A 110,764-nucleotide genomic window follows, 5' to 3' on the forward strand; every position below is an offset into this window, starting at 1 on the left:
CCGCGCTTTGCGCGCAACAAGGATCGCATCGGCAATCGCGAGGCGCTGCGGGCCGAGCTTGCCGCCGTGTTCAGCCAGCACGAGGCCGAGCCGCTGTGCAATCGCCTGCTCGCCGCGGGCCTGCCCGCCGGCCCCGTGCAGAAGATCGACCAGGCATTGACCAACCCGCACACGATCGCGCGCGGCGATATTATCGAGAAGGATTGGTACAAAGGCGTGGCGTCGCCGATCCGGCTCGACCGCAGCAAGCCGAGCCTGCGGCGCCTGCCGCCGAAATTCAGCGAGCACGCCGCCGAGGTCCTGGGCGAATTCGGCTACTCCAGGTCCGAGATCGACGCGATGGTCGAGCAGGGCACTGTCTGCGGCCCCGAGCGCAAGCGCTAGCGCCCTCGCCTTCCACATCCCACGGCAATGCCGCAGTGCGGTGCGGGCGCTCTGTGCACCGCGAACGGAGGACGCTGCGCGCGCGGCATTCGCCTATTTGACGGCTTCCCTTTTCCAGCGCTTGCCGCTTTCGTTTCGGCCGCTTACACAGTCATGTGAACGTCATATGGCGCTGCTAGCGCAAGCGATCATTTTTGACGGCCCAAGGGAGGTTTACTTGATGGCTCTTCGACATTTTGGAGCGGCTGCCGCTATTGCACTCACGGTTGGACTATCGGCCTCGCCGGCCTTGGCCGTGACCGAAATCCAGTGGTGGCACGCGATGACCGGCGCCAACAACGACGTCATCGTCAAGCTCGCCACCGACTTCAACGCGTCGCAGAGCGACTACAAGGTGATCCCGACCTACAAGGGCAACTATCCCGATACGATGAACGCCGGCATCGCGGCGTTCCGCGCCGGCAACGCCCCGCACATCATGCAGGTGTTCGAAGTCGGCACCGCGACCATGATGGCCGCGACCGGCGCCGTGAAGCCCGTCTACAAGCTGATGGCCGACGCCGGCGAGAAGTTCGACCCCAAGATCTACCTGCCCGCCATCACCGGTTATTATTCGACGTCGAAGGGCGAGATGCTGTCCTTCCCTTTCAACTCGTCCTCGACCGTGATGTGGGTGAACCTCGACGAGCTGAAGAAGGCGAACGTAGAGATCCCGAAGACCTGGCCCGAAACGTTCGAGGCCGCCAAGAAGCTGAAGGCTGCCGGTCATGACACCTGCGGCTTCTCGGGCTCCTGGATCACCTGGGTCAATCTCGAGCAGCTCTCGGCGTGGCACAACGTGCCGCTCGCCAGCAAGGCCAACGGCCTCGACGGCTTCGACACCGTGCTCGAGTTCAACGGACCGCTTCAGGTCAAGCATCTCGAAACCCTGGTCGAGCTGCAGAAGACCAAGACCTATGACTACGCCGGCCGCACCAACACCGGCGAAGGCCGCTTCACTTCGGGCGAGTGCCCGATCTACCTGACCTCGTCGGCCTTCTTCGGCAACGTCAAGGCGCAGGCCAAGTTCAACTTCACCGCCGTGCCGATGCCGTATTATCCCGACGTCAAAGGCGCACCGCAGAACTCGATCATCGGCGGCGCTTCGCTGTGGGTGATGGGCGGCAAGTCGGCCGAGGAATACAAGGGCGTCGCGAAATTCCTGACCTTCCTCTCCGACACCGATCGCCAGGTCTACATCCACAAGGCCTCCGGCTACCTGCCGATCACCAAGGCGGCCTACGCCAAGGCGAAGGAAGAAGGCTTCTACAAGGATCAGCCCTATCTCGAGACCCCGCTGCTCGAGCTGACCAACAAGGAGCCGACCGAGAATTCGCGCGGTCTGCGCCTCGGCAACATGGTGCAGCTGCGTGACGTCTGGTCGGAAGAGATTGAGCAGGCGCTGGCCGGCAAGAAGACCGCCAAGCAGGCGCTCGATGCCGCCGTCGAGCGCGGCAACACGATGCTGCGGCAGTTCGAAAAGACCGCCGTCAAGTGAGGCAATGAGCGGCAGGCCGCGACCCGGCCTGCCGCTCTGCTGGCATCATGCAAAAGCAAGCCATCTTCCAGTCAAGACTGTTACCGTACGCGCTGGTTGCGCCGCAGCTCGCGATCGTCCTGATTTTCTTCTATTGGCCGGCCCTGCAGGCGGTGATCCAGTCCTTCCTGCTCCAGGATGCGTTCGGTCTGTCGACCACCTTTGTCTGGTTCGAGAATTACGTCGAGCTGTTCAAGGACGCAGCCTATTTCGAGGCGATCGTCCGGACCTTCTTGTTCTCGTTCGCCATCGCCGTCTCGTCGCTGTCCTTTGCGCTGCTGCTCGCCGTGATGGCGGACAAGCCGCTGCGTGGCTCGATGCTCTACCGCACGCTCCTGATCTGGCCCTATGCGGTGGCACCGCCCGTGGTCGGCGTGCTCTGGATCTTCATGCTGCATCCCTCGCTCGGCGTGCTCTCGCGCTATCTGCGCAATATGGGCGTCGACTGGAATCCGCTGCTCGACGGCGACCAGGCCGCGGCGCTGATCATCCTCGCCGCCGCGTGGAAGCAGATCTCCTATAATTTCCTGTTCTTCCTCGCCGGCCTGCAAGCGATCCCAAAGAGCGTGTTCGAGGCCGCCGCGATCGACGGCGCCCGTCCGATGCGGCGGTTCTGGACCGTGACCTTCCCGTTGCTGTCGCCGACCATCTTCTTCCTGCTGGTGGTCAACATCGTCTACGCCTTCTTCGACACGTTCGGCATCATCGACACGATGACCCGCGGCGGTCCCGGAACGTCGACGGTCACGCTGGTCTACAAGGTCTATTCCGACGGCTTGCTCGGCGGCAATCTCGGCAGCTCGGCGGCGCAGTCGGTGATCCTGATGGTCATGGTCATCGTGCTCACCGGAATCCAGTTCCGCTTCGTCGAACGCAAGGTGACCTACTGATGGTCGAGGAAGAGGGCTTCCGGCGCTACATCGCCCACATCATCCTCTGGATCGGGATCGCGGTCGTCGCCTTCCCGGTCTACATCGCGTTCGTCGCCTCGACCCAGGACAACGCGCTGATCGCCAACGGGCAGATGTCGCTGCTGCCGGGCGGTCATTTCTTCGAGGTCTACTACCAGACCATTTTCGTCGGCACGAGCGGATCGACCCGCGAGCCCGTCGGCAACATGATGCTGAACTCGCTGGTGATGGCACTGCTGATCGCGGTCGGCAAGATCGCGATCTCGATCATCTCCGCCTATGCGATCGTCTATTTCCGCTTTCCCTTCCGGATGCCGATCTTCTGGATCATCTTCATCACGCTGATGCTGCCGGTCGAGGTGCGCATCTATCCGACCTACAAGATCGTCGCAGATCTGCACATGCTCGACAGCTATGCGGGCCTGTCACTGCCGCTGATCGCCTCGGCCACCGCGACGCTGCTGTTCCGCCAGTTCTTCATGACCGTCCCGGACGAGCTGCTGGAAGCCTCGCGCATCGACGGCGCCGGTCCCTTGCGCTTCTTCTGGGATACGCTGCTGCCGCTGTCGCGCACCAACATGGCGGCGCTGTTCGTGATCCTCTTCATCCTCGGCTGGAATCAATATCTCTGGCCGCTGCTGATCACCACCCGCGACGACATGCAGACCATCCAGGTCGGCATCCGCAAGATGATCACCACCACCGACGCGCTGACCGAATGGCCGATCGTGATGGCGACCGCCGTGCTCGCGATGCTGCCCCCGGTGTTCGTCGTCGTCGTGATGCAGAAATTGTTCGTGCGCGGACTCGTGGAGACGGAAAAGTAAATCCCATGGCTAACGTCACCCTGCGCAACGTCCGCAAAACCTATCCCGGCGGCTTCGAGGCCATCAAGGGCGTCAACGTCGATGTCGGCGACGGCCAGTTCTGCGTGCTGGTCGGGCCCTCCGGCTGCGGCAAGTCGACATTGCTGCGCATGGTCGCAGGCCTCGAAACCGTCACCGGCGGCGAGATCGACATCGGCGGCCGCATCGTCAACCAGATCGAGCCCGCCGACCGCGACATCGCGATGGTGTTCCAGAACTACGCGCTCTATCCGCATATGAGCGTCTTCAACAACATGGCTTACGGCCTGCGCAACCGCGGCATGAAGGAGGCCGAGGTCAAGACCCGCGTCGACGAAGCCGCCCGCGTGCTCGAGCTCACCTCGATGCTGGAGCGCAAGCCGCGCCAGCTCTCCGGCGGCCAGCGCCAGCGCGTCGCCATGGGCCGCGCCATCGTGCGCCAGCCGAAGGTGTTTCTGTTCGACGAGCCGCTGTCCAACCTCGACGCAAAGCTCCGCATCGCGATGCGGGTCGAGATCCGCAAATTGCAGCGCCGGCTCAACACCACCTCGGTCTACGTCACCCACGACCAGCTGGAGGCGATGACGCTCGCCGACATTCTCGTGGTGATGAATGGCGGTCAGGTCGAGCAGGTGGGCAATCCGCTCGCGATCTACGAGAAGCCGGCGACGACCTTCGTCGCCTCCTTCATCGGCGCGCCACCGATGAATCTGATGTCGATTCGCGCCGACGAGATCAAGTCGCAGCTCGGCAGCACCGACGCCGGCATCCTCGGCATTCGCCCGGAGGATTTCGTCATCACCGACCAGACCCCGGCCGGCGGCGTCGCCCTTCCGCTCACCGTGGAAGCGATCGAGCGCGTCGGCGCTGAAACCTTCGTTTACGGCACGCGGGCTCAGGACGAGCAGCGCATCGCCGCCAACCCCGGCGAACTGCCGCCCGGCGAGGTCATCGTCCGCATTCCCGGCTCAGAGGCGCCTCCGATCGGCGAGAAGATCCGCGTCGCAGCAATGCGCCAAAAGCTGCATCTGTTCAGCGGCGATGGGCGGACGCGGATCGAGGCCTGATCGGGTTCCGCTGGGCCGTCGATTAAAAAACGCGAAAACAACCCCATGCACAGTAGAAGGGGGTTTGTTTTTGTTGAGAAAAATCACACCGCAATTTCGTCGGGCCGGCTTGTGGCAGGCGTTTCGCGCCATGGCGACAAGTCAGCTTTTGTGCATGGCAGAGCGGGTGAGCTGCCAGTCCACAGCCCCGGCTACGTCCTTGAACCCACACGCGGATATGCCCATATTGCTGATCAAGGGGTGCCTGTACGGGCCCTGATGCACCAAAGTCGCTTCGAGAGGACTTTGTAAACTATGTCTCGTGTTCCCACGCTTTCCAGTCCCTTCCTTCTGGGCTTCGACGAGATCGAGCGCGTGCTCGATCGGGTCGTCAAAGGCGCCGACGGTTACCCTCCCTACAATATCGAGAGGTGCGACCGGTCGGAGGGCCAGCCCGAGCGTCTGCGGATCACGCTGGCGGTCGCCGGATTCACCCGCGACCAACTCGATGTAACCATTGAGGAAAACCAGCTCGTCATTCGCGGGCGGCAGCAGGACGACAAGACCCGGCAATACATCCATCGCGGCATCGCCGCGCGCCACTTCCAGCGCACTTTCGTGCTGGCGGAGGGGATGCTGGTGCTGGGTGCGGATCTGAAGAACGGATTGCTGGCGATCGATCTTGCCCGGCCGGAACCGGAGAGGATCGTTAAGACAATCGCTATCAATGAGCACGAATAATGGAACGAGTAGCGGACTCGACCGCTTAGTTTCGAGAGAGGAGTCGAGACCATGAGTGAAGGTCACGTTGCGTTCGAATACGAAGCCAAGAACGTCTCGCCGGAGACGCTGGCAACCCTCGGCGAAGGCCATATCGCCTATGTGAAGCAGATCCGCTCTGAGGATGTGCCGGGCCTGTTTCCCGAAGCGCCGAAGATCGCGCCGGGCCTCAAGCTCTTCGCGCTCCACGCCGCCGACGGCACGCCGATCATGCTGACCGACAGCCGCGAAGCCGCGATCGCCAACGCCTGGAGCAACGAGCTGCAAGCGGTGAGCGTGCACTGAGCACGCGCGCGTCGCACGAATAGGGTTTCAAGCGGGCATGCCTTCGCAGGAAGGCGTGCCCGTTTGCTTTGGGGGATCCAGAATCTTTCCGTGGCAAGATTTTGGATTGCTTCGCTCGCTCGCAATGAGGCAGTGTGCGGCGATGGCTCGCGTCCCGGATGCACCTCAACGCCCGGCCGGAAGCAGTGCCCGCAGGATGTCCGGCTTCCAGGCTTGACGCGCGCTGTCGAAGGCCGCGAAATCATGATCGAACTGCCAATAGGCCCAAGCCCAGCCAAGCCGCTCTGCGCTCCGCGCCACGAATGACAGATATCTGGTCCGTGCTTCGGCTGGAGCGGCCTCGTACACGCCGAACTCGCCGAGATAGATCGGGCGCTTTTCTCTTTGGGACCAGGACCGAATCTTCTCGAAATCGGCGCGGGCCTTCTGTTTATCCTCCGGGGTACCCCAGTCGAGCGGGCCGATTCGCGAAAATGTGGGCGACCACGGTGCGCCCTGATGGGTGAAACGGATCGGCGCGTAATAGTGAAACGTGACGATCAGATTCCGGTCATCCGACGGCAGGACCAGGTCCTCGACCGGCATCTCGTCGACGTTGAGAACCGAAGCGATGACCGTCCGCCGGGGATTGGTGGCGCGGATGATGCTGAGGCACTCGTTCAGAAGGCCGTTCCAGCCGGTGGACGACATCTGCCCGCCCGGCTCGTTGAGGACCTCGAAGACAAGTGCTGGATATTTCCCGGCATAGCGCGCGGCGATTTGGGTCCAGAACGATTTCAGCTTGTCTGTGCACTCGGAGATGTCGCGCTGACAAACATGGGTATCGTGCTCGTCCAGGATGGGGATGAGATTTCGGGCGAGCACTTCCTCGATGACGCCATCGAGCCGCCTCAAGACGACTTCATCCATTACCTTCTCCGGATTCATGAATTTAAAGCCGAAGAAATTGATCCGAACGTGCGAGAACCCGGCGCGTCTGATCGCAGTGAGGTTGTCCAGACGAAATGGCGCGTTTCGGCCTCCCTCCCAGACGCCGTCGTAGCCGAGGATGTTGATGCCGCGCCCCAATTTTGGAGCAGGAGGCGTGTTGGCCTGTCCGGCTGCCTCGGTCCGGAAGCAGATCGGAAGCACGGATAGTGCCAAGACAAGACGAAAGGCTATCGTCCAGCGGACGCGGATGGCATTCATCCTGTTTGCCCCGTCATTGCTGCAGGCCCCTGCTGGGGCACCGGCCTGCACACTGCGAAGAAGAATGCGACGAGCAGCACCGACGTGAACATTGTCGAGCGAAGAAACATCGTCTCCGTGAAGTTCGATTGAAAGCTCAGGACGACGAAGCCGATGATCAGCGCGCAGTGATACCGATCGATCGACCGGGTGGCGATCAAATAGAGGACCTTTTCCGAGAACAGATAAACGCTCGTGACGAACAGCAAATATCCCAGAAATCCAGTTTCAATCGCGACCGCGATGTAACCGCTATGATAATTGTCGAGCACCCAGCCATGATTCTGGTTGAAATAGTCGTAGATCGCGGGGCGCGTCCAGAATCCGTTGATGCCGAAGCCCAGCAGCGGCGCATCGTTGAAATGGCCGATGGCGTACTGCCAAATGAAGGTCCGCTCGGTCAAATCGACGGTCGCCTCGCCGAGATGGATGGAATCGTACCCCGTCACGTAAAAATACAGCATCAGCAGAGCGGCCAGGATGCACATGATGAATGGCAACACCGCATAGATTTTCATGCAGCGGATCGACCACATGGAAGTCACGAGCAGCCCGCCCGCCGCGAATGCGACAGCGCCGGCACCACGCGACTCCGAGGCGATGACGCAGGTCGATGCCAGAACAAGCGACACGAGGAATGCAATCCATCCCTGCCCCGTGATCTTCTGATAACAGGCAAAGAACATCAGATATGCGCTGATAAAGCCGAGCGTCTGCTTCGATTCGTAGATTCCTTGCCACTGGCCGTTGTGCATCCAGCTCTGGTCGACGCCGATCTCGGGCACGAAGACGGCGCACAACGCCGAGGCGGCGACCAGAACGAACAGCCCGAGCGCCGTGGATCCGACGATCTCGTCGATGTCGATACGCGTGATGAGGCAATACGCACCGAAAGTCGTCACCACAAGTGCAACGCTCTTCATGATCGCTGCGATGGAAAGCGTGGTCCAGAGAACGGAAATGGCCGCGAGGGCATAAAATGTGACCAACGCGATGAGATCTGGATTGGGCTGGATCCGGACCCGCGGCCGTACGAAGACACTGGCATAGATCGAGACGATCCACATCAGCAGCGCGACCGCCTGCTGCACATAGCTCCACTCTGAAGGTAGTAATGCCGGGTGAAGAACACCCATTGATGCGATCACGTTGAGGGTGATCGAGCTGCGGATCACGTTTCTGGCCAGCCGTTCCACGCCGGCGCTTGGCGCTTTCCAGATCGCGCTTTCATATGCATCGGAGTCCGCTGCGGTATGCAGTCCGGCGCCAAGCTGACCGCCCTGAAGCACGGCCGCGGGCCGCTCTTCCGCCCCGGCACCGATGTGCAGCGGCGCCCTTCCATTCCCAGTCACGTGCACTCAGTCCATAACGGCGAACGGCCCTTAACGATGTGAGGGCCGCCCCATATGCCCTACGTCTCAAACGGGAAGATATTCGCGTCTTCTACCTTCGAGATCAAGATGAGCATGACGAGATTGCTGCGCGCCGCGTAATCCAGGTGCCAGAATCGATCGGGCCTTATCCTGCAAGAAGGAGGGGAGTTACGCCGCGGTCGCCGGCGGCAGCGCGAGCACCGAATAGATCGCCTGGGCATCGCGCGAGGCGCGGAGCTTCTTGGCGATGTCCTGGTCGCGGAGCAGGCGGGCGATGCGGGCCAGCGCCTTGAGGTGATCGGCACCGGCGCCTTCGGGGGCGAGCAGCAGGAAGACGAGATCGACCGGCTGGCCGTCCATCGATTCGAAATCGATCGGGCGATCGAGGCGGGCGAACATGCCGAAGATCTTTTCCAGCTTGGGCAGCTTGCCGTGGGGAATGGCGACGCCGTAGCCGACCGCAGTGGTGCCGAGCTTCTCGCGTTGCAGGAGTACCTCGAACACGGAACGCTCGTTCTGCCCGGTCAACTCGGCGGCCTTGGCCGCGAGTTCCTGAAGCGCCTGCTTCTTGCTGTTGACCTTCAATGCCGGGAGAATCGCCTCGGGCGCGACCAGATCGGTAATCGGCATGGAAGTTTTCCGAGGTGAATGAAAACGTCAGGTTCCGAATTGGCCAGCCTGGACAAAGAACCTGGGCGGGCCGACGTCAAGAAGATGAAGCAGGAGGCGGACTTAGCTCGCCCCTGATGTGGGGGGCTTCTACTCCAACGCAATCCCGGTGCCAACTCCCGCGTGCAGCTTTGCCCCGGTCATTGTTAAGGCGGAAAGGGGCCCCGGCGCGGTGCCCCCAGAGCGTCGCCCGACGGCCTCACGCCTTGCCACCCACCTTGCCGTCCGTCTTGACCCCCGGGGGGTCTATCCAGCCGACATTGCCGTCGGCCCGGCGGTAAATGATGTTCACCCGGCCGGAGGAGCCGTGCTGAAACACCAGGCAGGGCGCCCCGCTGAGGTCGAGTTCCATGACCGCTTCGCTCACGGACAGCGGCTTCAGCGAGGTGGTGGCCTCGGCGATGATGACGGGGCTGTAGCCGGTGATCTCGTCCTCATCCTCACCCTCGCCCGGTGCCTCCAGCACGTAGCTGGTGGCATCCATCGCGGCCAGCGCCGCGGAGGCGACATGGGCCTTGCGGGCGGAGCGATCCTTGAGCCGGCTCTTGTAGCGCTTGAGCCGCTTCTCGATCATCACCAGCGCCTGGTCGGCACTGGCATAGGCGTCCGGTGCGTTGGAATCGGCCTCGAGCGTGATTCCCGAATCAAGATGCAGCGCACAGTCGGTGCGGAAGCCGAAGCCGTCCTTGCTCAACGTGATGTGACCAGAGTAATTGCCGTCGAAATATTTGCGCAGGACCTCTTCAGTCCGGTCGTTGACGCGGCCGCGCAGGGCCTCGCCGACGTTGACGCTCTTTCCCGAGATGCGGAGAGTCATGTGAACCTCACTTGGTTCGTGCCTGGCCTGGATTTGGGCCCGATAGCAGATCGAGAGTAGCGCGATTTCGCGCCGGCGCAATCAGGCCGGTTCGGGATTGCGGGAGCGATCGGCCATGGCGGTGGAGACGACGTTACCAAGAGCGCTCTGCTTGTCGCGACGGCGTTGCACCGAGGAAGGAATGCGCATGGCTTCGCGGTACTTCGCGACCGTGCGGCGGGCGATATCAATGCCCGAGCCGCGCAAGCGTTCCACGATGGTGTCGTCGGACAGGATCGCGGAGGGCGCCTCCGCATCGATCAGCTGCTTGATGTGGTGGCGCACGGCTTCGGCCGAATGAGCCTCGCCGCCATCGGCCGAGGCAATCGAGGCCGTGAAGAAATATTTCAGCTCAAACGTGCCGCGATTGGTCGCCATGTATTTGTTGGCGGTGACGCGCGACACCGTGGATTCATGCATCTGAATGGCGTCGGCGACGGCCTTCAGATTCAGCGGTCGCAGATGCGCCACACCATGGGTGAAGAAGCCGTCCTGCTGGCGCACGATTTCGGTTGCGACTTTCAGGATGGTGCGGGCGCGCTGGTCGAGCGCACGCACCAGCCAGGTCGCGTTCTGAAGCGCATCGGTGAAATACGATTTGTCGCCGTCCTTGCCGATCTTCTTCGAGAGCTGCGAATAGTAGGTCTGGTTGACCAGCACGCGCGGCAAGGTGTCGCTGTTGAGCTCGACATGCCAGCCGCCATCGGGTCCCGGGCGGACATAGACATCGGGCACCATGGTTTGGAGCCGGGCCGTGCCGAACTTCATGCCGGGCTTGGGATTGAGCCGGCGGATCTCGCCGATCATGTCGGCGATGTCCTCATCGTCGACGCCGCAGACCTTGCGCAAGGCTCCGATGTCGCGCTTGGCGAGGAGGTCGAGATGCTCGACCAGGGCCTGCATCGCGGGATCGTAGCGGTCGAGCTCGCGGAGCTGGATCGCCAGGCATTCGCTCAAATTGCGCGCGCAGACGCCGGGCGGATCGAATTTCTGCAGTACGGCAAGAACGTTCTCGACGTCCTGTTGCGATGCGCCCAGCCGTTCGGCGGCCTGGCCGAGATCCGGCGGCAGATAGCCGGCTTCGTCGACGAGGTCGATCAGATACTGGCCGATCATGCGCTGCGCGGCCCCGGTGAAGGCAACCGAGAGCTGCTCGGCGAGATGGTCGCCGAGCGTGGTCTCCGCGGCGACAAAGGCTTCGAGATTGTAGTCCTCGTCACCGGAGGCGCCGCCGCCCCATTCGGTATAGGTGGTCGGCGCCGCATCCTGGGCGTTGCGCGCGGCCGCCTCGGCGGGTTCCTCGGAGAAGACGTTGTCCAGCCCGGTGTCCATGGTCTGCTCGATCTCGGCGCGGGTGCCGAGATCCTTGCTCATCCACTCTTCCTGGCCGGGCTCGAAGGCTTCGCCCGGGCCGCCGCCCGGCTCGTCGTTGTGGCCGCCGTCGCTGTCATTGAACTGGCCGGTCTCGGCCGGGCCCTCGCCCGCGGGCGGCTCGTCATTGGCCCGTTCCAGCAGGGGATTACGCTCGAGTTCCTCTTCGACGAACGTCGTGAGATCGAGATTGGACAATTGCAGCAGCTTGATCGCCTGCATCAACTGCGGCGTCATGACCAGCGACTGCGATTGCCGGAACTCTAATCTCTGCGAAAGCGCCATGAAGCAAGAACCGATCCCAAAAGTTGGTCCGATTTTTGCTTATCCTAGTCCAAGCCCGATGTACACGTCTTGACGAATTGGAAAAACGGGCTAGAGGCGGAATTCCTCGCCAAGGTAAAGGCGGCGCACGTCCGGATCGGCGACGATCTCATCCGGGCTCCCCTCGGTCAGGATTTCACCTGCATAGACGATGTAGGCGCGATCGGTAAGTCCGAGCGTCTCGCGCACATTGTGGTCGGTGATCAGCACGCCGATGCCGCGGTTGGTCAGATGGCGGACGAGGTCCTGGATGTCGCCGACCGCGATCGGATCGATGCCGGCAAAGGGCTCGTCGAGCAGCATGTAGTTCGGACGCGTCGCTAGTGCGCGCGCGATCTCGACGCGGCGCCGCTCACCGCCGGACAACGCAATCGACGGCGATTTCCTTAGGCGCGTGATGTTGAATTCGTCGAGCAGCGAGTCGAGCTGCTGCTCGCGCTTCTTGCGCGACGGCTCGACCACTTCGAGCACGGCGCGGATGTTCTGCTCGACGGTGAGACCGCGGAAGATCGAGGCCTCCTGCGGCAGATAGCCGATCCCGAGCCGCGCGCGCTGATACATCGGCAGCTTGGTGACGTCGTGGCCGTCGAGCTCGATCGCGCCGCGATCGGCCTTGATCAGGCCGGTGATCATGTAGAACACGGTGGTTTTGCCGGCGCCGTTGGGGCCGAGCAGGCCGACCGCTTCGCCACGGCGCACATAGATGCTGACGCCGCGCACGACCTGGCGGCTGCCAAAACTCTTTTCCACGCTATGCACAGCCAGGAAGCCCGGCCGCTTCAAGAGCTGAGGCCCGCCGGACCCGTTGGGCCTGCCGGCAGCCCTCACGGGATGAACCGCCTGGGCCCGGGGCTGCTCGGCTTGATAGTCCCCTTGGAACTGGTCGGGTGCGTGCATCGGCTGGTTACGGGCGATCGGCGGCGCGTCCCTGACAGGGCTGGCCACGAGGCCGCCGACGCTGTCACCGAGCGCGGTGATGTCCTGGCGCGCAAATCCTGGCCGGCCGCGTTTGGCGGGGCGCCGACGGAACATGCTGAAGAGATCGACCATCCCCGCCTTCTAGCCTTTCGCGACGATCCTGCGCGGTCTTCGCGCGATCTGCCGCGCCGGCTTCAGAATTCGCCGACGCAGCATGAATGAAGGGATGTCTCATGCCCAGTGAAACACGCCCGAAAAGCGGCGAACCCCGCTTCGAAAGCCCTTCGCGCTAGATACAGTCTCGGCACGCAAGCTTCAACCTCGGATCGGCGATGATCGACCCAAGCGTCTGAAATCATTCTTCAAATTTACTTTGACGGGCTTGGGTCTACGCTGACTTATTTGGGTTTAGTTGCGCCAGGCAATTGCAGAGGTCCCGCGCCGGGCTTGCCCGCGCCTCCGGATCCGCAATCATTGCCGCCGCCCTGCGGCAGCAGCGCCTGCACCCGGCCGCTATCGGATTCCACACGCGACACGCCCGTGGTCATGTCGACCGCCAGCCGGTCGCCGCGCAGCACGTTCTTGCACTGCGTCAAGACGACGCCCCCGAGCATGGTGATGAGGTTGGTGCGGGTGTCGAACACGGCGGTCTCGCCCGTGACCACCTGGTCCTTCTGGGTGACGACGACATTGCCGCGCGCCTCCAGTCGCTTGATCGAGGAGTTGCCGCCCGGTCCCGGCGTCGCCGACTGCATCGGCGCCCCCTTTGCCGCCTTTGCCGCAGGCTGCGGCGCGGCCGGCTTGTCGCCGCCCGAATCGTAAAACACCACCAGCGTCTTCGAGGTCATGGTGGTGTCGCCCTGAATGACCTTCACATTGCCGGAAAACGTCGCTTCCTTCTTCTTGTCGCGCATCTCGAGCGAGGCGGCCTCGATCTGGATCGGCTGATCGCGGTTCTGCGAGAAGCCCTGCATCGCGTTGGGCACGCCTTGCATCGTGCTCTGCGCGATCGCCGCACCCGTTGCGACCAGTGCGATGCCGACGGCGAGCGCGGCCGCACCCGGGATGACGCGCCGCTTGCCGTCGTTGCGCGGAAAAAACCTGATCATGAAAATCACTTTGAATTGGCGGACTTGTTCTGGGGCGTACGTGTCTTCGCAGCCGGCGCGGGTTCAGTCGGCGCGGGCTGAGCGGCGGCAGGATCGTCCAGCTTGTCGAGGTGCATCACCACATTCCCTTCGAAGCGGATGACGTCGCCGCCTTCCGTGATCCGCAGCCGATCGGCCGTCAGCGTTCCGTTGGTCAGCTTGACGTCGACATGCTCGTCCGAGGAGACCGTGCCCTTGCCCATGTCGACGAAGGCCGAGTTCAGCCGCGCCTCGTAGCCGGTCGAGGTGCGCAGGAAGATGTCCTTGTGCAGGTCGAGCTGCTGCTGCTTGTTGTCGAACCGTCCAGTGCGGGCATCGAGGAACAGGGTCGATTGGTCTTCCATCAGCACCTTCGCGCGCAAATCATGGAGATCGACATGATCGGGATCGGTGATGTCCTGGGTCGCGGTCTTGGCCCAGAGCTCGTAGGGCCGCTGGTCCGGCGTGAAGCCGGACATGTGCGGCGATTCCATCGTGATCTTCGTGCCAGTGACCACGAGATTTCCGGAGTCGAGCTTCACGGGGATCTGGAACGGGTTGAAAATGGTCGAGATGAGGACGAGCAGACCCATGGCCGCGGCCACTGTCGTCGGCACCGCGATGCGCAGAATCCGCACCAGGCGGCTGTGGCGCGCCGCGCTGGCGAACTTCGCCGCGAGCGCGGCGTCGTAGGTGGGATTATGGGCCGAATTCACCTGGGCTCCTGAGGTGTCGCTCGCCTGGTCCGGCTGGCGGGCGCCCCATTGTAGCCGGCAACGCCAAAATATGCAGCCCGCGACAGGCCGTTACGAAAGTGTCTGAAACGGGGCGACCGCCCAGCTTGCCGCCGCGCTAAACTCTAGGAATGCGCGAAAATGTCCTCTTCGGCCCAGCCCTGGAGATCGAGCAAAGCGCGGGTCGGCAGGAAGTCGAAACAGGCTTTGGCCAGCGCCGTGCGGCCTTCCCGCGCCAGCATGGCATCGAGCCGCTCGCGCAAGCCGTGCAGATGCAGCACATCGGAGGCGGCGTAGGCGAGCTGCGGCTCGGTCAGGCTGTCGGAACCCCAATCGCTCGATTGCTGCTGCTTGGAGAGGTCGACATTGAGCACCTCGCGCACGAGGTCCTTGAGGCCATGGCGGTCGGTATAGGTGCGGATCAGGCGGGAGGCGATCTTGGTGCAGTAGATCGGCCCGGTCATGACACCAAACGTCTGGTACAGCACCGCGACGTCGAACCGCGCAAAATGGAAGATTTTCGTGTTCGCGGGATTGGCCAAAAGCGCCTTCAAGTTCGGCGCGTCGGTATGACCTTTGGGGATCTGCACCACGTCCGCGCTGCCGTCGCCGGGCGAGAGCTGCACCACGCAGAGCCGGTCGCGATGCGGGTTCAGGCCCATGGTCTCGGTGTCGATCGCCACCGCTCCGGTATAGCGGGACAGATCGGGCAGGTCGCCGCGGTGCAGGCGTACGGTCATGGCGTTTCAAACCTCAATCGAATCGGTGCGCTTTGCAGGCCAATCCCCGGGACAGATGCTGGCGAGGGCCGGCCGCGATGTATCCGCTGGCAGCCGCCGGCGCAAGCATCAGGCGCGGCTGGTCATACAGAGCCGCGGCGCCTGTCGTCATTGTCTTTTGGCTTCGCCGGCCAAACCGGATTGCGGCCTGACGTAAACGGTCTCGTAAGCGCCGGTGTATTGCTCGCGCCAGCCTCGCCGCTCCACCAGAAATCGCCGCAGCTGTTCGTGCGCCTTGACCCACAGCACGGCGTCGATCCGGTATTTGTCGAGCACCATGTCCCACGCGGCTTCGTCGATCTCCCAGCTCACCAGCTCGAAATAGTCGCGCAGCAAATCGTCCGGATAGGCGGTCGCGGCGCGACCATCGACGAATGGGGGGACGGTGCCGTGCGTCGCGAAGATCAGGTAGCCACCGACGTTCCAATTGTTCAGGACCCGCCGACCTGCGAGATGCTTTTGCAGATAGCCGGCATCTTCGCTCGACAGCATCGGCGGAAGTGCGAACGCCGGCGCAACGTTCAAATAGGCCATCGGCAGGGTGCCGAGACCGACGATGCCGGCGGCCAGCAACGCTCCCCTCACGTCCCGACCGGTGAGACGCTCAGGCAGCAAGCGGCTGAGGTGAAGCGCCATCGGCGCGGTCGAGAAGATGAAGAAAAAAGCGATGTACCTGAACTGATACAGCCCCAGAATCAGGAACAGCCAGGACATCAATCTCGGCTCGAGCGGGATCGGTCTGGAGTTTCTGTAGCGAAGCTCGAGCGCGACGAAGGCCAACATGTACAGGATGCCGGGAATGCTGCCCGGCATTTCCATGTTGTGATAGTAGGACAGCCATTCGCCGATATTGCCCTGGACGAAGTGCCCCATAGTCGCGGCGGCACCGGCATAGATATTCCAGCCAAGCGGTTTGACGAAGGTCGCGGCAAGGCACCCGATCCCCGCGAGAGCAAGAATCCTGAGGTCGGCCCAGGCCGTTCTGAGCACGGCGCCGCCGCAGAAGACGCCGATCACGAAAAAGCCGAGCAGAAAACCGCCGTGCAGATTGGCCCAGAGCACCATCAACACGGGAAGCACGAACCATCGCGTTCGTCGCAGGCATTCGCGATAGAAGACGACGCAGAACAACATCGTGCAAGCATTCGGCGAGACCGCGAGATACATGTTCGGCGAAGCTTCGTAAGCGGGATAGAGCAGGCAGGCCAAGAAGACCGAGACGCAGACCGCGATCGCCGACGCGCCGTAGCCGAGAGAGATCGCGGTCAGGATGCCGACGATCGCTGCGCCGCAGGCCACCGTCAGCAGGACGAGGCCGCCAAAGCCTGCGTATTGAAACGTCGCACTGGCAAGCGCGTCCCAGAGCCAGGACAGGTTGAGCCATGGCTTGTCGCCGTGGGTGAACGACCAGGGGTCGCGGAGCGGGATGGCGTTGCGTTCCCGGATGATATCTCCGGCCGCCAGATGCCAGCCCAGATCGTAATGGCCGAGCAGAAGCGGCGCGTTCAAGACGTAGAACAGGCAGATGAACGAGATCAGGAACAGATAAATTCCCGATCTCAGGAGAAACGGGCTGATCGCGTTCGCAGCCTTGTCGAATGCCGGCTCGTGCCAGACCTGATGCTGATCCACCGCTTCCCCCACGACAAAGCGAGCCCGATGGCTCCGCGCTCGCCGACGGCCGGATGCGAGCCTGCCCGCTGACTTAGAGCTAGTTTGTCTAAAGCGGGGTAAATTCGGACGATGCAACCGAGGGGGGATTGGCGGAATGAAATTCCGCTCAACGGCGGGCTTCCGAGGCCTCCCAAGCAGCTGTTTACACTTGGAAATCTTCGAAGCGAACCTGCATCGTCTCATCCCCGAGCTGTTATTAATCGCATTGCCGGAAAATGCCCGAAATCGCTTCAGCTACCGGTTTCGGCGGCGGCGGCGGCCGCAGTCACCGGCTTCGGGGGCGGAGGTGGTGTCACCGGCGGGAGCGATTCAACGACTTGGGTTGGGTGTGGTGCCCAGGAAAAGACTCGATCGTCACCTTCAGTTGTCCAAATGGAGGCCCCCGCGAGACCGCGACCGCGCAGCGTGGAGATCGCCAGTGCGTGCCTTAAGCGGTCCCGCCGTCATTATTCGTCAGCGTAGCTCCTGTTCCACATTCAGGTGAACCAACGCTGGGCCTTCGATGACCAAAGTTGCATGTATCACCTATTGGTCGAAAATCCCGTAAGTCAGGTCAAGGCACATCAAAGGCATTGATTGGAGAGGGCGTAGCCGAAGCCGCATACCCCCTCGTTTTCCCTTCGCACTCGCCGTCCGGCCCTTCCGCCACATCCGCCGGTCTACCGTCTCGCTGAGCTTCATGCGCTCGCAGTGGTGTTCTGTTCCATATTTTCGATGCGTCGAACGGAGATCTCCAATGAAGCTCAAACTTGCCGTCGCGATGCTCGCCGCAAGCCTCCCGATCGCATCGATGGCTTTCGCCCAAGGCATCGCGCCAGCCGAACTTGCGGTGATCGATGGCTGCCTGAAGACCGCGGAGAAAACCGGCGGTTTCGGCGGCGCGTGCGTTGGGCTCGTCGCCGACCCCTGCATCAAAGCGGCAGAGGGCGCGAATGACGATGTCGCCAAATGGAAAGCCTGCGCGGCGCGCGAACTCGCCATTTGGACGCTGAAAACCAATGAGGCGCTAAAGAAGGTTCAGGCCGGCGGGTTCGCCGACGTGATCAAGGCGGTCAATGACTCGCAGAAAACTTTCGCCGCGTCGCGTGATGGCTTCTGCGCGGTCTTCGACAAGGTCGATCCCGGCATGTACCGGGGCAGCGCGAGCTACTGCCGCCTGCGCGAGACCGCGAACCGCTCGCTGAGCCTGATCAAGCTCGGCGCCGCGGTCAACGAGCACTGAGAGCTCTTAGGCGCTTGGGGTCATCAGCTTTGCCGACCTTTTCCCACATAGCGATGACGGCTTCGGCCGCGAGCGCGGTGGACGTCGGCGCGTAGCGCTTGCCTGAACGACTGAAGCCAGCCTCCAGATCGCCTGCGATCGCCGTGCCTCGGTTTTGAGTACCGGTCAGCAACTCAAATTCCCTGCAAAAGCGATTTCAATCGCTTGAGTAGGAGATGGTGCCCAGGAAAGGACTCGAACCTTCACGGCCGTTAAGCCACTGGCACCTGAAGCCAGCGCGTCTACCAATTCCACCACCTGGGCATGCCGGTTAGGCACGGAGGCGGTTACTACGGTTCGGTGAGGCGGTTGTCAATTCATGCTTGAACCCCGCTTCGGGATGCGGATTGCGCATCGCAAACCGGCCCGATACAAGCCTGACGAGACGCACTCTTCCCGCAGGATATGGACCCCAGGAATGGATCCCATGGCATCGAATCTGGACACGCTCGTCACGGTTTTCGGCGGATCGGGGTTTTTGGGCCGGAATGTCGTCCGCGCGCTGTGCCGGCGCGACTACCGGGTCCGGGTCGCGGTGCGGCGGCCGGAGCTGGCCGGGTACCTCCAGCCCTCCGGCAAGGTCGGGCAGGTCCACACCGTGCAGGCGAATGTCCGTTATCCGGCCTCGATTGAGGCGGCACTGCGTGATTCGCAGATCGTGATCAATCTGGTCGGCATCCTCGCCGAGGGTGGCGCGCAGAGTTTTGACGCCGTCCAGGCCAAGGGCGCCGAGACCATCGCCAAGGCGGCCGCGGCCGCGGGGGCACAGCTGATCCATGTCTCGGCGATCGGCGCCGACGCGGAATCGCCCTCGCGCTATGCCAGGGCCAAGGCGGCCGGAGAAGCCGCGGTCCTGGCCGCGGTGCCGTCGGCGACGATCTTCCGCCCCTCCGTGATGTTCGGCCCCGAGGACCAATTCACCAACCGCTTCGCGGCGCTGGCGCGGATGTCGCCGGTGCTGCCGCTGATCGGCGGCGACACGAAGATGCAGCCGGTCTATGTCGGCGACGTCGCCACCGCGGTCGCGGATGCCGTCGACGGCAAGGCCAAGGCGGGCGCGACCTACGAGCTCGGCGGCCCGGAAGTCCTGACCATGCGCGAGATCATCGAGGCCATTCTCGCGATTGCCGATCGCAAGCCGATGCTGATGCCGCTGCCGTTTGGCCTCGCCCGCTTCAAGGCCAACTTCCTGCAATTCGCGCCGGGCGCGCTGAAGCTGACGCCGGACCAGGTCACGCTGCTCGCGCGCGACAATGTCGTGTCGGACGCGGCGAAGGCCGCTGGGCTAACGCTGGAAGGCCTCGGCATCGCGCCCGACTCGCTTGAAGCGATCGCCCCGCAATATCTCTGGCGTTTCCGCGCCGCCGGGCAATTCCAGCGCAAGAGCGCGTAACCATCCCCGCAGTCAATTGTTTGAAGTTCGGGGTTACCGCCCCAGTGCCAGCGCGATCAGGCCGAGGGTGCCGACGATCACGCGCCACCAGGCGAACACCACGAAGCCGTGGCGGGTGACGTATTCCAGGAACGTCTTCACCACGATGATGGCGGTGACGAACGACACCACGAAGCCGATCGCGACGATGCCCATGTGGTCCATCGTCATCTCGGAGCGGTTCTTGTAGAAATCGTAGGCGAACGCGCCGATCATGGTGGGAATGGCGAGGAAGAACGAGAACTCCGCCGCCGCGCGCTTATCGGCCCCGAGCAGCATGGCGGAGACAATGGTTGCACCGGAGCGCGACACGCCCGGGATCATCGCCAGACACTGCGCGATACCGATGTAAAGATACATCAGCAGCGGAAACCGGGTGGCGTCATGCTCGCGCGCCTTGAGATCGAGCTTGTCGACCCAGAGCAGGATGGCGCCGCCGACGATCAGCGAGAAGCACACCACCCAGGGATTGAACAGCAGACTCTTGATGTATTTGCCGCCGACGAGACCGACGATGACGGCGGGAAGGAACGCCACCAGCACGCCGATCACGAAGCGGCGTGCATAGACGTCACCCGTGAACATCCCGATCGCGACGTCCCACAATTTCTTGAAGTACAACACGACGATCGCGAGGATCGCGCCGAGCTGGATCAGGACCGTAAACGAATCCCAGAACGCGCCTTCGCCGAGATGGAAAAAGCGCTCAGCAAGCAGCAAATGGCCGGTCGAGGACACGGGAAGGAACTCGGTCACACCCTCGATGATGCCGAGGATCACTGCCCGTATTGCATCTGACATATTTACGGTCCATTTCGGCTGGAAAAGCGGGGCTCTTCTCGCCCATCCGCTCCCTTGCTGCAATCGCAAAATGCGGCGTCGCGCCCTTGCTTCGCGGTTTTGAATGACTAGTGTGGCGCCGCACAAAACATTGATGGATTCTTAAGCACCATCACATAGTCAAAGGCTTCATGTTTACGCTGTTTCATCATCCGTTCTGTCCGCATTCGCGGTTCATCCGCCTGATCGCGGGAGAATACGGGCTTGAGCTGAAGCTGATCGAAGAGCGCAGCTGGGAGCGGCGCGAAGCATTTCTGCTGCTCAATGCGGCGGGCACGACGCCCGTCCTGGTGGACGACGAGCAGCCGCCGATCCCGGGCGCGGCGATCGTCGCCGAATATGTCGACGAGGCCTATGGCTCTGAGATGGGACTTAAGCGCCTGATGCCGGACACGATCGGCGAGCGCGTCGAGGTCCGCCGGCTGATGGCCTGGTTCAACGAAAAGTTTTTCGAGGAAGTCTCCCACCCGCTCGTCACCGAGCGCATCTACAAGCGCTTCATGAGCGAGGACAACGGCGGGGGCCCGCCCTCGGCCGACGTGATGCGCGCCGCCAAGGCAAACGTGCGCTATCATCTGGCCTATATCGGCTGGCTGGCGCAGACGCGTAATTTCCTCGCCGGCGACCGGCTCACCTACGCGGATCTCGCCGCCGCGGCGCACCTCTCGGCGATCGACTATCTGGGCGACGTGCCATGGAGCGAGGACGACGCGGCAAAGGCCTGGTACGCACGGGTGAAATCCCGCCCGTCGTTCCGTCCGCTGTTGAGCGAATGGCTGGCGGGCGTGCCGGCGTCGCGGACCTACGTGGACCTGGACTTCTGAACTCCGATCCGACCGAACTGAAGACGGCGCTGGCAAACGAAGCACGTGCGCTCGGCTTCGACTGCATCGGCATTACGGAGCCCGGCACGATCGAAAGCGCCGGAAAACACTTTCTCGAATTCATCGCATCCGGCGGCCATGGCGACATGGACTGGCTCGCCGCGCAGCCGGAGCGCCGGGTCGATCCCCGCGGGCTGTGGCAGGACGTGCGCAGCGTCATCATGCTCGGCGTCAATTACGGCCCCGACCAGGATCCGCTCGCGATCCTGCAACAGCGCACGCGCGCGGCGATCTCGGTCTATGCGCAGGGCGACGACTATCACGACCTCATCAAGAAGCGCCTGAAGGCACTGGCGCGATGGCTGGTCGCGACCGCAACTTGTGAGGTGAAGCCTTGCGAAGTGAAAGTATTCGTCGACACTGCGGCCGTGATGGAGAAACCGCTGGCGCAAGCCGCGCATCTGGGCTGGCAGGGCAAGCATACCAATCTGGTCTCGCGCGAATTCGGCTCATGGCTGTTTCTCGGCGCGATCTACACCACGCTGGAACTGCCGCGCGACGACGCCGAGATCGATCATTGCGGCTCGTGCCGGGCGTGCCTCGACATCTGCCCGACCGCGGCCTTTCCCGCGCCCTACAGGCTCGATGCGCGGCGCTGCATCTCGTATCTCACCATCGAGAACAAGGGCCCGATCCCGCGCGAATTTCGTAAAAGCATCGGCAACCGCATCTATGGTTGCGACGATTGCCTCGCCGCCTGTCCCTGGAACAAGTTCGCGCAGGAGGGCCGTGAGGCCAAGCTCGCCGCACGTGACGCTTTGCGCGCGCCAGGTCTTGCCGAGCTCGCACGGCTCGACGACGCTGCGTTTCGCGCGCTGTTCACCAAATCGCCGGTGAAACGCATCGGCCGCGACCGCTTTTTGCGCAACGTGCTGATCGCGATCGGCAACTCCGGTGATGCGGCACTGGCGGACGAGGCGCGGCGATTGCTGGAGGATGAGAGCGCGCTGGTACGCGGGGCTGCGGTATGGGCGCTGGGGCAGTTGGTGCCGCGGGATGAGTTCGAAACGATGAGAGCAACCGCCATAGCGCGCGAGCGTGATGACGGCGTGCGCGAGGAGTGGGAGCTCGCTTCCTAATCCTCGGTGTCATGCCCCGGCTTGACCGGGGCATCCAGTACGCCGCGGCCTATCGATTCAATCACGAGCGCCGCGGAGTACTGGATCGCCCGGTCAAGCCGGACGATGACACCGTTGTTGTGGTAAGAGCGCTTCGCGCCTCCTCACCACGAGGATTGAGCATCTTGATTTCCCCGCACGTTCCTCCAAGCTCGCGCGTCATGACAAACATGCCTTTCTTCACCCGCGACGGCGACACATTCCACCCGACGGAAGTCGCCAATGGGCCGTGGGATCCGACATCGCTGCACGGACGCGTCATCGTCGGCCTGCTCGGCTTCGCCATCGAGGAGCGCCATTCCGGTCCTGAATTCGTGCCGGCGCGGCTGACCGTCGATATGTTTCGGCTGCCCACCATCAACAAGCCGATCGAGGTGACGACACGGCTGGTGCGCGACGGGATGCGCATCCGCGTCGTGGAAGCAGAGTTCTTTTCCGGCGGCATCGGCATGGCGCGCGCCTCGTCCCAGCTGTTACGGCGAACGCAGAATCCCGACGGCAATGTCTGGTCGCCGCCGAACTGGGACGTGCCGAAGCCGGCCGACATTCCCAAGCCGACCGATCCCAGGCTCGGCATGAACGGCAAATGGACCACGCGACCCATCGTCGGTCACATGGGCTCGCTCGGGCCACGAAAGCTCTGGATGAGCGAGGTGCGCGAGCTGGTCGCGGGCGTGCCGATGACGCCGTTCGTCCATGTCGCCACCGGCGCGGACTTCGCCAGTCCGTTCGCGAACGCCGGCGACAAGGGGCTCGGCTACATCAACAGCGACGTCACGATCTATCTGCACCGCCTGCCGGTGACGAACTGGATCGGCTTCGAGGTGGTGAACCACCAGGCCACCGACGGTGTGGCGATCGGCGAATGCTGGCTCTATGACGAGCAGGGCCCGATCGGCACCGCCACTGTCGCGGCGCTGGCGCAGCGCAAGCCGATGGTAAATCCGTCGAAGCGGTAGGTGCGCAAGAACGACGGCTAACCCAAATGTCGCTTCATCTCCGGCCGCGCCTTGAGCTCCGCGCCCTGTCTGGCGACGATCTTCGCAATCCGTTCCGGCGCAAACTTCAAATCGACAAACGCCGGCGCGGTGTTGGCGACCTCGTGATAGCTGACGATCCTTCCGTCCCGGAGCGTCATGATCGCCACGCCCTCGAACATCGCCCGCGCGCCATCAGCCTCCGGCAAGATCGAGCGATAGCTGAACGTGTAGCGCGCATAGAGCGTGGTGCCGTTCGACACCGGGTCGTGCATGTCCCAGCGAAAGTCGGTCGCCGTGCGATAGAACCAGTCGTCGATCATCGCGGCGATCTTCTCGCGGCCGGCGAAGGCGCCATAGAACACGTCGTGATAGACGCCGTCCTCGGTGAAGAGATCCGCAAAGGCTTTTCCGTTGCGTTGTTCGACGGCGTCGCAGAAGGCGCGCAGCATGGCGGTGGTGGTCATCGGCGATTCTCCCCTCCCATTCTCAGTCATGCCCCGACCGGGGCATCCAGTACGCCGCGGCTTCTCGGCTTGAGCACGAGCGCCTCTGGAATACTGCATCGCCCGATCAAGTGTTTAGACCGGAGACATAGCTGACGCCTGTTCGGACACATCACTGACAGTTTGGCTGCGCGTCAAGTCGATTGATCCGACCTGCCAACTGGCAAAGAAGATTCCGTAGCGGCCGTCGCGGTCGAGCGGCCTCACGGCCAGCTGCTCGCCGCAGAAGGCTTGAGGGACTTTCCACATTTGCCCTTTGAAGGCGATGTAGCTCCGCGTCGAGGAGACGGTGCGAACGATCTCCCCGGCGTCGTATTGGATCTTCGGCACACGATCCGGCATGGCGCGTAAACTGGGCCGGTAGCGATCGGCGGGAATGCCCATGCCCAAGCTCTCGTGGGGCCGCTCCAGATTGTAGACCGTTCGCCAGCTATCGAGGGCACGCTGGACTTCCGCCAAAGTGCGGAACGTGCGCAGAGCGAACACTTCTGCTTTCAAGCTGCGATGGAAGCGTTCGTTCTTGCCTCGGCCCTGAGGATGACGTGGCCTGGCATGGACCACCCTGACGCCGAGCTTGAGCAGCCATACCTTCAGCGCAGTCCAGCGAACGCCCGAGGTGTCGCCCCAGGGAGAACCGTTGTCGAGGTAGAAGGCCTCCGGCAGCCCATAGCGTCGGAAGGTGTCGGTCAGATGCCTCTGCACATCAGGTCGCTGCTCGTTGGCGCACGCCTTCAAACACAGCGCATAGCGGGAGTGGTCATCGACCATGGTTAGCGGATGGCAACGCCTTCCGTCGGCAAGCGGCATGTGGCCCTTGAAGTCCATCTGCCAGAGTTGATTGGGCGCGTCCCTCTCGAACCGGTGGCCTGAAGGGCTCGGCGCGGCTTTCTCGCTCGGCTTGATCCGTTCGTTCCGGCACAGGATCCGATGCACTGTGGAGGGCACCGGTACGGTCTGGCCGCCGCGCTTCAGGCAATGGGCAATCTTGCGCGCTCCCCAAGCCGGATGCTTGTCACGCACAGCCAGAACCCGCGCCTCGACCTCAGGCACGCTCCGCTTGGGCATGCTCTTGGGCCGGCGCAACTGATCCGCCAGTTCATGATCTCCAGCCTGCCAACGCCGCAGCCATTTGTAGCCCACATCAGGACTGATCCCGAACCGCCGGCACAACTCCCGCCGGTTCGCCCCTTCCTGCAACGCAAGCCGCACAAACTCCCGTCGCTGATCCATCACCGACACCTCGTTCCAGGGCATGGAAGGCCTCCCGAATCGACCATTCCAGCCCAGTTTGAAGTGTCAGCTATGTCTCCGAACACCTGTCAGTGATCTGTCCGGTCTAAACATCAAGTCGGGCGATGACACCGAGTGCTAGGTGACGATTTCACCCGATCTCGGCCACGGCGGCAAGAATGCGGGCGATGTCCTGCGGGCGCGAGAGGCGGTGATCGCCGTCCTGGATCATGGTCAGCACGACGTCGTCGGCCGGCAGGCGATGGGTCAGGGCGAACGCGTGCTGCCAGGGCACGTCAGGATCCTGCGCACCTTGCAGGATGCGGACGGGACAGCCGAGATCGATGGCGCTGCCGAGCAGGAGGTGGTTGCGTCCCTCCTCGATTAGATTCCGCGTGATCGGATAGGGCAAGCCGTCGCCATAGTTCGACGGTCTCAGCCAGACGCCTTTGGTCTCGATTTCTTTCTTCACCGCGGCCGGAAAATTCTTCCACATCAGCTCCTCGGTGAAATCGGGCGCCGGCGCGATCAGCACCAGGCCCGCCAGCGAGGCTTTGGCTTGCAGTTTCTTTTGCCGCTTTTTGATCTCGCGCGCGAGCAGCAGCGCCATCCAGCCGCCCATGGACGAGCCGATCAGGATTTGCGGGCCGTCGCAGAACCGCTCGAATACCGCGACGCTTTCCTCGAGCCAGCGCCCGATGGTTCCGTCGACGAAATCGCCACCGGATTCGCCGTGGCCGGAATAATCGAACCGGACCACGGCGCGGCCGTGATCCCGGGCCCATTCGTCCAGCGCCACGGCCTTGCTGCCCTGCATGTCCGACTTGAAACCGCCGAGCCAGACCAGCCCAGGTCCTTGACTTGATTCTTGGGCCGCGCGGCGGCGCGCCGCGATCCGGCGTGCGGACGGGCCTTCGCCCACATCGATGAAGTCGAGCACGGCATCGGGAATTGGGTGATTCATGGAACGTTTACTCTGGCTGTGCGGTTTGAGCTGTCCGGACGTGCTCCGCAGCGCAGCCGGACGTCGTCATTGGCCCTTTGGGACGCTTGCGGAACAGAAGCAAGGTGTCTATGTCCCTCTGCGTGCCCCGCCGTGGCCAAAATGCCTCGCATTTGAGGCTTTTTCGACCGCCGCACGAGCGATTGCTTGCCGGCAACCGTATCTTCCTGCAAAATAGCCGCCTCTTTTCATAACTTTGGAGAACCACCCATTCGCCGTCCAAATAAAGCCCCGCCCACTGCCGCCAAAGACGGGCCGCGCATCAATGACGATATTCGCAATGCGCAGATCCAGCTGATCGATCAGACCGGTGACAACAAGGGCACCATCGAGACCGTCGCGGCTATCCGCTTGGCCCAGGAAGCCGGCATGGATTTGGTCGAGATCTCGCCGAACGTCAGCCCTCCCGTCTGCAAGATCATGGACTACGGGAAGTATAAGTATTCCGCGCAGAAAAAAGCCGCCGAAGCCCGCAAGCGGCAGAAGATCGTCGAGATCAAGGAGATCAAGCTCCGCCCGATGATCGACGACCACGATTACGAAGTGAAGATGCGCGCCATGCAGCGGTTCTTCGAAGAAGGCGACAAGGTCAAGATCACCCTGCGCTATCGTGGCCGCGAAATGGCGCACCAGGAGATCGGCACCAAGCTGCTCGACAAGATCAAGACCGACGTCGCCGAGCTCGCCAAGGTGGAGCAGGACGCGCGGTTCGAGGGCCGTCAGGTCGTCATGGTGCTGGCGCCGCGCTGACGCTGGTTCTTTAGGCTGAAGAATTCAACGGCCCGTCCGGATCTCCGGCGGGCCGTTTTGTTTTTTTGCCTCTCCCGCTTGCGCAAGAGAGAGCGCACCGTCCTCTGGAGGCGATAATTACGTCCTCGTCGCATGCCAGGTGCCGCTGCACTGATCGCCGGAGATGATACCCCTCCACGAACCGGCGCCGTTCACGCCAGCGAGGCGGCCGCCGCCGCTGGCATGGGAGGCCCCGACCGAGACCTGGACCGCGACGGTACCGCTGCGATTGACCTTGCCGGAGACCCGACCGCCGCCGGCGGACGACACCCGGCTGCCGGTGACGGTGAAGGGGACGCTGTAGCCCGAGCTGCAATTGCCGCGGGTGGTGGCGAAGGTGACGTTCCAGACGCCGTCATAGCCGCGGATGCGCGCATTGGCACTCGACGGACACGCGGCCATGGCGAGCACGGCCAACAGCGCCAGGCAGCGCGGGCGAGCGACATCAGTCAAGGACGACAGCGTTTGGGAAAAAGGGGGCATTCTGGTCCTGCTCCGGGTCACACGGCTCGGACATGAGGTTAGCAATTCCGGATAGTCGCCGGCTAGGTTCCACCGGTTCATCGTTGCCAATTCGCCCGTCCTCTGTCATAAGCCCAGCCTTCATTGCCCGGCTGATTAAGGGCTGCCGTGGCGGTGTCCGTGCGGGTTTCGCGCTTGTTCGTAAAACCTGAGCACAATCAACGCTCTAACGAGCATTTTGACGGCCAGCCGCCTTTGCGGGCGGATTGCTATGGCCATTAGGAGAGCCAAATGCCCAAGCTGAAGACCAAATCGGGCGCTAAAAAGCGCTTCAAGGTGACTGCCACCGGCAAAGTGATGTTCGCGCATCGTAGCAAGCGTCACGGCATGATCAAGCGGACGAAGAAGCAGATCCGGCAGCTGCGCGGCACCGCCGTGCTGTTCAAGACCGACGGCGACAACGTCAAGAAGTACTTCTTGCCGAACGCCTGATCGCGTCCACGATCATTGCCACCCGCGCCGCGGCTTTCGCGGCGATCCGAACATCAAGTCATCTTTCGAAGGATTTTTGTCATGGCTCGCGTCAAACGCGGTGTGACCGCCCACGCCAAGCACAAGAAAGTCTACAAGGCCGCCAAGGGTTTCCGCGGCCGCCGCAAGAACACGATCCGCACCGCCAAGCCGGCGGTCGAGAAGGCTCTCGTCTATGCCTTCCGTGATCGCAAGCGCAAGAAGCGGACGTTCCGCGCGCTCTGGATCCAGCGCATCAACGCCGCCGTGCGTCCGTTCGGCCTGACCTACAGCCGCTTTATCGATGGCATGGCCAAGTCCGGGATCACCGTGGACCGCAAGGTGCTGTCGGATCTCGCGATCAACGAGCCCGCGTCGTTCCAGGCGATCGCCGAAAAGGCCAAGGCCGCTCTGGCGGCCTGAGCTAGCGGCCGGCTCCGCCGGCCTTCAGCGCGCGTTGCGAGTAGCGCTGGGCGACCTCCGCCCGGCAGAATGCCGTGAACGACAGATACATGGTGCCGGATTTATTCCGGTACTTCCGGTCGCACACGCGCATCTCGCGTTGGTAAGCCTGTTTCCGCACCATGTTGAGGCCGGGCATGAAGTCCGCCTCGCATTTCTTCTCGACGGCGGCGCCGAGCTGGACATCGCCGCTCGCGGTCAATTGGCAATCCTGAAACACCTTCATCGCGCGTTCGCAGCCCTTCTGGGCACCGATGGTGTCGACGACCTCGTCCAGCGTCATGGATTTCTCCATGCAGACCATGGCGCGCGCCGGGTTGCTCGCGACAGAGAGAACGACGGCGAGAGCAGCCAGACCGGATCTTGAGAGCATCGCGAAAGTCTCCTCGTATCCTCCTTGGTGCCAGCCTCCCGCGCGAGGTTCAACCCAGCCGCTCGTCAGCCCGAATGACCGGCTTTTCGCTTGACGTTACGGCCTTCGGGCGGCGACAACCCAGCCGAATTTGGCAGCAGGGATTTGACCGTGTCCGACCTCGCAATGCTCGAAACATCCATCCTCGACCACATCGCCGCAGCCGGCGATGAGGCCGCCCTCGAAGCGGTGCGCGTCGCAGCCCTCGGCAAGAAGGGTTCGATCTCGGCGCTGCTTGCCACGCTCGGAAAAATGTCCCCGGACGAGCGCAAGACGCAAGGCGCCGCGATCAACCAGGCCAAGGACAAGGTCACTGAGGCGCTCGCGGCGCGGCGCGACGTCCTGAAATCGGCGGCCCTCGACGCGCGGCTTGCGTCGGAAACCATCGACGTCACCCTGCCGCTGCGCGATGCGCCGGCCGAGGCCGGTCGTATCCATCCGCTGAGCCAGGTCTGGGACGAGCTGACCACGATCTTCGCCGACATGGGATTCTCGGTCGCCGAAGGCCCCGATATCGAGACCGACGACTACAACTTCACCAAGCTGAATTTTCCGGAAGGCCATCCCGCGCGCGAGATGCACGACACCTTCTTCTTCCACCCGAAGGAGGACGGCTCCCGCATGCTGTTGCGCACCCACACCTCGCCGGTGCAGGTGCGCACCATGCTGAGCCAGAAGCCGCCAATCCGCGTGATCTGCCCGGGCCGCACCTATCGCATCGATTCGGACGCGACCCACACGCCGCAATTCCACCAGGTCGAAGGCCTCGTCATCGACAAGCACTCCCATCTCGGCCATCTCAAATGGATCCTGCACGAGTTCTGCAAGGCGTTCTTCGAGGTGGACCACATCAACATGCGCTTTCGGCCCTCGTTCTTCCCGTTCACGGAGCCGTCGCTGGAAGTCGACATCCAGTGCCGCCGCGACAAGGGCGAGATCCGCTTCGGCGAGGGCGAGGACTGGCTCGAGATTCTCGGCTGCGGCATGGTGCATCCGAACGTGCTGCGCGCCTGCGGCATCGATCCCGACGAGTACCAGGGCTTTGCCTGGGGCATGGGCATCGACCGCATCGCCATGCTGAAATACGGCATCGCCGATTTGCGCCAGCTGTTCGACAGCGACGTCCGCTGGCTGTCCCATTACGGCTTCAAGCCGCTCGAAGTACCGACCCTCGCGGGAGGGCTGAGCTCGTGAAATTCACTCTCTCCTGGCTGAAGGAACATCTCGAGACCGACGAGCCCTTGGACAAGCTTGCCGAGAAGCTCACCATGATCGGGCTCGAGGTCGAGAACATCGAGGACAAGGCGAAGGCGCTGAAGCCTTTCACCATCGCGAAGGTGATATCCGCCGAGCAGCATCCGAATGCGGATCGGCTGCGCGTCTGCATGGTCGACACCGGTGATGGCGGCGCACCCGTGCAGGTGGTGTGCGGGGCGCCGAATGCGCGGACGGGTCTCGTCAGCGTGTTCTCCCCGCCCGGCACCTACATTCCCGGCAAGGACATCACGCTCGGTGTCGGCACCATCCGCGGCGTCGAGAGCCGCGGCATGCTGTGCTCGGCGGCCGAACTGCAGATTTCCAACGACCATGACGGCATCATGGAATTGCCCGCGGATGCGCCGATCGGCGCTGCCTACGCCGCATGGGCCGGCCTCGGCGATCCCGTAGTCGAGATCAACCTGACGCCGAACCGGCAGGACTGCACCGGCGTGCACGGTATCGCGCGCGACCTTGCCGCCGCCGACATGGGCAAGTTCAAGGACCCCACAATCAAGCCGATCAAGGGCGAATTCCCCTGCCCGGTGAAGGTCACGGTCGAGGACGCGGTGCTGTGCCCGGGCTTCGCGCTGCGGCTCGTGCGTGGCGTGAAGAACGGGCCGTCGCCGGAATGGCTGCAGAAGCGACTGACCGCCATCGGGCTGCGCCCGATCAACGCACTGGTCGACATCACCAACTTCATGACCTACGACCGCGCACGGCCATTGCACGTGTTCGACGCGAAGAAAGTGAAGGGCAATCTCGTGGTGCGCCGCGCCCGCGACGGCGAGACGCTGCTCGCGCTTGACGGCCGCAGCTACAATCTCGATCCCGCGATTTGCGTCATCGCGGACGAGCACGGCGTCGAATCGCTTGCCGGCATCATGGGCGGCGAGGCCTCGGGCTGCGACGAGACTACCACCGACGTGCTGATCGAATCGGCGCTGTGGAACGAGATCAACATCGCCCAGACCGGCCGCAAGCTCGGCATCAATTCGGACGCGCGCTACCGCTTCGAGCGCGGTGTCGATCCGGCTTTCATGGTGCCGGGGCTGGAGCTCGCGACAAAACTCGTGCTGGAGATGTGCGGCGGCACGCCGTCCGAGAACGTCGTGGTCGGCAAGAGCTTCGGCGACGACCGCGTGATCGATTTTCCGGTGACCGAGGTCAAGCGCCTCTCGGGCATCGAGGTGCCGATGCCGGAGATGAAGCGCATCCTGACTCATCTCGGCTTCATGATGGCGGGCCCGGGGCCCGTCGTGAAGGTCGCGGTGCCGTCATGGCGGACCGACGTGCACGGCAAGGCCGACATCGTCGAGGAAGTCGTCCGCATCTACGGCGTCGACAAGGTGCCGATGACGCCGTTCGAGCGCGGCGAGGACGCACGCAAATCCGTGCTGACCCCGCTCCAGCTCCGCACCCGCCGCGCCAGGCGCGCGCTGGCGAGCCGCGGCATCATCGAAGCGGTGACCTGGTCCTTCATCACCAAGTCAGCCGCAGAGCTGTTCGGCGGCGGCCAGCGCGAACTCGAGGTCGCCAACCCGATCGCGTCGGATTTGTCCGACATGCGCCCGACCCTGTTGGCCGGCCTGATCGCGGCGGCGCAGGCCAATGCCGATCGCGGCTTGAGCGATGTCGCGCTATTCGAGGTAGGGCAGGTGTTCAAGGGCGATCGCCCGCAGGATCAGTTCATGGCGGCAAGCGGCCTCCGCCGCGGCTTTGCGTCGTCGCAAGGTCTGGGACGACACTGGTCGGGTTCGGCGCAGGCTGACGTGTTCGATGCCAAGGCCGATGCGCTCGCGGTACTCGCCGCCGCCGGCGCACCAATGCAGGCCCTTCAGATCGTCGCGGGCGGCCCGTCCTGGCTGCATCCCGGGCGCTCCGGTACGATCCAGATCGGGCCGCAAAACGTGCTCGGCTATTTCGGCGAGATGAATCCGCGCGCGCTCGAGGCGCTCGGTGCCGGCGGCCCGCTGATGGTGTTCGAGGTGATCCTCGAGCGCATCCCCGAGGCGAAGAAAAAGCCGACCCGTGCCAAGCCCGTGATCGAGCTGTCGGCATTCCAGCCTGTGTCGCGTGACTTCGCCTTCATCGTCGACCGCACCGTGAAGGGCGGCGACATCGTGCGCGCGGCTCAGAGCGTCGACAAGAAGCTGATCACCGCTGTGAACGTGTTCGACGTCTACGAAGGTAAGGGCATCGACGACGGCAAGAAGTCGATCGCGATCGCGGTGACGATTCAGCCGCGCGAAAAGACCCTGACCGACCAGGAGATCGAGGCCGTCGCCGCGAAAATCGTGGCGGAGGTGACGAAGAAGACCGGCGGCACTTTGAGAGCATGATCATGCTCGAGAATCATAGAGCATGAATCTCACTGACTTTCTTCCAAAGGACGTCAGCCTCACCATTGCGATGGCGCTCTGCGCCGTCGCTTTCGTTTCGGGCACCGCGCGCGGCTTCTCCGGCTTCGGCTCGGCGCTGATCTTCATGCCGTTGGCGAGCAGCATCGCGGCGCCGCGTCTGGTTGCCGCGCTGCTCCTCGTGATCGATTTCGTCGCGGCCGCGCCGCTGCTGCCTGACGCCTGGCGCAAGGCCGACCGCAAGGCCACCGCCGTGATCGTGCTGGGCGCGCTGGTCGGCGTGCCCGTCGGCACCTATTTCCTCAGCGTGCTCGAACCCGTTACGACGCGGTGGATCATCTCCTGCTTCGTCGCCGCGCTGTTGCTCTTGCTGCTGTCGGGCTGGCGCTATCGCGGCAAGGACCACGCGTGGCTCTCGGTCGGCATCGGCAGCCTCTCCGGCTTCTGTAGCGGGCTCGCCCAGACCGGCGGCCCGCCGATCGTCGGCTACTGGCTCGGCCGCCCGGTCGCATCGATCGTCGCGCGCGCCAACATCTTGCTGTTCTTCGGCGCGTCGGATTTCTTCTCGATGATCAGTTACGCGACCACAGGCCTGATCTCACGCGAGTCGCTTGTGCTATCGCTCATCGTCGGGCCGGTCTATGCGATCGGCGTCGCCTTCGGTGCGTCGCTGTTCGGCCGTGCCAGCGAGAAAGTGTTTCGCGCCATCTGCTACGCGCTGATCGCGCTCGCGGTGATCGCGGGACTGCCGCTGCTGGACGGGGTGTTACGGTAAGTCTCTCCGCGAGTCGTCCTGGCGAAAGCCAGGACCCATTACCCCAGCGTTTGTACCGCGAGCTGGCCACCAAAAGTCTTCGCCAAACGACTTCTGGGGTCATGGGTCCTGGATCTGCGCTGCGCTTGTCCAGGTCAATTGCCTATTGCCGCGGCGCTCGCCGCTTCTTCGTGGACTGCGTCGGGACATCGGCCGGCTCGTCCTTGAGCGCGCCGATCTTGCGCAAGGCCGCGTCCGCGGCGCGCTCGCCGCTTTCCCAGGCGCCGTCGACGGTGCCCCAGAGCGTCTCGTGCGTGGCTTCGCCGGCGAGGAACATGTTGCCGATCGGCTCGGTCAGGATTTTTCGCGAGAACTGACCGCCGGGCGAGGCCGCCGACATCGCACCCATCACGAACGGCGAGGCATTCCAGCGCGTCACGCTGGCTTTCTGCACGGCTGCGGCGACTTCGCTGCCGAACAGCTTCGTGATCCATTCTCTGGCGAAGGCCGTCATCGCCTTCTCGCCTTGCTGGGTGAGATCACGGCCGAACGAGCCGCCGACATCGATCGAGCACAGCGAGGAGCCGCCGATATTGGCGAACATCAGCGCCGTGCGCGTCGAGTTGCTCTGCTCGATCAGGATGTCGTCGCGCGACAGGCCGAGCGGATTGCCCGGTAGCTGCAGCACGATGTGATCGTAGCTCCCGAGCGTGAGCTTTGATGCGGCATCGAGCGTGCGCTTCGGAATGTCAGGCCCGAACTTGATCGCGCCCGAGGTCAGGACATTAGTCGAGACCGTAATGATGGCCGCGCGGGCGGCGATCCTGCCGGCCTGTGTCTCCACGCTGACGTCGCGATTGCTCCAGACGATCCGGCTCGCCGGTGTCGACAGCGCGACCGGCGCCTGCTCACCCAGTTTGGTGATCAGGGTCCCCAGGCCCTGGCGGCAGGCGATCGCGGCGTTGCGATCCTGTGCACGCGCCTTGTCGATCGCAGACAGCTCCTTCAGGTCCTTGCCGGCGAAGCTCGCACCCAGCATGAACTCGGCCGCCCCGGCCCAGTCGCCGAGATCCTTCGGCAGCACCGAGGCGCAGGCGGTATCGAGCTTGCCGCGCGCGGCCTCGTCGATGGCGCGGTTGGCCCGGACCAACGCCGCCAGGAACTCCTCGGTCTCGCCGGCCCGTGCGTTGCGGCGGCCGATGCGCATCTTCTGGCCTGAGGGCGCCGGCAGAACGTCGAGCCCGGCACTGCGCGCCAGCCGGATCATCGGATTGGTGTCGGGATTGTGCATCCAGCGCGCGCCGCGATCGAACGGCGCGTCGAAGGTGGTCGTATCCGTGATGCAGCGGCCGCCGATCTGCGACGCAGCCTCCACCACCACGACCTTGCGATTGGCCGCCATGATACGCCGCGCCGCGGCAATTCCCGCCGCGCCCGCGCCGATCACGACAATGTCAGCCTCGCGCGGCAGGGTCGCGGCGGTCGCGCGCAGGACCGGCATCGCGGCAAGGCCCGCCGACGCCGATAGGAAGCTGCGGCGCGTGATTGTCATGTCATGGTTTCCGGAGACTTGCGGCAAACGGGAACAGCTAGCGAACCTTGCCGTATCTGATGTTGCGCGGCAACCATCATGGTGAATCAATCGTGCTTGATGTCACAAATCGATGAACCGAATTGCAACACGTTCCGACCATGGTAGAGAAGAGAAAAAGACGGCCGGAAAAGGCCGTGGGGGAGTTTGAAATGGGGACGGTCCTGGATTCAGTCGGCAAGCTGATTGCCGCGTACCTCTCGAAGGAGGTGCCGGGCTATGAGCCGTTCACGCCGAGCGACCCCGAGCATCTGCGCGGCGTCATCGAGCCCGGCGACGTGCTGCTGGTCGAGGGCAACAACCGCATCTCGGGCATCATCAAATATCTGACGCAGTCGACCTGGTCCCACGGCGCACTCTATGTCGGCCCGATCGAGGGTGCGGAAGAGCCCGACGGCGAGCCGCACGTGCTGATCGAGGCCAATATCGGCGAAGGCGTCACCTCCGCGCCGCTGTCGAAATATTTCCCCTATCACACCCGCGTCTGCCGCCCGGTCGGGCTGTCCTATGAGGACCGCACCACGGTCTGCCGCTATGCGATCAACCGCATCGGCTTCGGCTACGACACCAAGAACATCGTCGACCTGATGCGCTTTCTGTTTCCGCTGCCGATCCCGCAGCGCTGGCGGCGCCGCATGATCTCGATCGGCTCGGGCGATCCCACCAAGATCATCTGCTCGGCCCTGATCGCGCAAGCCTTCGACGCCGTGCGTTACCCGATCCTGCCGAAAATCACAAAGGCCGGCAGCCGCGCCGCCCGCCGCGAGATCCTGCACATCCGCGATTCCTCGCTCTACATGCCCCGCGACTTCGACATCTCGCCCTATTTCGAAGTCGTCAAACCCACCATCGTGCACGGCTTCGACTACACCGCCTTGCACTGGGCCGACAAGCAGAAGCCGCTCGAGGAGGTAGCCGGCACCTTCGGTGTGTTTCCAGAAACGTTCAGTGCGCCGCCGCTCGTTCCTGAAGCGATTGACGAAGAGGCGCCGGTTCCGGCTGAAGAAGTGATGCGTGAGGCGGCTGCGGAGATGAGCATCGCCTTCTCCGAGCATTTTGTGCTGCTGAACGATCTCGCAAAGTACCGCGCACGGGCACAGACGCGGGCGATGGCGGCGTAACTCCGCCGTCGTCCTGGCGAAAGCCAGGACCCATTATCCCAGGAAGAAGTTTGGCAAGAACCGGCCGTTCGGTACAGCTACCGCGTTCGATCGATAAACTCCGCGGTATGGGTCCCCTGAGTTCACAAACGAAGTGCAACACTTCCATCTGGAGGTGTTGCCATGGGGCGGACTTACAAACAGCTCTCCCTTGACGATCGATGCGAGATTGCCCGCCTTTCGGCCAATGGCGGCTCGGTCGGGCAAATCGCGGCAGCTTTGGATCGGCCGCCATCAACGATCTCTCGGGAGCTGAGGCGGAACCGTGGCAGGCAAGTCGGCTACAAGCCAAGCTATGCTCAGCAGCAGACCCGGGCGCGGCGCTGGAAGGGCTCTCGCCTCGAGCGGGACGCCAGCTTGCGCCGCGAGGTCTTGGCAGGCTTGAGCCGCGGTTGGTCACCCGAACAGGTCGCAGGCAGGCTGGCCCGGGAACGTGGCCGTAGGGTGATCTCCTGCGAGAGCATCTACCGCTTCATCTACGCCCAGATCACACGCACGACGGACTTCACCTGGCGGCGCTATCTGCCTCGAGGCAAGAGCAAGCGAGGCCACCGCGGCAAACGAGGCGGGAGCCCCGCAAGCTTCATCGAAGGCCGTGTTTCGCTGGCAGAACGGCCTGCCGAGGTCGCCGATCGCAAAGTCCCGGGCCACTGGGAAGCCGATCTGATGATGTTCTCCAAATACCGGCAGGCCATCCTGGCCGTCCACGAGCGAACCTCGCGCCTGCTGCTCGCCGTTCCCATCGAACGCAAGTTCGCCGCCGGTATCGCTAGCCATCTCGTACGCCTGTTCAAAGCCGTACCGGAGGCACTGCGCCGTACCGTCACCTTCGACAACGGCACCGAGTTCGCCGCCCACCTTTCCTTGCAGAGCCTCTTGATGAAGACCTTCTTCTGCGACCCGCACGCGCCGTGGCAAAAGGGCGGCATCGAGAACGCCATCGGCCGCTTGCGCCGCTTCATCCCCCGAAAGACCGACCTCGAAAAGCTCCCAACCAGGCGCTTCCGTCAGTCCATTGCCGCCTACAACAACACCCCGCGCAAATGCCTTGACTTCAGAACCCCGGCAGAGGCCTTCTCCTCTCAACTGTTGCACTTCGAGTGTGAATCCACCTCCTGGCTTTCGCCAGGACGACGTTGGCGGATAGCCCCTCACAATGGCGGGCGAGTAAGAGACTACCGCTCCGCCCGCCCAATCACCGCCATCAGCTCCGCGATCTTCTCGCGCTGGTCCGCCCTGTCGCCGCTCGCGATCGCATGCTCGACGCAATGGGCGACGTGATCTTTCAGAACCTCTTCCTCGACCCGGCGCAAGGCGGCGCGCACCGCCGAGATCTGCGTGACGATGTCGATGCAATAGCGATCCTCCTCGACCATTTTCGAAAGGCCGCGAACCTGCCCCTCGATCCGGCCGAGACGTTTGCCGACAGATGCCTTGATGTCCTTGCGCATGCCGACTATATACCCCCCCAGGGTATGACTTGCAAGGCCGGAGCGTGGCAATGAACGACGCCGAACACGAGCACCGTCACAACGCGGAAACACGTTCCGGATGCGGCTGTGGCAGCAAAGCTCCGCCGGTCGCCAAGCCCGCGGCCTCCTCCTGCTGCGGCGGGCACGGCGATCACGCGCATGACCACGGCGCCGCGGCAACAGTCCGCGATCCCGTCTGCGGCATGACCGTCGATCCTGCGACCTCAAAACACCGGTTCGACCATCACGGCGAGACCTTCCATTTCTGCTCGGCCGGCTGCCGCACCAAATTCGCTGCCGACCCCGCAAAATATCTCGCCAAGGAGAAGACACCCCAACCCGAGATGCCCGCAGGCACGATCTACACCTGCCCGATGCATCCGCAGATCCGCCAGGCCGGACCTGGCACCTGCCCGATCTGCGGCATGGCGCTGGAGCCGGAAGTGGCGAGCCTGGAGACCGGTCCCAATCCCGAGCTTGCCGACATGACGCGGCGGTTCTGGATCGGCGGCGCGCTGGCGCTGCCGGCCGTCGTGCTGGAGATGGGCGGCCATCTCGCGGGCCCGCACAATTGGATCGATGCGACGCTGTCGAATCGGATCCAGCTCGTCTTTGCAACGCCAGTGGTGCTGTGGGCCGGCTGGCCGTTCTTCGTCCGCGGCTGGCAGTCGCTGCTGACGCGCAACCTCAACATGTTCACGCTGATCGCGATGGGCACGGGCGTCGCCTATGTCTACAGCCTGATCGGCACCATCACGCCGCAGATTTTCCCTGCCACCTTCCGCGGCCACGAAGGCGCGGTCGCGGTTTATTTCGAGGCAGCGGCCGTCATCACCGTGCTGGTGCTGCTCGGTCAGGTGCTGGAGCTGCGCGCCCGCGATGCGACGTCGGGTGCGATCAAGGCGCTGCTGCAGCTCGCCCCGAAGACCGCGCGCCGCATCGATACCGACGGCGGCGAGCACGAGGTCGAGATCGACGCCCTTCATGCCGGTGACCGCTTGCGCGTGCGTCCGGGCGAAAAAGTGCCGGTCGACGGCGTCATTCTGGAGGGCCGTTCCTCGCTCGACGAGTCGCTGGTAACAGGCGAGTCCATGCCGGTCACCAAGGAGACGGGCGCGAAGGTCATCGCGGGCACGCTCAACCAGTCCGGCAGCTTCATCATGCGCGCCGACAAGGTCGGGCGTGAGACGCTGCTGTCGCAGATCGTGCAGATGGTCGCGGACGCGCAGCGCTCGCGCGCGCCGATCCAGCGTCTCGCCGACCAGGTCGCGGGCTGGTTCGTGCCGGCGGTGATCGCCGTTGCCGTCATCGCGTTCGCAGCCTGGGCCTGGTTCGGACCGGAGCCGCGGCTGGCCTTCGGCCTCGTCGCCGCCGTCAGCGTGCTGATCATCGCCTGCCCCTGTGCGCTTGGCCTGGCGACTCCGATGTCGATCATGGTCGGCGTCGGCCGCGGCGCGCAGGCAGGCGTGCTGATCAAGAACGCCGAGGCGTTGGAACGGATGGAGAAGATCGACACACTGGTGGTCGACAAGACCGGCACGCTGACCGAGGGCAAGCCGAAGGTGGTCGCGATCGTGCCGGCGGCCGGCTTCGCGGAAGATGACATCCTCCGCTTAGCCGCCAGCGTGGAGCGCGCCAGCGAGCATCCTCTGGCCGACGCGATCATGCGCGCGGCGAAGGAGAAGCAGCTCGCGCTGGGCCAGGTCGAGCAATTCGATTCGCCGACAGGCAAGGGCGCCACCGGCAAGGTCGACGCCAAAACCATCGTGCTCGGCAATGCCAAATATCTGATGTCGATCGGCATCGACACCAAAACGCTCGATGGCGAGGCCGAACGGCTGCGCGGCGATGGCGCGACCGTGATCAACATGGCCGTCGACGGCCGGCTCGCCGGCCTGTTCGCGATCGCCGATCCGGTCAAGGCTTCCACGCCGGAGGCGCTGAAGGCACTCGCGGCCGAAGGCATCAAGGTCATCATGCTGACCGGCGACAACCGCACCACGGCGGAGGCTGTCGCGCGCAGGCTCGGCATCGCCGATGTCGAGGCCGAGGTGCTGCCGGATCAGAAGAGCGCGGTGGTGACAAAGCTGCAGAAGGCCGGCCGCAGCGTCGCGATGGCTGGCGACGGCGTCAACGACGCGCCAGCGCTGGCCGCAGCCGAAGTCGGCATCGCCATGGGCACCGGCACGGACGTGGCGATGGAGAGCGCCGGCGTCACCTTGCTGAAGGGCGATCTGACCGGCATCGTGCGTGCGCGAAAACTGTCGCAGGCGACGATGAGCAACATCCGGCAAAACCTGTTCTTTGCCTTCATCTACAACGCCGCAGGCATTCCGATCGCGGCCGGAATCCTTTATCCAACGTTCGGCGTGCTGCTGTCGCCGATCATCGCCGCGGCCGCGATGGCGCTGTCCTCGGTCAGCGTCGTTGGAAACGCGCTGCGGCTACGGGCAACGCGGCTGTGAGCGAGCGCCTTCTCTCTCGCACCGTTCACGAAACGCGGTAAGATGCGCGTAGCCTGGACGAAGCGGAGCCGACGAAGGCACGCCAGCACGCGCACCGGCATGAGTAGATTTGCCGCGCAGGCGGTGCGTTCCCCTCTCCCCTTGTGAGAAAGGGTGGCTCGCCGCGAAGCGGCGAGACGGGTGAGGGGTATGTCTCCGCGACTACTTTCCTTCGAGCTTGCGGAGAGAGACCCCTCATCCGGCGCTTCGCGCCACCTTCTCCCGCAAGGGGGAGAAGGGAAGGGCGTTCCGCTTGCGGATTTAAGCCGCCTTCGCCGCGCTCCCACCCGGCAATCCCGCCTGAGCGAGGCCGCCGTAGAGCTGCTCGTTCGGCATCTCCTCGCGCAGGATCCTGCGCACCGTGATCAGCTTCTCCAAATCGATGCCGGTCGCAAAGCCCTTGCTCTCGCACAGGAACACGAGATCCTCGAACACGACATTGCCGGTCGCACCGGGGGCAAAGGGGCAGCCACCGAGGCCGCCGAGCGAGCCGTCGAGGATCCGCGCGCCTTCGTCGAGCGCCGCGGCCGCGTTCGCGATGCCCATGCCGCGGGTATCGTGTAGATGGATGCAGATCGGCTTCGACCCTGCGAGCTTCACCGCGGCGCGCGTCAGCTCCGCCACCTGCTTCGGCCCGGCATAGCCCACGGTGTCGGCGATGCCGACGAAATCGACACCGGCTTCGAGGCATTTGTCGACCAGCCGCAGCACTTCTGCAGGGTCGACCGCCCCGGTGATCGAGCAGCCCAGCGCCATCGAGATCGCCGCGTTGACGAGCGGCTTGTGGCTGGTGGCATCGCGCATCTCGCACAGGCGTTTCAGATTGGCGATGGCGGACTCGCGCGAGCGGTGCGCATTGGCCTGGCTGTGCTCTTCCGTCGCAGAGACCACGGAGGCGATTTCGCCGACGCCGGATTCCAGCGCCTCGTTCACGCCGCGTTCGTTGAGCGCAAGCGCGATGCCATGCGCGCCGGACAATGAAGCGACGGTCGCGACGACATCACGAACATCGACGAATTGCGGAAAAGTCTTCGCCGGCAGGAACGAGCCGACCTCGAAATGCCGCACGCCAGCGGCATATTCCTCGCGCACCCAGCGTTGCTTGGCGTCGGTGGACGGAATTTTCTTCACGAGCTGGAGCCCGTCGCGCAGGGCGACTTCGCGCAGGCTGACGCGTTCTGCGGGGTAAATCTCCTGAATCCGGCTCATCCGCGCCTCCCTGTTGTTTTTGACGTGACATCTTCATTTTCATTGTCGATCTCGGCGCGAACGGCCGCAGTGTCGGCGCCGAGCGGCGCGACCCTCAGGCCTTCGCCGATATGGCTGCCGTTCCATTCGATCGGCAGCGCCGGCACCCGGAACGGCTTGCCGTCGGCGGTGACATTGTTGACGAGCCCGCCCGGCCGCAGCACATGCGGATCGGTGAAGAGATCCTCGGGCCGGTTGATCGGCGAAAAGCAGATGTTGAGCGCATCGAGCCTCTCGGACAGTCTTGCCACGTCCCACTGCCTGATGATCCCGGCCGCGCGCGGAATGATCCGGCCACGCGCCAGGATGCGATCGGTCGTGGTGCGCAAGGCGGGATCATCGAGGAATTCAGTCAGGCCGAACTCGCGGCAAAAGCTCTGCCAATGGCCTTCGGTGACGACGCCGATGAAGATGCGCTCGCCGCCGGCGGTCTCGAAGATGTCATAGATTGGCCAGGCATGCTCGCGCTCCGGCATCGAGCGCGGCTTGTTCCCGGTCATCTCGTATTCGACCATGTGCTGGGCAACCAGAAACAGGCAGTTCTCGAACAGGCCGATGCGGATGTCGGCGCCGTCGCGTTTTCCTCCGCGCTTCTGATAGAGCGCCGCGAGGATCGCGATCACACCGAACATGCCGCCCATGATGTCGTTGGCGGACGAGCCGACGCGCTGGGGCTTTTCGCTGGTGCCGGTCATGGCGGCAAGGCCCGCCATCATCTGCACCACCTCGTCGAGCGCGGGGCGGTGCTCGTAGGGACCGGAGAGGAATCCCTTGTGGCCGGCAATGATCAGACCCGGATGCCGGCGGCGCAATTCGTCCGCGCCAAGCCCCTGCTTACCGAGCTGGCCGTCGCGAAAATTCTCAAGGAACACGTCGGCGGTCGCCAGCAGCCGGTGCATGGTGTCGCGATCCTCAGTCTTCTCGAAATCCAGCACCACGCTGCGCTTGCCGCGGTTGAACAATGGGAAAAAGGCGGTCCCCATGCCCCCCAAGCTCCGGGTCTTGTCGCCCGCACGCGGCTCGACCTTGATCACGTCGGCTCCGAGCTGCGCCAGGATCATGCCGCAGGTCGGGCCCATGACCATGTGGGTCATCTCGACCACGCGCACGCCTGCAAGCGGCAATCCGTCCGCCGATTCTTCCATCGCCATATGCGCCTGTTCCTTTGCCGCGCTGGTTCCGCTTGTTGTCAAGCGGGTTGGTGGAGCAACGGTCTTGCCGAATTCATCGTGGCTTCGTTGATGCCAGCGGTCAATCCGGCCATAAGCGGTGCCGCCGATCTCCCTTGCCGAAGTGGCCCGGGGTGTCTACCTCTCGCGGGTGATTTCGTGAGAGGAACTCCCATGCTGGATGCCGCCGTCAAGGCGCTGTCACAAATGATCTCGCCGCCGATGCGCTCGATCCTGTGGCGGTCGATCGGCGTCGCACTGGTGCTGATCATCGTGCTGGCGATCGGCTTGCAGCGGCTGCTGAGCTGGTTTGCGACCTATGGCGAGGCGTGGCTGGAAGGCCTGCTCGGTCCGGGTTGGCACTCATCGCTCGAGGTGTTGTCCTGGATCATTTCGATCGCCGCGGGCCTCGGCGTCGTGTTCGGGGCTGTGTTCCTGATGCCCGCGATCACCTCCCTGGTTGCGAGCGTGTTCGTCGACGACGTCGCCGACATCGTCGAGCGCGAGCACTATCCGGCGGAGCGGCCGGGGATCGCGCTGCCGTTCAGCCAGGCGATCTACGAGGGCGTCAAGACCGCGCTGCTGACGATCCTGGTCTATCTGGTCGCATTACCGCTGGTGCTTTTCGCCGGCGCCGGTTTCCTGGTCTTCTTCCTCGCCACGGCCTGGCTGCTCGGCCGCGAATATTTCGAGCTCGCGGCGATGCGGTTTCGCTCGCCGGAGGAAGCCAAGGCGATGCGGCGCGACAACGCCGCCACCATCTTCACCGCGGGCCTGTTCATCGCAGCCTTCGTCTCGATCCCGATCGTCAATCTGGCGACGCCGATCTTCGCCATGGCCTTCATGGTTCACATGCACAAGCGGCTGTCAGGTCCGCGGCCCGAGCTGATCGAGCCGGCGCGGCAGATGCGGTAGGTCAAGCGGACTTGGCGGCGCGCTCGTACGACGCCCCCTCGTAGAGGCGCTCTGCGTCCCGCTTGTCTTGATTTTGCTCTCCGCCGCCGTAAGGTACGTAGCATGATTTTCATGTCCACATTCTTCCCGCTGATCTGAGCGACCAAGTCGTTCCGGCGTATCGCGCCAATCAGATCAAGACGGCTGCGCTGACGCGGTGGCCGAACGGAGAAATGTGCAATGCCCAAAACCGAGCGCATCGGCGTGACCTCTCATCGGGTCCTAAACTTCATCGACGACGGTTTCATCAAGATCGAGAACGCCTTCAGCACGCACCTTGCGGAACAATGCAGGGACGAATTGTGGGCGGATATTGGTCTATCGCCACACGAGCCCGAAAGCTGGACCCAGCCGGTCATTCGGGTGGGATCCAAGACCTCGCCACCATTCATTGAAGCCGCCAACACGCCGATCCTGCACGAAGCCTATGACCAACTCGCGGGTGACCGCCGCTGGATCGCGCCCAATGCGCTCGGAACTTTTCCGGTCCGCTTTCCCTCACCGGAATCCCCTGGTGATGATGGCTGGCATGTGGACATGAGTTTCGGCTTCGATAATCCGGATTTCATGCAGTGGCGCGTCAATGTGAAGAGCAGCGGACGCGCATTGCTGATGCTCTTCCTGTTCTCGGGCGTAGGCCCTGAGGATGCGCCAACGAAGATACGGAAAGGTTCGCACGCCACCATCGCCCGGGAGCTGCTGCCCTATGGCGATGCAGGCGCAACGCTGGAGCAGATCTCTGCCAACGGTTACGCTTCTACGGAAGATTGCGACGTTGAACTGGCAATCGGTGCGGCAGGGACCGTTTATCTCTGCCATCCATTCCTGGTTCACGCCGCGCAACCTCACCGGGGGAAGCGCCCGCGTTTCATGGCACAGCCGCCGCTGCTGCCAACAGGCGAGTTCGACCCGGCGTTGCCACCCTCGCCGGTTCAGATCGCCATCCGTCGGGCTTGTGGTCTGACGTTATAGTCAGAGCCAACCCGGACCGTCGCTCGGCGCGTGGGTCGTCTGGATCCTGAACCTACGTCAGGGGCACTCCGCATCTGCGCAACAGCATCCTGGCGAAGCCGAACGGCGCCGGCGTGAACGGGCCGGGCGGGGCACGGGTGACTAGGGCGACGACGCCGAGCGCCGCCATCGCGACCCAGAAGCACAGCCAGAAGCCGTCGATATAGGCGAGCACATTGGCCTCGCGCTGGACGAGGCCGGCGAGCGTACCGACCGCGCGTGCCTGTGCCGAGCCGGCACCATGGGCCGCAAAATGGTCGGCGAGCTGTTTCAGCATGCGGACCACGTCGACGTCGCCGACACCGAGATTCTGGCCGAGATAGAAGGAATGGATCTGCTCGCGGACGCGCAGCCACGTCCCCATCAACGCGACGCCGATCTCGGCGCCACCCAGCCGCATGATCTGGATATAGGCGGCAAACGAGGTGGCACGGCTCGGATCGGAGTTGGACAGCAGCGTGATGATCAGCGGCAGCAAGGTCAGCGACTGCCCGATCGCCTGGAGCAGCACGATGCCCGCGAAATCCTCGCGCGCCCAATCATGGCTGAGCTGCGTGCCCCAGAGATTGGCGGCAGCGAAGCAGGCAAATCCCACGACCACCACCGTCCGCGTATCGAAGTGCCGCAGCAGCCAGATCGAGAGCGGCACCAGCACGAACATTGGCAAGGCGCCATAGGTGAGCAGCAGCAAGCCACTCTGCTCCGGCCTGAGCAGGGCGATGGTGGCGAGGAAGTTCGGCACCAGCGACGCGTTGGAGAGGCTGGTCAGCGTGTAGAGCAGGATCAGGACCAGCCCCAGGCCGATATTGCGCGAGAACAAGACGTTCACATGCGCCCAGGGCTGCCGCACCAGGGACTCGTTGACGAGGAAGCCCGCGACCAGCACCGCGCCGGCAATGATCAACGCCATCACAGTCCCCGACCCCAGCCAGTCCAGACGGTTGCCCTGGTCGAGCCCGGCATAGATCATCGAGACGCCGGCGCCGAGCAGCAGCATGCCGCCCCAATCGGCGTCGCGCAGCAAAGCGCGATTCACCGGCTCGTTCGGCGTGCCCCAATAGACCATCAGGCCCATCAGCGGCGCGATCAGGACGCTCTGCCAGTACAGCCATTGCCAGCCGAGATGGTCGACATAGAAGCCGACCAGCGAGCTCGATGTATCGAGCGCGAAGCCGACGCGGATCGAATAGATCGAGATCGCCGGAAGCCACCAGCGGATCGGTAAATTGCGGAACACGATCATCAGCGTCGCCGGCACGAAGGTGCCGAGCAGGAGGCCATGCACGACGCTGAGCGCGAGCAATGTCGGATAGTCGTGCACGAACGGGATGATCAGCGAGACCGCGGCATAGACGAGGCTGGGGATACCCAGCACGCGACGCAGGCCGAATACGGTGGCAAGCCAGGCCACCGCGGGCGCGATGAAGATCTGCGAGCCGATGCCCGCCGTGGAGAGCCATGCGCCTTCGTCGAACGAGAGCGAGAACGCGCCGCGCAGGTCCGGCAGGCCAATCGTGGTCAGCCGGCTGTCAAAATTGGCGAGGAACGAGCCGAGCAGCACCGCCGCCACCGCAAACAGCGGCTGCGGGGCGACGCCGCCGCGCGAGAGCGGTCCGCGACTGGAATCGTCATTTTCCGCCATTGCCGGCCTTGGTGTCGATGCTGGTGACGACCGACATGCCCGGCACCAGCCGCGCCAGCAGCGGCTGGTTGTCGTCGAACTGGATGCGCACGGGAATGCGCTGCACGACTTTGGTGAAGTTGCCGGTTGCGTTGTCCGGCGGCAGCAGCGCGACCTGCGCGCCGGTCGCGGGCGCAATGCGCTCGACCCGGCCGCGCAGCTTCTCGCGCGGGAAACTGTCGACGGTGATCTCGACCGGCTGACCCGGTGCGACGTGGGTAAGCTGGGTCTCCTTGTAATTCGCGATCACATAGACCTTCGGCAACGGCACGACGTTGATGAGGTTGGTGCCGATGTTGACGTAGTCGCCGGGCTGGACCTGTCGCTCGCCGACGACGCCATCGAACGGCGCGGATATCTTGGTGTAGCCGAGCTTTAGCTTCGCGCTCGCCAGCGTCGCCTTGGTCGCTTCGAGATCGGCCGCGCGCTGCTTCCTGGTGCCTTGCAGGACTTCGAGCTGGTGCTGCTGGGCCGCGATCACGGCGCGGCTCGCGCGCACGTCGGCCTGCGCCTTGGCATAGCCTGCGACCGCCTGTTCGAAGCGCTGCCGCGTACCGGATTCGGTCTGCGACAGCGACTGCTGACGCTCCTGCTCCTGCCGCGCCTCGACCTCCACGGCTTCGGCCGAGAGCCGCGCGGCTTGCGCCTGCGCGATCGTCGCATATTGCAGCTCGATCTGGTTCGCCAGATTGTCGAGCACGGCCTGCGCAGCGGCGACCGCCGCTTCGGCCTGCGCGACTTGCGTCTCATAGTCGGCAGGATCGATCTGGATCAGGAGATCGCCGGCCTTGACGCGCTGGAAGTCGGTGACCCCGACGGTCAGCACTTCGCCGGAGACGCGACTGGCGAGCCGCGTCAGCTCGGCGCGCACATAGGCGTCGTTGGTGGTCTGGACCACCGAATTGCCGACCCATTCGTCGAGGCGCTGCGTTGCAAGCGCGACGAAGCCGAGCGCGACGATCACCGCGAACAGCGGAATCGCGAGCCGGCTCCAGAGCGAACTCGCCGGTGGCTGCGTTGGCTTCGGTGGCGGCGCCGGTGTAGCAGGAGGTGGCGATGGCGAGATTTGTTCCTGCTGACTCACGCTAGACTCCAAACCACTTTCCCGAACGCTATTTTCAGACCGTCTTTTCCGGCCACCGGCAGAGATCGTTGATCAGGCAAACCTCGCAGCGCGGCTTGCGCGCGAGGCAAGTATAGCGGCCATGCAGGATCAGCCAATGATGGGCATGCAGCATGAACTCGGCCGGGATCACCTTTTCGAGACCGAGCTCGACCTCCAGCGGCGTCTTGCCGGGCGCAAGTCCGGTCCGGTTGCCGACGCGGAAGACATGCGTATCGACCGCCATGGTGTGCTCGCCGAAGGCCATGTTGAGCACGACATTGGCGGTCTTGCGCCCGGCGCCGGGCAACGACTCGATCCCGGCGCGCGTGCGCGGCACCTCGCCGCCGAACTCGCTGAGCAGCTTCGCCGACAGCGCGATGACGTTTCTGGCCTTGGTGCGATAGAGCCCGATGGTCTTGATGTACTCGCGCAGGCGTTCCTCGCCGAGGTCAAGCATCTTCTGGGGCGTGTCGGCGACCGCAAACAGCGCGCGCGTCGCCTTGTTGACGCCGGCGTCAGTCGCCTGTGCCGACAGCACCACGGCAACCAGCAGCGTGAACGGATTGACGTGCTCGAGCTCCCCCTTTGGCTCCGGGTTAGCCTTGCGGAAACGGCTGAAGGCCTCGCGGACTTCGGGCGGCGTCCAGGGTTTCATGGCTTTGAGAGATTTCTTGCCGGGGGCCTTGGGCTTCGCGGCGGCCACCTTCGCCTTTTTCTTCGGCACGGACGTTTTGCGGGGGGCCGGCTTGCGGGTGATTTTCGCCATGATCGGGATATACTGAGGGACGATGAGCACAGGCAATGAAATTGAGCGCGAACGATCTGCAAGCGAGGCTGAGCCTCAGATCTTTTCCGCGCGCCTGACGCCGCACCGCTCGCTGAACCGCACCGGCTTCCTCGCCGTGATGCTGTTCCTGAGCGCCGTCAGCTTCGTCACCGGCCTCGTCTTCCTGATGATGGGCGCCTGGCCGGTGTTCGGCTTTTTCGGCCTCGACGTGCTGGTGATCTGGTGGGCTTTCAAGGCCAATTTCCGTGCGGCGCGGGCCAGCGAGGAGATCGTGGTCACGCCATCTGAATTGCGCGTGCGGCGCGTCAGCCAGCATGGCCAGGTCGTCGAATGGACCTTCAATCCGCTCTGGGTTCGACTCGACATGGAAATCGACGAGGATTTTGGCATCGAGCACCTCTATCTGATCTCGCGAGGTCACCAGATCCAGATCGCCCGCTTCCTGGGGCCGGACGAAAAGGCAAGTTTCTACAAGGGTTTGGTTGAGGCCTTAAATGCCGCCAGGCGCGGTCCGACCTACAATCCGGTGACCTGATTTGCGGATCGGAAATCGGGTGGTTTCGTACCCCGCCCCCTCCTACATTTCCAGGCATGATGACACTCGCGATACATGACCAGCGCCTGGCCGGGCCGGGCTCCCAGAACGCCGCGATGCGCGACTATGATTCCGTGCGCCGGGCGATCGCCTTCATCTCCGAAAAATGGCGCACGCAGCCGACCATCGAGGCGATGGCGGATGCGGCCGGCGTCACCCCGGACGAGCTGCACCATCTGTTCCGCCGCTGGGCCTCGATCACGCCGAAGGCTTTTATGCAGGCGCTCACGCTCGATCACGCCAAGGGCTTGCTCAGGGATTCCGCGAGCATCCTCGACGCCGCGCTTGACTCCGGTTTGTCGGGTCCGGGCCGGCTGCACGATCTCTTCGTCACCCATGAGGCGATGTCGCCGGGCGAATGGAAGAACGGCGGCGCCGGCCTCACCTTGCGCTACGGCTTCCATCACTCACCGTTCGGCACCGCGATCGTGATCGCGACCGATCGTGGATTGTCGGGACTCGCTTTCGCCGATCCCGGTGAGGAACAGGTGGCGCTTGCCGATATGACGCGGCGATGGCGGAACGCAACTTACGTCGAGGATCACGAAGGTACCGCACCATTGGCGCAGCGCATCTTCGACACAAAACTCTGGCGGCCGGACCAGCCGCTGCGCGTGGTGATGATCGGTACCGATTTCGAGGTGCGGGTGTGGGAGACCTTGCTGAAGATCCCGATGGGCCGCGCGGTGTCCTATTCGGACATCGCCTGCAACATCAACAGCCCGAAAGCGTCACGCGCCGTAGGCGCCGCCGTCGGCAAGAACCCGGTGTCCTTCGTCGTGCCCTGCCACCGCGCGCTCGGCAAGAGCGGCACGCTCACCGGCTACCACTGGGGCATCACCCGCAAGCAGGCGATGCTGGGCTGGGAGGCCGGGCAGCTGGGGCTGCAGTAAGAGTTGCTACGCGTAAACTGCCCCACTTAGTCGTCCTGGCGAAAGCCAGGACGACACCGAGTGCTTGGCGGGACTCAGTCGCGCGCGAACGTCTTTAACCCGCCAGATCCAGCTTCGATGTCACCGTCGAATCCGCATTGAGCCGGTAGATGATCGGCACGCCGGTGGCGAGCTCGCGCTTCAAAATGCCTTCGGGCGAGAGCTTTTCCAGCACCATGATTAGCGCGCGCAGCGAATTGCCGTGAGCCGCGACCAATGTGCGCTTGCCGTTGAGCACGCCGGGCAGGATCTCCTGCACGTAATATGGCAGCGCGCGCGCCAGCGTGTCCTTCAGGCTTTCGCCACCGGGCGGCGGCACGTCGTAGGAGCGGCGCCAGATCAGCACCTGGTCCTCGCCCCATTTCTTGCGGGCGTCATCCTTGTTGAGACCGGAGAGATCGCCATAGTCGCGCTCGTTCAGCGCGAGGTTCTTCGTCGTTGACAGGCCCTTCTGGTCGAGCTCGCCGAGAATGAGATCGAGCGTGTGCTGTGCGCGCGTCAAGACCGAGGTGTATGCAACGTCGAACACGAGACCCTGCGCCTTCAGCTTGCGGCCGGCTTCCGAGGCTTCCTTGACGCCGAGCTCGGTGAGATCAGGATCCTTCCAGCCCGTGAAGAGGTTCTTCAGATTCCATTCGCTCTGGCCGTGCCGCACCAGCACGAGAAGACGTTCGCTCATCGACTGCTTTTCCGTTTCGTTCGTTGTTTAAGCATGATCTTGTCGGAAAACCGCTTCACACTTTTCCGGATCATGCTTCGTTCAGATGTCGGACAGGCCGAGTACGTCGGCCATGGAGTAGTGCCCCGGCTTCTTGCCATGCGCCCAGAGCGCGGCTTTCAGCGCGCCGTGGGCGAACAGCATGCGATCCTCCGCGTGATGCGACAGCGTCAGGCGCTCGAACGCGCCGAGGAAGCTCACGCTGTGATCGCCGGCCGCGGTGCCGCCGCGCAACGACGCAAAGCCGATGTCGCCGGGCTTGCGTGCGCCGGTGATGCCGTCGCGGCCGCGGTCTGCATGCTCGTCGAGCGCGATGCCGCGGCCGCTAGCTGCGGCCTGGCCCAGCATCAGTGCCGTGCCCGAGGGCGCGTCGATCTTCATGCGGTGATGGGTCTCGACGATCTCGATGTCGAAGCTCTCGTCGAGCGCCTTGGCGACGCGCTTGACCACAGCGGCAAGCAGATTGACACCCAGGCTCATATTGCCGGACTGCACCACGACGGCGCGGTTGGTGACGCTCTTGATCACGGCGTTGTCGGAGCCCGACAGGCCGGTCGTTCCGACCACGTGCACGAGGCCGCGCTCGGCGGCGATCGCGACATTGGCGAGGGTCGCCGCGGGCACGGTGAAATCCAGAATGCCGTCGGCGTCCTTCGACATCGCCCAGAGATCGCCGGAGAGTTTGATGCCATTGGCCGGCAGACCTGCCAGCACGCCGGCATCCTTGCCGAGCAGCTCCGAGCCCGGCGCCTCCAGCGCGCCGGCCAGCACCGCGCCTTTGGTCTCGGCAATCGCCCGCGTCAGCGCCCGGCCCATCCGGCCGCCGGCTCCAGCAACGATCAAGCGCATATCGGACATGGTGCGATCCTCTCACGGCCGTTGTAGCGGGGGGATGCAGTTCCGGCAACCGAGGGGGATTAGGGGCAGGTCGCCTGCGGCCATCCTTCGAGACGCCCGCCTGTGGCGGCCCTCAGGATGAGGTCGCGTCTTGCGGCAAGATATCAGACCCTCATGGTGAGGAGCCCGCAAGGCGGGCGTTCCGGACGATGCTCTGCATCGCCGGGCGAACCATGCAGGCCGAGCATTTCGGCAAGAGTAATAAGAGGAGTTCGCGCCTCAGCCGTCTGACGGTTGCGGGCCGTCATAGCCCTCGATGATGATGAGGTCGGCGACGGAGTGCGGCTGGCGCACCTTGATGTTGGCCTGGTATTCCGGCGAGTTGTAGCAGGCGATCGCGGTCTCGTAGTCCGGGAATTCGATCACGACATTGCGGGTGCGGCTGGCGCCTTCGACGGTGGTGAACTTGCCGGCGCGGACGACGAAGCGGCCACCCCATTTCTTGAAGATCGGACCATTGGCGACGGCATAGGGCTTGTAGCCCTCGTCACTGCTCACGTCGACGCGTCCGATCCAGTAGCCTTTTGCCATTGTTCTTCTCCCTGTGTTGTTAGTTAGCCGAGCGCTTGCGCGATCTCGGCCTGGATGGCCTCGGCGATCGCCCTGGAGTCCGTGGCTTCCACCACCGGCCGCCCGACCACGAGATAATCCGCGCCGGCCGCAATCGCGCGGCCCGGCGTCATGATGCGTTTCTGGTCGCCGCTCGCGGCGCCCGCCGGCCGGATGCCGGGGGTGACGAGGCTCATCTGGTGGCCGACGATCTTGCGCAAGGCTCCGACTTCCTCGGGCGACGATACCAGCCCGTCGATGCCGAGCACCTGCGCCTGCTGCGCGCGCGCTTCGACGAGCTCGGAGACGCCGAGCCGGAAGCCTGCCGCGTGCAGATCGTCCTCGTTGTAGGACGTCAGAACAGTGACGGCGAGGATCTTCAGGTTCGAGCTGCCGCGACCTTCGACGGCACCCTTCATGGTCTGCGGATAAGCGTGCACGGTGAGGAAGGTCGCGCCGAGCCTTGTGATGCTGTCGACGCCCTGCGCCACGGTGTTGCCGATGTCGTGCAGCTTGAGATCGAGAAAGACCTTCTTGCCCTGGTCGGCGAGCTTGCCGACCAGCGGCAAGCCGCCGGCATAAGCGAGCCGATAGCCGATCTTGTAGAAGGTGACGCTGTCGCCGAGCCGGTTGACCATAGCTTCCGCGGCATCAACGCTGGGCAGATCGAGCGCGACGATCAGGCGGTCTTTCGGGGCAATCTCGGCTGGCGTCATGTCACCTCACATCATGCGTTGGGAAACGTCGATCAACTGCCGCACCAGTTCCTTCAACGCGGCGATATCGCCCTCGTGCTTCAGCCTGTCCATATCGTCATAGGCCTGGTCGGCAAAGGCGAGCGTCAGCTGGCTGGCAATCACATTGGCGTGGCAGGAGGTCAGGATCAGCCGCAACGCCTGCAGCGCGCGAGCCGCGCCAAGCCGGCTCTGCGAGGCGCCGGCGAGCGCGAAGACGCGGTTGCGGAACACCTCGCCGCGCGGCTCGTGCAGCTCATGCACGCGGCTGACCCAGTCGATCGCGTTCTTCAGCAGCGGCGGCACCGAGGCGTTGTATTCGGGCGAGACGATCAACACGCCATGATGCGCGCCGATCATGCGCTTGAGATTGATCGCGTGCTTCGGCACACCGGATTTGGCCTGCAGGTCGCCGTCATAAATCGGCAGCGGAAAATCGGCGAGCGAGATCCGGGTGACGTCGACACCGGCCTGATCGAATGCATAGGCAGCGACCGCTGCCAGCTTCGCATTGTGCGAGCCGGTGCGCAGGGAGCCGGGAATGATCAGAATTTTCGGTGCGGACATCCGCTTCCATGCGTTCGGCGAAACGAGACCGCCACGCAAACAGGAACGCCGGCGGAATTAGTCCTTGCGATACACCCAGACGCGGGCCGGCGGAAGGTTCATCCAGATCCGTTCGGAGGCCTCTGTGGACACGCCGGGCAGCGATTTCGGAATCGGCGGCACCACCGCATAGGTGAACTGGACGAAGGGCGCACCGGGCGCCAGGGCCGTGAAGGCGTCGCGGATGAGCCGCAGCCGCGTCAGCATCGGTTTTGTAACCAGCGGCAGGCCGGAGACGACCGCGGAGGCCGGCGCGCTCAGCACGTTCCACAGGGTGTCGCGCAGACGATAGGCATCGCCCTGCACCACCTTGGCCTGCGGATAGCGGTCGCGCAGCAGGGCGCAGAAGCCTGGATTGTATTCGACGAGGACGAGACGCTTCTGGTCGACGCCGCGCTCGACCAGGGCCGAGGTGATGGCGCCGGTGCCGGGCCCGAGCTCGACCACCGGTGAGTCCGAATTGACGTCGACGTAATGGGCCATGGTCCGGGCCAGCAGCTTGCCCGACGGCATCACTGCGCCCATGTGGAGAGGCTTTTCGATCCATGACCGGAGAAAACGCACCTCGTCATCGAGACGGGGCTTCTTCAACGCACGCGCGGACGATGGCAATGGCATGTCGGGACCGGCCGGGACCGCGTGACCGCGGCGTGTCAGAAAATGGTCATAAAGACGTATAGGCCGAAGGCGGCACGGTCAAGACGCGTCAACTCGCCCGATTACCGAAGAAATCCTTGACCTTGGTGAAGAAACCCTCGGATTCCGGCTGGGTATTGCCGGAGGAGAGCTTGTCGAACTCGGCCAGCAATTCCTGCTGCTTTTTGGTGAGGTTCTGCGGGGTCTCGACCACGACCTGAACGTACATGTCGCCCATCTGGCGCGAGCGCAGCACCGGCATGCCTTTTGATGCGATGCGGAATCGGCGGCTGGACTGGGTGCCCGCGGGGACCTTCACCTTGGTCTTGCCCTTGTCGATGGTCGGCACCTCGAACTCGCCGCCAAGCGCCGCCGTCACCATCGAGATCGGCACACGACAATGCAGATCGGCGCCGTCGCGCTGGAAGAACTGGTGCTGGGCCAGCGACAGGAAGATGTAGAGGTCCCCAGGCGGACCGCCGCGGACCCCGGCCTCGCCCTCGCCGGCGAGTCTGATCCTGGTGCCGTCCTCCACGCCGGGGGGAATGTTGACCGACAGCGTCCGCTCGCGGGTGACGCGCCCCTGACCCGAGCAGGACGGGCAGGCGTCCTCGATCATCTGGCCGCGGCCCTGGCAGCCCGGACAGGTGCGCTCCAGCGTGAAGAAGCCCTGCGACTGCCGTACGCGTCCGGCGCCGCCGCAGGTCGAGCAGGTCTTCGGCTTGGTGCCGGCCTTGGCCCCGATGCCCGAACAGGCCTCGCAAGTGACCGAGACCGGGATCTCGATCTGCGCGGTCTTGCCGCCAAAAGCTTCCTCGAGCGTGATTTCCATGTTGTAGCGCAGGTCGGCGCCGCGCTCGCGGCCGCCACGGCCCCCGCGCTGTCCGGCCATGCCGAACAGATCTTCGAAAATGTCGGAAAAGGAGGAGGCGAAGCCCGCACCGAAACCGGCACCACCGCCCCCGCCCTGCTCGAAGGCGGCATGGCCGTAACGGTCATAGGCAGCGCGCTTGTCCTTGTCTTTCAGGACCTCGTAGGCCTCGTTGATTTCCTTGAACTTGACTTCGCTGGTGTTGTCCCCCGGATTGCGGTCGGGGTGAAACTTCATCGCCAGCTTGCGGAACGACGATTTCAGCGCGGAATCGTCGGCATCGCGTTCGACTTCGAGGGTTTCGTAGTAGCAGCGCTTGGTGGACGTGGACATGATGAGCTCAGTCTATCCGATCGCGATTCAAGTCGGAGCGACGCAACGTCGCCATGCAACGATATAGGCAGCCTTCGGCCTCGCGGCAGAGGATTGCACGGCAGTGTTCAGAATAACGGCTGGGAATTGATCGATCGCAACGGGCCCGAATTTAACAGAGCCGATTTTCAAAGAGTCTTGGCCCGTCGAGCCCGACACGATGGCCTCCCCCGCGAGGGAGGAGGCCGTTGGCGCGTGTGGGGTCCAAGCCGTCCGCATCATCACCCTCGCGGGGTTCAGGCGGACTTCTTGTTGGTCTTGTCGTCGTCGACTTCGGTGAATTCCGCGTCGACGACGTCGTCCTTGGCCGCATCCTTCTTGGCGTCGGCTTCGGCCTGCTGCTTGTACATGGCCTCGCCGAGCTTCATCGAAGCCTGGGCCAGCGTTTGGGTCTTGGCCTTGATCGCTTCGGCATCGTCGCCCTTCAGCGCTTCCTTGAGGTCGCTGACGGCATCCTCGATGGCGCGGCGCTCGGTCTCGGCGACCTTCGAACCGTGCTCGGCCAGTGCCTTCTCGGTCGAATGCACCAGTCCATCCGCGTCGTTCTTGGCAGTCACGGCCTCGCGGCGCTTCTTGTCCGCCTCGGCATTGGCCTCGGCGTCCTTGACCATCTTCTCGATGTCGGCTTCCGATAGACCGCCGGAGGCCTGGATGCGGATCTGCTGCTCCTTGGACGTGGCCTTGTCCTTGGCCGAGACGTTGACGATGCCATTGGCGTCGATGTCGAACGTCACCTCGATCTGCGGCATGCCGCGCGGAGCCGGCGGAATGCCCATCAGGTCGAACTGGCCGAGCATCTTGTTGTCGGCCGCCATTTCACGCTCGCCCTGGAAGACGCGGATGGTGACCGCGTTCTGACTGTCCTCGGCGGTCGAGAACACCTGGCTCTTCTTGGTCGGGATCGTGGTGTTGCGGTCGATGATGCGGGTGAACACGCCGCCCAGAGTCTCGATGCCCAGCGACAGCGGGGTCACGTCGAGCAGCAGCACGTCCTTGACGTCGCCCTGAAGCACGCCGGCCTGGATCGCGGCGCCGATCGCCACGACTTCGTCCGGGTTGACGCCCTTATGCGGCTCCTTGCCGAACAGCTGCTTCACGACTTCCTGGACTTTCGGCATGCGCGACATGCCGCCGACCAGCACCACTTCGCCGATCTCGGCGGCGGTGAGGCCGGCATCCTTCAGCGCCTTGCGGCAGGGCTCGACGGTCTTCTGAACGAGGTCATCGACCAGCGCCTCGAACTTGGCGCGGGTGAGCTTCATCGTCAGATGCTTCGGGCCGGTCTGGTCCGCGGTGATGAAGGGCAGGTTGATCTCGGTCTGCGTCGTCGACGACAGCTCGATCTTGGCCTTTTCGGCGGCTTCCTTCAGGCGCTGCAACGCGAGCTTGTCGTTGCGCAGGTTGATGCCCTGCTCCTTCTGGAATTCGTCGGCGAGATAGCCGACCAGGCGCATGTCGAAGTCTTCGCCGCCGAGGAAGGTGTCGCCGTTGGTCGACTTCACCTCGAACACGCCGTCGCCGATTTCGAGAATCGAGATATCGAACGTGCCGCCGCCGAGATCGTACACGGCGATCGTACCGGCCTTGGTCTTGTCGAGGCCGTAGGCGAGCGCGGCCGCGGTCGGCTCGTTGATGATGCGCAGCACTTCAAGGCCCGCGATCTTGCCGGCGTCCTTGGTCGCCTGGCGCTGGGCGTCGTTGAAGTAGGCGGGCACGGTGATGACGGCCTGGTCGACCTTCTGGCCGAGATGGGCTTCCGCGGTCTCCTTCATCTTCTGCAAGATGAACGCCGAGACCTGCGAGGGCGAGTAGGTCTGGCCGTCGGCCTCGACCCAAGCGTCGCCGTTGGAAGCCTTCACGATCTTGTACGGAACGAGCTTCTTGTCCTTCTCGACCATCGGGTCGTCGTAGCGGCGGCCGATCAGGCGCTTCACTGCGAAGAACGTGCGCTCGGGATTGGTGACGGCCTGGCGCTTGGCCGGCTGGCCGACGAGGCGCTCACCGTCGTCCGTCACGGCGACGATCGAAGGCGTCGTGCGCATGCCTTCGGAATTCTCGATGACTTTGGCGTTCTTGCCATCCATTACGGCGACGCACGAATTCGTGGTGCCGAGGTCGATCCCGATGACCTTTCCCATGGTCCTGTATCCTTGTTTTTGCGGCAGGCTGGCTGGGCCCAGAAGGCACCCGAACCGAAACCCCCTAAGATCAAACATTCGCGATATTGCGATGGTTGGGGGTCATATAGGAGGGGGGGAGGTGCCTGCAAGGACCGAACGCAAGTTTCGGCCGTGAAAACATTGGGTTTTGGAAGAACATATCCGGGCTGCACCGCCCTTGCGGGTGAGAAATTATTAACAGGTCCGCGATCGGCCGGCATCCGCTACCGCATCCCGCCCCGCCCTGTTGCGGCCAGACCAAAACCGTTAAAAGGCGGGCAGCCGGCCGGGCTCGTCCTCGGGCTGCCTCGCGCGACAAAGCGGCCGGCTGGCCACCATCGAACGGCCTCAATGTGAACCAATCAGAGTGCCCATGAAGCTGATCCGCCCCCTCGCCGCGCTCGCCCTCCTCGTCGCCTCTACGCTTCCGGCTCTGGCCGCCGACGCCGTTTTCCCACCCGGCTTGCGCCTCGGCATGGTGCCATTGGTCGGCCTCAGCACGGCCAAGACCTTTCCCGGCTTCGAGAGCGAGGACGGCAACGTCAAGGTGCTGATCACGGAGCTGCCGCCGGCCGCCTATGGCGAGGTCGTGAGCGCCTTCAACTCCAACCCGGCCGGCACCAACGGCGTCAAGCAGGACAAGATCGAGACGCCCGCGGGCGTGGCCTATTTCACCACGGAGAGCGGCAAGGCGGGCGAGACGCCAGTGCGGCGCTATTCGATGATCGTGCCGGGCGCCGGCTTCTCCGGCTACGTCGCGGTGCAGATTCCGGAGAATGCGATCAAGATCTACACCGACGAGGCGGTGCGGCAGATGTTCGCGAGCGTCGTCACCCGGAAGCAGGTCTCGGCCGAAGAGCAGATCGCACTGATGCCGTTCAAGATCACCGATCTCGCCGACTTCAAGGACGTCCGCACGCTGGCGCCGGGCTCGAGTATCATCCTGGCCGACGGCGACGAGAGCTCCGGCTATGAATCGAAGCCGTTTATCATCCTCGGCGTGATTGGCGCCACCCCGCAAGCCGCCGACGACCGCGCCCGCTTCGCCCAGGAGGCGGCGCTCCAGATTCCCGGCGTGCGCGAGTCGCGCGTCACCATGTCCGAGCCGATCCGCATCAGCGGCCAGCAGGGTTTCGAGACCCGGATCGACGGCGTCAGCGGCAAGGACAAGACGCCGGTGACCGTGGTGCAGTGGATCCGCTTCAGCAGCGGCGGCGCCTCGCTGCGCATCATCGCCAGCGCCCCGCGCGAGCAATGGCCGGCCGCCTTCACCCGCTTCCGCGCGGTCCGCGACGGCATCCAGCCGAAGGGCTAGCAGCATCCGCAAGCGGGAGAGGTGCACCGAACCCGCGGCTCAAGCCCAACCACTCACCAAAGCCGGCTGCATTTTCGGGCTTCTGTTCGTATACGAACGGAACTAGGCTCCCCTTCCGTTGAGTTCATCCTGGAGGGAGGCGAATGATGCTGGATCGGCGACAAGTCTTGGCGGCGCTCGGGACGAGCGCGCTCGTGGCGCTCGCGCCCACGGCAATTCTGGCAGCGGCATCGATCAAGCCGGACGATGCATCCGCGCTGCTCGTGATCGACGTGCAGAACTGCTTCCTGCCCGGCGGCAGCCTTGCCGTGAAGGAAGGCGAGCAGGTGGTGCCCGTCATCAACAAGATCTCGAAAGCATTTTCGAATGTGGTGATGACGCAGGACTGGCACACGCAAGGCCATATTTCCTTTGCGTCAGTCCACGCCGGCAAGAAGCCGTTCGAGACCGTCGATCTTCCCTACGGCAAGCAGGTGCTGTGGCCCGACCATTGCGTGCAAGGCACCGACGGCGCCGCGCTGTCGAAAGACCTTGCGATCCCGCACGCCGAGCTCATCATCCGCAAGGGTTTTCACAAGGACGTCGACAGCTATTCGGCCTTCCTCGAAGCCGACGGCAAGACCTCGACCGGTCTCGCCGGCTATCTGAAGGCGCGCAAGATCAAGCGCGTCTTCGTCGCGGGGCTGGCGACGGATTTCTGCGTCGCCTGGACCGCGCTCGACGCGCGCAAGGCGGGCTTCGAGGTCTATGTGGTGGAAGACGCCTGCCGCGGCATCGACAATCAGGGTTCGCTGGCAAAAGCCTGGGCCGACATGGCCAAGGCCGGCGTGAAGCGGATTCAGTCCGCAGATATCGCGGCGAGCGCCTAGGCCCGGTCAAAAAACTGCAAGACCCTCATCCTGAGGAGCGCGCTTCTCCGCGCGCGTCTCGAAGGATGAAGGCCCCGCTGCAGCAGCGCGACCTGCATGGTTTGAGACGGCGCTGACGCGCCTCCTCCCCATGAGGATCAACTAGTTGGCCGCGCCGTTCGGCTCGTTGCTGTTGGCAGCCGGCGCGGCCTTGGCGCCACCCTTGGCGACACCGACCAAGGCGGGACGCAGCACGCGCTCGCCGATGGTGTAGCCGGCCTGCATGACCTGCACGACGGTGCCCGCGGGCACCGACGCATCGGCCACCTCGAACATCGCCTGCTGGAAGTTCGGGTCGAACTTCTGGCCCGAGGGGTCGAACTTCTTCACGCCGTGTTTTTCCAGCGCGCTGAGCAGCGAGCGCTCGGTCAGCTCGACGCCGTCGATCAGCGAGGCGAGGCCTGCATCGGCCGCCGCACGGGCTTCGGCCGGAACGGCATCGAGCGCGCGCTGCAGGTTGTCGGCGATGTCGAGCACGTCGCGGGCAAAGCCGGTGATGCCGTAGAGGCGGGCATCCGCGACCTCCTTGGTGGTCCGCTTGCGCAAATTCTCCATCTCGGCCAGCGTCCGCAGCATGCGGTCGCGCGCCTCGGCGACTTCCTTCTGCAGAAGCTCGACGGAGCCGGGCTCGGGATCGTCGGGCATGATGTAGGGTTTTGACACCACGGGCTCGCCGGCCGCAGCACTCGTGTCTTCGGGTTGCCGGTCTCGATCGGTCATCGGCTCTCTTTTCGCATTCGTCTCAGGGGGTTTCTGGCCCGGATATCGTGCTTCGGGCGGCGAAAATCAAGCGCCCGTGATCGGCCCGGCCGCCGGTCAGCCCCCCAAGAGCCGGCTGACGATGCGGGCAGCGTAGTCCACGGTGGGGATCACGCGGGCATAATTCAGCCGCGTCGGCCCGATCACGCCCAAAACGCCGACGATATGGCCGGCGGCGTCCCGATAAGGCGAGATGATGGTGGACGAACCCGACAGCGAGAACAGCTTGTTCTCACTGCCGATGAAGATCCGCACGCCTTCCGCGGTCTCGGCCCGGCCGAGCAGGTCGATCACGCCGCGCTTGGTCTCGAGATCGTCGAACAGCAGGCGAACGCGCTCGAGATCCTCCAGCGCATGCAAATCCTCGAGCAGATTGGCGTGGCCGCGGACGATGAGCTGACGATCCTCGTTCTCGCCGCCGGACCAGCTGGCGATGCCGGCCGAGATCACCTTGTGCGTCAGCTGATCGAGCTCGGTGCGCGCCTCTCCGAGCGCGGTCTCGAGCTCCAGCCGCGCCTCGGCCAAGGTCCGGCCTCGGATGCGGGCATTGAGGAAGTTGCCGGCTTCGGTCAACGCCGAGGATGGAACTCCCGGCGGCAGCGTCAACACGCGATTTTCGACCTGCCCGTCCTCGCCGACCAGGATCACCAATGCCTTTTCCGGTTCCAAGCGGACGAATTCGATATGTTTCAGCCGCGCATTGGATTTCGGCGTCAGCACGACCGCGGCCGCGCGGGTCAGGCCGGAGAGCCGCGTCAATGCCTCCTCGAGCGCAGCCTCCACCGATTGCGCGTGGCCGACGGAGGTCAACTGGCTCTGGATCGCCTGCCGTTCACTGTCATTGAGGTCGCCGACCTGCATCAGGGCATCGACGAAGAACCGCAGGCCGAGTTCCGTCGGCAATCGGCCGGCGGAGGTGTGCGGGGCGTAGATCAGGCCGAGCTGTTCCAGATCGGCCATGACGTTGCGGACCGAGGCGGGCGACAGCGGCATGGCAATCAGGCGCGAAATATTGCGCGAGCCCACCGGCTCCCCGGTCGCGAGATAGCTTTCGACGATTTGACGAAAGATGTCGCGGGAACGCTCGTTGAGCTGGGCGAGGCCCGCGCGCGGCGCGATCAGATGGATCGGATCGTGATGGGCCACAGACGGTAACTCCTCTAAGACACAGGTAATTTGTCTATCCCGGATGCTTCTGACAAGCGTGGCGTTGGCGGATTGGAAATCGGGGGTGAAGAAGGCCTCGATCTTCCCCCTTGCCGCCCACCCTCACCCCCCCTACAAGCACCGCCAACAGCCCTTTTCCGAGAGTTTTGGAGGATTTCCCATGCGGCCAAGCCGCCGTGCGCCCGACGAATTGCGCCCCGTGACGCTGGAGCGCGGCGTGGTCAAATATGCGGAAGGCTCGTGCCTGGTGAAATTCGGCGACACCCACGTGCTGGTCACCGCCACGCTGGAAGACCGCCTGCCGCCATGGCTGAAGGGCCAGGGCCGCGGCTGGGTCACCGCCGAATACGGCATGCTGCCGCGCGCGACCTCGGAACGCACCCGCCGCGAGGCCTCCGCCGGAAAGCAGAGCGGCCGCACCGTCGAAATCCAGCGCCTGATCGGCCGCTCGCTTCGCACCATCATCAATCTCGAAGCGCTCGGTGAGCGCCAGATCACGGTCGATTGCGACGTGCTCCAGGCCGACGGCGGCACCCGCACCGCCTCGATCACCGGTGCCTGGGTCGCGCTGGCCGATTGCGTCAGCTGGATGAAGGCGCGCAACATGGTCAAGGCCAATGTGTTGCGCGACAACGTCGCCGCGATCTCCTGCGGCATCTACAAGGGCACGCCCGTGCTCGACCTCGACTATGCCGAGGACTCCGAAGCCGACACCGACGCCAATTTCGTCATGACCGGCGATGGCCGCATCATCGAGGTCCAGGGCACCGCGGAACGCGAGCCGTTCACGGAAGCCGAGTTCCTGGCGTTGATGGCGCTGGCGCGCAAGGGCGTCGCGCGTCTCGTGGACTTGCAGAAACTGGCGGTAGCGTAGTCAATAGCCCGATGCACCGCCGAATCACCGGAAAGCTGGTCATCGCGACCCATAATCCCGGCAAGCTCGCCGAGATGAAGGAGCTGCTCGCGCCTTACGGCATCGAAGCAGTGTCGGCCGGCGAGCTCGGCCTTCCCGAGCCGGAAGAAACCGGAAACGATTTCCGCAGCAATGCCGCGATCAAGGCGATCGCGGCGGCGCAGGCAACGAAGCTGCCGTCTTTCGCCGATGATTCCGGCATCGTGGTCGACGCGCTCGACGGCGCGCCCGGCATCTACTCGGCGCGCTGGGCCGGCCCGAACAAGGATTTTGCCGCAGCGATGGCGCAGATCGAGCGTCTGTTGCAGGAGCGCGGCGCGACCACGCCGGCCAAACGCAAGGCGCACTTCGTTTCCGCGCTCTGCGTTGCATGGCCCGACGATCATCTCGAAGAGGTCGAGGGGCGCGTCGACGGCACGCTGGTGTGGCCGCCGCGCGGCACCGCCGGCTTCGGCTACGACCCGATGTTTTTGCCCGACGGCCATAGCCGCACCTTCGGCGAGATGGAGAGCATCGAGAAGCACGGCCTGCCGCCGCTCGGTCTCGGCCTGTCGCATCGTGCCCGCGCCTTCGTGAAACTGGCGGAGATCTGCCTTGAGCCGCGCTAAGGAAGCCTTCGGCGTCTACGTGCACTGGCCGTTCTGCCTGTCGAAGTGCCCCTATTGCGACTTCAACAGCCACGTTCGCCACGCCGCGATCGACGAGCCGCGGTTTGCGTCAGCATTCGCGCGCGAAATCGCTGCGACCGCCGAGCGCGCGCCCGGACGCGAAGTCACCTCGATCTTTCTCGGCGGCGGTACGCCCTCGCTCATGCAGCCTGCAACCGTCGGCGCTGTGCTCGACGCCATCGGCAAGCACTGGACCGTGGCGAAAGACGTCGAAGTCACGCTGGAGGCAAACCCGACCAGCGTCGAGGCTACGCGCTTCGCCGGCTATCGCGCCGCCGGCGTCAACCGCGTCTCGCTCGGCGTGCAGGCGCTCGACGATGCCTCGCTGAAAGCGCTCGGCCGCATGCACAGCGCGCGCGAGGCCCTCGATGCCGTCGCCATCGCGCGCCGCTCGTTCGATCGCTATTCGTTCGACCTGATCTACGCCCGTCCCGACCAGACGCCGGCGATGTGGGCCGATGAATTGCGTCTCGCGATCGGCGAGGCGGCCGAGCATCTGTCGCTCTATCAATTGACGATCGAAGAAGGCACGCCGTTCTTCGGCCTACATCAAGCCGGCAAGCTGAAGACGCCGGATGAAGCGGTCGCACGCGCGCTCTACGACGTCACGCAGGAGACCTGCGACAGGCTCGGCCTGCCCGCCTACGAGATTTCAAATCACGCGCGGCGCGGCGCCGAGTGCCGGCACAATCTGGTCTACTGGCGCGGCGAAGAATATGCCGGCATCGGCCCCGGCGCCCATGGCCGCCTCGACATCGACGGTATCAGGCACGCGACCGCCACCGAGAAGCGCCCCGAAGCCTGGCTGATGCGGGTCGAGACCAACGGCCACGGCGTCGTCACCGACGATCTCCTCAACAGCGAAGAGCGCGCCGACGAATTCCTGCTTATGGGATTGCGCCTCGCCGAGGGCATCGACCCCGAGCGTTACAAAGCGCTCTCCGGCCGCTCACTCGATCCCAAGCGCATCACGCTGCTGAGCGAAGAAGGTGCAATCACGGTGGATGCAACGGGACGGCTGCGCGTGACGAGCAGCGGTTTTCCGGTGCTGGACGCGGTGGTCGCGGATCTCGCGGCGTAAAGTCTCTCCATCGTCGTCCTGGCGAAAGCCAGGACGACGTCGAGGAAACAGCTACGCCCCAAAGCTCTTCGGCGAGCCCGCGACCGCAACGCCGCCGCCGGTCGTGACCTTCATCACCGCCAAGCCCCGCTCATTGGTGCCGTCGGCGCGAAAGCGGAACAGGCCGTCGATGCCGGCAAAGCCGGAGGGATTGGTGAGCACGTCCGACGAAAAGCGCGTCGTGCCCTGCGTACGCGCCAGCGCGGCCACCAGGGCGACCGCATCATAGGCAAGCGTGGCGGTGCGCACGGGCTCGGCGCCGTATTTGGTGCGATAGCGGCCGGAGAAGGCGCGGAAGCCCGCCGGGTCCGGCGCGGCGTAGAGGCCGCCTTGCAAGTTGGAGCTGGCATAGACGCGCGGACTGTCCCACAGGCCGGTGCCGAGCAGCTGGATATTGCGCAGATTCGCACCCGCCGCGCTCATCGCATCGGCGACCGAGACGACGGCGTCGCCATCATCGGCGATGAACAGCGCATCGGCGCTGCCGAGCTGCTGCGCCACGGTGCGGGCCGGCGTGGCGCGATCGGCGCCGTATTTCTCGAACGCGACGATGCGCCCTCCGCGGCGCGGCACCGCCGCCTTCACCGCGGCCTCGACCACATTGCCATAGGCATTGTCGGGCACGAGCACGGCGACGGAGCGCTTTCCGATGCTGGCAGAATATTCGACGATGCGGTTGACGTCGGACTCCGGCAGGAAGCTCAGCAGATAGACACCGCGGCCGGCAATGCTGGAATCGGTCGAGAACGCCATCACCGGGATGCCGCGCGTGCGCGCGATCTGCGCCACTGCAGGCACCGATTGCGCGAACAGCGGCCCGAGGATGATCTCGGCGCCCTCGTCGACCGCCTGCTGCGCACTGGCCTGCGCGCCCTGCGGGCTGCCATTGTCGTCCTTGATCAGGAGCTGGATGTTGGGATTCTGGAACTCGGCCAACGCCATCTCGGCGGCATTGCGCATCGACTGCGCAGCGAGGCCGGCATTGCCGGATGCCGACAGCGGCAGGATCACGGCAACCTTCACCCCGCCGGTGCCGGCGGTCGTCGCCTGCTGCGGCGGCCCGGCCGGCTGGGCCGGAGGCGGAGAGGAGCTGCTGAACGGATTGGAGAACTGGCTCAGGCTCTGCTGCACGCCGGCGCAGGCCGACAGCAGCGGCGTGCCGAGCAACAGGCCGAGCGCGCTTCGCCGGGTCGCCCCTGACATCAGGGGCCCCTGAACGGGAGACTCTTCCGGAAGGGAAGATCTGGGATCACGTGGGCCCGTCATGACAGTTTCTCTTCTGACCGACCGTCGCCAGCCGCTCACGACATTCTTTCCACGACACCAGCCATGGATTCAGGCATATTGTCGGCAAATAGTTAACTCAAACAAAAGGATAATGCCCGCTTAACGCGGCTTCCTCTCAAGTTCTGGCTAGCTGTCCGCCGTCCGTCACCCCGCATCAAGGCGGCGTTTCCGCCGCGAATATGGCGCTGACGCTTCATTCCCTCGGGAATGTGATGCCGAATGATCACATTCCAGTCCTTCCTTGCCCCTTGCCCCTTGCCTCGCCCCTTGCCCAGGCACGATCTTTTTGCCGGGACCGGTTCCCAGCCCCGGGGATCATGCCTAAGTTCGTCTGATTATGCGCGCAAAGCCGTCCCCGACAAACACACCTGAGACGACGGAGGCCGCCTCGCGCGGTTTCTCCGTCGACGCCCATCGCCTTGTCGCGCCGAAGGCCGCGCCTGGCCTGCACCTGGTCGCGACCCCCATCGGCAATCTCGGTGACATCACGCTGCGGGCGCTGCAGACCCTCGCCGGGGTCGATGTAATCGCCTGCGAGGACACCCGCATCACGCGGCGTCTGACCGAGCGCTACGACATCTCCGCGCAGCTCAAGCAATACCACGAGCACAACGCGGAAGCGGCCCGTCCGAAGATCCTGGAGCGGCTTTCGCAGGGTGGTTCGATCGCGCTGGTGTCGGATGCCGGCACGCCGTTGATCTCGGACCCCGGCTACAAGCTGGTGCGCGAGGTCTGCGCCGCCGGCCACGCGGTCTACGCGCTGCCCGGCCCGTCCTCGGTGCTGGCGGCGCTATCGGTCGCAGCGCTGCCGACCGACCGCTTCTTCTTCGAAGGCTTTCTGCCTTCGAAATCCGCCGCGCGAAAGTCGCGCCTGGCCGAGCTTGCGCGCATCGATGCGACGCTGGTGATGTTCGATTCCGGCAACCGCGTGCAGGACACGCTCGCCGAGCTCGCCGAGATCATGGGGACCCGGGAAGCCGCGATCTGCCGCGAGCTGACCAAACTGCACGAGCAGATTTCGCGCGCGACGCTGCGTGAGCTGGCGCGCGATGCCGATACGCTGGAGACGCGCGGCGAATTCGTGCTGGTGATCGCTCCACCTGCGGCGGATGCCGGGATGCTGACATCGGACGCGCTCGACGACCTTCTGCGCGAGCAGCTCGCCGCGAACAGCGTCAAGGATGCGGTGGCGCATGCGGTCGCGCTCTCGGGCCGGCCGCGCCGCGAGGTCTATGCCCGCGCGCTCGAGCTTGCCAAAGATCTGCGGGGCGGCGATGGCGAAGAATGAGGCCCCGGCGGAACCGAAAATCGCCTCGCCCGAGCGCGTCGCCGCGTTTCGCACCGGCATCTCCGCGGAAAGCCGCGCCGCGGCCTATCTCATGGCCAAGGGCTACCGCATCCTCGCCAAACGTTACCGCACGCCGCATGGCGAGATCGACATCGTGGCGCGCCGCCGCAATTTGATCGCCTTCGTCGAGGTCAAGGCGCGCGCGACGCTGGACGACGCCGCCTTCGCCGTGACGCCGCGCCAGCAGCAGCGCATCATCGATGCCGCGCAAGGCTGGCTCGTCGCGCATCCCGAGCATGCGGAATTTGAGATGCGATTCGATGCCATGCTAATTGCGCCGAAACGACTTCCACGCCATGTGTTGGCGGCATTCGACGCCTCGACCTGAAAGGCAGACCATGAAACTGAACGTCGCCGTCCAGATGGACCCCATCGCCCGCATCAACATCAAGGGCGATTCCACCTTTGCGCTGCTCCTGGAGGCGCAGAAGCGCGGCCATGGTCTGTCCTATTACACGCCCGACAAGCTCTCGATGGTCGGCGAGGAGATCGTCGCTCCGGTTCAGCTGCTCACCGTGCGCGACGAGCCGGGCAATCATTTCGCCCTGGGCGAACCCAGGCGCGAGGCGCTCAACGGCTTCGACGTGGTGCTGCTCCGCCAGGATCCGCCGTTCGACCTCGCCTACATCACCTCGACGCACCTTCTCGAACGCATCCATCCGAAGACGCTCGTCGTCAACGATCCCGCCTCCGTGCGCAACGCGCCGGAGAAGCTGTTCGTGATGAACTTCCCGCAGCTGATGCCGCCGACGCTGATCTCGCGCGACCTCGACGAGATCAACGCGTTTCGCGACAGGCATGGCGCCGTCGTCATGAAGCCGCTGCACGGCCATGGCGGCGCTGCGGTGTTCCGCGTGATGCCGCAGGACATGAATTTCGGCTCGCTGTTCGACATGTTCTCCGTGACGTTCAAGGAAGCCTGGGTAATCCAGCAGTTCATCCCCGAGGTAAAGCACGGCGACAAGCGCATCATCCTGATCAATGGCGAGTTCGCCGGCGCGGTGAATCGCGTGCCGGCCACGGACGACCTCCGCTCCAACATGGTGCGCGGCGGCGCAGCGCAGGAGACCGAGCTCACGCCGCGCGAGCGCGAGATCTGCGCCACCGTCGGCCCGGCGATGCGCGAGCGCGGGCTGTTGTTCGTCGGCATCGACGTCATCAACGGCAACCTCACCGAGATCAACGTGACCTCGCCGACCGGCATCCGCGCCATCGCGCGGCTCGGCGGACCGGACGTTGCCGCAAAGCTCTGGGACGTGATCGAGCAAAAACGCGCGAAGTAGCCGCCGGCCCATAGCCCGGATGGAGCGCAGCGAAATCCGGGCTGCCACATCATGTTCAGCGGCCCCGGATTGCGCTTCGCTCCATCCAGGCTACGTAATGCATGCGCGGCATCACCCCGCACACCACTAACCACCCATTCACCATGACGCCGCGCGCATCATTCGAACGCAGTGGCCGCACTGCGTGAAACTACGGGGCCGGTGGCCGACCGGCTAACGCGACGTTCACCATCCGCCGAAAGACCACAGCGCGGCCGTCGATCACATTCGGCCTCGCAACACCGCTTATACTTTTGCTGCCTACTCATCGACACGGGGACCCGCCAGGTGCGGTTCGAGTACCCTGCGTAAGAGTAGAAGCGTATGAACACCGCACGCATTATCGTTCTCGTCATCGCGCTGGGCGCCGGCGGCGTCGCTGCGTATCTGGCGAGCGGCTATGACAATAAGCCCGCGCCCGTTCTCCCCGTCGCCGAGAAGCTGCCGACGGTCGAGGTCCTGGTCGCCAAGAACGACATTCAGCTCGGTCAAGCCGTGAAGCCCGAGGACCTGCAATGGCAGCTCTGGCCGGCGGCGACCACGAGCAGCGCCTTCATCCGCCGCGACAACAGGCCCGAGGCGCAGATCCAGATTGCAGGCTCGATCGCACGCGTGCCGTTGATGCAGGGCGAGCCAATCCGCGAGCAGAAGCTGGTCAGGGCCGACGGCTCCGGCTTCATGGCCGCGATCCTGCCGTCGGGCATGCGCGCCGTCTCCACCGAGATTTCAGCCGAGACTGCCGCCGGCGGCTTCATCCTGCCGAATGACCGCGTCGACATCATGCTGACCCGCCGCCTGAAGAATCCTGACGGGGCCGCCGGTAACGACCTCATCCTATCCGAAGCGATCCTGACCAATATCCGCGTGCTCGCGATCGACCAGGCGCCGAAGGAAAAGGACGGCCAGAACGCCGTCGTCGGCAGGACCGTCACGCTCGAGCTTAAACCCGACCAGGTCGCCGCGCTATCGGCAGCGCGCCAGGGCGGCACGCTGACACTCGCGCTGCGCAGCATCGTCGATGCCAACTCGGTCGACAGCACGCCCGAGGACCAGGCGAGCAAGCGGTCCGGCGGGGTCAACGTGATCCGCTACGGCGTACAGGCGCGGCAACTGACGTCACAGAAGTGATGGGGACATGATGAACTACGGGGATGATCGGACGGGCATGCGCATTCGGGGGAATCGCGCGCGCTCGTTCTGGACGGGGACGATGCTGACCCTGGGGCTCCTCGCAGCCCCCGATGTCGTCAGCGCCGCAGATGCGCCGGTCGGCGACCAGGCGCCGATGCAGGCAGCCGATCTCGATGTTTCGCCGGTCGGGACGATCGCGCCGGCGAAGACGCGCTTCCTGTCGCTCGGCGTCGGCAAGTCCGCCGTCATCGACCTGCCGCGCGACGTCAAGGACGTGCTGGTCGCCGATCCCAAGATCGCCAATGCCGTGATCCGCTCGGCCCAACGCGCCTATATCATCGGCGGACAGGTCGGCCAGACCAACGTCGTGTTCTTCGCCGCCGACGGCCAGCAGGTCGCCGCCTACGATATCGCGGTGAAGCGCGATCTCAACGGCATGCGCACGGCGCTGCGCCAGTCGCTGCCGGGCGTGCAGATCGAAGGCGTCGGCGACAGCGTGATGCTGACAGGCTCGGTGTCGAGCCCGGTCGAGGCCCAGCAGGCCGGCGACGTCGCCGCGAAACTGGTCGGCGGCTCCGACAAGGTGGTCAATAACATCATCGTGCGCGGCCGCGACCAGGTGATGCTCAAGGTCGTCGTCGGCGAAGTGCGCCGCGATATCGTCAAGCAGTTGGGCGTCGATCTCAGCGCCAGTCTGAACGCCGGCACCGCGGTGGTGAACTTCAACAATTCCAACCCGTTCTCGGTCAGCGGCGGACCGATCGTCAGCAACAACGGATTAGGTGTCGCCGGTCTCACCAAAGGCTTCGCGACCGTCAGCGCCACGATGCGCGCGATGGAAAGTGCCGGTGTCATGCGCACGCTCGCCGAGCCGAGCCTGACCGCGATCTCCGGCGAATCCGCCACCTTCATCGCCGGCGGCGAATTCCCCATTCCCTCGGGCTATGCCTGCGATCCCGTCACCCACGTTTGCACCACCCAGATCACCTACAAGAAGTTCGGCATCTCCCTGAACTTCACCCCGGTCGTGCTGAGCGAGGGACGGATCAGCCTGCGGGTGATGACCGAGGTGTCCGAGCTGTCGAACCAAAGCGCCATCACGGTGACCCAGGCGCTGTCGTCGAGCTCGACCAACTCGATCACCATCCCCTCGATCCAGACCCGCCGCGCCGAAACGACGCTGGAAATTCCCTCGGGCGGTTCGATGGCCATGGCCGGCCTGATCCAGCAGCAGACCAAACAGGCGATCAACGGCCTGCCCGGCGTCGACCAGGTACCGATCATCGGCGCGCTGTTCCGCAGCCAGGACTTCGTCAACAACGAGACCGAGCTGATGGTGATCGTGACGCCTTATGTGGTGCGCGCGGTGGCTCAGAAGGAACTGTCCCGGCCCGACGACGGCTTCGCCCCGGCGTCTGACGCCCAGACGGCGCTGCTCGGTCGCATGAACCGCCTCTATGGCGTCGCGCGCCGCGTCGATCCGATCGCGGGCACGCCCGGCGATTTCGGCTTCATCATCGACTGACGACGAACGGACAGCCTGAGGAACGGGGCAAGAGACGGGGCACGAGGGGATGAAGCGATGACGAAGACCATGGCCGATCGACGTCGCGGGTTGAGCGTCGCGCTGGCACTGACGGGGCTCTCCGTCATGCTGGGCGCCTGCAACACCACCGGCGAGATCGTCACCCAGACGGTGCCGACCGACTATCGCCAGCGTCACCCGATCGCGGTCGAGGAAGCCAAGAAGTCGATCGTGATCTTCGTCGGCAAGGCTCGCGGCGGCCTCTCGGCCGCGCAGCACGCGGACGTCGCCGGCATTGCCCGGGACTGGGTGCGCGAAGGCACCGGCTCGGTTGTGGTCGACGTCCCGGTCAACGCGGCGAATTCGCGCGCGGCGGCGGCGACCTATCACGAGATCCGTTCCGTGCTCGCATCCGTCGGCGTGCCCTCGCGTGCCATCGTCCAGCATCCCTATCGGCCCGAGGATCCCGGACTGCTGCCCACCATCCGCCTGAGCTATTCCCGGATCGCCGCGGTCGCCGGCCCCTGCGGGCTGTGGCCGGAAGATATCGGCCCCTCCATCCTCGACCCCGGCTACAACGAGAACCGGCCCTATTTCAATCTGGGCTGCGCCAGCCAGCGCAACCTCGCGGCCATGATCGACAATCCGGCCGACCTGGAGCAGCCGCGGTCCGAGACGCCGGTCTATAACGCACGGCGTGACATGGCCTTCGAGCGCTATCGCAAGGGCACGCCGATCGCGAGCAGCAATCCAGACGCCGACAAGGCCAAACTCAGCGATACAGGCAGATGACACGCGTCCACGACGAAGAAGCGGACGATCCGCAGCACCCCGAGGAACACATTGCGCCGGTTCCTCGCATCTCCGTGCAAGCCTTTTGCGAGACCGAGCAGACGCTCGCCGCGGTGACCGCGGCCGGGCAGGATCGCCGTCTCGCCAAGGCGCATCTCACGGCCAAGGACGGTGGCCTCGCGGCGGCAATCGAAGTCTATGAAACGATGCCGACGCCGAACGTCATCGTGATCGAATCCGACGGCACCCGCGACATCCTCGAGGGCCTCGACGACCTCGCCGGCGTCTGCGATCCCGGCACCCGTGTGGTCGTGATCGGCAATCCCAACGACACCGCGCCCTATCGCGAGTTGGTCCGCCGCGGCGTCAACGACTATGTGGTGGGACCGGTCGAAACGCTCGACGTCGTCCGCTCGATCTGCAGCCTGTTCTCGGCGTCCGAAACCATCATCACCGGCCGCGTCATCGCGGTGGTCGGGGCCAAGGGCGGTGTCGGTGCCTCCACCGTCGCGCACAATGTGGCCTGGACCATCGCCCGCGACCTCGCGCTCGATTCCGTCGTGATCGATCTCGACCTCGCCTTCGGCACCACGGGTCTCGACTACAACCAGGACCCGGTGCAAGGCATCGCCAATGCGGTGCTGTCGCAGGATCGGCCGGACACGGCCCTGATAGAGCGTCTGCTCTCCAAATGCACCGAGCGTCTCAGCCTGCTTGCTGCGCCCGCCACCCTTGACCGCGTCTACGATTTCGGCGCGGAGGCCTTTGACGCGGTGTTCGACACGCTGCGCATGACCACGCCCTGCATCGTGCTCGATGTTCCCCATCAATGGTCGGGCTGGACCCGTCGCGCGCTGGTCAACGCGGACGACATCGTCATCGTGGCCGAGCCCGATCTTGCGAACCTGCGCAACACCAAGAACATGCTGAACGTCTTGAAGGCGGCGCGGCCGAACGACCGGCCGCCGCTCTACTGCATCAACCAGGTCGGCATGCCCAAGCGGGCGGAGATCGAGGTCAAGGCCTTCGCCAAGACCATGGAGAGCCAGCCGATCGCGGTGATCCCGTTCGATTCGAAGCTGTTCTCGACCGCGGCCAACAACGGCCAGATGATCGCGGAGGTCTCCAAGAGCCACCGCACCACCGAGCTGTTCCAGAACATGGCGAACCGCCTCGCCGGGCGGGGCGAAGTGAAGAAGCCGAAGCGCTCGCTGCTCGGGCCGCTGCTGAAGAAGCTGAAGGGCAGGTCGGGTCGCGGGTCAGCCCCGCATCGCAAGGCATCCTGAGCAAGGCGTTCTGAGCAAGGCGTTCGGACCAAGGCTTCCTGACACGGCATCCTGACGCGCGCGAGCGAGTTACTTCTCCGCCCGCTGCTGCTTCTTCACCAGCAACTGCCGCAGCGCCGTGACCTTGGCCGCCGCCTGATCCGGCGGCAGGTCCGCCTTCACGATGGCTTCGGCCTCGGCCTGCTTTCCTTCGAGTCCCAGCACGAGCGCGAGATTGGCGCGCACGCGGAAATCGGCGGGATTGCGCTCGTGCGCCCGGCGCATCGTTTCCTCAGCCCGCGGCAGATTGTTCTGCAGCATGTAGGACAGTCCGAGATTGGACAGCACCGACGGCTCGTCCGGCACGATCTTCAGCGCGGCGGCGTAATATTGCTGCGCCTCCTCGTTGCGACCGAGCTGATCGAGCGCGGCGCCTTGCGCCGACAGGATATGCCAGTCGGGATCCTCGGGCGAATGCGCGCGGCCGAGGACGTCGAACGCCTGCTGGAAACTGCCGCTGTCGGCGAGCGCACGGCCGTAGCCGGCGAGCAGCGCCTTGTTGCTGGAATGGGCGAGCACGGCCTGCTCCAGCACCGCGAGCGCCTGCGCGCGCTGGCCGGTCTGGCGCAACGCCTTGCCGTATTCGAGCGCGACGTTGGGATCGCCAGGCTTGGCGCGATAGCGCTCGCGCAGCGCATCCATGTCCGGCTTCACGTCCGGCTTGGCCTCGGCCCTGCCAGCCGTGTCCGACTTTCCGCCGAGCGCGCCGGTGATGTCCTCGATGCCGGTTGTCTGACAGCCGCCGAGGGCCAGGATCAGAAGCGCGGAAAACAGATATCTCGCCGGAAGAGAGGCGACGGACAAACGCTTGGACATACTCTGATCACTCGGCGACTGATCAGAGATGCTTACCGATTAACGCTAAAGTCCCGTTAAGGCGGGGCGCTTCCGAAAGCTCAGTCGGTGAATTCAGCGCCGAACTCGCAGCCGATGCGCCAGCGCAGCCGGCACTGCCGGGAATAGTCGGGCGCGAAGATGATGGTGAATTGCGGCGGCACTTCCAGAAATTCCGCCACGACTTTCACGCCGCCATCCGAAATATCCGTGATCGTGCAGTCCCGCGGCAGCGAACCCGCGCCAAAATGAATCTTGGCGAGCCGCGTGCACATCCGTCGTTCGCTTCTCCGGCGATTTGCAAGCATTTGAATTGTTCACCCGTTAGACCACGGCCCATCCCGCACCCCTAGGAGTAGCGGACATTCGTTGGAATGTGCTGAGCAGAGCAGCTTGCATTCGAGGCGTAGTGTCTTCGTCGTGTTTACGATTGGTTAGGACCTTCCGGCGCCCCTCGACCCGTTCCTGTATTGTTCTTGCAAGAATTGGCCCGCTCTGCTACCCCTAATTGTGCAAAAGGGCAGGCTGGTTCGGGCATGGTTCAGCGGGTTTCTACCGTCGCCTTTGAGGGGATCGAGGCCCGCGCGGTCGACGTGCAGGTGCAGGTCGCGCCCGGTCTGCCGGCCTTCGCGATCGTCGGTCTCCCGGACAAGGCGGTGTCGGAGGCGCGCGAGCGGGTCCGCTCGGCGCTGATCGCCTCGGGGCTGGCGCTGCCGGCGCGGCGGATCACCGTCAATCTCGCGCCCGCCGATTTGCCCAAGGAGGGCAGCCATTATGACCTGCCGATCGCGCTCGGCCTGATGGGGGCGATCGGCGCGATCCCTCCGGATGCGCTGTCCGGCTTCACCGTTCTGGGCGAGCTTGGCCTCGACGGATCGATCGCGCCGGTGGCCGGTGTTCTTCCCGCCGCGATCGGCGCCAATGTGCGCGAGGAGGGGCTGATCTGTCCGGCGGCTTGCGGCTCGGAAGCGGCATGGGCGAGCCCGGACATCCAGATCATCGCCGCAAGTTCGCTGATCCAGATAGCCAACCATTTCAAGGGAACGCAGGTGCTGTCGCGGCCTGTGCCGAAGGTGCATGAAGCAGCAAGCTCGCCGCTCGACCTGCGCGACATCAAGGGCCAGGAGAGCGCCAAGCGGGCGCTGGAGATCGCGGCCGCCGGCGGCCATCACCTGCTGATGATCGGCGCGCCCGGCGCCGGCAAATCGATGCTGGCGGCACGCCTGCCCTCGATCCTGCCGCCGCTGTCACCGGGCGAGTTGCTCGAGGTCTCGATGATCGCCTCTGTTGCCGGCGAGATCGAGGGCGGCGCACTGACGGCGCGGCGGCCGTTTCGCTCGCCGCATCATTCCGCCAGCATGGCTGCGCTCACCGGCGGCGGCATGCGCGCCCGGCCCGGCGAGATCTCGCTCGCGCATCAGGGCGTGCTGTTCCTCGACGAGCTCCCCGAATTCGATCCGCGCGTGCTGGATTCGCTGCGCCAGCCGCTGGAGAACGGCGAGGTCTCGGTGTCCCGCGCCAATCACCGCGTCACCTATCCCGCACGCTTCATGCTGGTCGCGGCGATGAATCCCTGCCGCTGCGGCAATGCGTTCGAGCCCGGCTATGCCTGCAAGCGCGGCCGCATCGATCGCTGCACGGGCGACTACCAGGCCCGCATCTCGGGGCCGCTGATGGACCGCATCGATTTGCGCATCGAGGTTCCCGCGGTGACCGCGGCCGATTTGATCCTGCCGCCGCCCGCAGAGGGCTCGGCCGAAGTCGCCGCGCGCGTGGCGGCGGCGCGGGATATCCAGCTCGCCCGCTACGCGGACGCCGGCCTGCCGAAGGTTCGCACCAATGCCGAAGCGCCGGCCTCGGTGCTGGAGGAGATTGCCAAACCGGATGCGCAAGGCCAGAAGCTGCTGCGCGACGCCGCCGAGACCATGCGGCTGTCGGCGCGCGGCTATCACCGCGTGTTGCGGGTGGCGCGCACGCTGGCCGATCTCGATCATGCGGACAGGATCGGCCGGCTGCATCTCGCCGAGGCCTTGTCCTACCGCGCACTCGCGGAGGATGTGCGCCAGATCGCCTGACCGATACGCCCGCGGCATCTTCCTGACGAACAGCACGTTCCCCGAGAGTGAAGCTATGACCGACGCCAATGCCTGCACCATCAGATTTGTTCGTGCGTCCCAATACGCTGATTGGCTGAGGTCATACGAGCTGTGGGTCAACGGGACCAGCGTTGGGAAGCTTGCGCGCAACGGCGTGTTGGAGATCACGCTGCCGGCCGGCGCCTGCACGATCGAGGCGACCATTGATTGGGGCAGGAGCCAGCCGCTCGTCGTTCGCACCACTCCCGGCCAAACCGTCGAGATCGAGGTCAGGAACAGGTGGGGTGCCTGGGCGGCGCTGTGGGCGATCAGCTTCGGCAAGAACAGCTATTTGGTTCTCACTGAAGTCGAGCGAAAAACGAACAGAAGCGCCTAACCGACTGAGATCCTCATCCCCGGATACCGGCATCAACCCGGCGGTAACGAGTTTCCTTTACGCTCTGCAAACCATAAGGCCCATCAGTTCCCCGTACCGGGCCCGGCGAGTAGCGCGTCATGTTGCGTTTCAAGATCCTGGCGTCGGTTGTTCCCCTGTTGGCGGCCGCGGTGTTTGCCCGAAGCGAGATCGGATCGGTCTCGCATCCCTGCATCGCCCTCGGCGACACCTCGGTCGAGCTGACGTCGCTGTTCTGGACCGCCGGCGTGCATGTCGCCTTCACCGATGATCCCGCGCGCGCCACGGTGCGGGTTCAGATCACCGAGGATGCGGACGCGGCCGACTTCGCCGTCGTCGACGACGGCCTCGGCTCGGAATCGGAGTCCTGCCAGGCCAACCCCTCGACTCGCCTGATCTCGATTGCCGCGCAGCCCGTCGACGGCGGTCAGGTGATCTATCTCTCCACCGAGGGGCCGGCGGATTACCGTGTCTATGTGCGCTCGAAAACCTTCTCGCAGCGCGAGGCGGCGGCGCTGATCGTCGGCGCCCGCGGCGGCCACCGCCGTCTCCAGGCCGCCTCGCTTTGAGCCGCGTCGCTTTGCGCCGTTAACGCCTCGTCAACCCTGTTTGGAGGCGGTCGCAGGGCCTCAAACTGTTCGCAAGGTCGGCGGCACATCGTCGTTTACAGCGAGCGTAGCGTTTTATGAAAACAGTCGGGTCGGTGGCGATGGGTCGGACGTTCCGGATCAAGGTGCGCATGCGCCGCTTCAGGCGACAGCACCCCCGAATCGCCTTTGCGATCCGCTCCTTCATGATCTTCTCGGCGACCTTCGGCGGCGCCTATGGGTTTGTCTCCGGCAGCCGGTCCGAGACGTCCGGCTACGATCCCAATGCGTTTGCGATCGGCGTCAGCTTCCTGTTCGCGCTCGCCTGCCTCGGCCTCGCCACGCTCAGCATGCGCCTGCGCTTCGTCAACAAGCGGATGCGGGCGCTGGCTGCCCACAACGAAACGCTGATCGACCGCAATTGGGAGTTGAAGGAAGCGGAAGAACGCGCCCGCAGCCTGTTCGAACAGCAGGGCGATCTGATCGTGCTGCGCGACACAAGCGGCTGCATCACCTTCGCCAACGACGCCTATTGCGCGCTTGCCGGACAGGCGCGCGGCGCGCTGGTCGGCACGCGCTTTGATTTCGCCGTGCTGGAGCAGGGCGACAGCGCTCGCGAGAGCAACGGCACGCGGATTCACGACCAGAAGATCGCAACCCCGCTCGGCGCGCGCTGGATCGCCTGGCGCGAAGGCTATGTCCGCCTCGACGCCGGCCAGCCCGCCGAATTGCAGAGCGTCGGACGCGACGTCACCGACCGCACCGAGACCGAGCGCGCGCTGTCCGACGCCCGCGATCAGGCCGACGCCGCCAACCGGGCCAAATCGCGCTTCCTGGCGATGGCGTCGCACGAGATCCGCACGCCGCTGAACGGCATCATCGGTATGGGCGGGCTGCTGCTCGACACCACGCTGACGCCTGAGCAGTCGACCTACGCCAAGGCCGTGAAGACCTCCGGCGAAGCGCTGGTGGCGCTGATCGAGGAGTTGCTCGACTATTCCAAGATCGAAGCCGGCAAGCTCGATCTCGAGCAGCGTCCCTTTTCGCTCTCGGCCCTGATCGAGGACATCACCGAGTTGCTCGCGCCGCGCGCGCAGGCGAAGCAGCTCGAGATCGCCGCCTATGTCGACGAGCGGCTGCCGCTCGAAGTGGTCGGCGACGCCGCGCGGCTGCGCCAGGTGCTGCTCAACCTCGCCGGCAACGCCATCAAGTTCACTGCGAGCGGCGGCGTCGCGCTGATCGTCGAGCCCGGCATCTGGCCGAACGAGATCAGTTTTCTGGTGCGCGACACCGGCATCGGCATCGCAGCCGACGCGCAACAGCGCATCTTCCGCGAATTCGAGCAGGCCGACGAACGCGTCGCCCGCACCTATGGCGGCACCGGCCTCGGTCTCGCCATCAGCGAGCGCATCGTCAAGCGCATGGGCGGCCGCATCACGCTCACGAGCGAGCCGGGCAAGGGTTCGACCTTCGAGGTCGCGATTCCGCTCGCGCCAGCGCACGCTGGCGCAGAACAGACGGCGTTCCCCGTCCCCGATCTCACCGGCAAGTCGATCCTGCTGATCGCCGACGGCATCGAGGCCTCCTTGATCGCGCGCCGGCTGGAGCGCTGGGGCGGCCAGACCTGCATGGTGACGGACGTCGCGGTGGCGGAAGCGCTGCTGCCGGAACGCTCATGGCATTCGGTCCTGATCGATCGCGCGCTCGGCGCTGCCACCGCCGACCGCCTCGGCGAAGCCGCACGCAGTCATGCGACGCAACGCCTCGTGCTGCTGACGTCCGGCTCGCGCCACGAGAAACTTTCGCCGGCCTTCACGGGCTTCCTGGTGAAGCCGCTGCGCGCGGCCTCGCTCGCCGCACGCCTCACGCTACCCCCGGAGGTCGCCTCGCCCGATCTCGCGCCGGAGCCCTCGGCCCCATCCACCGCCGCGGTACCGGCGAAAGGCCTGTCGGTTCTCGTCGCCGAGGACAACGAGATCAACGCGCTGTTGATGCGCTCGCTGCTGACGAAACTCGGCCACCGCGTCGTCATCGCGATCAATGGCGAGGCCGCGCTGGAATCCTGGCTCGGCGCGGCATCGGCCGGCACGCCCTATGATCTCGTGCTGATGGACATCCAGATGCCGCAGCTTGACGGCATCGGAACGACAAAACGAATCCGTGCGCATGAGGCAGCTAGAGGCGGCCATCACACGCCGATCCTCGCGCTCACCGCCAATACGCTGGTGGAAGATCGCTACGCCTGCTTTGAAGCGGGCATGAACGGGTTTCTGATCAAGCCGCTCGATCGCGAGAAGCTGGAAGAGGCGCTGGCCGGACTGGCGGCGGCGCGGCAGCTCGCGGTTTGATTCGGATTTCATAGGAACCTGATCTCGGCCGGTAATCGACAATTGAAATCGACCGCGTCGCACGTCACCATCCTCTGGGGCATTTAAACAGAGGATTTCGCATGAACGTGCTTTGCCGCCTCGCTTTCGTGATCCTTCTCTGTGGTTCCACTCAAGCCGCCGCGGCCGATAGCTCGCAACTGATCGCCTCGCTCAAGCAAGGCGGCTACGTGCTGGTGTTTCGCCACACCGCTACCGACGACAGCCAAAAGGATGTCTACCCTTTCAAATTCGACGACATGAGCGCCCAGCGTCAGCTCAGTGAAAAGGGCCGGGACATGGCGCGCCAGATCGGGACGGCCATCAAGGAACTCGCGATCCCGATCGGCGACGTCTACACCAGCAAGCTGAACCGCGCGATCGAGGCCGGCAGGCTGATCTCCGGCCGCGAGATCAAGCCGGTCGACGCATTGACGGACAGCAGTAACGCGAGTGCGTCGGGCATGGCAAATCCGACCGGTGCAAATGCAAAGGCGGGCCAGGCCGTGCGGCAGCTCGTCGATGCGCCGCCCAAGGCCGGCACAAACACCTTCCTGGTCACCCACAAGACCAACATCGCCGATGCCTTCGGCAAGGAGGCCGGGGACGTGCAGGAAGGTGAAGCCTTCGTCTACAAGGCCGGCGGCTCGGGTCCCGCAACCTTTGCAGGACGCATCAAGCCTGCGGATTGGATCGCGAAGGCAGGCAAGTGAGCCACCTGCCGGCGACGCACGTCAGCTTGGGTGCGGAGCAGGCCGGGCGCCCGGCATCACTGCGCGCTCCGACGGGATGAACCGTTATGCGGCATAAGCCATAAACCGCGGCGCAGACAGCTTGTCATGCGGCGCCTGGCCTCCCCTGAACATGGTGTCTACCTGGGCGGCGCGCTTGCAATGCGGACACACGAAGAGATGCGCGATGATCGGGGTCGGCTCGTCCGCGAGCAGTTCGGAGCGGAACCACTTCATCTCGATATGGCACTCCGGGCAGGTCGGTGCTTCCAGCTGCTCGGCGGCGCTTCTGAGACGATCAACCATGGGACCCGTTTGCGTTTCCGAAAGCCATAACCAAATACCCCTCGCCGGTCTGCAACAAAAGATACTCAGCCCGAAATTTGACAAAGGGCGCCGTCCATCAAGGCTGCTACAGCCGCCTGAGCGCCACGCTCGCCACCGTGTGATCGGCGCCCTTCTTCAGGATCAGGGTCGCGCGGGGACGGGTTGGCAGAATGTTGTCCTCGAGATTTGCGAGGTTGGTGCGTTCCCAGATCGCGATCGCGGTGGCGGTGGCTTCCTCGTCCGACAACAGCGCGTAGCGATTGAAGTAGGATTTTGGATTGGTGAACGCGGTGTCGCGCAGCGACAGGAAGCGCCTGATGTACCACTGCCGCAGCGCCGCCTCGTCCGCGTCGATATAGACCGAGAAATCGAAGAAGTCGGACACCACGGGCACGGCCTTGCCGTCACGCGGCAGCTTGCCGGTCTGCAGCACGTTGACGCCCTCGACGATCAGGATGTCGGGCTGGTCGATCTCGGCCCACTGGTTCGGCACGATGTCGTAGGTCAAATGCGAATAGACCGGCGCGCGCACATGGCGGCGGCCGGCCTTGATGTCGGAGAGGAAGCTGAGCAGCAGCGGCAGGTCGTAGCTCTCCGGAAAGCCCTTCTTCTGCATGATGCCCTGCCGCTCCAGCACGGCGTTGGGATACAGAAATCCGTCGGTGGTGATCAGCTCGACCTTGGGACGCGGCGACCAGCGCGCCAGCAGCGCCTGAAGCACGCGGGCCGTGGTGGATTTTCCAACCGCGACCGAACCGGCGACGCCGATGATGTAGGGCATCTTGCGGTCGCGGATGTTGAGGAACTGGCGCTCCGCGTAATAAAGCCGTTGCATCGCATCGACGTAGATCGACAGCAGGCGCGACAGCGGCAGGTAGATGTCTTCGACCTCCTGCAAATCGAGGCGGTCGTGCAGCGAGCGTAGCCGGTCGAACTCACCCGGCTCCAGCGTCATCGGCGTGTCGTCGCGCAGTCGCGACCACTCCTCGCGCGTATAGACGCGGTACGGATTATACTGCTGCTCGGGTGCGCGGATATCCATGACGCGACTCTCCACCTCGGCTAGCTGCCGCCCTTACGCGACGCCTTTTCTTCCAACCCTGACATATTGGTCCGCTTGTCCAATGCGGCCTCGACCTCTTCCAGCTTTACGCCGCGGGCCTTGAGCAGCACAAGGAAATGATAGAGCAGGTCGGCGCCCTCGGCGATCAGATGCGCGCGATCGTTTTCGACTGCTGCGATTACGGTTTCGACTGCCTCCTCACCGAACTTCTTGGCGCAATGTTCGGCGCCCTTGTCGAGGAGCTTGCGGGTATAGGACGCCTCGCCACCCGCTGCCGCGCGGGCGTCGATGGTCTCGGCCAGATCGTGGATCGTGAAACGCGGCATACAAATACTCGGAAAACGCGCCTTGGCCGATGATTGGCCGGTTATCTGACGGGATAAGCCGGTTCCCGCCGATGATTTAGCATTTTTAGGAACGGGAGTCCTCAGGCATCGAGGCGCATGGGCAGCCCGCGCCGGGACATGTGCTCCTTGGCTTCGCGGATGGTGAATTCCCCGAAATGGAAGATCGAGGCGGCCAGCACGGCGGTGGCGTGGCCGTCGCGAATACCGTCGACGAGGTGGTCGAGATTGCCGACGCCGCCCGAGGCGATCACAGGAACGGGAATGCTGTCGGCGATCGCCCGGGTCAGCGGGATGTCAAAACCCTGCCGCGTGCCGTCGCGGTCCATCGAGGTGAGCAGGATTTCACCGGCACCGAGCGAGACCACTTCCTGGGCATATTCGATGGCGTCGATGCCGGTCGAATTGCGGCCGCCATGGGTGAAGATCTCCCAGCGCTCTCCGCCACCGGCGCGCTTGACCCGCTTGGCGTCGATCGCGACCACCACGCATTGCCCGCCGAATTTCTCGGCGGCTTCCTTGACGAACTCACGCCGTGACACCGCGGCGCTGTTGATCGAGACCTTGTCGGCGCCCGCGCGCAGCAGGGTCTTGATGTCGTTCACCTCGCGCACGCCGCCGCCGACGGTGAGGGGCATGAAGCAGGCTTCCGCAGTGCGCCGGACCACGTCCAGCATGATGCCGCGATTCTCATGGGTCGCGGTGATGTCGAGGAAGGTGAGCTCGTCGGCGCCGGCGGCGTCATAGGCGATCGCCGCTTCGACGGGGTCACCGGCATCGCGCAAATCGACGAAGTTGACGCCCTTGACGACCCGGCCGTCCTTGACGTCGAGGCAGGGGATCACGCGCACCTTGAACATCGGAGGTCTCCTAGGCAGCGCCTGCGTTGCGGATCAGGGCGAGGGCGGAAGCGGGATCGAGTCGGCCGTCATAGAGCGCGCGGCCGGCGATCGCGCCGGCGAGCTTTTTCGCGCGCGGCGTCAGCATCGCCTTGACGTCCTCGATCGAGGCGAGGCCGCCGGAGGCGATCACGGGAATCGAGATCGCATCCGCCAGCGCAATGGTCGCATCGAGATTCAAGCCTTTGAGCAGGCCGTCGCGCGCGATGTCGGTGAAGATGATGGCGGCAACGCCGGCATCCTCGAAACGCCGTGCGATCTCCAGCACCGTCACCTGCGAGGTCTCGGCCCAGCCTTCGACCGCGACCTTGCCGTCACGTGCATCGAGCCCGACCGCGACGCGGCCGGGGAATTTCCTGGCGGCAGCCTTCACCAATTCGGGGTCGCGCACCGCGGCGGTGCCGATGATGACGCGGGTGATGCCCTTTTCGAGCCAGGCTTCGACAGTCGCGAGATCGCGAATGCCGCCACCGAGCTGCACCGGAATCGTGATCGTCTTCAGCATCGCTTTGACGGCCTGCGCGTTCACAGGCTTCCCGGCAAACGCGCCGTCGAGGTCGACGACGTGGAGATACTCAAAGCCTTGCGCGACGAAGCTCGCCGCCTGCGCAGCGGGATTGAGGTTGAACACGGTCGCGCGCGCCATGTCGCCCTGCTCGAGGCGCACGCATTGGCCGTTCTTGAGGTCGATCGCGGGAAAGAGAATCACGGTTTCCATCGCAAAAAATTCGAGATCAGGGCGAGGCCGAAGCGCTGGCTCTTCTCGGGGTGAAACTGCGTCCCGATCGCCGTGTCCTTGCCGACGATCGCGGTGACAGGCCCGCCGTAATCGGCACGCGCGAGCACGTCCGCCTCGTTGGTGGCGTTGAGGTGGTAGGAGTGCACGAAATAAGCGTGCTGGCCCTTGGGGCCGAGCGGCAGCCTGTCCAGCACCGGATGCTCGCGCAGCACATCGAGCGTATTCCACCCCATGTGCGGGATCTTCAGCCTCTCGTCGTTCGGCGTGATCTTCTCGACGTCGCCGCCGATCCAGTTCAGCCCTTGCGTGGTCACATGCTCCTTGCCGCGAGTGGCGAACAGCTGCATGCCGACGCAGATGCCGAACATCGGCCGCGCCTTGACGCGCACCGCTTCGGTGATCGCCTCGACCATGCCGTTGACGGCGTCGAGCCCGCGCCGGCAATCAGCGAAAGCACCGACGCCCGGCAGTACCAGACGGTCGGCGCCGTAGGCCTGGTCCGGATCGCTGGTGACGAACACCTTTTGCGGGTTGTCCATGCCGCGCGCGGCGCGCTCGAACGCCTTGGCAGCCGAATGCAGATTGCCTGAACCGTAATCGATGATCGCGACGCTCATCTTGACCCTCCCGGTTCTGGAAACAAACCAATGATGCCACCCGCCGGCATTGGCGGCGGGTTGGAGAATTGCTGACCCGGCACGTTGCGGGTCGGCGGCGGGCCGCCGCGATCGACGGCCCATTGATCGTTGACGATGCCGCGCTGCTTCTGGCTCCAGCGCTCGAAGAAGCGGCGCTCGGCGGTGTCCTCGTCGTCGGAAATCACCACGTCGAGCTGTCGCCATTTACCGCGCGAGAGCGTCCAGCGGCGCAGGCTGGAGGCCTCGAATCCCATCAGCAGCGCGACGATGATGTCGGCGAAAAAGATCGACGAACGGCCGACACCGAGGCTGGACAGCCCGACGTTGAAGGCGGCAACGAAGATCACCCAGCCGATCAGCGCCAGCCACAGCCGATTCCACAGCAGCCAGAGCGGTCCGAAGATCATCGCCCAGAAATGGAAGCCGTCGCGCACGAAGACGAACTTGTCGGTCGCGCGCAGATCGGATCCTGCGGGGGAGGGAGCATGAACTGTGTAGACGGACATGGCGATGCCCCGTTCCCTAGGAATTCAGTGATACCGCAAACGGCGCGGGCCGCGGGCCGAAAGATGTCAGCCGCCGAGCGAGCCCTTGGTGGACGGGATTTCGCCCACCGCCTTCGGATCGATCGCGACGGCGGTGCGCAGCGCCCGTGCCAGACCCTTGAAGCAGGACTCGGCGATATGGTGGCTGTTATCGCCATATAGGGTCTCGACGTGAAGAGTCACGCCGGCGTTCATGGCGAAGGCCTGGAACCACTCGCGCACCAGCTCGGTGTCGAACTCGCCGATCTTGTCGCGGGGAAAGTCGACCTTGAACACCAGGACCGGGCGGCCCGAGATGTCGATGACCACGCGTGACAGCGTCTCGTCCATGGGCATGTGCACGCCGGCATAGCGGGTGATGCCCGCCATGTTGCCGAGCGCCTGCTTGACGGCCTGGCCGAGCGCGATGCCGGTGTCTTCGGTGGTATGGTGATGATCGATGTGCAAATCGCCGACCGCCTTGACCGTGAGGTCAATGCGGGAATGGCGGGCGAGGAGATCGAGCATATGGTCGAAAAAGCCGATGCCGGTCGCGATATTGGACACGCCGGAGCCATCGAGGTTCACGGTGACCTCGATGTCGGTTTCCTTGGTCTTGCGCTTGATCGTCGCGGTGCGCATCAAAACACGCTTCCATCCTAGTTCGGGCCGAAAACGCCGGTCTTTTAACAGCCAAATGACGCCTTCGCTACTGCGGCAACGGCTGGCCGGGCCTCTACTTCTGCCTATGGTGAGCGAATTGGGCCCGGAGCGGCCCGTTGTGCCCCCGCTCCCGACCGCCTAAATCAGCCCGGTCAACGAGGATCATTCATGCAGGACTCCCCAAACAGCTCGCCGGGCTGGCACGGCACCACGATTTTGACGGTCCGCAAGGGCGGCAAGGTGGTGGTCGGCGGCGACGGCCAGGTCTCGATCGGCCAGACCGTGATCAAGCACAACGCCAGGAAGGTCCGGAAACTCGGCAAGGGCGACGTCATCGGCGGCTTTGCCGGCGCCACCGCCGACGCCTTCACGCTGTTCGAGCGTTTGGAAGCCAAACTCGAGCAATATCCGGGGCAATTGACCCGGGCCGCCGTCGAGCTCGCCAAGGACTGGCGCACCGACCGTTATTTGCGGCGGCTGGAGGCCATGATGATCGTCGCCGACAAGGACGTCTCCCTGGTGCTGACAGGCACCGGCGACGTGCTGGAGCCCGAAGCCGGCGTCATGGCGATCGGCTCCGGCGGGAATTACGCGCTGGCGGCCGCCCGTGCCCTACTCGACACCGACAAGGACGCCGAGACCATCGTCCGCCGCTCCCTCGACATCGCCGCCGATATCTGCGTCTACACCAACCGCAATGTGACCATCGAAGCGCTGTCGGCCGGGTAGGCCATGGCCCTCGCCTACACCTTCCGCCCGATGACCGCGGCCGTTCTGCCGCTGATTCGGCGATGGCTGGGCGAAGCGCATGTGCGGGAATGGTGGGGCGATCCGGACGAGCAGTTCGCGCTCGTGAGCGGCGATCTCGGCGAGCCGGCAATGGACCAGTTCATCGTGTTGGCCGACGGTAAGCCGTTCGGCTATCTTCAATGCTACCGCCTGACCGCCTGGAATACGGGTCTTGGGCCGCAACCGGAGGCCACCCGTGGCATCGATCAGTTCATCGGCGAAAGCGACATGATCGCGCGCGGGCACGGTTCGGCATTCATCCGGCAATTCGCCGACGCGCAGTTGCGGCAGGGCCTGCCGCGCATCGTCACTGATCCTGATCCGCTCAACGCGCGCGCCGTGCGCGCCTATGAGAAGGCCGGCTTTGTCCGGGAACGCATGGTCGAGACGCCCGACGGGCCCGCACTCCTGATGGTGCGCGAGCCATGACGCTGGCAACCACGCATGAGAGCAGGGCCGCGTTTCCGCCGCTCGCCTGGGTCGGCATCGCGCTGCTGCTGCTGGCGATGCAGGCCTCGATCCTGCTTGCGATGGGCCGGGTGCCGATCTGCACCTGCGGCTATGTCAAGCTGTGGCATGGCGTGGTGAACAGCTCGGAGAATTCGCAGCACATCGCCGACTGGTACACCTTCTCGCACATCCTGCACGGCTTCCTGCTTTACGGGCTGACCTGGCTGCTGTTCGCGCGGCTGCCGTTCGTGTCTCTGTCCTGGCCCGCCCGCCTGATCATCGCCATTCTGATCGAAGGTGCCTGGGAGATCGTCGAGAACTCGCCCTTCATCATCGAACGCTACCGCGCCGGCACGATCTCGCTGGATTATTTCGGCGACAGCATCGTCAATTCGATCTCTGACAATTTGTCCATGATGCTGGGCTTCCTCGTAGCGCGCCTGCTGCCTGTATCAGTGACCATCCTGCTTGGGCTCGCCTTCGAAATCATGCTGGCGCTGCATATTCGCGACAATCTGACGCTCAATATCCTGATGCTGATCCATCCGATCGAGGCCGTGAAACTATGGCAATCGGGTCCGCCGATCATCTGACGGCCAAAAAAAGCGGCTTGTCCCGCCCCGCATCTGATCCTAGCTAAGGTCCCATGACAGACTTCTCCCCCCGCGAAATCGTTTCCGAACTCGACCGTTTCATCGTCGGCCAGGCCGATGCCAAGCGCGCCGTCTCGATCGCGCTGCGCAACCGCTGGCGGCGGCAGCAGCTCGAAGGCTCCTTGCGCGAAGAGGTGCTGCCGAAGAACATCCTGATGATCGGCCCGACCGGGGTCGGCAAGACCGAGATCGCGCGGCGGCTCGCCAAGCTTGCCAACGCGCCGTTCCTGAAGGTCGAGGCGACGAAATTCACCGAGGTCGGCTATGTCGGCCGCGACGTCGAGCAGATCGTGCGCGATCTCGTCGAGGTCGCGATTTCCCAGGTCCGCGAGCGCAAGCGCAAAGACGTGCAGGCACGTGCGCAGCTCGCCGCTGAGGAGCGCGTACTTGATGCCCTGGTCGGCGCCAATTCCAGCGCCGCGACGCGGGACTCCTTCCGCAAGAAGCTGCGCGCGGGCGAGCTCAACGACAAGGAAATCGAGATCGAGACGCAAGGCGGCGGCAGCGGCTTTCCGATGTTCGAGATCCCGGGCATGCCTGGCGCGCAGATGGGCGCGGTGTCGATCGGCGATATCTTCGGCAAGCTCGGCGGCCGCAGCAAGACGCGGCGGCTGACGGTGGAGAGCTCGCACGAGATCCTCATCAACGAGGAATCCGACAAGCTGCTCGACAGCGATCAGTTGACGATGGAGGCGATCAGCGCGGTCGAGAACAACGGCATCGTATTCCTGGACGAGATCGACAAGATCTGCGCCCGCGAAGGCCGCGCCGGCGGCGACGTCTCGCGCGAGGGCGTGCAGCGCGACCTGCTGCCGCTGATCGAGGGCACCACCGTCTCGACCAAGCACGGCGCGGTGAAGACCGACCACATCCTGTTCATTGCCTCAGGCGCCTTCCACGTCGCCAAACCGTCCGATTTGTTGCCGGAACTGCAGGGCCGCCTGCCGATCCGCGTCGAGCTGCAGGCGCTGACCCGCGACGACATGCGCCGCATCCTGACCGAGCCCGAGGCCTCGTTGATCAAGCAATATGTCGCTTTGATGCAGACCGAAGGCGTCACGCTCGACATCACCGACAACGCCATCGACGCGCTTGCGGACGTCGCGGTGGCCGTGAATTCCACCGTCGAGAACATCGGCGCGCGGCGGCTGCAGACCGTGATGGAGCGGGTGCTGGACGAGATCTCCTTCACCGCCCCAGATCGCAGCGGCGAGACCATCAGGGTCGACGCCGATTTCGTGCAGAAGCACGTCGGGGACCTCGCCAAGAACGCGGATTTGAGCCGGTTCATTTTGTAATTCCGGACGGTCGCGCTATGGATGCGGCGTGACCGCACGCTTCCTGCAAAACCCCTGGCGCCTGCTGCTCGCGATCAACGCGGCAATCATCGTTGGCGTCTTGGTTCACAAGATCCAGCTGCCGCCTTACGTCCCCTACATCCACCTCCTCGTCGATTACCATTTTGGCTTCATCAAGCGCGCGCTGATCGGGACGATCGTCGCGCTGTTCACCGACAAGGTGCCGCTATGGCTGGTGTTCGCGCTCGGCGGCGCGACATGGCTGGTGACGCTCGGGCTGTACGCAAGACTCTTCCAGACAACGTTCGGCTTCACCGCGAAGACATTGCCGACGTTCGTCTTCATCGCGGGCTCGCCGTTCTTCCTCAAGAACTTCATGCACACGCTCGGCCATTTCGACATCTATGGCTGCGCGCTGGCGATCGTCCTGCTGCTGGTGCCGGCCGGCTCGCTGCTATTCGTGGCGCTGGCTGCGCTGTTCTCGATCGTTCTCGTCCTGATCCACCACATCCATCTCTTGATGTATGTGCCGACCATCATCACCATCGTCGTGATCAGGCACTATCTAGCGCATGGCTGCGATCGCACCAATGTCGCGTTCGGCATCATGGCCCTGCTGGCCGTCTCCGCGCTGTTCTTCGCCGCGCAGTTTTGGGGAACGATGCCGGTCCCGGAGGCGGATTTCGTCGCCTATCTGAAGAGCCGGATGGCCGATCCGTCGCGGACCGACCTGCTGCAGTTTGCCTACATCTGGTATCAGCCGTTGGCGAAGGAGATTTCCGACACCTGGGGCCGCCTGCCGCACAACATCCTCGGCGTGCCCGTGTTCGCGCTGCTGATCTGGCTGCACACACCGCTGTGGCGCTATTTTGCGAATTTGATCGGCGCGCTCGCAAGCGACACGCATCGCCGCCTCGTCATTGCGGCGCTGATCGGCGTCAGCCTCGCCTGTGTCGTGATGTTCGCGATGGTATTCGACTATTCGCGCTGGATCTCGAACTGGGCAGTCTGCATGTTCCTGATCCTGCACGCGGTGAAGATGCTGCCCGCCGCACGCGAGACGCCGCTGATTTCGGCGGAAGATCAGACGACAAATATCTTCGGCCTGATTGTCACATTGATCCCGCGCGTCGGAATCGTGCGGCCGTTCTAATATCTCGCCCGCCTGATCCGCACGTAGAGCGCGCCCTCGCCGCCATGGCCGATACCGGCCTCTTCGAATCCGACGACGAAGGCCCGGAATTCCGGCAGGCTCAGCCATTCCGGCACCTGACGGCGCAGCACGCCGCTTTCGCCGCCGCTTCGGCCCTTGCCGGTGATGACCAGCACGAAGGTCAGGCCGTCATGATGGGCGCGGTGCAGGAAGCCGCTCAGCGCGCGGTGGGCACGCATCTGGGTCATGCCGTGCAGATCGAGCCGCGCCTCGATCTCGCTGCGCCCGCGCGACAGCTTTGTGCGCTCGCGCTTGCCGAGCGGCGCCAGCGGCGGCACCGCCGGCTTCGCTGCGCGCGGTGCCGGGGCAGCGGCAATCGGACGTGGCGACGGCGCAATCCGGGGGGCGGGCGCTGCAGGCGAAGACTCGGTGCGTGGTGCAGCTTGCGCCTTCGCCGCACGATGCTTTCTCAGCGGCTTGACCTGCTTTGCGACCGTATCCCACAGCGCGCGCTCTTCCTCACTCAGCACGCGACGGCGCGGCGAGGGACGAGGCTCCAGCACGGGCGGACGGGACGATCGCTTCATTGTTGCCGATGGGAGCGATTTTTCACCGGCCGCCGCGGCTCCTGAACTGGCTCGATCACGGGACGCGGCACCGGCAGCGGGACTGGACCGGCGACAGCGACCGTCTCGCTCTTGCTTTGCAGCTCGGCAGGCGGCTTGTCCTTCGCAGGCTCCGTTTGCGGAAACAGCTTTGCGATCTTCTCCGAGGGCCGCGGGTCCGGCACCGGGAGCCGCGCGCCGCGCGTTGTGGGATCGAGGCTCTTCGGCACCAGCATCACGAAATGCATGGCATGGCGCAGCCGTCCGGAGACCCGGCCGGCATCCTGACCCGCGCCGAAATAGAGATCGGCGCGCGCCGGACCGATGATGGCCGAGCCCGTGTCCTGCGCGATCATCAAGCGATGGAACGGCGTCTTCGCGCGTTCGGAATCGATCGGCAGCTCGCCTTCGATGAAAAACGGGGTGCCGTAGACGTGGAGCGATTTGTCGACCGCGATCGAGCGGCCGGCCGTCAACGGAATGCCTTGCGCGCCGACCGCCTCCTCCTTGTCGGATAGATTGACCTCGCGAAAGAAGATGTAGGAGCGGTTCTGGCGGCGCAGCTCCTTGGCACCGTCAGGGGTCTGCGCCATCCACTCCCTGATCTTCTGCATCGACATCTCTTCCTTTGGAATGATGCCGCGCTCGATCAGGATGCGACCGACCGCCGTATAGGGATAGCCGTTATAGGCGTCGTAGTTGAGCCGGACCGTGCCGCCGTCGTCGAACTTGATCCGCGCCGAACCCTGGATCTGGGCGAACAGCAGATCGGTCGGGTCCTTCAGCCAGGCAATCTCGAGTCCGCGGCCGGCGATCTTGCCGTCCTCGATCTCGGCGCGGTCGTAATAAGGCACGAGCTTGCGGCGGCCGATCTTGCGATAGACCGGGCCCTTGTTGGGCAGGCTGACCGAATCCTGCTTGTAACCGCGCACAAAGAGATTCGAGGGGCGGCGATAGACCGGGACGTTGTAGACGTCGGTCTGCGTGCGCGATCCCTCCAGCACCGGTTCGTAATAGCCGGTGACGAAACCATCGGGCTCGCCGAGGCGCGAGATCCGCAGCGGCGCAAAATTCTCCTCGAAGAAGGTTTTGGCCCGAGCGTCGTCGGTAAGCTCGAGCGATTTGGCGACCCGGCAGGGTTCGCCCAGCGAGGCGCCCAAAGCCTTCGGTTCGGGAGCGCCGGTCTGCGCGTTGATCGGACGGCAGCTCGCGCGAAAGGTCTTGTAGGCGGCAAGATGATTGTCGTCGCCCCAGCCCTTCACGTCGGCCCAGGCCAGCGGCAGATATTGGGCGCCGGGAATTTCAAGCGGCAGGGGAAGCTGCGGATATGGCAAGGCGCGCGGCGGCGCGGCAGGCAATTCCGGGAGATGATGGTGATGGCTGCGATAGTGGCGCCGCGCCGCCTCAGCGCCGAGTGAAAACGACGACAGCGCGACGGCACCTGCGCAAAGCGCCGTCGCGCTGGTCTTCAGGAAAACCTTAATTCGCGCTTCCGGTGCCAACCAGCTTCCAGTTCGGATCGCGAGAAGTGATGTCGCGGGCGAAAGTCCAGATGTCGGTGATGTCGGCGACCGTGTCGGCGCTTCCGTCGACGATGTTGCCGGCCTTGTCCCGGGTGGCCGAGATCATCTGCGAGACGAAGCGGATCGTGAGCTGGGCGGTGCGGTCGCGCAGTTCGGCGCCGACGAGCTCGGCCTTGTCGATCGAGACAAAACGCGTCTCGGTCTTCTGCTCGTTCTTCTCGCGCTCCTTGATCGCGGCATCGAAGCTTTCATAGACCTCCGACGACAGCAGGTCGCGCAGCGCGCGGCGGTCGCCATTGGCAAAGGCCAGCACGATCATCTCATAGGCGCCGCGGGCGCCGGAGATGAAATGCCGCGGATCGAAGGTGGAATCCTTTTCGACGATGGCGTCGAGACCCTGGGCGAGCACGGTGCCCGGCTCGGTCAGGCCCTTCCAACGGTCGGAGGGCGGGGTCGGCTCGGCCGCCGGCGCCAAGGGAGCCTGGTCGATGACCTTGCCCGGCATGGTGACGACGTTCTTGTCCTGGGCGCCCTGGAGCGCGTTGCGGTCGAACGGCGGCCGCTCGTTGCCCGTGCGCTGCCCCAGCACGCTGCGCAGCCTCAGAAAGATGAAGACCGCCAGCGCCAGGAAGATGATGGTGTAGATGTCCACGTCGTATTCGCTTTCTGGTCGTCTGTAGAAGGGGCCGTCTCGAAAGGATCGTGCCGGGAAAATCGATCCGGCCAGTAGACCGTTCCATACCGGAACGGCAAGTCTACATCACCATTTTGGGTCCGCGCGTCAGGTCCGTGGGATGTAGGCACGAAATCTTGCCCGGCCAATGGCGCCTTTTGGCACAGCACCGAGTGTAGCGCGTTTTATGCTTAAGGGGAAACCCGATCCTGCCCGGAAATCGCGCATCTTCAATCGTTTAAGGCGCAGTTGCGCTGGATCGCCGGGGTGAACGCCACAGTTGTGGGCGTGGCCGGAATTCCCCATCCGGGACCGTTCGTCCTTGTGGAACGAGGTAGCCCTATGTTAGCCAACCGCCGCGAAATTCAGCCCAATCGGGTAAGGAGACACTCTTATGACCAACGGTAACGGCACCCCTCCCGAGGCGGCCCAGGCTCCCCAGCTCAACGTCCTGGCGCAATATACCAAGGACCTCTCGTTCGAAAATCCGAATGCGCCCAGCTCGCTCCAGCAGCAGAGCCAGCCGCCCCAGATCAACATCCAGATCAATGTCAGCGCCAACAATCTCAGCGAACAGGAGTTCGAGGTGACGCTGTCGGTCGAGGGCAAGGCCGAGACCGCCGGCAAGATCATGTTCTCGTTCGAGCTCGCTTATGCCGGCGTCTTCCGCATCTCCAACGTGCCGAAGGACAATTTGCATCCGCTGGTCATGATCGAATGCCCGCGCCTGCTGTTCCCGTTTGCCCGTGAGATCATCGCCACTGCCGTGCGCGACGGCGGGTTCCCGCCTTTGATGCTGGATCCGGTCGACTTCGTCGGCCTCTATCGCCAGAACATGGAGCGGCAAATGGCCGCTCAGCCGAGCGGCCAGGCTTAACCAGCCAAAGGGGCGGCTGGAGCGGGCAAGAACTCGTTCCAGATCGCCTTGTCGCCGAGCGTTGTGATGAAGGCCCGGTGGGCCTCGCGCTCGGCGTCCGAAATGCGCGGGGTGAGCGGCGCCGGCCGTTGCCGCCGAGGCGCATCGGCAGCCCCATTGGCGCGAGTCTCTTCGGATTCCGAAGCAAGCAGCAGCTGCGACTGCCGCGCCCCGACCAGATCCACATAGACTTCCGCAAGCAGCTCGGCGTCGAGCAATGCGCCGTGCTTGGTGCGGCGTGAATTGTCGATCGCATAGCGTGAGCAGAGATCGTCGAGCCGGTTCGACACGCCGGGATGCTTGCGCCGAGCCAGCAGCAGCGTATCGACCAGCCGCTCGCGCGGGATCGCCGGGCGCTTGATCCGGTCGAGCTCGGCATTGATGAAGCTGATGTCGAACGAGGCATTGTGGATCACCAGCGGCGCGTCGCCGATGAACTCCAGAAAATCGTCGACGACCTCGTGAAACAGCTGCTTCGTCGCCAGGAATTCGGCCGACAGCCCGTGCACCGCAAAGGCTTCTGCCGGCATGTCCCTTTCGGGATTGATGTAGACGTGGAAACTCTGCCCCGTCGGCATGCGATTGAGCATCTCGACGCAGCCGATTTCGACCAGGCGATCTCCCCGCAACGGGTCAAGGCCGGTGGTTTCTGTGTCGAGAACGATTTCGCGCATGATCTGGGAAGCCGTGTCAGGCGGCGAATCAGGCGCGCCGCTGCGGCATCTTAACGACGTCGGCGAGGATGTGCGCGATTTGGGCGCGCACCGGTTCGAGTCCGTGGGATGTATCCACCACGAAATCGGCACGCCTGCGCTTTTCCGCATCGGGTGTCTGCTTGGCGATGATGGCGTCGAGCTTGGCCTCGTCCATCGTGCCGCGCGCCAGCACCCGCTCGCGCTGCAGTTCCGGAGACGTGGTGACGACGACTACGGCATCGACCCGCGTCTCGCCACCCGTCTCGAACAGCAGCGGTATGTCCAGCACCACGACCGGCGCGTTGGCGGCTTCGGCGTCGGCGAAGAACTTTTTCCGGGAAGCGCCGAGCATCGGATGGACGATCTGCTCGAGCTGCTTGATGGCCGCAGGATCGTGCACCACACGCGCCGAGAGTTTTGGCCGATCAACCTTGCCGTTCGCGGTAGTGCCGGGGAAGGCGGCCTCGATCGCGGGTGCGGCCTCGCCCTCATAGAGCTGATGGACGGCCGCATCGGCATCGTAGACAGGCACGCCAGCCTCCGCGAACAATTTCGCGGTGGTCGATTTGCCCATCCCGATCGAGCCGGTCAGTCCCAGGATCCGCATCAGCGCCCAACCATATCTGCCAGTCACACCGCAACTAGCCGCTCGCGCCGCAGGAACGCAAGCAGCGGCAGCAGCGGCAAGCCGAGAATGGTGAAGTGGTCGCCCTCGATACGCTCGAACAAATGGATCCCCAGGCTTTCGAGCTGATAGCCGCCGACGCTGGTGCTGACGGCGCCGCCGGCGATGTCGAGATAGGCCGAAAGCTCGGCCTCGGTCATCTGCCGCATCGTGAGGCGGGCAACCGAGACGTCCTCGAAGATGATCTCGCCATCGCGTGCGATCGCCACGGCGGAATTCAGCTCATGGCTATGGCCGGAGAGATCGCGCAGCTGCGCCAGCGCCTGGGCGCGGCCCGCAGGCTTGTTGAAGAGGCGATCGCCAAGCGCCAGCGTTTGATCCGCACCAATGACGGTGCTTCCAGCGTGATGGGCCGAGACTGCCTTGGCTTTTTCGCGCGCCAGCAGCAGGGCAATCTCGCGCGGACCAGAAAGCCCGGAGGCGGCCTGGATGCCGCGCTCGTCGATATCAGCCGTGATCGCCTTGAACTCGAGCCCGGCATTGGCCAGGAGCATCTTTCTCGCGCTGCTCTGCGAGGCCAGGATCAACGAAAATTTGCCGAGCCACAGACCCATCGCGAAACTATCCCAAAGCTATTCAGAAGGCCGGTTACGCTGACGATCGCTGTAGAGTTTCATGATCGCCGCGGCGGTTTCCTCGATCGAGCGCCGCGTGACGTCGAGCAGCGGCCAATCGTGCTTGGCGCTCAGCTTGCGGGCAAATGCGACCTCCTCGGCGACCGACTGCTTGTCGGTATAAGTGTCGCTGCTGGAATCGGCCCCCATGGAGAGCAGGCGGTTCGTGCGCACCTGGATCAATCGTTCCGGCGTCGCATGCAAGCTCACCACCAGCGGTCGCGTCAACGTCTCCAGTTGCGAGGGCACCGGAATGCCTGGAACCAGCGGCACGTTGGCAGTGCGGATGCCTCGGTTGGCAAGGTAGATCGACGTCGGGGTCTTGGAGGTGCGGGAAACGCCGACGAGCACCACGTCCGCGTCGTCGAGCCCTTCGACATGCTGGCCGTCATCGTGGATCATCGTGTAGTTCAACGCGTCGATACGCTTGAAGTATTCGGCATTGAGCACGTGCTGGGCGCCGACCCGGCCGGTCGTGGCAGCTCCGAGATAGGCCTCGAACAACTGCATCACCGGCCCGATGATCGACAGGCTCGGAACATTGATCCCCTTGCACTTATCCTCGAGCCTCGAAACCAGATCCTTCTCGAGCAGCGTGAACAGCACGATTCCCGGCGCTTCCTCGATCTCGTCGAGCACGCGATCGAGCTGTTTCTGGCTGCGCACCAGCGGATAGACGTGCTCGACCGGGGTCACGTTGGCGTACTGGGCGGCAACGGCGCGCGCGACCGTGATCAGCGTCTCACCGGTGGAGTCGGAGACGAGGTGCAGATGGAAATAATTGTTCGAAGTCGGCACAAAAGCCCTTTGTATGGAGTCGGTGTGGTTTGTGGATTTCTGTGGAGCTTAACCTCCCGGAAAGGGATGTGCGACACCGGGGGCGGGACAACGGCCGATTTTCTTCACACCGCTGCCCCTGAGAACAACTTCGACGCCCTCCCGAAAGGGAAACGGGATTGCGTCGATAACCCTCTTGATAAGCTGCCGACAGAAACGCGCAAGCCTTTGAAGCTGACCGACTTATCGAAAGCGGCCGGAGCTGTCAGAGGATATGTTGATGGATGTGAACAAGCGCGTGTGAACGGGCGGACGGAAATGTGTGAGTCCAATTCACCGTCACATAGACTCAAACCTTAAGAATCTAAGATTCTTATTGGAGAAGGGCGCTACGGACGGATATGTGTGCAGGCAAGACCTTAACGAGTTCTTACTATCCCCAGCGTTCCCCTCGGCTGGGCAGGAATCCGGACCCCCAGACATGTTTGAAGACGTCTACCTCTGGATCAAGGCGCTGCATGTGATCGCCGTCATTTCCTGGATGGCGGGCATGCTCTATTTGCCACGGCTGTTCGTTTATCATTGCGAGGCTGAAGTCGGCTCGCAGCAGTCGGAAACGTTCAAGATCATGGAACGGCGGCTGTTCAAGGCGATCATCAACCCCGCTATGATCGTGACCTGGCTCGCCGGGCTCTACCTCGCCTGGGCTGGACACTGGTTCACTTTCGGCTGGCTGCACGTAAAACTGGCACTGGTCCTGGCGATGTCCGCGGTCCACGGCTTTTTTTCGCGCTGGCTGAAGGATTTCGCGGCGGACCGGCGCCCCCGGAGCCAGAAATTCTATCGGATTATCAACGAGGTACCAACTGCCTTGATGATTCTGATCGTCATCATGGTGATCGTGAAGCCGTTCTAGGCAGCGGTCGCGAACAATCGCTCAGTGCTTCTGCTTGCGGAGTGTGAGGCGATTTTCTATATTAGCGATATCCCACCCAACGCAGGCGGATGTGGTCGTGTCTGAGCTTTCCAGAGGCCGGACACCCCATCAGGTTTGAAGCCTCACCGGCGCTCTCCTTGCCAGACCTGCGGACCTTACCTTTTCGCGTCCGCATTTCAGAGCCTCCTCGCACCCCCCTCCCAGGTTACCCCACAGGACCACCCCAATGCGGGAAATCAAACTCCAGGACCTCAAGTCGAAGACGCCGGCCGAACTCGTCTCGTTCGCGGAAGAGAATGGGGTCGAGAATGCCAGCACCATGCGCAAGCAGGAGCTGCTGTTCGCCATCCTCAAGCAGCTTGCGCTCGCCGAGACCGACATCGTCGGCGAAGGCGTCGTCGAGGTTCTCTCCGACGGCTTCGGCTTCCTCCGCTCGCCCGATGCGAATTATCTGCCGGGCCCGGATGACATCTACGTTTCGCCCTCGCAGATCCGCCGTTTTGGCCTGCGCACCGGCGACACTATCGAAGGCCACATCCGCAGCCCGAAGGAGGGCGAGCGCTATTTCGCGCTGCTGAAGGTCAACACGCTCAATTTCGAGGACCCGGAAAAGGCCAAGCACAAGGTCAATTTCGACAACCTCACGCCGCTGTTTCCGAATCAGCGCTTCCGCATGGAAATCGACGACCCCACGCGGAAAGACCTGTCTGCAAGGGTGATCGACATCGTTGCGCCGATCGGCAAGGGTCAGCGCGCGCTGATCGTCGCGCCGCCGCGCACGGGCAAGACCGTGCTGATGCAGAACATCGCGCACTCGATCGCGCATAATCATCCCGAGTGCTATCTGATCGTGCTCCTGATCGACGAACGTCCGGAAGAAGTCACGGACATGCAGCGCTCGGTGAAGGGCGAGGTCGTCTCCTCGACCTTCGACGAGCCGGCGGTGCGCCATGTCCAGGTCGCCGAGATGGTGATCGAGAAGGCCAAGCGTCTGGTCGAGCATGGCCGCGACGTCGTGATCCTGCTGGACTCCATCACGCGCCTCGGCCGCGCCTACAATACCGTGGTGCCGTCATCGGGCAAGGTGCTGACCGGTGGTGTCGATGCCAACGCGCTGCAGCGGCCGAAGCGGTTCTTCGGCGCCGCCCGCAACATCGAAGAGGGCGGCTCGCTGACGATCATCGCGACTGCGCTGGTTGATACCGGCAGCCGTATGGACGAAGTCATCTTCGAAGAGTTCAAGGGCACCGGCAACTCCGAGCTGATCCTCGATCGCAAGGTGTCGGACAAGCGGACCTTCCCGGCGATCGACATTTCGCGCTCCGGCACCCGTAAGGAAGAGCTGATCACCGATCCGGTGGTCTTGAAGAAGATGTACGTGCTCCGCCGCATCCTGAATCCGATGGGGACGATGGACGGAATCGACTTCCTGCTCGACAAGCTCCGCTCGACCAAGAGCAATTCCGAGTTCTTCGATTCGATGAACACCTGATTGCAATGCAACATGATTAAAGGGCGCCTTCGGGCGCCCTTTTTCTTTGTGCGGCTTTGTTGCAGCGGAGCTGCAGCATGGCTGGCGTTTGTCGTCTGGAGTAGGCGCCGTCTAAGATGTTGATATAATTTATGAATAGCGGGATCGAGGGATGCCGCTCATTCCGTTGGAAGTGGGTCTTGCAGGAGACGCTCGGGAGTTTTTTGCATCGCACCATAGGTTTTGCTGCGAGAATCCATGCAGCATAATCGCTCGATGGTCAGCCGAAACGGATGTTTGCCTTTTCCCTTTCAGCCGGACAAATAGGCTATGTATCCGCGAGACCACACCATCTTTGCACTGTCGTCTGGCCGTCCGCCAAGTGCGCTTGCGGCGGTGCGTGTCTCCGGGCCAGGCGCCAGCCTGGTGCTGACGACGCTGGCGGGCAAGCTGCCGGCGCCGAGGCAGGCCAGCCGCCGGCTCCTTCATGACGGCGTGGGCCAGCCGATCGACGATTCGGTGGTGTTGTGGTTTCCGGGGCCCGGCAGCGCGACCGGCGAGGACGTCGCCGAATTTCACGTCCATGGCGGCCGCGCGGTGCTGGCCGCACTGTTTACCGCAATTTCCGTAATTCCGAATATGCGAGCTGCCGAACCGGGCGAATTCACCCGGCGCGCCTTCGAGAACGGCAAGCTCGACCTGACCGAGGCGGAGGGCCTCGACGATCTCATTCATGCCGACACCGACCGCCAGCGCCGCCAGGCGTTGCGGCAGTTGCAGGGTCTCCTCGGCAACCGCGCGCGCGACTGGCGCGAGCGCATCATCGACGCCTCGGCCTTGATCGAGGCCGGCATCGATTTCTCCGACGAGGGCGATGTGCCCGCCGAGTTGAGAGCGCCTGCGGTCAAGGCGATCAGTGCGCTGCATGACGAAATCGCAGAAGTCCTTGCGGCACAGGGACAAGCTGAACGCTTGCGCGACGGCCTGGTGGTTGCGATCGCGGGCGAGCCGAATGTCGGCAAGTCGACGCTGATCAACCAGCTCGCGCGCCGCGACGTCGCGATCGTCTCGCCGCATGCCGGCACGACACGCGATGTGATCGAGGTGCAGCTCGATCTTGATGGCTATCCCGTCACGGTGATCGACACGGCCGGCATTCGCGAGACCGACGATCCGGTGGAGCAGGAGGGTGTTCGCCGGGCGCGAGCCCGAGCCGAAGACGCCGACCTCGTGTTGTGGCTGGTGGAGGCGGGGCGCGCGGTCGATCCGGCCGCAATGCCGTTGCTGGGGAAGTCCGGCAACGCAGGCAGCCGCTCCGGCGGTTCGGTCTGGATCGTGCGCAACAAGATCGATCTCGGCGGGGTCGAGGACGTCGGCCTGCACGGTGAGTTCGGAATCGCCGCCAGCCGGGGGGACGGCATTCCCGAGCTGGTCCATGCTATGGTGAAATTCGCCGCCGACTTCTTCGGAACGACTGAGGGCGCGTTGGTGACGCGAGCCCGGCAGCGGGATTTGCTGCGCCGAGCGTCGGACAGCTTGCGGCGGAGTCTGGAGCTTGTAGAAGACAGCGAGGAGCTTGCCGCCGAAGAGCTGCGCGCTGCGGCCTATGCCTTGGGCCGGCTGCTGGGTCGGGTGGATGTCGAGGACGTCCTGGGGGCGATTTTTCAGAAGTTCTGCGTTGGGAAGTAGACCTAGTTCTTCATTGTAGAACTAGCCTTTGTTCCACTTCTTCGTTTCACGTGAAACAGTCGCGTTCCGAGACGTTTCACGTGAAACGTGGCTCCATTACCCATATTTGCTGGCAAACGTGGCAGCTAAGGGAGCGGGTGAGCGGAGAGATCCCGGATCACTCCGCTCGCGATGATGGGAGTATGCCGCTGCCATCGAGCTTCGGAGACCGGGCCGCATCTGGACGTTACGGCCCTTCAGTAGACACTTTATGCTTCGGGAGCTCCGTTTTCTACCGCTGAAAATGATAATTTTTCCAAGGGCGGTTCTACTATGCATGGGGTTGTTTCGCGAAAACATCTGGGCTCCGCTTGCACCGTTTCACGTGAAACAACCGCCTTTCCAGTTTCCGCTTCCGGCTTCCCCGCCTCTGAGCTAGAAGTCCGTCCATGCGAACAGAGCGAGAGAGCTTCGACGTCATTGTGATTGGCGGCGGCCATGCCGGCTGTGAGGCCGCTTCTGCCTCTGCCCGGATGGGCGCGGCGACCGCTCTGGTCACGCACCGCTTCTCCACGGTCGGCGCGATGTCCTGCAATCCCGCCATTGGCGGTCTCGGCAAGGGCCATCTGGTTCGCGAGGTCGACGCGCTCGATGGTCTGATGGGCCGGGTCGGCGACGCCGGCGGTATTCAGTTTCGCGTTCTCAATCGCCGTAAGGGCCCAGCGGTCCGTGGTCCGCGCGCGCAGGCCGACCGGAAGCTCTATGCGGCCGCGATGCAGGCGGCGATCCGGGAGACCGAGGGTCTTTCCGTGGTCGAAGGCGAAGCGGACGAGCTGATCGTGGTCGAGGGACGGGTGATCGGCCTGCGCCTGGCAGATGGCCGCGAGCTTCGGGCAGGGGCCGTCGTCGTCACCACCGGCACCTTCCTCCGCGGTCTGATCCATCTCGGAGAGAAGATTTGGCCCGCCGGCAGGGTCGGCGAGGCGCCAGCGATGGGCCTTTCGACCTCCTTCGAGCGCGCGGGGTTCACCCTCGGACGGCTCAAGACAGGGACCCCGCCGCGTCTGGATGGGACGACGATCGACTGGTCGGCGGTCGAGATGCAGCCGGGGGACGAGCCTCCGGAGCCGTTTTCCGTGATGACCGAGCGGATCACGACGCCACAGATCCAGTGCGGGATCACCCGGACAAATTCCGCGACTCACGAGGTGATCCGGGCCAATGTTCATCGCTCTCCGATGTACTCCGGCCAGATCAAGAGCTCCGGACCGCGTTATTGCCCCTCGATCGAGGACAAGATCGTTCGCTTCGGCGATCGCGACGGTCACCAGATCTTCCTGGAGCCGGAAGGGCTCGACGACAGCACTGTCTATCCCAACGGCATCTCGACCTCGCTGCCGGAGGAGGTTCAGCTCGCCATCCTCGCAACCATTCCCGGCCTGGAGCGGGTGAAGATGGTCCGGCCGGGCTATGCCATCGAATACGACCACATCGATCCGCGTGAGCTCGATCCGACCCTCCAGACCAAGCGTCTGCGCGGCTTGTTCCTGGCTGGCCAGATCAACGGCACGACCGGATACGAGGAAGCCGCCGGCCAAGGCATCGTGGCCGGGCTGAACGCGGCATTGGCTGCGAGCGGCGCCGCGCTGACAGTGTTCGACCGAGCTGATGGCTATCTCGGCGTGATGATCGACGACCTCGTCACCCGCGGCATCAGCGAACCCTATCGGATGTTCACCTCCAGGGCCGAGTACCGGCTGACACTGCGTGCGGACAACGCCGACCAGCGTCTAACCGAGAAGGGCATCGCCTCGGGATGCGTCGGGAGCGCCCGGACCGTGCATCACCGCGCCAAGATGGACGCCTTGAATGCGGCACGAGCGCTCTCGAAGTCGCTGACGGTCACCCCGAACGAGGCCATTAAGCAGGGTCTGACCCTGAACCGGGACGGCCAGCGGCGCTCGGCTTTCGAACTGATGGCCTATCCCGATATTGGCTGGAGCCAGGTCCGTGCGATCTGGCCCGAGCTGTCCGGCATTGATCCCGTCATTGCCACCCATCTCGAGATCGACGCGAAGTACGATGTCTATCTGGAGCGCCAGAGCGCGGACGTCGAAGCCTTCAGGCGGGACGAGGGGATGGTGTTGTCGGACGTCGATTACCAGCAGGTCCCCGGTCTCTCCAATGAGGTGCGGGCCAAGCTGGAGAACGCGCGGCCGTTCACCGTTGGCCAGGCCGGCCGAATCGACGGCATGACGCCTGCCGCGCTCGGCATTCTTGCGGCCTATCTCCGCCGCGAAGCGCGGAAGACTTCCAAAGCAATCGCATAGGTTTCACGTGAAACAGCGCGGGACCGGCGGCGGCAGATCGTCATCAGGAAAACCCTCGGCGGGTGAGGGTGCCGGTGTTCGCTCCGAACCGGCGCCTGCCCGGCCAAAGATCGACAAGGCCAGCGCCAACGATCGATCGTGGGACGTCGTCATTGCAGCCGACAAGGTTGCGGCGCTCAACCTCGCGCCTGTTTCACATGAAACGGAAGCCCGGCTCGATCGCTACATTGCACTGCTACGGGAGTGGCAGGCCAAGACCAACCTCGTCGCGCCCTCGACATTGCCGTACCTCTGGACCCGGCACATCGCCGACTCGCTTCAGCTCGTCGCTCTCGCCCCATCGGCCAAACGTTGGGCCGACCTCGGCAGCGGTGGCGGCTTTCCCGGGATCGTCCTGGCCTGCGCCATGGCCGGGACGGCCGGGGCGAGCGTCCATCTGGTCGAGCGAATCGCCAAGAAGGCAGCCTTCCTGCGCGAAGCCGTGCGCGTCACGACATCTCCGGGAGTCGTACATCTCGCTGAGATCGGGGATAATGTGGATAGAATCACCGGCCCGGTCGATTGCGTCACCGCGCGTGCGCTGGCTCCGCTACATCAACTCATCGGCTTTGCGGAGCCGCTGATGCGCCGGGGCGCAAAAGCGTTGTTTCTCAAGGGTCAAGATGTAGAGTCTGAATTGACCGAAGCCACTAAATATTGGAATATTCAGCCGCAGCTCCACCACAGCCGTACAGGCGACGGTTGGATCGTCGAGCTGGCTTCCGTCGAACGGCGCGGGTGAGGCGTCAGGGGCCGAGTGGGGAATTTGCGATGAGCGTGATTGACGAACCGCAGCAAGAACAGACCGCCGCCGTCCCGCAGGGCCATCCGCGCATCCTGGCGCTGGCGAATCAGAAGGGCGGCGTGGGAAAAACAACCACGGCGATCAATCTCGGGACAGCGCTCGCTGCGATCGGCGAACGCGTCCTGATCGTCGATCTCGATCCGCAGGGCAATGCCTCGACCGGACTCGGCATCGATCGCCGCAACCGCTCCTGCTCGACCTATGACGTTCTGATCGGCGAGGCGAGCCTGCGGGAAGCGGTGGTGTCGACGGCAGTGCCGCGGCTGCATATCGCGCCCTCGACCATGGATCTCTCCGGCCTCGAGCTTGAGCTCGGCACCACGTCTGGTCGTGCGTACAAGCTGCGCGACGCGATCAGCGCGCTCAACAACAACGTTTCGCCCGACGCCGATTACACCTATGTGCTGATCGACTGCCCGCCCTCGCTCAACTTGATCACCGTGAACGCGATGGCGGCTTCCGACGCGATCCTGGTGCCGCTGCAGTGCGAGTTCTTCGCGCTCGAAGGTCTGTCGCAATTGCTGCAGACGGTGGAGCAGGTGCGCTCGACGCTCAATCCGAACTTGTCGATCCACGGCATCGTGCTGACCATGTTCGACTCGCGCAACAATCTCTCGAACCAGGTCGTTGCCGACGTCCGGCAGTTCATGGGCGAGAAGGTCTACAAGACCATGATCCCGCGCAACGTGCGCATCTCGGAGGCGCCGTCCTACGGCAAGCCGGTGCTGGTCTACGATCTCAAATGCGTCGGCAGCGAAGCCTACTTGCGGCTCGCCACCGAAGTGATCCAGCGCGAGCGCGAGCTTCGCACGACGCATTGAAGCGGCGTTGATCCTACGAGTTACGAGTTTCGACAATTCAGTTCTGGAGTGCTGCATCGTGAATCCAAGGGAGCTGGCGATGGCCGACGAAGCGCGTTCGCGACTGGGCCGGGGTCTTGCGAGTCTGATCGGTGACGTCGGCGGCGAGGCTCAGCATGTCGATCGGCCGCGCGCGCAACGCAAGGTGCCGATCGAGTTCATCAAGCCCAATCCGCGCAACCCGCGCCGCACCTTTTCGGAGAGCGAGCTCAGGGAGCTCAGCGATTCGATCAGGCAGCATGGCGTGATCCAGCCGATCGTGGTGCGCCCGGTGAAGGGTGCGCAGGACCGCTTCGAGATCATCGCCGGCGAACGGCGCTGGCGCGCCTCGCAAATGGCCGGCCTGCACGAAGTGCCGATCGTCCCCGTCGACATCAGCGACAGCGATGCGCTGGAGTTCGCGATCGTCGAGAACGTGCAGCGCGAAGACCTCAATCCGATGGAAGAGGCGCTCGGCTATCACGCGCTCGCCAACGAGTTCAAACGCAGCCAGGACGACATCGCCAAAGTCGTCGGCAAGAGCCGCAGCCACATCGCCAACATGATGCGGCTGACGAAGCTTCCCGCCGAGGTGCAAACCCTGATCACGAGCGGCGAGCTGACCGCAGGTCATGCCCGCGCGCTGATCGGCGTGCCTGATCCGCTCGCGGCCGCCAAGCGCATCGTCGAGGAGGGCCTCAACGTCCGCCAGGCCGAGGCGCTGGCGCATGAAGAGGGCGTGCCGGAGCGCAAGCCGCAGAAGGCGCGCTCGGGGGCGAAGGAAAAAGACCCTGACACGGTCGACCTCGAAAAGCGCGTCAGCGACGCGCTCGGGCTCAAGGTCACGGTGAGCCACCGAGACCCCGGCGGCTCGGTCCAGATCAACTACCGCAACCTCGATCAGCTCGACGAGGTGATGCGGCGGCTGGCGAAGGGCGCGCTGTAGCCGCTTGGTGTCGTCCTGGCGAAAGCCAGGACCTCATGCCGATCCACACGTCATTGCGAGCGCAGCGAAGCCATCCAGAATCTTTCCGCGGAGAGATTCTGGATTGCTTCGTCGCAAGGGCTCCTCGCAATGACGAGGGGACAGTGCGGGAAGCTCAGCTCCGCCGCTTCGCGTTTGCGGCGATCGCCATCAGCGTGCGCTGGGCGATGGCGGCGGCGAGGGTGGATTGCTTGCGGGTATCGAGCGCGGCGGTCGCGAGCTGCTCGATGATGACGGCGAGCCGCGCCACGCTGAAATTGCGCAATGCGGTTTCGACCGCGGGCTTCCGCGAAAAATGCAGGCGCGGATAGCCGCTGTCGAGCACCGCGGATGCGGGCGTGCCGTCGGCGATTGCGAGCGCCGATTTGTGCAGCCACGCCGCCTGACGCTGCGCCGCGGAGATGATCACGCCGGGGTAGGTGCCGGCGATCATGGCTTTGGCAAACTCGTTCTCGACGATCTCGGGCCGGCCGGCGAAGGCGCCATCGACGATCGGATCGAGTTTCAGTTCCGACGCATCGGCGACGACAGCCATCACGTCATCCAGCGTGATCTCGCCCTTGCCATGGGCATAGAGCGTGAGCTTGCGCAGCTCGTTGCGGGAGGCCTGGCGATCGCCGCCGAGGAACGACATCAGCGCCGCGCGGGCATCTTGCGCGATGCGCAAATTGGCGATGCGGAGCTCGTCTTCCATCAGCTTGGCGAGATCGCGCTCGGTATCGGGATAGCAGGCGATCGCGACGGCCGTCTTGGCGCGTTCGCAGGCCTTGCGCAGTGGCGATTCCGGACGCAGCTCGCCGGCCTCGATCACGATGCGGCAATCCCTGACGCCCATCTCCGCCAGTGTGTCGATAGCACTGGCAAAGCTGCGCGAGCCGGCGCGCACGTGGATGGCGCGGCGGCCGCCGAACAGCGGCACCGTCATGGCCTCGTCGACGAGGCGCGACGGCTCGGCGGAGAGCTCGTCGCCATCGACCTTGACCAGCGAGAAGGGATCATTGGGATCGTCGACGGCCGAGGCGATCAGCGCATCCGCGCGTTCGCGGACCAGGCCGGCGTCGGGACCATAGAGCAGGATGATCGGACGGCCCGCATCGGGGCGGGCGAGAAAGGCGTCGATCTCTTTTCCGCGCAGCGCGACCATGTTGCCTGTGACTCGTCATTCCGGGCGAACCGGGGTGACGGGATGAATTAAGTGCCCGCGGTGAAGAACGAGGCGAGTCGAGTCGTGATGTTCTCGGCGATCTCGTTGGCGGCACGATCCTCGGCATCACGTACCGCGCGGTTGCGGCTGAAACGCTGATAGGAGCCGGGCATGTCGTAGGACACGCGGGAGAACGTGGTGCCTGTCATCACCGACTTGCCGCTGACGACCTCGATCAGATTGTACTGGGCGTCGAGGCCGTAGTTTTCGCTGCTGGGCAGGCCGGTGTTGGGATCGACGATCAGCGACGTCTTGCTGCTTGCGAAGCGGATCTCGAGGCGGTGGGTTGGCGGCATGCCGGTGGCGGTGCCATAGAGCTTGAAGGCCAGCGCGTTGCGGACCTCGACGCCGACCCGGGCCTCGCGTGAGGCATTGGCTTTGGCGATCGGGGGCAGATCGACCCCCATCAGCTTCTCGCGCAGACCGGGGGTGCCGTCGGTGTGCTCGGCATACATCGGGTGGAAGCAGCCGGCCGTCATGGCCGCCAGTGCGGCAACCGCCAGCAAGCGGGCTGCGATGCGGATCCTAGCCGACAACATTCACGATCCTCTTGGGGACGATAATCACCTTGCGGACGGGTTTGCCATCCAAGGCCAGTTTTACCGCATCGAGGGCCAAAACGGCAGCCTCGATTTCCGGATTCTCGGCCGCTGTTGCAACTGTGACCTCGCCCCGCTTCTTACCGTTGACCTGGACCACCAGGGTCACACTGTCTTCAACCAGCAAATCGCGTTCGATTTGGGGCCAATTGGCCTCGGAAACCAGCCCGCTATGGCCCAGAACCTGCCAACACTCCTCGGCCAAATGCGGCATCATCGGGGAGAACAGCTGGACCAGGATCTGGCTGGCCCCCCGGATCGCCCAGGCCAAATCTGGAGCCGGCTGGCCGGGACGTTGCAAGATCTCCGCAAACGCATTGGTGAATTCGCGGATATGGGCGAGGCAGACGTTGAAGTGCAGTCGCTCGATACCGGTGGTGACCTTGTCCAGCGCGCCATGGGCAGCCTTGCGCAAGGCGGTGGCGTCCGGGCCGAAGCTGGCCGGCCGGGCCGTCGGCGCGCCCTTGCCGGGTTCCACAGAATCGTTCACCAGCCGCCACAGCCGCTGCACGAAGCGCGAGGCGCCCTGGACGCGCTCGTCGCTCCAGATCACGTCGCGCTCGGGCGGGGAGTCCGACAGCATGAACCAGCGGGCGACGTCGGCGCCATAGGTCTCGATGATGTCGTCGGGATCGACCGTGTTCTTCTTCGACTTCGACATCTTCTCGATCGGGCCGATCTGGATGTCTTCGCCTGACGTTAGCAGCGTGGCGCGGCGGCCGTTGGCGCCGGTCTCGACCTTCACCTCGACCGGCTGGACGTAGGTGCCGTCGGCCTTCTGGTAGGTCTCGTGCACTACCATGCCCTGCGTGAACATGCCCGCGAACGGCTCGTCCAGGGCGATGTGCCCGGTCGCCTTCATCGCGCGGGTGAAGAAGCGGCTGTAGAGCAGATGCAGGATCGCGTGCTCGACGCCGCCGATATACTGGTCGACCGGCAGCATCCGGTTGGCGACCTCTGGCGTCGTCGGCGCGTTCTCGTTCCAGGGATCGGTGAAACGCGCAAAGTACCAGGACGAATCGACGAAGGTGTCCATGGTGTCAGTTTCGCGGCTAGCCTTGCCGCCGCATTGCGGACAGGTGACGTGCTTCCAGGTCGGATGATGATCGAGCGCGTTGCCCGGCTTGTCGAAGGTCGCATCGTCCGGCAGTTCGACGGGCAGATCGGCATCCGGCACCGGCACGGCGTCGCATTTCGGGCAATGGATGACGGGGATCGGACAGCCCCAATAGCGCTGGCGCGAAATGCCCCAGTCGCGCAGACGGAAGTTCACTTGGCGCTCGCCCACCGGCGCGTTGCCGCGCAGCTCGGTCTCAAGACGCTTCGCCACCTCGTCCTTGGCCTGATCGATGGTCATGCCGTCGAGGAAACGCGAATTGATCATGCGGCCGTCACCGTCATAGGCGGTATCGGTGATGACGAACGATTTCGGATCCTGGCCCTCGGGGCACACCACCGGCGTGTTGCCGAGAGCGTACTTGTTGACGAAATCGAGGTCGCGCTGGTCGTGTGCGGGACAGCCGAAGATGGCGCCGGTGCCGTATTCCATCAGCACGAAGTTGGCGACATAGACCGGCAGCTTCCAGCTCGGATCGAACGGATGGACCGCGCGTATGCCGGTGTCAAAGCCCTGCTTCTCGGCGGTGTCGATGATCTCCTGCGCCGTGCCCATCCGCTTGATCTCGCCGATGAACTCGGCAAGCTCAGGATTTTTGGCCGCGGCTGCCTGCGCCAGCGGATGATCGGCCGAGATCGCCATGAACTTCGCGCCGAACAGCGTGTCGGGGCGTGTCGTAAAAATCTTCAGCTCGCTCTCGCCGGCCGGCGTCGTCGCCGCGTCGAGCGCGAAGCGGATCAGCAGGCCCTCGGACCGGCCGATCCAGTTGCGCTGCATCAGCCGCACCTTGTCGGGCCAGCGGTCCAGCGTATCCAGTGCAGACAGCAGCTCCTGCGAGTACTTCGTGATCTTGAAGACCCACTGGTTCATTTCCCGTTGCTCGACAACGGCACCCGAACGCCAGCCCTTCCCGTCGATCACCTGCTCGTTGGCGAGCACGGTCATGTCGACGGGGTCCCAGTTCACCTTGCGCTTCTCGCGCTCGGCGAGGCCTTCGCGCAGGAAGTCCAGAAACATCTTCTGCTGGTGTTTGTAATAGGAGGGATCGCAGGTCGCGATCTCACGGCTCCAGTCCAGCGACAGCCCGATCGAACGGAGCTGCTTCTTCATCGCGGCAATGTTGGCGTACGTCCAGGCCTTCGGTGCGACCTTGCGCTCGATCGCGGCGTTCTCGGCCGGCAGGCCGAAAGCGTCCCAGCCCATCGGGTGCAGCACGTTGAAACCCTTGGCGCGCATGAAGCGGGCCAGTACGTCGCCCAGCGTGTAATTGCGGACATGGCCGATATGGATGCGCCCCGACGGGTAGGGGAACATCTCCAGCACATAGTATTTCGGCCGCGGATCGTCGTTTTTGGAGACGAAGATCGCCTGTTGGTCCCAGGCGGCTTGCCAGCGCGGTTCGGCGTCGCGGGCGTTGTAGCGTTCGGAGGTCATGGAATCGTTGGGTTTTCGTGGATCTGGCCGTCTAAAGACGGCGGACTAGGCCATAGAAGTCCTCGGGGGGTCAATGGGTTGCCGCTGGCGGCGCGGCGCCGCAAGGCTGCTCCGCAAAAATACGGAGAGTCCTGTTCGGCTCGCCGGGCCTGGTCACCGAGAGCGAGGTCGATCGCGTCCGGGCTGCGGGTTAGCCCTCAGCCCGCCATCATCATTTCCGCCGCGCCGTTGTCGATCACCGTGATGCCATGCTCGACGACGTTGTTGCGACCGCGGTGCTTGGCGGCGTAGAGCGCGGCGTCGGCGGCTTCGATCAAATCGCCCGGACGCAAGCTCTCGTTGGGCTTGGTCGCGGCAACGCCGATCGAGACGGTGACGATCATGTGGTCGGAGGTGATGTGCGGCAGGCCCAGCTTCAGCACGGCCGCACGCGCCTGTTCGCCGATTTCGACGGCGCGCGCCACGTCGGTGTTCGGCAGCAACAGGCAGAATTCCTCGCCGCCGTAGCGGGCCGCGAAGCCCATCGTGTCGGCGGCGATGCCGGACAGCGATTCGCCGAGCCTGGTCAGGCAAGAATCGCCTTCGAGATGGCCGTAGGTGTCGTTGAACAGCTTGAAATGGTCGACGTCGATCATCAACAGCGCGAGGTCGCTGCCATATTGCTGCGCGCGCATCCATTCGAAATCGAGGCGGCTCTGGAAGCCGCGGCGGTTGGCAAGCCCCGACAACATGTCGATCGAGGCCATCACCGTGAGTCGGTCATTGCTCGCCATCAGCTCGCGTTCGCGCTGGCTAAGCTGTGCGGCCATCGCGTTGAACGCGCGGGCGAGCGGCACGAACTCGGCCGGCAGGCGATTGCGCGCGGCACGCGCCGACAGATCACCCTCGCCCAGACGCTTGGCCATGTCGGCGAGCATCCTGATCGGCTTGATCACCAGTTTCTCGGCTGCGATCAGCGCGCCGAGCAGCACGAATACCACGACGAAAGCGAGCTGGAGATAGGCGGTGCGGATGTCGCGGCTCACGGCCGCGGACACCTTGTCCTCGTCGATGCTGGCGATCAGGCGGGCATTGGTACCGGCGATGCGGATATAGCTGACCGCGCGGCGGGAGCCGTCGGCAGCGAGGAAAGAGAGTGAACCTTCGTCCTGGTCAGACCTCAGCGCCTTGTCGGCGATCGCGGACATCAGCGGCATGTTGTCGAGCGGACGGCCGATCGCACTATGCTGGTCGGCCGGTGCCGCCAGCACGGTGCCGGTGCTGTCGACCAGCACGGCCGTGATGCCGGCGCGACCCCCCAGATTGCTCATGACCTTCGACATCCAGTCGAGGTTGACGGTGGCGAGCACGACGGCATCCGCTACGCCGCTGAAGGCGGACACCGGGTAAACCGCCATGACGGTCGGTGTCAGCACCGGGCGCGACAGGATGAAGTCGCTCAGGACGAAGCGGCCGGTTTCCTGCGCCTGCTGGAAATACGGGCGGTCACTGAGGTCCAGGCCGACATACATGTTGTTGGTGGCGCACTGGATGCGCCCGTCCTGGCCGGCGATCAGAAGCGTGCGGATCCAGGGAAGATTCGACGGCAGGCTCGCGCGCAGCACGTCACAGCTCTTGCTGATGCCGCCGGCGGAGGCGCGGATGAAAGCTTCCGATTTCAGGATGGTCTCGACCGACGAGATCACCTCGCGCTGCGCATCGGCGCTGTGTCTTGCAACGGTGGTGAATTCGGCTGTGGCCTGTGCGATCTGCCGTGTGCGCGTGTCTTCCAGCGATCGGATGCGTTCGAACATCAAAGGCGTCACCAGAATCACCGCGAGCAACGCAAGCCGC

Annotated in this window: 111 protein-coding genes and 1 tRNA gene (2 of these 112 cut by a window edge); 55 read left to right on the forward strand and 57 right to left on the reverse strand. The window is 64.2% G+C overall.

What is annotated here, in order from left to right:
* The 7 genes from RX329_RS00500 to RX329_RS00530 form a co-directional block, all read left to right on the forward strand.
* Positions 1 to 384, forward strand: the final stretch of a protein-coding gene (locus tag RX329_RS00500; RefSeq protein ID WP_026233020.1) for a CaiB/BaiF CoA transferase family protein. It extends 834 nt beyond the left edge of the window; the window shows 384 of its 1,218 coding nt (coding positions 835–1,218); the start codon falls outside the window, past its left edge; the stop codon is at positions 382 to 384.
* Positions 385 to 604: 220 nt separating this feature from the next.
* Entirely contained in the window at positions 605 to 1,921 is a 1,317-nt protein-coding gene (gene ugpB, locus RX329_RS00505) for a sn-glycerol-3-phosphate ABC transporter substrate-binding protein UgpB (protein ID WP_026233019.1), read from the forward strand.
* Positions 1,922 to 1,968: 47 nt separating this feature from the next.
* Positions 1,969 to 2,850 (forward strand): sn-glycerol-3-phosphate ABC transporter permease UgpA, encoded by an 882-nt coding sequence (gene ugpA / locus RX329_RS00510; protein ID WP_018455751.1) that lies wholly within the window; start codon positions 1,969 to 1,971, stop codon positions 2,848 to 2,850.
* Positions 2,850 to 3,698: a sn-glycerol-3-phosphate ABC transporter permease UgpE gene (gene ugpE / locus RX329_RS00515; protein WP_027514732.1), complete on the forward strand. Its 849-nt coding sequence runs from the start codon at positions 2,850 to 2,852 to the stop codon at positions 3,696 to 3,698. The genes ugpA and ugpE overlap by 1 nt, the downstream gene beginning before the upstream one ends.
* Before the next feature lie 5 nt (positions 3,699 to 3,703).
* On the forward strand, positions 3,704 to 4,783 hold the full coding sequence (locus RX329_RS00520; protein WP_085362033.1) for a sn-glycerol-3-phosphate import ATP-binding protein UgpC: 1,080 nt from the start codon (positions 3,704 to 3,706) through the stop codon (positions 4,781 to 4,783).
* Between the two features lie 294 nt (positions 4,784 to 5,077).
* The gene (locus RX329_RS00525) at positions 5,078 to 5,503 is read left to right on the forward strand and encodes an Hsp20 family protein (protein ID WP_007598583.1); all 426 of its coding nucleotides are present in this window, start codon (positions 5,078 to 5,080) and stop codon (positions 5,501 to 5,503) included.
* A gap of 51 nt (positions 5,504 to 5,554) precedes the next feature.
* Entirely contained in the window at positions 5,555 to 5,827 is a 273-nt protein-coding gene (locus RX329_RS00530; protein ID WP_007598581.1) for a DUF1150 family protein, read from the forward strand.
* Between the two features lie 165 nt (positions 5,828 to 5,992).
* On the opposite strand, the gene RX329_RS00535 is transcribed toward RX329_RS00530, so the two are convergent.
* The 10 genes from RX329_RS00535 to RX329_RS00580 form a co-directional block, all read right to left on the reverse strand.
* Positions 5,993 to 7,015, reverse strand: coding sequence for a glycoside hydrolase family 5 protein (locus RX329_RS00535; RefSeq protein WP_085349906.1), 1,023 nt, complete (start codon positions 7,013 to 7,015; stop codon positions 5,993 to 5,995).
* Entirely contained in the window at positions 7,012 to 8,145 is a 1,134-nt protein-coding gene (locus RX329_RS00540) for an O-antigen ligase family protein (protein WP_240543374.1), read from the reverse strand. Before RX329_RS00540 ends, RX329_RS00535 begins: the two co-directional genes overlap by 4 nt.
* 450 nt (positions 8,146 to 8,595) lie before the next feature.
* A complete protein-coding gene (ptsN, locus tag RX329_RS00545) occupies positions 8,596 to 9,057 on the reverse strand; it encodes a PTS IIA-like nitrogen regulatory protein PtsN (protein ID WP_018455745.1) in 462 nt (153 codons plus the stop codon).
* Between the two features lie 238 nt (positions 9,058 to 9,295).
* Complete coding sequence (gene hpf, locus RX329_RS00550) at positions 9,296 to 9,913, reverse strand: ribosome hibernation-promoting factor, HPF/YfiA family (RefSeq protein WP_026233016.1); 618 nt, start codon at positions 9,911 to 9,913, stop codon at positions 9,296 to 9,298.
* 81 nt (positions 9,914 to 9,994) lie between these two features.
* The gene (gene rpoN / locus RX329_RS00555; RefSeq protein ID WP_085349908.1) at positions 9,995 to 11,608 is read right to left on the reverse strand and encodes an RNA polymerase factor sigma-54; all 1,614 of its coding nucleotides are present in this window, start codon (positions 11,606 to 11,608) and stop codon (positions 9,995 to 9,997) included.
* A 90-nt stretch (positions 11,609 to 11,698) separates the two neighbouring features.
* Positions 11,699 to 12,697, reverse strand: coding sequence for an LPS export ABC transporter ATP-binding protein (gene lptB / locus RX329_RS00560; RefSeq protein ID WP_085349909.1), 999 nt, complete (start codon positions 12,695 to 12,697; stop codon positions 11,699 to 11,701).
* A 266-nt stretch (positions 12,698 to 12,963) separates the two neighbouring features.
* Complete coding sequence (locus RX329_RS00565) at positions 12,964 to 13,674, reverse strand: LptA/OstA family protein (protein WP_085385578.1); 711 nt, start codon at positions 13,672 to 13,674, stop codon at positions 12,964 to 12,966.
* A gap of 5 nt (positions 13,675 to 13,679) precedes the next feature.
* Entirely contained in the window at positions 13,680 to 14,408 is a 729-nt protein-coding gene (gene lptC / locus RX329_RS00570) for an LPS export ABC transporter periplasmic protein LptC (protein WP_085362035.1), read from the reverse strand.
* Between the two features lie 143 nt (positions 14,409 to 14,551).
* Positions 14,552 to 15,166 carry a ribonuclease D gene (locus RX329_RS00575; protein WP_007598566.1) on the reverse strand — a complete coding sequence of 205 codons (615 nt, stop codon included), beginning with the start codon at positions 15,164 to 15,166 and terminating at the stop codon, positions 14,552 to 14,554.
* A 147-nt stretch (positions 15,167 to 15,313) separates the two neighbouring features.
* Positions 15,314 to 16,837 carry a hypothetical protein gene (locus tag RX329_RS00580; RefSeq protein WP_317245483.1) on the reverse strand — a complete coding sequence of 508 codons (1,524 nt, stop codon included), beginning with the start codon at positions 16,835 to 16,837 and terminating at the stop codon, positions 15,314 to 15,316.
* 802 nt (positions 16,838 to 17,639) lie between these two features.
* Here RX329_RS00580 and RX329_RS00585 point away from each other — a divergent pair.
* Complete coding sequence (locus RX329_RS00585; RefSeq protein ID WP_240543373.1) at positions 17,640 to 18,101, forward strand: lysozyme inhibitor LprI family protein; 462 nt, start codon at positions 17,640 to 17,642, stop codon at positions 18,099 to 18,101.
* Here the strand turns inward: RX329_RS00585 and RX329_RS00590 are convergent.
* Together RX329_RS00590 and RX329_RS00595 are read right to left on the reverse strand one after the other, a co-directional pair.
* Entirely contained in the window at positions 18,088 to 18,273 is a 186-nt protein-coding gene (locus RX329_RS00590) for a hypothetical protein (RefSeq protein WP_143273914.1), read from the reverse strand. The genes RX329_RS00585 and RX329_RS00590 overlap by 14 nt on opposite strands.
* A gap of 44 nt (positions 18,274 to 18,317) precedes the next feature.
* Positions 18,318 to 18,404: transfer RNA gene (locus RX329_RS00595), tRNA-Leu, on the reverse strand.
* Between the two features lie 163 nt (positions 18,405 to 18,567).
* Here RX329_RS00595 and RX329_RS00600 point away from each other — a divergent pair.
* Positions 18,568 to 19,533 carry a complex I NDUFA9 subunit family protein gene (locus tag RX329_RS00600; protein ID WP_018455737.1) on the forward strand — a complete coding sequence of 322 codons (966 nt, stop codon included), beginning with the start codon at positions 18,568 to 18,570 and terminating at the stop codon, positions 19,531 to 19,533.
* A gap of 33 nt (positions 19,534 to 19,566) precedes the next feature.
* On the opposite strand, the gene RX329_RS00605 is transcribed toward RX329_RS00600, so the two are convergent.
* Entirely contained in the window at positions 19,567 to 20,373 is an 807-nt protein-coding gene (locus tag RX329_RS00605; protein WP_026233013.1) for an undecaprenyl-diphosphate phosphatase, read from the reverse strand.
* A 170-nt stretch (positions 20,374 to 20,543) separates the two neighbouring features.
* Between RX329_RS00605 and RX329_RS00610 the strand changes: the two genes are divergently transcribed.
* The 3 genes from RX329_RS00610 to RX329_RS00620 all read left to right on the forward strand — a co-directional run bounded on the left by RX329_RS00610 (position 20,544) and on the right by RX329_RS00620 (position 23,373).
* Positions 20,544 to 21,236, forward strand: a complete 693-nt coding sequence (locus RX329_RS00610) for a glutathione S-transferase family protein (protein WP_018455735.1) — start codon at positions 20,544 to 20,546, stop codon at positions 21,234 to 21,236.
* On the forward strand, positions 21,185 to 22,375 hold the full coding sequence (gene queG / locus RX329_RS00615) for a tRNA epoxyqueuosine(34) reductase QueG (RefSeq protein WP_018455734.1): 1,191 nt from the start codon (positions 21,185 to 21,187) through the stop codon (positions 22,373 to 22,375). Before RX329_RS00610 ends, queG begins: the two co-directional genes overlap by 52 nt.
* A gap of 200 nt (positions 22,376 to 22,575) precedes the next feature.
* Complete coding sequence (locus RX329_RS00620) at positions 22,576 to 23,373, forward strand: acyl-CoA thioesterase domain-containing protein (RefSeq protein WP_317245484.1); 798 nt, start codon at positions 22,576 to 22,578, stop codon at positions 23,371 to 23,373.
* Between the two features lie 17 nt (positions 23,374 to 23,390).
* Here the strand turns inward: RX329_RS00620 and RX329_RS00625 are convergent, their stop codons facing one another.
* The 3 genes from RX329_RS00625 to RX329_RS00635 all read right to left on the reverse strand — a co-directional run bounded on the left by RX329_RS00625 (position 23,391) and on the right by RX329_RS00635 (position 26,091).
* A complete protein-coding gene (locus RX329_RS00625) occupies positions 23,391 to 23,858 on the reverse strand; it encodes a nuclear transport factor 2 family protein (RefSeq protein ID WP_018455732.1) in 468 nt (155 codons plus the stop codon).
* 114 nt (positions 23,859 to 23,972) lie between these two features.
* Positions 23,973 to 25,151: an IS481 family transposase gene (locus RX329_RS00630; RefSeq protein ID WP_317244478.1), complete on the reverse strand. Its 1,179-nt coding sequence runs from the start codon at positions 25,149 to 25,151 to the stop codon at positions 23,973 to 23,975.
* A 127-nt stretch (positions 25,152 to 25,278) separates the two neighbouring features.
* Complete coding sequence (locus RX329_RS00635) at positions 25,279 to 26,091, reverse strand: alpha/beta hydrolase (RefSeq protein ID WP_085362038.1); 813 nt, start codon at positions 26,089 to 26,091, stop codon at positions 25,279 to 25,281.
* Positions 26,092 to 26,340: 249 nt separating this feature from the next.
* On the opposite strand from RX329_RS00635, the gene infC reads away from it, so the two are divergent.
* Entirely contained in the window at positions 26,341 to 26,880 is a 540-nt protein-coding gene (gene infC / locus RX329_RS00640; protein WP_085349942.1) for a translation initiation factor IF-3, read from the forward strand.
* Between the two features lie 117 nt (positions 26,881 to 26,997).
* Here infC and RX329_RS00645 read toward each other — a convergent pair whose 3' ends face one another.
* Positions 26,998 to 27,402 carry a hypothetical protein gene (locus tag RX329_RS00645; RefSeq protein WP_085385562.1) on the reverse strand — a complete coding sequence of 135 codons (405 nt, stop codon included), beginning with the start codon at positions 27,400 to 27,402 and terminating at the stop codon, positions 26,998 to 27,000.
* A 270-nt stretch (positions 27,403 to 27,672) separates the two neighbouring features.
* Between RX329_RS00645 and rpmI the strand changes: the two genes are divergently transcribed.
* Both rpmI and rplT read left to right on the forward strand, forming a co-directional pair.
* Entirely contained in the window at positions 27,673 to 27,873 is a 201-nt protein-coding gene (gene rpmI, locus RX329_RS00650; RefSeq protein ID WP_007598540.1) for a 50S ribosomal protein L35, read from the forward strand.
* An 81-nt stretch (positions 27,874 to 27,954) separates the two neighbouring features.
* Complete coding sequence (gene rplT / locus RX329_RS00655) at positions 27,955 to 28,314, forward strand: 50S ribosomal protein L20 (RefSeq protein ID WP_007598538.1); 360 nt, start codon at positions 27,955 to 27,957, stop codon at positions 28,312 to 28,314.
* Position 28,315: 1 nt separating this feature from the next.
* Here the strand turns inward: rplT and RX329_RS00660 are convergent, their stop codons facing one another.
* On the reverse strand, positions 28,316 to 28,726 hold the full coding sequence (locus tag RX329_RS00660) for a hypothetical protein (protein ID WP_085362039.1): 411 nt from the start codon (positions 28,724 to 28,726) through the stop codon (positions 28,316 to 28,318).
* Positions 28,727 to 28,876: 150 nt separating this feature from the next.
* Between RX329_RS00660 and pheS the strand changes: the two genes are divergently transcribed.
* Genes pheS through RX329_RS00675 form a run of 3 tightly spaced genes read left to right on the forward strand, consistent with a single transcriptional unit; the run spans position 28,877 to position 33,157 of the window.
* On the forward strand, positions 28,877 to 29,959 hold the full coding sequence (gene pheS / locus RX329_RS00665; protein WP_026233010.1) for a phenylalanine--tRNA ligase subunit alpha: 1,083 nt from the start codon (positions 28,877 to 28,879) through the stop codon (positions 29,957 to 29,959).
* Entirely contained in the window at positions 29,956 to 32,364 is a 2,409-nt protein-coding gene (pheT, locus tag RX329_RS00670) for a phenylalanine--tRNA ligase subunit beta (protein WP_085362040.1), read from the forward strand. The genes pheS and pheT overlap by 4 nt, the downstream gene beginning before the upstream one ends.
* 22 nt (positions 32,365 to 32,386) lie before the next feature.
* Positions 32,387 to 33,157 (forward strand): sulfite exporter TauE/SafE family protein, encoded by a 771-nt coding sequence (locus RX329_RS00675; RefSeq protein WP_018455726.1) that lies wholly within the window; start codon positions 32,387 to 32,389, stop codon positions 33,155 to 33,157.
* Positions 33,158 to 33,299: 142 nt separating this feature from the next.
* On the opposite strand, the gene RX329_RS00680 is transcribed toward RX329_RS00675, so the two are convergent.
* On the reverse strand, positions 33,300 to 34,688 hold the full coding sequence (locus RX329_RS00680; RefSeq protein ID WP_085385564.1) for a flavin monoamine oxidase family protein: 1,389 nt from the start codon (positions 34,686 to 34,688) through the stop codon (positions 33,300 to 33,302).
* Positions 34,689 to 34,879: 191 nt separating this feature from the next.
* Between RX329_RS00680 and RX329_RS00685 the strand changes: the two genes are divergently transcribed.
* On the forward strand, positions 34,880 to 35,848 hold the full coding sequence (locus RX329_RS00685; protein ID WP_085362042.1) for a YiiX/YebB-like N1pC/P60 family cysteine hydrolase: 969 nt from the start codon (positions 34,880 to 34,882) through the stop codon (positions 35,846 to 35,848).
* A 162-nt stretch (positions 35,849 to 36,010) separates the two neighbouring features.
* Positions 36,011 to 37,168, forward strand: coding sequence for an IS30 family transposase (locus tag RX329_RS00690; RefSeq protein WP_317245485.1), 1,158 nt, complete (start codon positions 36,011 to 36,013; stop codon positions 37,166 to 37,168).
* Here the strand turns inward: RX329_RS00690 and RX329_RS00695 are convergent.
* A complete protein-coding gene (locus RX329_RS00695; protein WP_085359525.1) occupies positions 37,063 to 37,338 on the reverse strand; it encodes a metal-sensitive transcriptional regulator in 276 nt (91 codons plus the stop codon). The genes RX329_RS00690 and RX329_RS00695 overlap by 106 nt on opposite strands.
* A 50-nt stretch (positions 37,339 to 37,388) precedes the next feature.
* On the opposite strand from RX329_RS00695, the gene RX329_RS00700 reads away from it, so the two are divergent.
* Positions 37,389 to 39,824 carry a heavy metal translocating P-type ATPase gene (locus tag RX329_RS00700; RefSeq protein WP_085383376.1) on the forward strand — a complete coding sequence of 812 codons (2,436 nt, stop codon included), beginning with the start codon at positions 37,389 to 37,391 and terminating at the stop codon, positions 39,822 to 39,824.
* Between the two features lie 300 nt (positions 39,825 to 40,124).
* On the opposite strand, the gene RX329_RS00705 is transcribed toward RX329_RS00700, so the two are convergent.
* Both RX329_RS00705 and RX329_RS00710 read right to left on the reverse strand, forming a co-directional pair.
* Complete coding sequence (locus RX329_RS00705) at positions 40,125 to 41,072, reverse strand: hydroxymethylglutaryl-CoA lyase (RefSeq protein WP_085359529.1); 948 nt, start codon at positions 41,070 to 41,072, stop codon at positions 40,125 to 40,127.
* On the reverse strand, positions 41,069 to 42,262 hold the full coding sequence (locus RX329_RS00710) for a CaiB/BaiF CoA transferase family protein (protein ID WP_085383377.1): 1,194 nt from the start codon (positions 42,260 to 42,262) through the stop codon (positions 41,069 to 41,071). The genes RX329_RS00705 and RX329_RS00710 overlap by 4 nt, the downstream gene beginning before the upstream one ends.
* 192 nt (positions 42,263 to 42,454) lie before the next feature.
* On the opposite strand from RX329_RS00710, the gene RX329_RS00715 reads away from it, so the two are divergent.
* Positions 42,455 to 43,195, forward strand: coding sequence for a sulfate transporter family protein (locus tag RX329_RS00715; protein WP_018459591.1), 741 nt, complete (start codon positions 42,455 to 42,457; stop codon positions 43,193 to 43,195).
* A gap of 219 nt (positions 43,196 to 43,414) precedes the next feature.
* Positions 43,415 to 44,206 (forward strand): phytanoyl-CoA dioxygenase family protein, encoded by a 792-nt coding sequence (locus RX329_RS00720; protein ID WP_018459592.1) that lies wholly within the window; start codon positions 43,415 to 43,417, stop codon positions 44,204 to 44,206.
* 52 nt (positions 44,207 to 44,258) lie between these two features.
* Here RX329_RS00720 and RX329_RS00725 read toward each other — a convergent pair whose 3' ends face one another.
* The 3 genes from RX329_RS00725 to nth are packed head-to-tail and all read right to left on the reverse strand — an operon-like array spanning position 44,259 to position 47,797.
* Positions 44,259 to 45,887, reverse strand: coding sequence for an MFS transporter (locus RX329_RS00725; RefSeq protein ID WP_018459593.1), 1,629 nt, complete (start codon positions 45,885 to 45,887; stop codon positions 44,259 to 44,261).
* Positions 45,874 to 47,010 carry an HlyD family secretion protein gene (locus RX329_RS00730; protein ID WP_085359531.1) on the reverse strand — a complete coding sequence of 379 codons (1,137 nt, stop codon included), beginning with the start codon at positions 47,008 to 47,010 and terminating at the stop codon, positions 45,874 to 45,876. The genes RX329_RS00725 and RX329_RS00730 overlap by 14 nt, the downstream gene beginning before the upstream one ends.
* Positions 47,011 to 47,044: 34 nt before the next feature.
* Positions 47,045 to 47,797 (reverse strand): endonuclease III, encoded by a 753-nt coding sequence (nth, locus tag RX329_RS00735; protein ID WP_085383378.1) that lies wholly within the window; start codon positions 47,795 to 47,797, stop codon positions 47,045 to 47,047.
* Positions 47,798 to 47,819: 22 nt separating this feature from the next.
* Between nth and RX329_RS00740 the strand changes: the two genes are divergently transcribed.
* Positions 47,820 to 48,353 carry a DUF2244 domain-containing protein gene (locus tag RX329_RS00740; protein ID WP_018459597.1) on the forward strand — a complete coding sequence of 178 codons (534 nt, stop codon included), beginning with the start codon at positions 47,820 to 47,822 and terminating at the stop codon, positions 48,351 to 48,353.
* A gap of 56 nt (positions 48,354 to 48,409) precedes the next feature.
* Positions 48,410 to 49,306: a methylated-DNA--[protein]-cysteine S-methyltransferase gene (locus RX329_RS00745; RefSeq protein ID WP_018459598.1), complete on the forward strand. Its 897-nt coding sequence runs from the start codon at positions 48,410 to 48,412 to the stop codon at positions 49,304 to 49,306.
* A 94-nt stretch (positions 49,307 to 49,400) separates the two neighbouring features.
* On the opposite strand, the gene RX329_RS00750 is transcribed toward RX329_RS00745, so the two are convergent.
* The 8 genes from RX329_RS00750 to dnaK form a co-directional block, all read right to left on the reverse strand.
* Positions 49,401 to 50,024, reverse strand: coding sequence for a 2,3-bisphosphoglycerate-dependent phosphoglycerate mutase (locus RX329_RS00750; RefSeq protein WP_085359533.1), 624 nt, complete (start codon positions 50,022 to 50,024; stop codon positions 49,401 to 49,403).
* Between the two features lie 81 nt (positions 50,025 to 50,105).
* Positions 50,106 to 50,921, reverse strand: a complete 816-nt coding sequence (gene dapB / locus RX329_RS00755) for a 4-hydroxy-tetrahydrodipicolinate reductase (protein ID WP_018459600.1) — start codon at positions 50,919 to 50,921, stop codon at positions 50,106 to 50,108.
* 258 nt (positions 50,922 to 51,179) lie between these two features.
* Positions 51,180 to 51,491, reverse strand: coding sequence for a DUF1330 domain-containing protein (locus RX329_RS00760; RefSeq protein WP_027566211.1), 312 nt, complete (start codon positions 51,489 to 51,491; stop codon positions 51,180 to 51,182).
* A gap of 23 nt (positions 51,492 to 51,514) precedes the next feature.
* Positions 51,515 to 52,225: an orotidine-5'-phosphate decarboxylase gene (gene pyrF / locus RX329_RS00765; RefSeq protein WP_018459602.1), complete on the reverse strand. Its 711-nt coding sequence runs from the start codon at positions 52,223 to 52,225 to the stop codon at positions 51,515 to 51,517.
* Between the two features lie 6 nt (positions 52,226 to 52,231).
* The gene (locus RX329_RS00770; protein WP_085359535.1) at positions 52,232 to 52,810 is read right to left on the reverse strand and encodes an NADPH-dependent FMN reductase; all 579 of its coding nucleotides are present in this window, start codon (positions 52,808 to 52,810) and stop codon (positions 52,232 to 52,234) included.
* 57 nt (positions 52,811 to 52,867) lie between these two features.
* Positions 52,868 to 53,467 (reverse strand): class I SAM-dependent methyltransferase, encoded by a 600-nt coding sequence (locus RX329_RS00775; protein WP_085349933.1) that lies wholly within the window; start codon positions 53,465 to 53,467, stop codon positions 52,868 to 52,870.
* Positions 53,468 to 53,555: 88 nt separating this feature from the next.
* Positions 53,556 to 54,689: a molecular chaperone DnaJ gene (gene dnaJ, locus RX329_RS00780; RefSeq protein WP_085359537.1), complete on the reverse strand. Its 1,134-nt coding sequence runs from the start codon at positions 54,687 to 54,689 to the stop codon at positions 53,556 to 53,558.
* A gap of 275 nt (positions 54,690 to 54,964) precedes the next feature.
* A complete protein-coding gene (gene dnaK, locus RX329_RS00785; RefSeq protein WP_007598490.1) occupies positions 54,965 to 56,866 on the reverse strand; it encodes a molecular chaperone DnaK in 1,902 nt (633 codons plus the stop codon).
* A 394-nt stretch (positions 56,867 to 57,260) separates the two neighbouring features.
* Here dnaK and RX329_RS00790 point away from each other — a divergent pair, with 394 nt between their 5' ends.
* Both RX329_RS00790 and pncA read left to right on the forward strand, forming a co-directional pair.
* A complete protein-coding gene (locus tag RX329_RS00790; RefSeq protein WP_018459606.1) occupies positions 57,261 to 58,202 on the forward strand; it encodes a hypothetical protein in 942 nt (313 codons plus the stop codon).
* Between the two features lie 146 nt (positions 58,203 to 58,348).
* Entirely contained in the window at positions 58,349 to 59,071 is a 723-nt protein-coding gene (gene pncA, locus RX329_RS00795; RefSeq protein ID WP_026233851.1) for a bifunctional nicotinamidase/pyrazinamidase, read from the forward strand.
* 141 nt (positions 59,072 to 59,212) lie between these two features.
* On the opposite strand, the gene grpE is transcribed toward pncA, so the two are convergent.
* Both grpE and hrcA read right to left on the reverse strand, forming a co-directional pair.
* Entirely contained in the window at positions 59,213 to 59,830 is a 618-nt protein-coding gene (gene grpE, locus RX329_RS00800) for a nucleotide exchange factor GrpE (RefSeq protein ID WP_317245486.1), read from the reverse strand.
* Between the two features lie 96 nt (positions 59,831 to 59,926).
* Entirely contained in the window at positions 59,927 to 61,015 is a 1,089-nt protein-coding gene (gene hrcA, locus RX329_RS00805) for a heat-inducible transcriptional repressor HrcA (RefSeq protein ID WP_007598483.1), read from the reverse strand.
* 181 nt (positions 61,016 to 61,196) lie between these two features.
* Between hrcA and rph the strand changes: the two genes are divergently transcribed.
* Genes rph through hemW form a run of 3 tightly spaced genes read left to right on the forward strand, consistent with a single transcriptional unit; the run spans position 61,197 to position 63,698 of the window.
* On the forward strand, positions 61,197 to 61,910 hold the full coding sequence (gene rph, locus RX329_RS00810) for a ribonuclease PH (RefSeq protein ID WP_007598482.1): 714 nt from the start codon (positions 61,197 to 61,199) through the stop codon (positions 61,908 to 61,910).
* A gap of 11 nt (positions 61,911 to 61,921) precedes the next feature.
* The gene (rdgB, locus tag RX329_RS00815; RefSeq protein ID WP_018459609.1) at positions 61,922 to 62,557 is read left to right on the forward strand and encodes an RdgB/HAM1 family non-canonical purine NTP pyrophosphatase; all 636 of its coding nucleotides are present in this window, start codon (positions 61,922 to 61,924) and stop codon (positions 62,555 to 62,557) included.
* The gene (gene hemW / locus RX329_RS00820) at positions 62,544 to 63,698 is read left to right on the forward strand and encodes a radical SAM family heme chaperone HemW (RefSeq protein WP_085349271.1); all 1,155 of its coding nucleotides are present in this window, start codon (positions 62,544 to 62,546) and stop codon (positions 63,696 to 63,698) included. The genes rdgB and hemW overlap by 14 nt, the downstream gene beginning before the upstream one ends.
* 51 nt (positions 63,699 to 63,749) lie before the next feature.
* Here hemW and RX329_RS00825 read toward each other — a convergent pair whose 3' ends face one another.
* Positions 63,750 to 65,003: a penicillin-binding protein activator gene (locus RX329_RS00825; RefSeq protein ID WP_410706269.1), complete on the reverse strand. Its 1,254-nt coding sequence runs from the start codon at positions 65,001 to 65,003 to the stop codon at positions 63,750 to 63,752.
* A 358-nt stretch (positions 65,004 to 65,361) separates the two neighbouring features.
* Here RX329_RS00825 and rsmI point away from each other — a divergent pair, with 358 nt between their 5' ends.
* From rsmI to RX329_RS00860, 7 genes are all read left to right on the forward strand, one after another.
* Complete coding sequence (rsmI, locus tag RX329_RS00830; RefSeq protein WP_085359543.1) at positions 65,362 to 66,312, forward strand: 16S rRNA (cytidine(1402)-2'-O)-methyltransferase; 951 nt, start codon at positions 65,362 to 65,364, stop codon at positions 66,310 to 66,312.
* The gene (locus RX329_RS00835) at positions 66,299 to 66,700 is read left to right on the forward strand and encodes a YraN family protein (protein ID WP_085349269.1); all 402 of its coding nucleotides are present in this window, start codon (positions 66,299 to 66,301) and stop codon (positions 66,698 to 66,700) included. Before rsmI ends, RX329_RS00835 begins: the two co-directional genes overlap by 14 nt.
* Before the next feature lie 10 nt (positions 66,701 to 66,710).
* A complete protein-coding gene (gene gshB, locus RX329_RS00840) occupies positions 66,711 to 67,655 on the forward strand; it encodes a glutathione synthase (protein WP_085359545.1) in 945 nt (314 codons plus the stop codon).
* Between the two features lie 363 nt (positions 67,656 to 68,018).
* On the forward strand, positions 68,019 to 68,822 hold the full coding sequence (gene cpaB / locus RX329_RS00845; protein ID WP_085359547.1) for a Flp pilus assembly protein CpaB: 804 nt from the start codon (positions 68,019 to 68,021) through the stop codon (positions 68,820 to 68,822).
* A 10-nt stretch (positions 68,823 to 68,832) separates the two neighbouring features.
* Positions 68,833 to 70,350, forward strand: coding sequence for a type II and III secretion system protein family protein (locus RX329_RS00850; RefSeq protein WP_026233853.1), 1,518 nt, complete (start codon positions 68,833 to 68,835; stop codon positions 70,348 to 70,350).
* A 57-nt stretch (positions 70,351 to 70,407) separates the two neighbouring features.
* Positions 70,408 to 71,142 carry a CpaD family pilus assembly protein gene (locus tag RX329_RS00855; RefSeq protein ID WP_018459617.1) on the forward strand — a complete coding sequence of 245 codons (735 nt, stop codon included), beginning with the start codon at positions 70,408 to 70,410 and terminating at the stop codon, positions 71,140 to 71,142.
* Entirely contained in the window at positions 71,139 to 72,428 is a 1,290-nt protein-coding gene (locus tag RX329_RS00860) for a CpaE family protein (RefSeq protein ID WP_317245487.1), read from the forward strand. The genes RX329_RS00855 and RX329_RS00860 overlap by 4 nt, the downstream gene beginning before the upstream one ends.
* Before the next feature lie 69 nt (positions 72,429 to 72,497).
* On the opposite strand, the gene RX329_RS00865 is transcribed toward RX329_RS00860, so the two are convergent.
* On the reverse strand, positions 72,498 to 73,283 hold the full coding sequence (locus tag RX329_RS00865; protein WP_018459619.1) for a tetratricopeptide repeat protein: 786 nt from the start codon (positions 73,281 to 73,283) through the stop codon (positions 72,498 to 72,500).
* Between the two features lie 80 nt (positions 73,284 to 73,363).
* Complete coding sequence (locus RX329_RS00870) at positions 73,364 to 73,609, reverse strand: PilZ domain-containing protein (protein WP_007598461.1); 246 nt, start codon at positions 73,607 to 73,609, stop codon at positions 73,364 to 73,366.
* A 228-nt stretch (positions 73,610 to 73,837) separates the two neighbouring features.
* Here RX329_RS00870 and RX329_RS00875 point away from each other — a divergent pair, with 228 nt between their 5' ends.
* The 5 genes from RX329_RS00875 (at position 73,838) to RX329_RS00895 (ending at position 79,457) form a co-directional block, all read left to right on the forward strand.
* On the forward strand, positions 73,838 to 75,376 hold the full coding sequence (locus RX329_RS00875) for a YifB family Mg chelatase-like AAA ATPase (RefSeq protein WP_085359551.1): 1,539 nt from the start codon (positions 73,838 to 73,840) through the stop codon (positions 75,374 to 75,376).
* A 55-nt stretch (positions 75,377 to 75,431) separates the two neighbouring features.
* Complete coding sequence (locus RX329_RS00880; protein WP_018459621.1) at positions 75,432 to 75,773, forward strand: hypothetical protein; 342 nt, start codon at positions 75,432 to 75,434, stop codon at positions 75,771 to 75,773.
* 119 nt (positions 75,774 to 75,892) lie between these two features.
* A complete protein-coding gene (locus tag RX329_RS00885; RefSeq protein ID WP_085349256.1) occupies positions 75,893 to 76,360 on the forward strand; it encodes a hypothetical protein in 468 nt (155 codons plus the stop codon).
* Between the two features lie 140 nt (positions 76,361 to 76,500).
* A complete protein-coding gene (locus RX329_RS00890) occupies positions 76,501 to 78,726 on the forward strand; it encodes a PAS domain-containing hybrid sensor histidine kinase/response regulator (protein ID WP_162496343.1) in 2,226 nt (741 codons plus the stop codon).
* 101 nt (positions 78,727 to 78,827) lie between these two features.
* Positions 78,828 to 79,457, forward strand: coding sequence for a histidine phosphatase family protein (locus RX329_RS00895; protein WP_085359555.1), 630 nt, complete (start codon positions 78,828 to 78,830; stop codon positions 79,455 to 79,457).
* A gap of 84 nt (positions 79,458 to 79,541) precedes the next feature.
* Here the strand turns inward: RX329_RS00895 and RX329_RS00900 are convergent, their stop codons facing one another.
* The 8 genes from RX329_RS00900 to hisB all read right to left on the reverse strand — a co-directional run bounded on the left by RX329_RS00900 (position 79,542) and on the right by hisB (position 84,651).
* On the reverse strand, positions 79,542 to 79,781 hold the full coding sequence (locus RX329_RS00900; protein ID WP_085359557.1) for a hypothetical protein: 240 nt from the start codon (positions 79,779 to 79,781) through the stop codon (positions 79,542 to 79,544).
* 106 nt (positions 79,782 to 79,887) lie between these two features.
* Positions 79,888 to 80,844, reverse strand: a complete 957-nt coding sequence (coaA, locus tag RX329_RS00905; RefSeq protein WP_007598451.1) for a type I pantothenate kinase — start codon at positions 80,842 to 80,844, stop codon at positions 79,888 to 79,890.
* Between the two features lie 20 nt (positions 80,845 to 80,864).
* Entirely contained in the window at positions 80,865 to 81,191 is a 327-nt protein-coding gene (locus RX329_RS00910) for a phosphoribosyl-ATP diphosphatase (RefSeq protein WP_007598445.1), read from the reverse strand.
* 101 nt (positions 81,192 to 81,292) lie between these two features.
* Positions 81,293 to 82,069 carry an imidazole glycerol phosphate synthase subunit HisF gene (gene hisF, locus RX329_RS00915; RefSeq protein WP_085359559.1) on the reverse strand — a complete coding sequence of 259 codons (777 nt, stop codon included), beginning with the start codon at positions 82,067 to 82,069 and terminating at the stop codon, positions 81,293 to 81,295.
* A gap of 10 nt (positions 82,070 to 82,079) precedes the next feature.
* Positions 82,080 to 82,826, reverse strand: a complete 747-nt coding sequence (hisA, locus tag RX329_RS00920) for a 1-(5-phosphoribosyl)-5-[(5-phosphoribosylamino)methylideneamino]imidazole-4-carboxamide isomerase (RefSeq protein ID WP_085384739.1) — start codon at positions 82,824 to 82,826, stop codon at positions 82,080 to 82,082.
* A complete protein-coding gene (gene hisH, locus RX329_RS00925) occupies positions 82,814 to 83,464 on the reverse strand; it encodes an imidazole glycerol phosphate synthase subunit HisH (RefSeq protein WP_085384738.1) in 651 nt (216 codons plus the stop codon). The genes hisA and hisH overlap by 13 nt, the downstream gene beginning before the upstream one ends.
* Entirely contained in the window at positions 83,461 to 83,991 is a 531-nt protein-coding gene (locus RX329_RS00930; protein ID WP_018459629.1) for a DUF2628 domain-containing protein, read from the reverse strand. Before RX329_RS00930 ends, hisH begins: the two co-directional genes overlap by 4 nt.
* 66 nt (positions 83,992 to 84,057) lie before the next feature.
* A complete protein-coding gene (hisB, locus tag RX329_RS00935; RefSeq protein WP_007604059.1) occupies positions 84,058 to 84,651 on the reverse strand; it encodes an imidazoleglycerol-phosphate dehydratase HisB in 594 nt (197 codons plus the stop codon).
* A gap of 189 nt (positions 84,652 to 84,840) precedes the next feature.
* Here hisB and hslV point away from each other — a divergent pair, with 189 nt between their 5' ends.
* From hslV to RX329_RS00960, 5 genes are read left to right on the forward strand one after another with little or no spacing between them, the layout of a single operon-like run.
* Positions 84,841 to 85,401 (forward strand): ATP-dependent protease subunit HslV, encoded by a 561-nt coding sequence (gene hslV, locus RX329_RS00940; protein ID WP_018459630.1) that lies wholly within the window; start codon positions 84,841 to 84,843, stop codon positions 85,399 to 85,401.
* Positions 85,402 to 85,404: 3 nt separating this feature from the next.
* Positions 85,405 to 85,890 carry a GNAT family N-acetyltransferase gene (locus RX329_RS00945; protein WP_085359563.1) on the forward strand — a complete coding sequence of 162 codons (486 nt, stop codon included), beginning with the start codon at positions 85,405 to 85,407 and terminating at the stop codon, positions 85,888 to 85,890.
* Positions 85,887 to 86,504 (forward strand): DUF2585 domain-containing protein, encoded by a 618-nt coding sequence (locus RX329_RS00950; RefSeq protein WP_085359565.1) that lies wholly within the window; start codon positions 85,887 to 85,889, stop codon positions 86,502 to 86,504. Before RX329_RS00945 ends, RX329_RS00950 begins: the two co-directional genes overlap by 4 nt.
* 53 nt (positions 86,505 to 86,557) lie before the next feature.
* Positions 86,558 to 87,862 carry an ATP-dependent protease ATPase subunit HslU gene (gene hslU, locus RX329_RS00955; protein ID WP_085359567.1) on the forward strand — a complete coding sequence of 435 codons (1,305 nt, stop codon included), beginning with the start codon at positions 86,558 to 86,560 and terminating at the stop codon, positions 87,860 to 87,862.
* A gap of 28 nt (positions 87,863 to 87,890) precedes the next feature.
* Positions 87,891 to 89,015, forward strand: a complete 1,125-nt coding sequence (locus tag RX329_RS00960; protein ID WP_085359569.1) for a hypothetical protein — start codon at positions 87,891 to 87,893, stop codon at positions 89,013 to 89,015.
* Here the strand turns inward: RX329_RS00960 and RX329_RS00965 are convergent.
* Genes RX329_RS00965 through RX329_RS00975 form a run of 3 tightly spaced genes read right to left on the reverse strand, consistent with a single transcriptional unit; the run spans position 89,012 to position 91,795 of the window.
* Positions 89,012 to 89,602 carry a Smr/MutS family protein gene (locus tag RX329_RS00965; protein ID WP_085359571.1) on the reverse strand — a complete coding sequence of 197 codons (591 nt, stop codon included), beginning with the start codon at positions 89,600 to 89,602 and terminating at the stop codon, positions 89,012 to 89,014. The two genes, RX329_RS00960 and RX329_RS00965, sit on opposite strands and share 4 nt — an antisense overlap.
* On the reverse strand, positions 89,599 to 91,122 hold the full coding sequence (locus RX329_RS00970) for a murein transglycosylase A (RefSeq protein WP_018459636.1): 1,524 nt from the start codon (positions 91,120 to 91,122) through the stop codon (positions 89,599 to 89,601). The genes RX329_RS00965 and RX329_RS00970 overlap by 4 nt, the downstream gene beginning before the upstream one ends.
* Positions 91,100 to 91,795 (reverse strand): Tim44/TimA family putative adaptor protein, encoded by a 696-nt coding sequence (locus RX329_RS00975; protein WP_085349245.1) that lies wholly within the window; start codon positions 91,793 to 91,795, stop codon positions 91,100 to 91,102. Before RX329_RS00975 ends, RX329_RS00970 begins: the two co-directional genes overlap by 23 nt.
* A gap of 415 nt (positions 91,796 to 92,210) precedes the next feature.
* On the opposite strand from RX329_RS00975, the gene secB reads away from it, so the two are divergent.
* Positions 92,211 to 92,693 carry a protein-export chaperone SecB gene (secB, locus tag RX329_RS00980; RefSeq protein ID WP_007598595.1) on the forward strand — a complete coding sequence of 161 codons (483 nt, stop codon included), beginning with the start codon at positions 92,211 to 92,213 and terminating at the stop codon, positions 92,691 to 92,693.
* Here the strand turns inward: secB and dnaQ are convergent.
* The 4 genes from dnaQ to RX329_RS01000 are packed head-to-tail and all read right to left on the reverse strand — an operon-like array spanning position 92,690 to position 95,524.
* Positions 92,690 to 93,406 (reverse strand): DNA polymerase III subunit epsilon, encoded by a 717-nt coding sequence (gene dnaQ / locus RX329_RS00985; RefSeq protein ID WP_085349244.1) that lies wholly within the window; start codon positions 93,404 to 93,406, stop codon positions 92,690 to 92,692. The two genes, secB and dnaQ, sit on opposite strands and share 4 nt — an antisense overlap.
* A 28-nt stretch (positions 93,407 to 93,434) precedes the next feature.
* Entirely contained in the window at positions 93,435 to 94,034 is a 600-nt protein-coding gene (coaE, locus tag RX329_RS00990; protein WP_085349243.1) for a dephospho-CoA kinase, read from the reverse strand.
* A 23-nt stretch (positions 94,035 to 94,057) separates the two neighbouring features.
* Complete coding sequence (locus RX329_RS00995) at positions 94,058 to 94,666, reverse strand: Maf family protein (protein ID WP_085349242.1); 609 nt, start codon at positions 94,664 to 94,666, stop codon at positions 94,058 to 94,060.
* 18 nt (positions 94,667 to 94,684) lie between these two features.
* A complete protein-coding gene (locus RX329_RS01000) occupies positions 94,685 to 95,524 on the reverse strand; it encodes a pyruvate, water dikinase regulatory protein (protein WP_018459640.1) in 840 nt (279 codons plus the stop codon).
* Between the two features lie 460 nt (positions 95,525 to 95,984).
* Here RX329_RS01000 and hemJ point away from each other — a divergent pair, with 460 nt between their 5' ends.
* The 7 genes from hemJ (at position 95,985) to RX329_RS01035 (ending at position 104,538) form a co-directional block, all read left to right on the forward strand.
* Positions 95,985 to 96,419, forward strand: coding sequence for a protoporphyrinogen oxidase HemJ (gene hemJ / locus RX329_RS01005; RefSeq protein WP_018459641.1), 435 nt, complete (start codon positions 95,985 to 95,987; stop codon positions 96,417 to 96,419).
* 247 nt (positions 96,420 to 96,666) lie between these two features.
* Positions 96,667 to 97,932 (forward strand): transcription termination factor Rho, encoded by a 1,266-nt coding sequence (rho, locus tag RX329_RS01010; RefSeq protein WP_007598612.1) that lies wholly within the window; start codon positions 96,667 to 96,669, stop codon positions 97,930 to 97,932.
* A 309-nt stretch (positions 97,933 to 98,241) separates the two neighbouring features.
* Positions 98,242 to 99,600 carry a tRNA uridine-5-carboxymethylaminomethyl(34) synthesis GTPase MnmE gene (mnmE, locus tag RX329_RS01015; RefSeq protein ID WP_085349241.1) on the forward strand — a complete coding sequence of 453 codons (1,359 nt, stop codon included), beginning with the start codon at positions 98,242 to 98,244 and terminating at the stop codon, positions 99,598 to 99,600.
* Positions 99,601 to 100,028: 428 nt separating this feature from the next.
* A complete protein-coding gene (gene mnmG, locus RX329_RS01020; protein ID WP_085359573.1) occupies positions 100,029 to 101,909 on the forward strand; it encodes a tRNA uridine-5-carboxymethylaminomethyl(34) synthesis enzyme MnmG in 1,881 nt (626 codons plus the stop codon).
* Between the two features lie 7 nt (positions 101,910 to 101,916).
* Positions 101,917 to 102,690, forward strand: a complete 774-nt coding sequence (gene rsmG / locus RX329_RS01025) for a 16S rRNA (guanine(527)-N(7))-methyltransferase RsmG (protein WP_085359575.1) — start codon at positions 101,917 to 101,919, stop codon at positions 102,688 to 102,690.
* Between the two features lie 29 nt (positions 102,691 to 102,719).
* Complete coding sequence (locus tag RX329_RS01030; protein ID WP_085349238.1) at positions 102,720 to 103,574, forward strand: ParA family protein; 855 nt, start codon at positions 102,720 to 102,722, stop codon at positions 103,572 to 103,574.
* 79 nt (positions 103,575 to 103,653) lie between these two features.
* Positions 103,654 to 104,538 (forward strand): ParB/RepB/Spo0J family partition protein, encoded by an 885-nt coding sequence (locus RX329_RS01035; protein WP_085384736.1) that lies wholly within the window; start codon positions 103,654 to 103,656, stop codon positions 104,536 to 104,538.
* Between the two features lie 154 nt (positions 104,539 to 104,692).
* Here RX329_RS01035 and holA read toward each other — a convergent pair whose 3' ends face one another.
* From holA to RX329_RS01055, 4 genes are all read right to left on the reverse strand, one after another.
* On the reverse strand, positions 104,693 to 105,721 hold the full coding sequence (gene holA / locus RX329_RS01040; RefSeq protein ID WP_085359577.1) for a DNA polymerase III subunit delta: 1,029 nt from the start codon (positions 105,719 to 105,721) through the stop codon (positions 104,693 to 104,695).
* A 47-nt stretch (positions 105,722 to 105,768) separates the two neighbouring features.
* Positions 105,769 to 106,320 (reverse strand): LPS assembly lipoprotein LptE, encoded by a 552-nt coding sequence (gene lptE, locus RX329_RS01045; protein ID WP_085349235.1) that lies wholly within the window; start codon positions 106,318 to 106,320, stop codon positions 105,769 to 105,771.
* The gene (gene leuS / locus RX329_RS01050; protein WP_317245488.1) at positions 106,307 to 108,931 is read right to left on the reverse strand and encodes a leucine--tRNA ligase; all 2,625 of its coding nucleotides are present in this window, start codon (positions 108,929 to 108,931) and stop codon (positions 106,307 to 106,309) included. The genes lptE and leuS overlap by 14 nt, the downstream gene beginning before the upstream one ends.
* Positions 108,932 to 109,128: 197 nt before the next feature.
* Positions 109,129 to 110,764, reverse strand: partial view of a diguanylate cyclase domain-containing protein gene (locus RX329_RS01055; protein WP_085349233.1) — the 3' portion only. 62 nt of this gene lie beyond the right edge of the window; only the last 1,636 of its 1,698 coding nucleotides appear in the window; its start codon lies beyond the right edge, outside the window; its stop codon occupies positions 109,129 to 109,131.

Origin of the sequence: Bradyrhizobium sp. BWC-3-1, from assembly GCF_032917965.1 — a bacterium.
Lineage (GTDB): Bacteria > Pseudomonadota > Alphaproteobacteria > Rhizobiales > Xanthobacteraceae > Bradyrhizobium > Bradyrhizobium canariense_D.

What these genes read in the sequence shown, in the direction of transcription:
- ugpB (WP_026233019.1), top strand. Translation starts at nt 605, where the DNA reads ATGGCTCTTCGACATTTTGGAGCGGCTGCCGCTATTGCACTCACGGTT.
- ugpA (WP_018455751.1), top strand. Translation starts at nt 1,969, where the DNA reads ATGCAAAAGCAAGCCATCTTCCAGTCAAGACTGTTACCGTACGCGCTG.
- ugpE (WP_027514732.1), top strand. Translation starts at nt 2,850, where the DNA reads ATGGTCGAGGAAGAGGGCTTCCGGCGCTACATCGCCCACATCATCCTC.
- RX329_RS00520 (WP_085362033.1), top strand. Translation starts at nt 3,704, where the DNA reads ATGGCTAACGTCACCCTGCGCAACGTCCGCAAAACCTATCCCGGCGGC.
- RX329_RS00525 (WP_007598583.1), top strand. Translation starts at nt 5,078, where the DNA reads ATGTCTCGTGTTCCCACGCTTTCCAGTCCCTTCCTTCTGGGCTTCGAC.
- RX329_RS00530 (WP_007598581.1), top strand. Translation starts at nt 5,555, where the DNA reads ATGAGTGAAGGTCACGTTGCGTTCGAATACGAAGCCAAGAACGTCTCG.
- RX329_RS00535 (WP_085349906.1), bottom strand. Translation starts at nt 7,015, where the DNA reads ATGAATGCCATCCGCGTCCGCTGGACGATAGCCTTTCGTCTTGTCTTG.
- ptsN (WP_018455745.1), bottom strand. Translation starts at nt 9,057, where the DNA reads ATGCCGATTACCGATCTGGTCGCGCCCGAGGCGATTCTCCCGGCATTG.
- hpf (WP_026233016.1), bottom strand. Translation starts at nt 9,913, where the DNA reads ATGACTCTCCGCATCTCGGGAAAGAGCGTCAACGTCGGCGAGGCCCTG.
- rpoN (WP_085349908.1), bottom strand. Translation starts at nt 11,608, where the DNA reads ATGGCGCTTTCGCAGAGATTAGAGTTCCGGCAATCGCAGTCGCTGGTC.
- lptB (WP_085349909.1), bottom strand. Translation starts at nt 12,697, where the DNA reads ATGGTCGATCTCTTCAGCATGTTCCGTCGGCGCCCCGCCAAACGCGGC.
- RX329_RS00565 (WP_085385578.1), bottom strand. Translation starts at nt 13,674, where the DNA reads ATGATCAGGTTTTTTCCGCGCAACGACGGCAAGCGGCGCGTCATCCCG.
- RX329_RS00575 (WP_007598566.1), bottom strand. Translation starts at nt 15,166, where the DNA reads ATGACCGTACGCCTGCACCGCGGCGACCTGCCCGATCTGTCCCGCTAT.
- RX329_RS00585 (WP_240543373.1), top strand. Translation starts at nt 17,640, where the DNA reads ATGCTCGCCGCAAGCCTCCCGATCGCATCGATGGCTTTCGCCCAAGGC.
- RX329_RS00600 (WP_018455737.1), top strand. Translation starts at nt 18,568, where the DNA reads ATGGCATCGAATCTGGACACGCTCGTCACGGTTTTCGGCGGATCGGGG.
- RX329_RS00605 (WP_026233013.1), bottom strand. Translation starts at nt 20,373, where the DNA reads ATGTCAGATGCAATACGGGCAGTGATCCTCGGCATCATCGAGGGTGTG.
- RX329_RS00610 (WP_018455735.1), top strand. Translation starts at nt 20,544, where the DNA reads ATGTTTACGCTGTTTCATCATCCGTTCTGTCCGCATTCGCGGTTCATC.
- queG (WP_018455734.1), top strand. Translation starts at nt 21,185, where the DNA reads ATGGCTGGCGGGCGTGCCGGCGTCGCGGACCTACGTGGACCTGGACTT.
- RX329_RS00620 (WP_317245484.1), top strand. Translation starts at nt 22,576, where the DNA reads ATGACAAACATGCCTTTCTTCACCCGCGACGGCGACACATTCCACCCG.
- RX329_RS00625 (WP_018455732.1), bottom strand. Translation starts at nt 23,858, where the DNA reads ATGACCACCACCGCCATGCTGCGCGCCTTCTGCGACGCCGTCGAACAA.
- RX329_RS00630 (WP_317244478.1), bottom strand. Translation starts at nt 25,151, where the DNA reads ATGCCCTGGAACGAGGTGTCGGTGATGGATCAGCGACGGGAGTTTGTG.
- RX329_RS00635 (WP_085362038.1), bottom strand. Translation starts at nt 26,091, where the DNA reads ATGAATCACCCAATTCCCGATGCCGTGCTCGACTTCATCGATGTGGGC.
- RX329_RS00645 (WP_085385562.1), bottom strand. Translation starts at nt 27,402, where the DNA reads ATGCCCCCTTTTTCCCAAACGCTGTCGTCCTTGACTGATGTCGCTCGC.
- rpmI (WP_007598540.1), top strand. Translation starts at nt 27,673, where the DNA reads ATGCCCAAGCTGAAGACCAAATCGGGCGCTAAAAAGCGCTTCAAGGTG.
- rplT (WP_007598538.1), top strand. Translation starts at nt 27,955, where the DNA reads ATGGCTCGCGTCAAACGCGGTGTGACCGCCCACGCCAAGCACAAGAAA.
- RX329_RS00660 (WP_085362039.1), bottom strand. Translation starts at nt 28,726, where the DNA reads ATGCTCTCAAGATCCGGTCTGGCTGCTCTCGCCGTCGTTCTCTCTGTC.
- RX329_RS00675 (WP_018455726.1), top strand. Translation starts at nt 32,387, where the DNA reads ATGAATCTCACTGACTTTCTTCCAAAGGACGTCAGCCTCACCATTGCG.
- RX329_RS00680 (WP_085385564.1), bottom strand. Translation starts at nt 34,688, where the DNA reads ATGACAATCACGCGCCGCAGCTTCCTATCGGCGTCGGCGGGCCTTGCC.
- RX329_RS00685 (WP_085362042.1), top strand. Translation starts at nt 34,880, where the DNA reads ATGGGGACGGTCCTGGATTCAGTCGGCAAGCTGATTGCCGCGTACCTC.
- RX329_RS00690 (WP_317245485.1), top strand. Translation starts at nt 36,011, where the DNA reads ATGGGGCGGACTTACAAACAGCTCTCCCTTGACGATCGATGCGAGATT.
- RX329_RS00695 (WP_085359525.1), bottom strand. Translation starts at nt 37,338, where the DNA reads ATGCGCAAGGACATCAAGGCATCTGTCGGCAAACGTCTCGGCCGGATC.
- RX329_RS00700 (WP_085383376.1), top strand. Translation starts at nt 37,389, where the DNA reads ATGAACGACGCCGAACACGAGCACCGTCACAACGCGGAAACACGTTCC.
- RX329_RS00705 (WP_085359529.1), bottom strand. Translation starts at nt 41,072, where the DNA reads ATGAGCCGGATTCAGGAGATTTACCCCGCAGAACGCGTCAGCCTGCGC.
- RX329_RS00710 (WP_085383377.1), bottom strand. Translation starts at nt 42,262, where the DNA reads ATGGCGATGGAAGAATCGGCGGACGGATTGCCGCTTGCAGGCGTGCGC.
- RX329_RS00715 (WP_018459591.1), top strand. Translation starts at nt 42,455, where the DNA reads ATGCTGGATGCCGCCGTCAAGGCGCTGTCACAAATGATCTCGCCGCCG.
- RX329_RS00720 (WP_018459592.1), top strand. Translation starts at nt 43,415, where the DNA reads ATGCCCAAAACCGAGCGCATCGGCGTGACCTCTCATCGGGTCCTAAAC.
- RX329_RS00725 (WP_018459593.1), bottom strand. Translation starts at nt 45,887, where the DNA reads ATGGCGGAAAATGACGATTCCAGTCGCGGACCGCTCTCGCGCGGCGGC.
- nth (WP_085383378.1), bottom strand. Translation starts at nt 47,797, where the DNA reads ATGGCGAAAATCACCCGCAAGCCGGCCCCCCGCAAAACGTCCGTGCCG.
- RX329_RS00740 (WP_018459597.1), top strand. Translation starts at nt 47,820, where the DNA reads ATGAGCACAGGCAATGAAATTGAGCGCGAACGATCTGCAAGCGAGGCT.
- RX329_RS00745 (WP_018459598.1), top strand. Translation starts at nt 48,410, where the DNA reads ATGATGACACTCGCGATACATGACCAGCGCCTGGCCGGGCCGGGCTCC.
- RX329_RS00750 (WP_085359533.1), bottom strand. Translation starts at nt 50,024, where the DNA reads ATGAGCGAACGTCTTCTCGTGCTGGTGCGGCACGGCCAGAGCGAATGG.
- dapB (WP_018459600.1), bottom strand. Translation starts at nt 50,921, where the DNA reads ATGTCCGATATGCGCTTGATCGTTGCTGGAGCCGGCGGCCGGATGGGC.
- RX329_RS00760 (WP_027566211.1), bottom strand. Translation starts at nt 51,491, where the DNA reads ATGGCAAAAGGCTACTGGATCGGACGCGTCGACGTGAGCAGTGACGAG.
- pyrF (WP_018459602.1), bottom strand. Translation starts at nt 52,225, where the DNA reads ATGACGCCAGCCGAGATTGCCCCGAAAGACCGCCTGATCGTCGCGCTC.
- RX329_RS00770 (WP_085359535.1), bottom strand. Translation starts at nt 52,810, where the DNA reads ATGTCCGCACCGAAAATTCTGATCATTCCCGGCTCCCTGCGCACCGGC.
- RX329_RS00775 (WP_085349933.1), bottom strand. Translation starts at nt 53,467, where the DNA reads ATGCCATTGCCATCGTCCGCGCGTGCGTTGAAGAAGCCCCGTCTCGAT.
- dnaJ (WP_085359537.1), bottom strand. Translation starts at nt 54,689, where the DNA reads ATGTCCACGTCCACCAAGCGCTGCTACTACGAAACCCTCGAAGTCGAA.
- dnaK (WP_007598490.1), bottom strand. Translation starts at nt 56,866, where the DNA reads ATGGGAAAGGTCATCGGGATCGACCTCGGCACCACGAATTCGTGCGTC.
- RX329_RS00790 (WP_018459606.1), top strand. Translation starts at nt 57,261, where the DNA reads ATGAAGCTGATCCGCCCCCTCGCCGCGCTCGCCCTCCTCGTCGCCTCT.
- pncA (WP_026233851.1), top strand. Translation starts at nt 58,349, where the DNA reads ATGCTGGATCGGCGACAAGTCTTGGCGGCGCTCGGGACGAGCGCGCTC.
- grpE (WP_317245486.1), bottom strand. Translation starts at nt 59,830, where the DNA reads ATGACCGATCGAGACCGGCAACCCGAAGACACGAGTGCTGCGGCCGGC.
- rph (WP_007598482.1), top strand. Translation starts at nt 61,197, where the DNA reads ATGCGGCCAAGCCGCCGTGCGCCCGACGAATTGCGCCCCGTGACGCTG.
- rdgB (WP_018459609.1), top strand. Translation starts at nt 61,922, where the DNA reads ATGCACCGCCGAATCACCGGAAAGCTGGTCATCGCGACCCATAATCCC.
- RX329_RS00825 (WP_410706269.1), bottom strand. Translation starts at nt 65,003, where the DNA reads ATGACGGGCCCACGTGATCCCAGATCTTCCCTTCCGGAAGAGTCTCCC.
- rsmI (WP_085359543.1), top strand. Translation starts at nt 65,362, where the DNA reads ATGCGCGCAAAGCCGTCCCCGACAAACACACCTGAGACGACGGAGGCC.
- RX329_RS00835 (WP_085349269.1), top strand. Translation starts at nt 66,299, where the DNA reads ATGGCGAAGAATGAGGCCCCGGCGGAACCGAAAATCGCCTCGCCCGAG.
- gshB (WP_085359545.1), top strand. Translation starts at nt 66,711, where the DNA reads ATGAAACTGAACGTCGCCGTCCAGATGGACCCCATCGCCCGCATCAAC.
- cpaB (WP_085359547.1), top strand. Translation starts at nt 68,019, where the DNA reads ATGAACACCGCACGCATTATCGTTCTCGTCATCGCGCTGGGCGCCGGC.
- RX329_RS00850 (WP_026233853.1), top strand. Translation starts at nt 68,833, where the DNA reads ATGAACTACGGGGATGATCGGACGGGCATGCGCATTCGGGGGAATCGC.
- RX329_RS00855 (WP_018459617.1), top strand. Translation starts at nt 70,408, where the DNA reads ATGACGAAGACCATGGCCGATCGACGTCGCGGGTTGAGCGTCGCGCTG.
- RX329_RS00860 (WP_317245487.1), top strand. Translation starts at nt 71,139, where the DNA reads ATGACACGCGTCCACGACGAAGAAGCGGACGATCCGCAGCACCCCGAG.
- RX329_RS00865 (WP_018459619.1), bottom strand. Translation starts at nt 73,283, where the DNA reads ATGTCCAAGCGTTTGTCCGTCGCCTCTCTTCCGGCGAGATATCTGTTT.
- RX329_RS00870 (WP_007598461.1), bottom strand. Translation starts at nt 73,609, where the DNA reads ATGCTTGCAAATCGCCGGAGAAGCGAACGACGGATGTGCACGCGGCTC.
- RX329_RS00875 (WP_085359551.1), top strand. Translation starts at nt 73,838, where the DNA reads ATGGTTCAGCGGGTTTCTACCGTCGCCTTTGAGGGGATCGAGGCCCGC.
- RX329_RS00880 (WP_018459621.1), top strand. Translation starts at nt 75,432, where the DNA reads ATGACCGACGCCAATGCCTGCACCATCAGATTTGTTCGTGCGTCCCAA.
- RX329_RS00885 (WP_085349256.1), top strand. Translation starts at nt 75,893, where the DNA reads ATGTTGCGTTTCAAGATCCTGGCGTCGGTTGTTCCCCTGTTGGCGGCC.
- RX329_RS00890 (WP_162496343.1), top strand. Translation starts at nt 76,501, where the DNA reads ATGGGTCGGACGTTCCGGATCAAGGTGCGCATGCGCCGCTTCAGGCGA.
- RX329_RS00895 (WP_085359555.1), top strand. Translation starts at nt 78,828, where the DNA reads ATGAACGTGCTTTGCCGCCTCGCTTTCGTGATCCTTCTCTGTGGTTCC.
- RX329_RS00900 (WP_085359557.1), bottom strand. Translation starts at nt 79,781, where the DNA reads ATGGTTGATCGTCTCAGAAGCGCCGCCGAGCAGCTGGAAGCACCGACC.
- coaA (WP_007598451.1), bottom strand. Translation starts at nt 80,844, where the DNA reads ATGGATATCCGCGCACCCGAGCAGCAGTATAATCCGTACCGCGTCTAT.
- RX329_RS00910 (WP_007598445.1), bottom strand. Translation starts at nt 81,191, where the DNA reads ATGCCGCGTTTCACGATCCACGATCTGGCCGAGACCATCGACGCCCGC.
- hisF (WP_085359559.1), bottom strand. Translation starts at nt 82,069, where the DNA reads ATGTTCAAGGTGCGCGTGATCCCCTGCCTCGACGTCAAGGACGGCCGG.
- hisA (WP_085384739.1), bottom strand. Translation starts at nt 82,826, where the DNA reads ATGGAAACCGTGATTCTCTTTCCCGCGATCGACCTCAAGAACGGCCAA.
- hisH (WP_085384738.1), bottom strand. Translation starts at nt 83,464, where the DNA reads ATGAGCGTCGCGATCATCGATTACGGTTCAGGCAATCTGCATTCGGCT.
- RX329_RS00930 (WP_018459629.1), bottom strand. Translation starts at nt 83,991, where the DNA reads ATGTCCGTCTACACAGTTCATGCTCCCTCCCCCGCAGGATCCGATCTG.
- hisB (WP_007604059.1), bottom strand. Translation starts at nt 84,651, where the DNA reads ATGCGCACCGCGACGATCAAGCGCAAGACCAAGGAAACCGACATCGAG.
- hslV (WP_018459630.1), top strand. Translation starts at nt 84,841, where the DNA reads ATGCAGGACTCCCCAAACAGCTCGCCGGGCTGGCACGGCACCACGATT.
- RX329_RS00945 (WP_085359563.1), top strand. Translation starts at nt 85,405, where the DNA reads ATGGCCCTCGCCTACACCTTCCGCCCGATGACCGCGGCCGTTCTGCCG.
- RX329_RS00950 (WP_085359565.1), top strand. Translation starts at nt 85,887, where the DNA reads ATGACGCTGGCAACCACGCATGAGAGCAGGGCCGCGTTTCCGCCGCTC.
- hslU (WP_085359567.1), top strand. Translation starts at nt 86,558, where the DNA reads ATGACAGACTTCTCCCCCCGCGAAATCGTTTCCGAACTCGACCGTTTC.
- RX329_RS00965 (WP_085359571.1), bottom strand. Translation starts at nt 89,602, where the DNA reads ATGAAGCGATCGTCCCGTCCGCCCGTGCTGGAGCCTCGTCCCTCGCCG.
- secB (WP_007598595.1), top strand. Translation starts at nt 92,211, where the DNA reads ATGACCAACGGTAACGGCACCCCTCCCGAGGCGGCCCAGGCTCCCCAG.
- dnaQ (WP_085349244.1), bottom strand. Translation starts at nt 93,406, where the DNA reads ATGCGCGAAATCGTTCTCGACACAGAAACCACCGGCCTTGACCCGTTG.
- coaE (WP_085349243.1), bottom strand. Translation starts at nt 94,034, where the DNA reads ATGCGGATCCTGGGACTGACCGGCTCGATCGGGATGGGCAAATCGACC.
- RX329_RS00995 (WP_085349242.1), bottom strand. Translation starts at nt 94,666, where the DNA reads ATGGGTCTGTGGCTCGGCAAATTTTCGTTGATCCTGGCCTCGCAGAGC.
- hemJ (WP_018459641.1), top strand. Translation starts at nt 95,985, where the DNA reads ATGTTTGAAGACGTCTACCTCTGGATCAAGGCGCTGCATGTGATCGCC.
- rho (WP_007598612.1), top strand. Translation starts at nt 96,667, where the DNA reads ATGCGGGAAATCAAACTCCAGGACCTCAAGTCGAAGACGCCGGCCGAA.
- mnmE (WP_085349241.1), top strand. Translation starts at nt 98,242, where the DNA reads ATGTATCCGCGAGACCACACCATCTTTGCACTGTCGTCTGGCCGTCCG.
- mnmG (WP_085359573.1), top strand. Translation starts at nt 100,029, where the DNA reads ATGCGAACAGAGCGAGAGAGCTTCGACGTCATTGTGATTGGCGGCGGC.
- RX329_RS01030 (WP_085349238.1), top strand. Translation starts at nt 102,720, where the DNA reads ATGAGCGTGATTGACGAACCGCAGCAAGAACAGACCGCCGCCGTCCCG.
- RX329_RS01035 (WP_085384736.1), top strand. Translation starts at nt 103,654, where the DNA reads ATGGCCGACGAAGCGCGTTCGCGACTGGGCCGGGGTCTTGCGAGTCTG.
- holA (WP_085359577.1), bottom strand. Translation starts at nt 105,721, where the DNA reads ATGGTCGCGCTGCGCGGAAAAGAGATCGACGCCTTTCTCGCCCGCCCC.
- lptE (WP_085349235.1), bottom strand. Translation starts at nt 106,320, where the DNA reads ATGTTGTCGGCTAGGATCCGCATCGCAGCCCGCTTGCTGGCGGTTGCC.
- leuS (WP_317245488.1), bottom strand. Translation starts at nt 108,931, where the DNA reads ATGACCTCCGAACGCTACAACGCCCGCGACGCCGAACCGCGCTGGCAA.